Raw genomic sequence first — 111,825 nt, forward strand, 5'->3', positions numbered from 1 at the left:
GCTGGTCATGGTCATGGAGGCGCTCCCGGTCAGACCGCGGACGTGCGGACGAATCGGCCGACGATCCAGTTGGCCGCGGCGATGAGAAGCAGGAGGGCGAGCATCGCCCAGGCGACGGCGGCGGCCGGACCGAGATGTCCGAGGTTCCAGCCGTAGTTGTAGAGGTAGATGCTGAGCGTCTCGTACTGGTTCTCGTTGCCGCCGGTGGCGCCCAGCGCACCGCCCTCCAGCAGCAGCGGCTCGCCGAAGAGCTGCATGGAGCCGATGGTGGAGATGACGATGGTGAACAGGATCGTCGGCCGCAGCGAGGGAATGGTGACCTTGCGGAACTGCTGCCAGCGCGACGCCCCGTCCAACGAGGCCGCTTCGTAGAGGTCGTTGGGGACCGCCTGCATGGCAGCCAGGTAGATCAGCGCGTTGTAGCCGGTCCACCGCCAGATGACGATGACGGAGATGGCGAGCTTCGACGTCCAGTGCCCGTTGGCCCAGTTGACCGGATCGAATCCGACGAGGCCGAGCGTCCAGTTGAGCAGTCCGCCGTCCGCCCGGAACACCAGGGCGAAGACGAGGGCTGCCGAGGCCACGGAGGTGGCGTACGGGGTGAGGATGATCGTGCGCCAGAACGTGCTGGCCCGCAGGCGGTAGTTGAGAAGATGGGCGAGGCCGAGAGCCATCAGGAGCTGCGGGACGGTCGAGATGACACCGATCAGGAAGGTGTTGCTGACCGAGGTCCAGAACTCGGGGTCGTGCAGGATCTTGTCGAAGTTCTCCCAGCCCACCCACTCCATCGAGTCCAGGCCGGTCATCGAGACCCGGTGCAGGGCGATCCAGCCGGTGTAGAGCAGCGGGTAGAGGCCGAAGGCCCCGAAGATCAGGAAGAACGGGGCGATGTAGGCGTACGGGGACGCCTTGTCGTCGAACCGCCACAGCCGGCTGCGCCACAACTGCCGTCGCTCGTCGGTCGGTTCCTTCTTCGATGGGCGGGGCGCTTTCGCGTACGCATCCCGGGTGGGGGTCGAGGTTGCCACGGGCGGGGAGTCCTTCCCTGGGTGCGGCTGGGGAGTCGGGCGGGCGGGGGCGGGCCGATCAGGGCAGCTGCCCTGTCCGCCCGCCCCCGGGAGGGCGGATCAGGGTCAGCCGATGGCCTTGTCGATCGTCCGGACGGCCGCGTCCCAGGCGTCGTCGGGGCTGGTGCCGCGCTGCTCCATGTTGTTGATCTGGGTGGAGATGGAGTCCTTGATCACGCCGTCCTTCGGGCCGAGGACCGCCTCGGGGATGGACTTCGCGCCGTCGGCGTAGATCTGGCCGATGGGGGCGTTGTTGAAGTACGGCAGGGTCGCGTTCTTCACGTCGGGCAGCTCGTAGGCGCCCTGGTTGGACGGGAAGACGCCGATCGCCTTGAAGACGGCGGCCTGCTGCTCGGGGGCGGTCAGCCACTTGACGAGCTTGGCGGCCTCGTCCACGTTCTTGCCGGACTTGGGGACGGCGAGGAAGGAGCCGCCCCAGTTGGCGGAGGTGTTGCCGGGGGCACTGGTGATGTCCCACTTGCCCTTGTTGGCGTCACCGGCGTACGTGGAGATCTGGCCGGCCATCCAGGCGGGGCAGACGACGGTGGCCACGGTGCTCTTGCGCAGGGCCGCCTGCCACTGGTCCTCGAACTGGGCAAGGCCCTGCGTCAGTTTCTTGGACGCGGCCTGGGCGGCGAGCTGCCAGCCCTTCTCCACGCCGGCGCTCTCCTGGTAGATCGGCTTGCCGCTCGCGTCGTAGTACTGCTCGGGGCTGGAGCTGACCACGGCGTTGAACATGGCGCTCGCGGAGTCCATGAAGTACGTGCCGGAGGGGGCCTTCTTCTTGTACTGCTCGCCGAGCGCGAGGTAGGCCTCCCAGCCGCCCTCGGTCAGCTTCGCCACCTCGTCGCGTTCGGTGGGCAGCCCGGCCTTCTCGAAGAGTTCGCGGTTGTAGCAGAGGGACATGGGGCCGATGTCGGTGCCCGCGCCGATGACCGCGCCGCTGGGGGCGGTGGCCTGCTTCGCCTTCCAGGACACCCACTCGTCCACGCCGATGACCTTGGAGAGGTCGGCGAAGGAGTCCGCCTTGGTGTCGACGATCTCCTTGATCCGGCCGACCTCGATGCCCTGGACGTCGGCGAGGCCGCTGCCGGAGTTCAGCTGCTGAAGGAGCTTGGGGTAGTAGTTCTTCTCCTCGGCGGTGGTGTCCTCCTTGACCGTGATCTTCGGGTTCAGCTCGTGGTACTTCTCGAAGAGCCCGGCCTCCTTGTAGCCGAACTGCCCGAAGTCGGCGACGGTCAGGGTGATGTTGCCGTTCGCGTCGGCTCCCTTGTCCGAGTCGGAGGAGCCGCCGCATCCGGTGAGGAGGAGGGCGGCGACCGTGAGGCCCGTGGTGGCCACGACGGCGGTTCTCGGGCGTCGGCGGGCGACGCTGCGGGTGATGCGCATTCCACTGCTCCTTGTTCCGGGGGGTCCTACGGAAAGACAGGAAGGACGCGCGCGAGATCCCCTCCCATCCATGTGGGAGCGCTCCCATGCGCCGATGCCGGAAGGTTCCTGCCTCAAGGGGGTGGGTGTCAAGAGTTGAAGACGATTCCGTTGCCGAGGGATGTCCGGGGCGTCACGAAGGGGGTCCGGGGCGGCCCACCCGTCGGAAGGTGAACGGGGGCGGCCCGGGTCGGCGGCGGCGTCGGCGCACACCGCCCCTGTGGATTTTCCCCTTAAGCGCCTTTTGATCATCACCGTCCGCGGGGGGTCTTCGCCACGTAGCACGGGGAACGCGCCCCGGCCGGAGGTGGGGTGGGGTCCGGCCGGGACGCGCGGTGGGGGGGGTGGGGGGGTGCGTGGTCGGTGCGGCGGTGAGGGGGCCTGTCCTGGACGGCGGTGGGGGGGCCGGTATCCCCGCCGCCACCGGGGCGAACGGTGGCGGCGGGGGCCGACGTGGGGGCCCCGGGGGAGGTGGGGGCTCGACGACTTCCCGGGGTTGCTTCACGAGCACGCTATCGGCTGCGCACCAGGCGAAAAGGGCTATCCGGACAGGGGCCGGCGTTTTTAGGTTCCGCTTAAGGAACGCATCGGGGCGGGTTAATGATGCGGCCGGGCGGCGGCCCGGTTCTCCTGGCGCCGCTGCCCTCCGAAGCGGCGGCCCACCCGGCGGCCGTGGCCGCGCCGGCCGCGGTCGGGGCGGTTGCCGTGCAGGCCGATCCAGATCCGGACCTCGGTGCCGCCGAGGACGGACCGGCCGATGCGCAGGTCGCCGCCGGTGGACTCGGCGACCCGGCGCACGATGTCCAGGCCGAGGCCGGTGGAGCCGACGGAGCCGCTCGCCCCGGCGCGCCCGCTGGTACCCCGGGCGAGGGCCGCCTTCGGGTCGTCGATGCCCGGACCGGCGTCGGAGACGAGCACGATGACCGCGTCGCCGCTGTGGTGGACGTCGACGGCGAAGGCGGTGCCCTCGGGGGTGTGGCGGAAGACGTTGCCGAGCAACGCGTCGAGGGCGGCGGCCAGTTCGGGGCGGGCGACGGGGATGCGTACCGTACGGTCGACCCCCGCGAGGCGCACCTCGCGGCCCTCGTCCTCGGCGAGCGCCGACCAGAAGCCCATGCGTTCGCGGATCACCTCGGAGGCGTCGCAGCCCGCCTCCGCCTGCCCGCCCTGGGTCTGCGGGCGCTGCTCGCGGGCGGTGCGGATGATCGTGTCGACCTCGTGCTCCAGCTGCTGGACCGCCGCCCGGGTCTGCTCGGCCGCCGGGCCTTCGCCGAGGGACGCGGCGTTCAGCCGGAGCACGGTGAGCGGGGTGCGCAGCCGGTGCGAGAGGTCGGCGGCCAGCTCGCGTTCGTTGGCCAGGAGCTGGACGACCTGGTCGGCCATGGAGTTGAACGCGACGGCTGCGGACCGCAGCTCGGTGGGCCCCTCCTCGGGGACCCGGGTGCCCAGGCGCCCCTCCCCCAGGTCCTGGGCGGCCCCGGCGAGGCGCTGGGCGGGCTGCACCATCCGTACGCCGAGCCGGTCGGCGACCGCGACCGAGCCCACGATCAGGGCGACGCCGACGCCCGCCAGTATCAGCCAGGCGGTGGCGACCCCGTTGGAGACCTCGCCCTCGGGGACGAACACCTCGACGACGGCGATCTCCCCGGTGCTCAGCGCGGTCGGCTGGAGGAGCGCGAATCCGCCGGTGACCTCGGTGATGGAGGCCCGCCCGGCCTTGCGCACGGTCTCCACGTCCTTGGCGGTGGCGCGCCGGGTGCCGATGTCCAGGGGCCCGTCGGCGCGCCCTTCCGCGTCCTCGGCCCTGGCCTGGTCGGGGGCCGGGACATGGACGGCGAGGTGGCCCCGGCCGCCCGGTTCGGTGGACAGGACGGCCCGGGTCAGCTCCTCCCGGTCGGTGGTGATGGAGAGGGTCGGGGCGATCGTCCCGGCCTGGCGTTCGGCGTCGGAGAAGGCCCGGTCACTGGCCATCTCCCGGATGACCAGTCCGAGCGGTACGGCGAAGGCGATGACGACCATCGCGGTGACCGCCAGGCAGACCTTGACCAGGGCCCATCTCATGCGGGCGGCTCCGCGGCGGGCGCGTCGGCGGGCGGCTGGAGCTTCACGCCGACGCCGCGCAGGGTGTGCAGGTAGCGCGGGCGGGCGGCGGTCTCGCCGAGCTTGCGGCGCAGCCAGGACAGATGGACGTCGATGGTCTGGTCGTCGCCGTAGGACTGCTGCCAGACCTCGGCCAGCAGCTCCTTGCGGGCGACGACCACGCCCGGCCGTCCGGCCAGGAAGGTCAGCAGGTCGAACTCGCGCCGGGTCAGGTCGAGTTCGTCCCCGTCCAGCTGCGCGCTGCGGCGCAGCGGGTCGATGGAGAGCCCGCCGACACGGATGACCCGGGGCGGCGGCGCCTCGCCCCCGGCGGCGCGCGAGCGGCGGAGCACGGCGGCCATCCGGGCGGAGAGGTGCTCGACGGAGAACGGTTTCGTCAGGTAGTCGTCGGCGCCGTCGTTGAGCAGCCGGACGATCTCGCTCTCGTCGTCCCGGGCGGTGGCGATGATGACGGGCACGTCGGTGATGGACCGCAGCATCTTCAGCGCCTCCGCGCCGTCCAGATCGGGCAGCCCGAGGTCGAGGATGACCACGTCGAAGCGGAAGTGCGCGACCTCGCGCAGCGCTTCGAGCGCGGTGCCCACGCTCCGTACCGTGTGGGAGGCCTCACTGAGGTGCCGGATGAGGGCGGAACGTACGAACTGGTCGTCCTCGACCACGAGCACACTTGCCATGGGCGGCACCGTACGCCATGGCGAGGGGCCCGGTCCCGGCCCCGTCGGAATCCTCCGCAAAGGCCGGAGAAGGGGCGATCACCCCGCCCGCCGGAGCGGATTCGAGGTGGCCTCGGGCGAGCCAGGAGCGGGCCGGGTGGTGCAGGATGTGCCGGATGCAACGAGGACTCGTACACGCGCTGGCGTGGTCGCTCGCCACCGGCGCGGCGGTCACGCTCTCGTGGTGGGGTGTGCACACGGTCATGACGGGGACGGCGTACGACCCGCCCCGGGCCGTACCGATATCGGTGGGCGCGGGGGCTCCGCAGCGCATCGGGCAGAGTACCGAGGCGCCGCTGGTCTCCTCGACGCACCGGACGTCGCCCTCCCCCTCCGCCGCGCCGAGCACCGGTGACGCGCGCCCCTCGGCGTCGGCCCCGCGCCCCTCGCGTACGCCGTCGGCGACCCCGGTGAAGCCGCCCGCGCGGTCGGCTCCGGCGAAGGCCTCGGGGCAGGTGAAGAGCTATCGGACCGACGGCGGCCGGGTGGTGTTCGAGCTGGGCGCCGACTCGGCGAAGCTCGTCTCGGCGACGCCCGAGCCGGGCTGGTCGATGCAGGTGTGGACGAACGACGCCTGGATCCGGGTGGACTTCGGCGACGGGGGCGGGGAGGACGGCACGACGTACTCCGTGTTCTGCACCTGGAACGGGACGCCGCCGACCGTGCAGGTCGTCGAACCGTGAGCGGCCGTCCTCCGGGCAGGGGCTCTCGTCAGGGGTTCTCGAAGACGGACGGCGGAGGTGCGGGCGACGGCTTGGCCGACGCGTCGGTGACGACGGCCGCGCCGCCGGTGAAGTCGGTGAGCGCACGGCCGTGTTCGACGCGGCCGGGGTGCGGGTCGCTCGCCACCCGCCGGGTGAACTCCGCGACCGGGAGCGGCAGGGCAGAGGCGAGCAGGACCGCGTTGCCGAAGCGGCGGCCCCGCCACACCACCGGGTCGGCGGCCAGCGCCAGTTCGGGGAAGACGGTGCCGGCGGTGGCGACCTGGCCCCGCAGATGGGCGAGCGGGGGCCCGTCGGCCAGGTTGGCGGCGTAGGTCCCCTCGGGTTTCAGCACCCGGCGTACCTCGCCGAGGAATTCGGCGGAGGTGAGGTGGGCGGGGGTGCGGGCCCCGCTGAACACGTCCGCGATGACCAGGTCGGCCCAGCCGTCGGGGAATCTGCCGAGTCCTTCGCGGGCGTCGGCCGCCCGGACCCGGACGCGGGCCTGGGGGTCGAGCGGGAGGTGGTCGCGGACGAACTGCGTGAGGGGCGCGTCGAGTTCGACGATCTGCTGGGTGGAGCGGGGGCGGTTCGCCGCGGTGTACCGGGCGAGCGTGAACGCGCCGCCGCCCAGGTGCAGGACGTGCAACGGCTGGAGCGGGGGTGCGGCGAGGTCGATGATGTGGCCGAGGCGGCGCTGGTAGGCGAACGAGAGGTGTGTGGGGTCGTCGAGGTCCACGTGGGACTGCGGGGCGCCGTCGATCAGGAGCGTCCAGCCGTGCGGGCGCTCGCGGTCGGGCAGGAGTTCGGCGACGCCGCCGCCGACCGGCCGGGAGACGGTTTCGCGCTCGCCTCGGCCCGCGCCGCGCCCGGAGCCCTGGCGGCCCTTCGCCTCCGCGCCCCCGGTGGCGGCCCGGTCCGCGCCCTTCCCCTTGTCCCGGCCCGGCCTGCCTCGACGTGCCACGTTCGCTGGTCCTTGCTGGTGGGGGCCCGGGGTCGCCGGCCTGGCGGGAGGGTGCGGAGGTGTTCCGCCCGTCCGGCCATTATGGGCTCAGCGGCAGCTGTCGGCCGCCTCGATGAGCCGGGCCGCCTGGTCGAGGGCGGCGCGCAGCACGGCCGGGTCGGTGACCGGGGCGTCCTCGGCGGGCGGGAGCAGCCAGCCGGATCCGGAGACCGGCGGCACGGCGGAGATGCGCAGCCCGCGGCCGTCGGTCCGCGTACAGGCGCTGCCGGGTACGTCCCAGGCGTCGGCGGTGCCGGGGGGCACCAGGAATCCGAGGGTGTCGCAGGCCCCGTCGTGCAGGACCGGGCCGACGGCCTCCTGGTCACCGCCGCGACGGAGGATGTCGACGGCTTCCAGGCCCTGCCGGGCCGGGACCGTGACGAGGTCCAGGGGCGGGTCCGCCTGGGCGGGGGTCGTCGCGGTCGTCCGTGAGCCGGTCTCCCTGCCGAGGTGCAACAAGGGAACCCCTCCTCTCATCGCCGAACGGAGCCACACTCCGTCTCCACATGGACCAACGCCGTGGGTGCGTCAAGGGCTACGGGCCCACACCGCCGCAAAGGGTGGCAGTTCATGGCGGATCACGGGCGGTATGACCGCTTTCGCAACGAAACGCTGCGTGTGCGCACCATCACAGCAGGTACGTTCTGGCTCCGCCGGGACACCGGAACTCCGGGGAAGCCGGGGAGACCGGGGGGCCCGGGGACGCCGGGCGGCACGACCCCCCGGCTGCACCAGAGAGGGGCCGGACATGGCGTCGACAGGGGCAGTTCCCAACCTCGCCTTCCGTCAGCTGCGCGGGCAGCGCTCCGCCGGGGAGTTCGCGGCGGCCGTCCGCAGAGCCGCCCGGGAGATCGGGGAGCAGGTCGCGTGCGACGCCCGGTACATCGGACGCGTGGAGTCCGGGGAGATCCGCTGCCCCAACTACGCCTACGAACGCGTCTTCCTGCACATGTTCCCCGGGGCGTCCCTGACCGACCTGGGGTTCTCGGCCCGCGAGAGCGTACGGGGGCGGGGGGCCCGGGTCGCATCGGAACCTCCGCCTCCGCCCGGGGCCACGGCCCCCGCGCCCCCGTCGCACCGCGACACCGATACCGACGACATCCCCGAGGAGAGCGACGTGCTGCGTCGCGTGTTCATGACGAGCGGCACCGCCACCGTGGCGGCCGCTTCCCTGGGTCTCGGCGGGGCGCCCGCCTCCGCCCGGGTCTCTCTGCCCCCGCAGCGCCGGGTCGGCGAGGCGGAGGTGATCGCCGTCGAGAAGGCCGTACGGGAGATCCGGCTGCTGGACGACCGGCACGGCGGTGACGGGCTCTACCGGCGGGCCGCGCAGCCGCTGCGCGCGGCGTACGAGCTGCTGGACGCCGGGAGCGGCGCGCGGCGCGCCACCTCGGACCGGCTGCACACGGGCGCGGGTGAGCTGGCTATCTCGGTGGGGTGGCTGGCCCATGACTCGGGCCGCTTCGACGACGCCCGCTCGCACTACGCGGAGGCGCTGGCCACGGCGCGGCTGGCGGGGGACGCGGGGCTGGAGGCGCACGCGTTCTGCAACACGTCGTTCCTGGCCCGGGACGCGGGGCGGCCGCGCGAGGCGGTACGGGCGGCGGAGGCCGGCCAGCGGGCCGCCCGCACGCTGGGGTCGCCCCGGCTGCTGGCGCTGCTCGCGCTGCGGGAGGCGGGGGGCCGGGCGGGGCTCGGTGACCGTACGGGGTGCGACCGGGCGATCGGGCGGGCGCGGGCGGCGTTCGACCGGGGTCCCGCGGCGGGCGATCCGGAGTGGATGAGCTTCTTCCGGGAGGCGGAGCTGGAGCTGCTGGAGGCGCAGTGCTGGTCGGCGCTGGGCGACTGGTCCCGGGCGGCGCGGCACGGGCGGCGGGCGGTGGTGCTCCAGGACGCGCACTTCACCCGGAACCTGGCGTTGTACCGAGCCCAGCTCACGGGTGACCTGGCCCGGGCGGGCCGGGCGGACGAGGCGGCGGCGACGGGGCACCAGGTGCTGGACCTGCTGACCCGGGTGCAGTCGTCGCGGATCCGGGGGATGTTGGCGGGGGCGGCGCGGGTGCTGGAGCCGCGGGCCGGGGCGCGGGAGGTGTCGTCGTTCCTGACCCGCCACCGATCGAGCCCGCCCGGCGCCCCGCCCAGCCCGTCCGACGTGTGAGGACGGAACCGTTGAGCCCGTTCTCGGGTGCGCCCCGCCCAGCCCGTCCGGCGTTTGAGGACGGAACCGTTGAGCCCGTTCTCGGGTGCGCATCAGGGTCTCCTCCGCCCCGGGGCCCGTGAGGTTCCCACCCGCCGGGCGCAGGGATCCGTCCTCAAACGCCGGACGGGCTGGGAGTGGTCGCCCACCGGGCGCAGGGTTCCGTCCCCAAGCGCCGGACCGGCTGAGGTGGCGCGGCCGCGGCAGCCGCAAGGGGGGCGGGCGCCCCGCGAAGTCAGTGGTCCAGGTGGCCCGTGTCGTTCCAGCGTTCCACGGCCGGCAGGCCGTACGCCCAGCCCAGGACCGAAAGCGACGTCGGCTCCAGGCGGATCCGCGCGCCGAAGGACAGGTCCTCCCCCAGCCACCGCGCGCCCAGCGCCCGCAGAATGTGGCCGTGGGCGAAGACCAGCACGTCCCGGTCCGCCGACCGCGCCCAGGCGACGATCTCGTCCGCACGGGCGGTGACATCGGCGACGGACTCCCCGCCCGGCACCCCGTCGCGCCAGATCAGCCAGTCGGGCCGGTCCGCCTTGATCTCGGCCGGGGTCAGCCCCTCGTACGCCCCGTAGTCCCATTCCATCAGCGCGTCCCACCGCTCCGCCCGCTCCCCGAACCCGGCGAGCTCGCAGGTCTCGGCGGCCCGGACGAGCGGGCTGGTGCGGACCTCGACGCCGGGCAGCCCCGCCCACGGCGCCCGGTGCAGCCGTTCACCGAGCAGCTTCGCGCCCTCGCGCCCGCTGTCCAGGAGCGGGATGTCCGTCCTGCCCGTGTGGTTGCCCCGGACCGACCACTGGGTCTGGCCGTGCCGGGCGAGCAGGATGCGCGGTGCCATGAAGGCTCTCCCTGGAACGCTGGTGCTGGGTTCTTCCATCATCCCGTACCGGCCCTCCAGGCAACCTCCCGGCCCCGAGGGGCGTCCCACCCTGCGCAGTCCCGGCCCCGGAATCGGACCACGGCGGGACCGCTGCGTACGGGACGTCCGGAAGGGGACCCCCGGGGGATGCGGTGGCACGGCGCCGCCGTACGGTTGAACGTTCGTCGTCGGCCGCATGAACATGGGGAGAGCTACCGGATGCCGCACGCCACCGCGCCGCCCGCGACCGGTCATCGACCCCGCTGGTGGACGGAGCTGCCACTGATCGCGGTGGTGTACGCGCTGTATTCCGTGGGCCGCCTGCTGGTGCGCGGCGACGTGTCGACCGCGGTCGACCACGGCCTGGCGATCCTGCGGCTGGAACAGGCGCTGTACCTCAACGCCGAGCACCCGCTGAACCGTCTCTTCACCAGCACCCCGTCCCTCGGGATACCCGCCGACTTCGCGTACGCGTCCCTGCACTACCTGGTCACCCCGGCCGTCCTCATATGGATGTTCCGGCGCAGGGCGGCCGCGTACCGGGCGGCCCGGGTCTGGCTGATGAACTCCACGCTGCTGGGGCTGGTCGGCTTCACGCTGATGCCGACCTGCCCGCCCCGGCTGCTGGACGCGAGCCACGGCTTCGTCGACACGATGGCGCAGTACAGCGCGTACGGCTGGTGGGGCGAGGGGGCGAGCGCGCCGCGCGGGCTGAGCGGGATGACCAACCAGTACGCGGCGATGCCGAGCCTGCACGTCGGCTGGTCGCTCTGGTGCGGGATCCTGCTGTGGCGGCACGGCCGCCACCCCCTGATACGGGCGGCGGGGATCGCCTATCCGCTGATCACCACGGTCGTCGTGATGGGCACCGCCAACCACTACTTCCTGGACGCCGTCGCGGGCGCGGCCGTGATGGGCCTCGGGGCCCTGCTGGTGAAGCCCGTCATCCGGTTCGCCGACGGGGTCAAGGCGAGGCTGGCCGGTGTCCTCGCCGGCGGCCGGAAGCAGGGCGGCGCGAGCACCGCCGCCGCGGCGATTCCGGCGACCGTGTCCCCGGATGTCAGTGCCGGGTGCAAGACTTCCACGGGTGAGCGCATCCCCGGCCAGCGGACCACCTCCGCAGATCCCCCCGGCACGGCAGTCGGCGGCACGGCAGCCAGAGACGCCGCCGACGCGGACGCGAACGACGACGCTCCGGCAGCGGCTCGCTGAGCTGCGCGGCCCGTCCGTCGCGCCGCATCCGCTGGACGCCAGAGCCCTGGCCGCCCTCGCCGCCAACCCCGGCTGCAAACGGCGGGCCCTGCTCGACGGCGCCGGGGTGGACAAGGGCGTGCTGGCCACCGCGCTCGGCTCCCCCGCCCCCTTCGGGCAGTCCCAGTTCGCCTTCATGCGGGGCAACGCCTTCGAGGCGAAGGTCAAGGCCGACGGCGGCGCGGAGCTGCTCCGCCTGCTGTACGAGCGCCTGGGCGGCTCCTCCCCCGCCCCGGGCCCGGACGTCGCCACGCCCGATCTGAGCGCCGCCGGTCCCGAGGGCCGTGCCGCGCGCACCGCGCTCGCCCTGCGGGAGGCCACGGCGGCGGGCGGCTGGGCGCTGCTGGACCACCCGATGCTGGCTCTGGAGGTGGCGGGCTCCCCCGCCTATCTGGAGCCCGACGCGGTGGTCGTGCACCCCGACGGCCGGTGGACGGTCGTCGAAATCAAGTCGTTTCCCATGATCGACGCCTCGGCCGACGCGTCGAAGGTCGGCGCCGCCGCCCGCCAGGCCGCGGTGTACGTGCTGGCGCTGGAGCGGGTCGCCGCGGTCACCGCGGGTGCGGAGGTGGGGCAGCGGGTGCTGCTGGTCTGCCCCAAGGACTTCTCGAACCTGCCGACCGCCTCGGTCGTGGACGTACGCAAACAGCGTGCGGTGACCCGCCGTCAGCTGGCCCGGCTGACCCGGATCGAGGAGATCGCGGCGGGGCTGCCCGAGGGGACGACGTTCGATCCGGCGTGCCCGTCCGAGGAGCTGGACGCGGCCCTGGCGGCGGTGCCCCCGGCGTACGCCCCGGAGTGCCTGGCCGCGTGCGAGCTGGCCTTCCACTGCCGGGCGAAGTCCCGGGCCGAGGGGGCGGTGGAGGCGCTGGGCCGCAGCGTGCGCGGTGAGCTGGGCGGGCTGACGACGGTGGCCGGGGTGCTGGCCGCCGCCGCGGGCAAGGAGGGTGATCCCGCCGATCCGACGGTCGCGGCGCTGCGCCGGGCAGCCGCCCTGCGGGCCGAGGCCCTGGAGAGCTCCGCCGTCCTGCGGGCCGGGGCGCGGGAAGCCGCCGCCGTCGCGGGCGCCGCGGCTCCGGAAGGTGCGGCCGCATGTCGCTGATCACCACCCTGGCCCGGCTGGAGGCCGTCGACACCGGCCGCGCCCAGCCGCTCGCGACCGTCCGCCACCGACATCTCACCGACCGGCCGCTGGTGCTGGTGCCGCTGACCACCGCCGGTGAGGCCGGTGCCCCGCTCGGGGCGCTGGTCGGCACGGACCGGGAGGCGCCGCGGCTGCTGGCCGTCGCCCAGCCGCGCGACCGGGACCTGCGGTTCGCGTTCCTGGCCGAGCTGGCGGAGGCGGTCCTGCCGCACATCGAGGCGTACGCGGACGTCGTCGAGCCCGCCGAGCGCAACGAGACCGATCCGGCGACCGGCAAGAAGACCAAGGTCGAGGTCGAGCTGTGCACGGACGCCGGCCAGCTGATCGTGCCGAGCCGGGCGGGCGTCGAGTTCGTGCGTCTGCTGGGCCGGTCCATGCGGTTCCGCCGCACCGCCGAGGACGATCCGGACACCCCGTATCCGGCACCCGCCCGGGTGCCGCTGCTCGGCCGCTGGCTGACGCACTACGGGGAGCGGGCCCGGGTGCCCGGCTCCTCGCTGCTGCTGGCCGCGACCGATCTGCTGAACCGGCACTGGGCGACCGGGCAGAGCAGCCTGGAGGACCAGCACCTGGGCGCGCTGCTGTCCTGGATCGACCCGCCGGCCGGCTCCTCGGGGGCCGAGGCCGCGCTGCGGGCCGAGCTGGCCCGGGACGCGGAGGGCCAGTTGCTGTGTCCCCCGGCCGGTCCGGCGACCGACCCCGACTTCGACAACCGGCTCCTCGCCCCGGCGATCGAGCGGTACGACCGGGCGCGCACGGCGCTCGCCTCCGCCGAGGACGGGCTCGCCGCGGATGCGCGCCTGGGCGAGCTGAGCGGCGCCGAGCGGGAGATCCGTTCGCTGCTGGCGCGGGTCATGCTGCCGACCTGGGACGCGGTCTGGCGCGGTCTCGACCTGTTGCGGGAGCTGCCCGAGGGGGCCCGGGCCGAGGACCGCTGGACCCGGGACCGCTGGTCGTTCACCGCGCACCGCGACCGGGTGCGCTCGGGCGAGCCGCCGCAGCCGCGCCGCGACGACGCGGTGACGGCGGCACAGAAGCTGGCCTCGCGGGAGACCGCCCAGGCCCAGCTGGAGGCACAGGAGGCGCTGGACGATCCGCTGGTGCTGGCGGGGCGGCGGCTGGCGGGCGAGGCGTTCCTCGCCACGGTGACGGATGTGGAGATGGCGTACACCGAGTCCAAGCGGCCCTCGCCGCGCCCGCTGGTCACCGTCCGCACGGACGAGCGACCGCATCTGGGCGAGCGGACGAAGGTCTACCGCTCGCTGGAGGGCAAGCCGCAGACGGCGGAGTTCGTGCGGGCCGAGCAGGAGACGGACCAGGACGGCGAAGTCCTGCTGGTGCTGCGGATCCTGGACCGGATGGGCCGGGGCAAGGAGCCCGCGCCCGGTTCGGTGCCGGAGCCCGGGGAGCGGATCGCCTGGACCCTGTTCGAGCACGACCAGCGCGGCGGTCCGAAGCTGCCGGACCCGGAGGAGACGCCGTGGACCCACGGCGGGCCGCCGGGCGCGGACGCCGCGACGCGTGCGGAGCAACCCGACCCCGTGACCCCGGAGGACCTGCTGTGACCCCGACCCCGACCCCGACCCCCGCCTCCACCGCCCGGGAGGGATCGCGGTGACCGTCGTCTTCGATCCGGGCGCGGAGGCGGCCCGTGCGACCGGCGCGATCCTCGACGACACCCTGCACGGCGGCAGCCGGGGCGTCGTCGTGGACTCGCCCCCGGGCGCGGGCAAGTCGACGCTGGTGGTCCGGGCGGCCCTGGAGCTGGCCGCCGCCGGGCACCCGCTGATGGTGATCGCGCAGACGAACGCCCAGGTCGACGACCTGGTCGTACGGCTCGCGGAGAAGGACCCCGAGCTGCCGGTGGGGCGGCTGCACAGCAGCGACTCCGACCCGTACGACAAGGTGCTGGACGGCCTCGCCAACGTCACGAAGTCGGCGAAGGCCGCCGATCTGGCCGGACTCGACGTGGTGATCTCGACGGCCGCGAAGTGGGCGCACGTGAAGAACGTGGAGCCGTGGGGGCACGCGATCGTCGACGAGGCGTACCAGATGCGCTCGGACGCGCTGCTGGCCGTGGCCGGGCTGTTCGAACGAGCGCTGTTCGTCGGGGACCCGGGTCAGCTGGACCCGTTCTCGATCGTGGGCGCGGACCAGTGGGCGGGGCTCAGCTACGACCCCTCCGCGAGTGCGGTGTCCACGCTGCTCGCCCACAATCCGGAGCTGCCGCAGCACCGGCTGCCGGTGTCGTGGCGGCTCCCGGCCTCGGCGGCTCCGCTGGTGTCGGACGCGTTCTACCCGTACACGCCGTTCCGCAGCGGTACGGACCACGGGGACCGGAAGCTCTCCTTCGGGGTGGCGTCGGACGGGTCGGGGCCCGACCGGGTGCTGGACGAGGCGGCGGAGTCCGGGTGGGGGCTGCTGGAGCTGCCCGCCCGGCACACCCCGCGCACGGACCCCGAGGCGGTACGGGCGGTGGCCCTGGTGGTCCGGCGGCTGCTGGACCGGGGCGGCGTCGCCACCAGCGAGCGGGCGGACGAGCCGGTGCCGGTGACGGCGGACCGGGTGGCGGTCGGCACGGCCCACCGGGACCAGGCGGCGGCGGTGCGGACCGCGCTCGCGGAGCTGGGCGTCACGGGGGTCGCGGTGGACACGGCGAACCGGCTCCAGGGCCGCGAGTTCGACGTCACGGTGGTGCTGCACCCGTTGTCGGGCCGCCCCGACGCCACGGCCTTCCACCTGGAGACGGGCCGCCTGTGCGTGCTGGCGTCCCGGCACCGCCACGCCTGCGTCGTGGTGTGCCGGGAAGGGGTGGCGGACCTGCTGGACGAGCACCCGTCCACGGAGCCGGTCCAGCTGGGCGTCACGGTGAAGTTCCCCGACGGCTGGGAGGCCAACCACGCGGTGCTGGCCCATCTCGCGGAGCACCGGGTGCGCTGGAGGCCGTAAAGGTGTCCGGCCGGCGGAGCTCAAGGCCTGGGGCCCCCTTGCGCGGGGTTGGACAATGGAGGGTGGCCGTCCTGGCCGCGCGAGGGAGGAACAGCACATGACAGAGTCCGAGCGGAACGAACGGCAGCGGCTGCGCCCCGCGCCGCTGCTCTTCGAGCCGTCTCAGGCCACGGCGGATCCGGAGCACTTCTTCGACCTGGAGTCGCTGGAGGACCCCCGTGAGCTGCTGGCCCGGGCGACGGAGCTGACGCAGGCCTTCCGGGCGGCGACGGACCGGTCGGTGGAGTTCCAGGCGATGGCGGCGGCGCAGCTCGCCGACCCGCGCCGGTTCGACCGGCTGACCGCTGCGGACGTCGCGGAGCGTGCGGAGTGGACCGAGGACTACGCGAAGAAGATGATCGAGTTCGGCCGCTCCCTGCTGGACTCCCCGAGAGCCTGACCCCCTGGAGGGGCCCGGAGCCTGCGGACGGGAAAGGCCCAGGCCCCTGGGTTCTGCGGAGGTCTGCGGGACCGATGTGGTCGGGGGGGGCGGCCGGGGCAGGTGCTGCGCCGTCAGGCCGGGGGTCAGGTCCCGTGGCATATTCCGGCGGGCAAGATACCCCTCCCGCTCCTCGTCTGTCCCGGTTTCCGGCAACTCTCGGAATCAGTTCCGTCACTCCCGGTAGACCTTGCTTCATGAGCGCATGGCTGAAAGACACAACGACCCTGCAGGCCGGTGCCGCCGTCGCGCACCACGGCGTCGACATCTTCGCCCTGCTGCGGGACCAGTCCGGATCCCAGGCCGCCCAGGTCACGGCGGCCGGCGCCGCCTGGCTGGCCGGGGCCGCCCCCTACCCCCGCAGCACGCTCGCCCAGTGGGAGGAGCACCCCACGGCCCCCGGGGTGCTGCCCTGCGGTTCCGCTTTCGACGTGGTGAACGTACCGGCGCTGTTCGGGCGGCGGATGCTGGAGCGGCTCTGGGCGGAGGGGCCCGGCTCCGGTCCGGTCGCCACGCACCGGGGCCGGATGCTGCTGTTCGCGGCCCCCGGAACGGCCCAGCGGCTGCCCTCGCTGCTCGCCTGGGAGGAGTGGGGAAGCGGCGGTTCCCAGAGGCCCGCAGACCCCGGGGATGCGCGCGGCCCGGTGCCGCCCCTGCTCTGTCACGGCACCGGGGACGCCGTGACCGTACCGCCGCTGACTTGCGCGTCGTCGGAGGGCGGGCCGCGCTGGGTGGTCGCCCCCGACACCCGTAACCCCTGGCTGCCGGGTCCCGATGTGCTGCTCTGGGCGTGTGTGCGGGTGAGCCGGTCCACCTCCTCGCGGGCCGGCTCGATGTCGATTTTTCCTCGGGCGGATCAGGGTGCTAATGTCTACGACGTCACCAGGCGCCGTTAGCTCAGTTGGTTAGAGCAGCTGACTCTTAATCAGCGGGTCCGGGGTTCGAGTCCCTGACGGCGCACAGACAGGAGAAGCCCCCCGTGGAAGCGGGGGGCTTCTCCGTGTGCGGGGGCCGGCGGGAAGGCTTCAGACACCGGCGGTGATCCGGACGGTCCAGGAGCCGGACGGGGTACGGTCGGCGACCTCGATACGGGTGGCGTCGCCCGGGACGGTGAAGGTCTCGCCGACTCCCAGCGGGGCGTCGGCCAGCGGCGGGTAGACCGAGCGGTCCCAGCAGGCCCCCGTCTCCGGGTGGGTGTCGACGACCTCGACGGGTCCGCCGCCGGAGGCCGTCTCGCTGCGGACGCGGTAGATCAGGATGCCCTCGGCGCAGGTGTCCCGGTCGTTGCCGGTGGCGCCGCGGGCCTCGATGGCCAGGGCGCTGTCGGTGCCGGTACGGACGACGGCGAGCCGGGTCCCGATCGAGCCGCCGGGCACCGGGGCGGCGGCGACCGGTTCCAGGGTGAGGTCGGCCGAGCCCTGGACGCAGACGACCTGCCGGCCGCCGAGCCAGCCGAGCTTCCACTTGTGCCAGCCGAACAGGTCGGGGGCGAGGCCGAACTGGCTGCCCATGACGTCCCAGTCGCCGACGTACGTGTCCCAGTCGCCCTTGCCGTCGGTGGGCCGGTGGTAGAGGTCGGCGAGGTCGAAGACGTGCCCGGTCTCGTGGGCGAGGACGTTGCGGTCGGGCGGGTGCTGCTCGAAGACCGTGACGACGCGCCGGATGTCATGGTCGTCGGCGCGCAACGGCCGGTCGAAGTTGACGACTTTCGTGGCGTCGGAGTCGACGCCCGGGGCGTCCGGGTCGGCCACCAGGTAGACGACGTCGTACCGGGAGAAGTCCACGTCGTCGTCGGCGGCGGCGATGGCGTCCCGCAGATAGGCGGTGCGCCGCTCGGCGTTCCAGTCCCGCTCTATGCCGTACCAGGTGGAGTCGCGCGGCATCTGCGTCCAGCTCCGCTGCGGGTGCGGGCGCAGGGTGAACCGGCCGTAGCTGGCGCGCTCGAAGAAGCGGGTGGTGGCGGGGAAGTGGTCGGCGGTGAGCACCTCGGGGGTGAGGACCGGCTCGGAGTCCGGGAAGGACAGGAAGATCATGACCGCGTCGAGGCCCTGACCGGGGCGCGGGTAGGCCGCGTTCCAGGTGTCCAGGCCGAGCGAGTGGTGGGCCGCCGTCCGGGGCAGGGCGCACGGGGCGGCGTCGCCCGTGGCGGCCACGGCGGGGCCCGCGACGAGCGACATGGCGGCGAGCGCCAGGAGGGAGGTGGCGGCTGCGGCCAGACTGCGCAGGGGCGGCCGTTCCGCTCCCCCGGGTCCGCGACGGGACGGCACATCGACCTCCGGGTGGGGAAACACGGTCCATCCCGTCCACCCTGTGCCGCTTCACCACGCCACGCCCTGTTGTGCTGCCCCACACGGGTCAGCGGCCAAAATCGCCCCCCACACCTTCACGGAACGTCACCGCCAGTCAGTCCAGTCGTCCGATGCAACAGATCCGCGCAGAAACGACCAGGACCGGGCAAAGCGGAACGCCTGCTCCCGATCACTTCCGGCCGCGCACGGTGGCCCGGACCGAATGGTGAGCTGGAACGGCCGAGGCGGCACCCTCTATGCTTCACCACGCTTTCCCGCGTGGAACGGGCCCCTTCACGGGACCACCACCCGGTGGCCAGTCCGACCCCACCAGTTCACAACGACCTTCACAGCGGGAGCGAGCGGTGAGCGGAACCTCCGAAGGGCCGAGGGCCTCGGCAGGCACGGCCCCGGGCGCGCCCGCCCCGCCGGTCACGGAGCGTCATACGACGGCCCCGGCCGCGAGCGGTCCCACCCCGGCCGATTCCGCCCGGGTCGCTTCCGCCGGGAGCGACCCCGCCGCGAGCGGCCCCCGTTCCGTCGCCTCCGAGCTGCGCGACTACCGGGCCGCGTTCAACGCCGCCACGCTCCCCATGGGCGTCGTCGACGGCCGGGGCCATGTCGTGCGGGCCAACGAGGCGCTCGGCGGGCTGCTGGGAACCCCTGCGGCGGCCCTCGCCGGGCGGCAGGCGTGCGAGCTGCTCGACCTCGCCGGCGACGACCGCACCTGGCACGCGTACCGCGAGGTCCTTCTCGGCCGCCGGTCCCGGTTCCGCTGCACGCGCCGGCTCAAGCACCCCGACGGGCGCTCCCTGTGGGCCGAGATCACCGTCGTACCGATGACGGGAGCCTCGGCTGCGGAGTCCGCCCGGGTGCTCCTGACGGTCGCGGACGTCAGCGACCGGCGGGAGCTCCAGGAGCGCCTGCGCCATCTCCAGATGCACGACCCGGTGACCCGGCTGCCCAACCGGACGCTGTTCTTCGAACGCCTCGCCTCGGCCCTGGAGACCCCGCCGTACCAGGACGACTCCCTGCCGTCGCGGCAGCACGCCCGGATCGGCCTCTGCTACCTGGATCTGGACGGCTTCAAGGCGATCAACGACACCTTGGGCCACCGCACCGGGGACCGGCTGCTGGCCGCCGTCGCCGCGCGGCTCACCGACTGCGCCGAGAACGACGCCTCCCGCAACGCCGGGAGCAGCCGGCTGGTGGCGCGCCTGGGCGGCGACGAGTTCGCGATCCTGGTCGAGGACTCGGTCGGCACCCAGGAGCTGACCGACCTGGCCCACTCGGTCCTCGCCGCGCTCCAGCAGCCGTTCGACCTGGCAGGCCAGCGGCTCTCGGTCTCCGCGTCGATCGGCGTGGTCGAGCGGGCCGCCGCGGGCACCTCGCCCACCGGTCTGATGCAGGCCGCCGACACCACGCTGTACTGGGCGAAGGCGGACGGGCGGGCCCGCTGGACCCTGTTCGACCCCGAGCGCAACGCCCACCGCATGACCCGCCAGTCCCTCTCCTCGACGCTCCGGCCCGCCGTCGAGCGCGGCGAGTTCACGCTGGAGTACCAGCCGCTGGTCGGGATGGCCGACGGGGTGCTGCGCGGGGTCGAGGCGCTGGTGCGCTGGAACCACCCGCAATTCGGCGTACTGCCGCCGAATCGGTTCGTCCAGATCGCCGAGGAGGACGGTTCGATCGTCCAGCTCGGCCGGTGGGTGCTGCGCACCGCGTGCCGGCAGGCGCGGCGCTGGCAACTGGACCACCCGGACGAGCCGCCGCTGTTCATCAGCGTCAACGTCGCCGTACGACAGGTCTGGGACTCCGACCTGGTGGCCGATGTGGCGCAGATCCTGGCCGAGACCGAACTCGCCCCCGGGCTGCTCCAGCTGGAGCTGACCGAGTCGGCGGTGATGGGCTCCGGCGGTCGCCCGCTGAGAGCTCTCCAGGCCCTGAGCGACATGGGCGTACGGATCGCCATCGACGATTTCGGGACGGGTTATTCGAACCTCGCCTACCTCAGCCGGCTGCCCGTCTCCGTACTGAAGCTGGACGGTGCGTTCGTGAAGGGCTTCCGGTACGAGGACGGTACGCATCCGAGCCCCGCCGACGAGACGATCGTGGAGGCCATGGTGCAGCTGGCGCACCGCCTGGGCCTGACCGTCACCGCGGAGTGCGTGGAGACGGCCGGGCAGGCGGAGCGGCTGCGGCGGATCGGCTGCGACACGGGGCAGGGGTGGCTGTACTCGCGGGCCGTGGCGCCGGAGCAGATCGCCGGGCTGATCGGGTCCCGGCCGCTGGAGGGCTGACGCCCCGGGGGCGGCCGGGAGCCTCGGCCCGGCGCGGGCCGACCGGAGCCGCCACCGCGCCCTCGGGTGACCGGGGCCCGTGGGACGAGGGCCCTACGAGGCGTTCGGCAGTCCGTACGCGTCCGCGATCAGGCCGTAGCTCCGCAGCCGCGCGTCCCCGCCGTGCGCGTTGGCGGTGATCATCAGCTCGTCGGCGCCGGTGCGCTTGGCCAGGTCGTCCAGGCCGGTGCGGACCTCGCCGGCGGTACCGTGGATGACGTTGGCGAGCCAGCCGTCGACGAACTCCCGCTCCATCGGGGAGAAGTCGTACGCCTCCGCCTCCTCCGGGCTCGGGATCAGCCCGGGGCGGCCGGTGCGCAGCCGGACCATGGACAGGGCACCGGTCAGCACCTGGCGACGGGCCTCGCGCTCGTCGTCGGCGGCCAGCGCCGAGACCCCGATCAGGGCGTACGGGGCGTCCAGCACGGCGGAGGGCCGGAAGGAATCGCGGTACAGGTCGAGCGCCGGGATGGTGTTCTGCGCCGAGAAGTGGTGCGCGAAGGCGAACGGCAGCCCCAGCGTCCCGGCCAGCCGCGCACTGAAGCCGGAGGAGCCCAGCAGCCAGACGGGCGGCCGGTGTGCGGACTGCACCCCACCGGGGGAGGTCGCCTGGACCGGGCCCGGAACGGCGTGGATCCGGCTGTACGGGTGCCCGTCCGGGAAGTCGTCGTCCAGGAAGCGGATCAGCTCCATGAGCTGCTGGGGAAAGTCGTCGGCCCCCTCGTTGAGCCGGTCGCTGCGGCGCAGGGCCGCCGCCGTCGCGCCGTCCGTGCCCGGCGCCCGGCCGAGGCCGAGGTCGATCCGGCCCGGGGCCATCGCCTCCAGGGTGCCGAACTGCTCGGCGATCACCAGCGGGGCGTGGTTGGGCAGCATCACCCCGCCGGAACCGAGGCGGATGCGCTCGGTGTGGGCGGCGATGTGCGCGAGGATCACGGCCGGGGAGGACGAGGCGACCCCGGGCATGGAGTGGTGCTCGGCGACCCAGAAGCGGTGGAAGCCGCGGCTCTCGGTGAGCTTCGCGATCTCCACACTCGTGCGCAGGGCCTCGGTCGCGGTGCGGCCCTGCCCCACCGTGACCAGGTCGAGGACGGAGAGCGGAACGGCGGCCGTCCCGGCTGCGGCGGCCCGGATCCCGTCGCCGTCGGCCGCTCGGCCGCTCCCCGCGCCGCTGGTCTCGTCGCCTCGGATGTCGTCCACGTGTCGGCCTCTCCCGGTGCTGCTGTCGTACGTCTGCGTATCGGAGGGACAACAGGAGGGCGGCTCCGCTTTATTCCCGGCGGGTCGCCGCGCGCTACTCCCGCACCTCGATGCCCTTCGGCTCCAGCTGCCGCAGCACCGGCTCACGGCTGGCGAACAGGGTGCCGAGCGTGGGCGCCCACGTCCGGCGGTCGGCGAGGCGCAGTCCCTCCCAGACCGTGACCTGGTTGGCGGTGAGCACGGGCTTGCCGAGCAGTTCCTCCAGCTCGGGGATGTACGCGGTGGTGTGCAGGGAGGTGTCCGGGACCAGCACCACCTCGGCGTCCGGCTGGTCCGCCTCCCGCACCAGCCGCTTCACCTCGTCCGGGCCCCAGGTGCCGGCCTCGGCCGACGAACCGGCGCCGCCGGACACGGCGGCCACCACCTCGATGCCCGCCGATGCCAGGAACGCGGCGAAGAGCCCGGTGACATCGTCCGGGTAGGGCGCGGCGACGGCGACCCGGCGGGCGCCCAGCTCCCGTACCGCGTGGCCGAAGCCGATGGAGGTGCTGGAGGCGGGGAGCCCGGCCGCCCTGGCGAGCGTGGCGATCTGCTCGTGGGCGCCTTCCCAGCCCTGCCCGAAGCTGCCGCCACTGGAGGCCCAGATCAGCGCCTCGGCCCCGGCGAGGCGCAGTTCCTCGACGCCCTCGGCGATCCGGTCGGGGGCACCCTGCTCGCGCAGCGCGTCGGCGCGGTAGACGTCCTCGCCGGTCTCGGTGGAGAACAGGGGCAGCCGGATGTCGGTGTCGAGCAGGATCTCGGTCCGTGGGAAGTCGTCCTCGGCGGCGTGGCCCGGGTAGAGAAGTCCTACGGTCGTCATGTCCACCCTTCCTGTAGGTCGACGGCTCGCCGCGCGGCGGGCGATCCCCTCGCGGGGTCGCGGCGGCCCACCGGACGCTCCGGCGGCCGTGACCGCGCGACTGGTCACTCTTGCCCCGACTTGTTCCCAGTATTCCCCCGGGTGGTCGCCGGGGCGCGCGGCCGGGCGTCGTTGACGCGGCGGTGAGCTGCTGCGAGCGTGGGCGGTCGATCTTGTCCGTTCCGTCGCGGAGGGCCGACCACCCATGCCGGATCCCGTCCTGCTCGTCCTCGACGCCGCTCCCTCGCCCCGGCTCGGCCGGCTGACCGGCAGGGTGGATGTGCGGTACGCGGACGCCGCCACGCTCGCCGAGCGGCTTCCGGCCGCCGATGTGCTGCTGGTGTGGGATTTCGCGTCGGACGCCGTACGGGACGCCTGGCCGGGTCCGGGGCGGCGGCCGCGCTGGGTGCACACGGCGAGCGCGGGCGTGGACCGGCTGCTCTGCCCGGAGCTGGTCGCCTCCGACACCGTCCTGACCAACGCGCGGGGCGTCTTCGAGCGTCCGATCGCGGAGTACGTGGCGGGACTGGTGCTGGCGATGGCCAAGGACCTCCCCGGCACCCTGGAGCTGCAACGGGAGCGGCGCTGGCACCACCGCGAGGGGCGGCAGGTGGCCGGTTCACGGGCGGTGGTCGTCGGCGCGGGCCCCATCGGCCGGGAGATCACCCGGCTGCTGCACGGCCTGGGGGTCACGGTGGCCCTGGTGGGGCGGACCGCCCGGCGCACCATCCACGGGGCGGCGGATCTGGACCGGCTGGCGGCGCGGGCGGACTGGGTGATCGCGGCGGCCCCGCTGACCGATGCGACGCGCGGGATGTTCGACTCCCGCTTCTTCGGCCTGCTCCAGCCGTCGGCGCACTTCATCAACGTGGGGCGCGGGGCGAGCGTGGTCCAGGCCGACCTGGTGGACGCGCTGAACCGCCGCTGGTTCACGGGCGCGGCGCTCGATGTGTTCGAGGACGAACCGCTGGGGGCGGACAGCCCGTTGTGGGACGTACCGGGGCTGCTGGTCTCGCCGCACCTGAGCGGGGACACGGCGGGGTGGCGCGACCGGCTGGGTGAGCAGTTCGTCGCGCTGTACGAACGCTGGTCGCGGGGCGAGCCGTTGCCCAACGTCGTCGACAAGAAGCGCGGTTACGTCCCCTCCACCGACCTCGACACGCCCGGCGAGCCCGGCGAGCCCGGCGAACACGGCGCCGGCTGACAACAGAAGTGACTGACGTGGAGTCATGAATTCTCCGTGACGGGGGAACACGCCCCGCGCACCCCTGGTCGCGCTCCGCCCCCTCCGGGCACGGGAAGGTCACCTTCCGGCCACTGTTGGGTTACATGCCTCCGGCTACCCGCATAGACGTACGGGATCGGGCAGGCGCTCACCCTGTCCGGACTGTTCGACCTCCAGGAGATTGCGAACCATGGCTGAATTCCCGAACCTGTCCCGCCGGGGTTTCCTCAACGGAACGGCGGCCGTGGGCGGCCTCCTCGTCGTGCCCGGCCTCCTCACCGCGTGCAGCAAGACCGACTCCGGCTCCGCGACCGGCGAGGGCGCCCTGGAGAAGCTCCGCAAGCAGGGATTCGTACGGGTGGCGTACGCCAACGAGGCACCGTACGGCTACCTGGAGGGCAAGGAGCTGAAGGGCGAGGCCCCGACGCTGCACCGCGAGATCTTCCGGGCGCTCGGGGTGGACGAGCTGAAGCCGACGCTCTCCGAGTGGGACGGGCTGATCCCAGGACTCCAGGCCGGGAAGTACGACGTGGTCAGCGCGGGCATGGCCATCACCCCGGAGCGCTGCGGCAACGCGATCTTCTCCGAGCCGGAGTTCATCTCGCCGACCGCGCTGATGGTGCAGAAGGGCAACCCGAAGAAGCTCACCGACCTGGCCTCCGCGAAGGAGGCGGGGGTCACCGTCGGTGTGATGTCCGGTGCGGTCGAGGGGAGTTACGCCAAGGGTGCGGGCATCTCCGAGGACAGGATCAAGACGCTGCAGAAGCCGCAGGACGGGGCCGACGCCGTCAAGGGCGGCCGGATCGACGCGTTCCTGCTCACCGGGATCTCGCTGCGCTGGCTGGCGAAGACCAACCCGGACACCGAGGTCACCGAGGCGTTCGTGCCGGAGCTGGACGGCAAGGAGCAGTTCTCCCCCGGCGGGGCGGTGTTCCGCAAGGGCAACGAGGATCTGCGGGACTCCTTCAACCGCGAGCTGAAGAAGATCGTCTCCGACCGCTCGCGCTATGTGCAGCTGCTGGAGCCGTACGGGTTCGGGGAGACGGAGATCCCGCCCGCCGACCTGAGGACGGCGGATCTGTGCAAGGGCTGACGGGGCGGGCGCGCGCGCATGAGTGACTTCTTCTCCCTCCTCGTCGAGGAGTTCCCCCGCGTCCGGTCGGGTCTGTGGGTGACGCTCCAGGCCACGGTCCTGGGCGCGCTGCTGGCCGGGGTGCTGGCGTTCGCGCTCGGCCTGATGGCGGGCAGCCGACTGCTTCTGGCGCGCGGGGTCTCCCGGGTGGTCGTGGAGTTCTTCCGGGGCACCTCCCTCTACATCCAGTTGTTCTGGCTCTACTACGCGATGCCGCTGGTGACCGGCTACGAACTCACCCCCGTCATCTGCGGGGTGGTCGCGTTCGGCCTCAACTTCGGTGCGTACGGAGCCGAAGTGGTGCGAGGCGCGATCAACTCCGTGCCGCGCGGGCAGTACGAGGCGGCGATCGCGCTCAACCTCAGCCCGGCCAGGCGGCTGTGGAAGGTGATCCTGCCGCAGGCGTGGGTGCAGATGATCCCGAGCTTCACCAACCTGCTGATCCAGTTGCTCAAGGCGACGCCGCTGCTGTGGCTGATCTCCGCCGCCGATCTGATGACGGTGGTCCAGCAGCTGCGCGACCGTACCGGTGAGACGCTCACCGCCTATCTGACCCTGCTGGCCGCCTACTTCGTGCTGGCGTACGCCCTGACGATGCTCATGAATCTGCTGGAGCGGAGCGCCAAGCGGCGGCTCGGCCTGGACACCGGCGCGAAGAGCCTGTTCAAGAGCCGCAGCGCGGCCACGACCGCCGTGGGAGGTACCCGGTGAACGGCTTCGACTGGAACGCCGTCGGGGAGTCCCTGCCCCTGCTGCTGGAGGGATTCCGGGTCACCCTGCTCGCGACCGTCCTCGGCACCCTGGTGGCGGCCGTGCTGGGGCTGGTCGTCGCGATGGCGGGGCGGGCGCCAAGCAGGCTCGTGACCGTCCCGGTGCGCCTCGTCACGGAGTTCGTCCGCTCCACCCCGCTGCTGGTGCAACTGGTCGGTGCATCGGCCCTGTTCAACACGGTGGAGCCGCTGTACACCGGCATCGCGGTGCTGGGGATCCACTACGCCGCGTACACCTCCGAGGTCTACCGGGCCGGGATCGACAGCGTGCCGAAGGGCCAGTGGGAGGCGTGCCGCGCGCTGTCGCTGTCGCCCCGGCGCACCTGGCAGGCCGTGATCCTGCCGCAGGCGGTGCGCAATGTGCTGCCCGCACTCGGGAACTACGCGATCTCGATGTTCAAGGAGACGCCGTTCCTCGCCGTGATCACGGTGCAGGAGATGGTCTTCGAGGCCCGGAAGTACGGGGCCGACCACTTCGCGTACACCGAGGTGTTCACCCTCGCCGGCCTGATCTTCCTGGTCGCGAGCTACCCCACGTCGCTGTTGATGAGAAAGCTGGAGAAGCGTCTTGGCCACTGAACCCCTCCCCCTGCAGAAGACGGATTCGCCCGGGCCGGCCGCCGCTCCCGAGGAGGCCGTCCCCGCCTCGGCCCGTACGGGCGAGCCGCTGGTCCGGTTCGACAAGGTGGTCAAGCGCTACGGCGACCATGTGGTCCTGGACGAGCTGGACTTCACCGTGGACCGCGGCGAGCACGTCACCCTGATCGGGCCCAGCGGCTCGGGCAAAACCACGATCCTGCGGCTGCTGATGACGCTGGAGAAGGTCAGCGGCGGGGTGATCTGGGTCGACGGCGCCCCGCTGACCCACCTACGCAGCCCGGACGGCTCGCTGAAGCCGGCGGGCGAGAAGCAGCTGCGCGAGTCCCGGAAGAAGATCGGGATGGTCTTCCAGCAGTTCAACCTCTTCCCGAACATGAAGGTGATCGAGAACATCACGGAGGCCCCGGTCAGCGTGCTCGGCAAGAGCCGCGAGGAGGCGGAGACCCGGGCCCGGGAGCTGCTGGACCTGGTCGGGCTCTCGGCGAAGGTCGACGCCCATCCCTCCCAGCTCTCCGGCGGCCAGCAGCAGCGGGTGGCGATCGCGCGGGCGCTGGCCATGGAGCCGGAGATCCTGCTGCTCGACGAGGTGACCTCCGCGCTCGACCCGGAGCTGGTGGCCGGGGTGCTGGAGCTGCTCGGCGACATCGCCCGCAACACCGACATCACCATGCTCTGCGTGACCCACGAGATGAACTTCGCCCGGGACGTCTCGGAGAAGGTCCTGATGTTCGACGCGGGACGGGTCGTGGAATCCGGATCCCCGGAAAAAATCTTCTCGGATCCCTCACACGAACGTACGCGCGAGTTCCTCAACGCGGTGCTGTGACCTCGCCGTTGATGCGCTGCTCATGGCAGTGGCATATGCCAGACGGGTGCGCCCCAGATGACAGCTCCGGGGCGCCCCTACTGACTCGTCAACTGCCGCCCCGCGGGGGCCTTCCGGCGGCTATCGTGGGGCGAAAGCTTGCGGTCACAACCTGGTAGGGGGACACCGTGGCGTTGAAGCCCGAGCCGACGGCGCCGTTCCACTCGGTGCAGTACGCCCTGCGCGTGCTCGAATCGGTCTCCAAACACGGCAACGGTGTGACCGATGCCCAGATCTCCCGGGAGACCGGGCTGCCGACCGGCCACCTCGCCTCCCTCCTCCTCACACTGCGCCGCGAGGGGTATGTGGAGCAGGTCAGCGACGGCGCGTACGTCATCGGCGCGTCCCTTCTGCTGCTCGGCTCCGGGGCGGCCCGCCGCAGGGCCCTGGAGGACCGCCTCCAGCTCACCCTGTCCGAGCTGCGCGACTCCGTCGGCGCGGCCGTCTATCTCAGCCGGTATACGGACGGCGAGGTCAGTGTGACGCAGGTCGCGGACGGACCGCTCACCCCCGCGGTCAACGAGTGGGTGGACTTCCGCTCCTCGGCGCACGCCAGCGCGGTCGGCAAGTGCCTGCTGGCCCAGCTCGACCACGACGGGCGGCGCGACCACATCTCCCGGCACCGGACGGCCCGGCTCACCTCGCGGACGATCACCGACGAGAAGATCCTCTTCTCCCAGCTGGACGCCCAGTCCGCCACGGTCCCGGTGCTGGATCTCCAGGAGTACGCGGTGGGCACCGTCTGCGCGGCCGTTCCGCTGACGGCAGGCTCCGCCGCGGGCTGCCTCGCCCTGTCGCTGCCGATCGAGGACGCGCACCGGCTGCGGTCGGCGGCCGAGACGCTGAGCCGCCGGGCGGCGCCGGTGCTGCTGTCGCTGGCGCTGTAGCGCCCCGGGGCCCGGGCGGGGGTGGTCACCAGCACCCCTCGGGACCAGGTATTATTTTCGAGTCAGCAGGCGCCGTTAGCTCAGTTGGTTAGAGCAGCTGACTCTTAATCAGCGGGTCCGGGGTTCGAGTCCCTGACGGCGCACGGCACGCAGTGGCGGTCTCCTTCACGGAGGCCGCCACTTCGCTTTTCCGGGGTGTGGCCCACAGGGCCGTCCCCCGCTCCGCGTACCGGGTCAGCAGGGCCGCCAGCTCCACGGCGTCCAGCGGCGCATACGTACCGTCGCCGCCCCGGCCCCACCAGACCGGGTCCGGGCAGCGGAAGCCCTCCCGGCGCAGGGCCACCCGGTGGATCTTGTTGGTCGCGGTGACCGGCATCCGGTCGAGGATCCGGACGAACCGGGGCGCCGTCTTCGTCCCCCGGGTCCGGCTGGGCGCGCAGGAACGCGGCGAAGGCCGCCGGGTCGAAGGCCGCACCCGCGGCGTCGCCGGGGCGAGCACCCGCGTAGGGCGAGCAGGGCGGCGTACGCCTCGGTGCCGGTGACCAGGACCCGTACGCCCGGCAGCTCCAGATCGACGAGGAGCGGCAGGTGGGCGCGCCCGGTGATCAGGAGAGGGGCTTCGGTGTGCAGGATGTCGCGGGCCGGCTCGGGGCCGCGCCGGGTGGGATTGATCCCCGCGACGGCGGCCCCGGCCAGGGCCGCCGCGCTGAGCCACAGCGGGAACTCGGGGGTGTTGTCGAGCAGGACGCCGAAGTGCGGTTCGCCGCCGCGCGGCAGCAGATCCGCGAGGAGCGCCGCCGTGCGGCGGCGCCCTCGACCACCTGGTGATGACTGAGCACGGTGGGGCCGTGCTTCAGGGCGGGCCGGTGGTCACCCCATTGGCGTCGTACGAGCTCCGCGACGGTGCCGGTACTCCTCATGGCACCGCACGGTAACTGATTGAGCGTCAGAACTTGACGTCGGAGCAGGCGTAGAACGCGTTGGTGGTGTCCGCGACGTTCCACACGGCGAGGATGATGTGCTTGCCGGTCTTCTGGGTGGGGATCGTGCCCTGGTGGGTCAGGGTGGCCGGCGGCTGCTGGTTGCCGTAGGGCACGGTCATGAAGGGCTGCGATTCGAGCGCGGCCCGGGTGAGCGGCTTGGTGGAGTCCCAGCCGTTCTTGGTGATGTAGTAGCGGAAGTCGCTGGTGGAGTGGCGGGCGGTGAACTGCCAGCGGAAGCTGTAGCCCTGCCCGCCGGTGACCTGCGTGGCGGGCCAGTTGCCGCCTCTGGGGTCGTCGAGCTGGGCGAACTGCCCGTTGCCGCCGGAGCAGATCTTGCCGTCCGCCGGTCCTGCCGCCGGGAAGCCCTTCGGGCCCTCGACGCTCTGCGGCTCCCACTGGATGTTGCCGCAGCCGGTCACCGTGCCGTTGGCACAGAGCTTCTGACGGCTGATCGGGGAGTCCGTGTAGCCGTGGCTGCTGGCGCTGGTGGTCGCGAGCACCGAGACGCCCGCTATCGCCAGGCCGATCACGGCCGCGCTTGCCTTTTTCCGCATGGGCTGTCGCTCCTCTAGAACGTGGGGGAGGTTCCATGAGCATTGCTCGACTGCTGCGCGCTTGGTACGGAGTGCTGTGCGTGACGCGGTGCTGCGGTCTAGACCAAGTCTTAGATTATTGACGCGCCGTGAACATGTCCAGACCAATGGGCGTCGTATTCCGGCGGCTCTCCGAACCGCCGGAACCTCCCCCGGGGTCTCAGGCCCCGTCCCCTCCCCCACTGCGGCCGGTGTAGAAGGCAACCGTCAAGTCCTTCACGAGCGCCTTGCGTTCGTAGTCGTCGAGTTCGACGATGCCGCGCGTGGTGAGTCGGTTGACGGTGTCGTCGACCGCGTCCACCACGGAGGTGAGCACGCTGTCGCGGTGCCTTGAGTCGATCGCGGCGATGCGCCGCCGCTGCATGGCCGCCGCGACCTCGGGGGCGTACTCGATACCGGTCGGCTGCGCGGAGTACACCTCGACGCCGACCGGTTCGCAGTCCGCCTTCAGCATCCGGGTCAGCGCGTCGCCGACGGCCTCCGCGTCGCGCAGGGTCGGGGCGTCCTCGTGGAACGCGTCGGCGGGCAGCTGCGAGAGGACCCGGGCCATCGCGGCCTCGACCTGGGCGCTCAGATACGCCTCGTGGTCCTCGATGCCGAGGACGGCCCGGACGGTGTCCTCGATCCGCCACACCACGAGGACGACCACGCGCAGGGCGGTGCCGTTCGCGTCGACGGCGGGCAGCGGTTCGCTGCGCCAGTGCCGCAGCCGTACGTCGACGCGGCGGCGCAGCAGCAGGGGCGAGACCCAGACGAGGCCGGTACGGCGGACGGTGCCCCGGTAGTCGCCGAAGAGCGTCAGCACCCAGGCGTATCCGACCCGGCCCCGGCCGAGGCCGCCGAGCGCGAGGAGCACCGCGGTGGCGAGGAGGGCGAGCGCGGCCCAGGCGCCGACGCCGATGCCGAGGTCGGGCCGGGGGGTGATGCCGACGGCGCTCTGCCAGCCGGCGGGCAGCGCGCCGCGCCACCACAGGACGGCCAGCGCGCCCGCGGTTCCGGCCGCTCCGGCGAGGAGGGCGGCGTAACCGGACAGGGCGGGCCCGGGCCTCTCGGCGAGGCGGGGGTCGCCGACCGGGGCGGGCCGGGTCGAGGGCCGCACCCGCGTCTGCGGCGAACGCGGCACGGGGGGCCGGGTGGCGGGCGCAGGGTCCCCGGCGGGCCGGTGGACGACGGCCCCGGGCCCGGGCACGGGCAGCGCCGCAGCCTCGGCCGGCTCCTGGTCGTCCCGGAAGAGGAGGTGTACGGGGATGGAGGCGGTGGTCTCGTTGGCGATGACGGAGTGGCGTCGGCCCGGGTTCACGGACGTCGTGGTGGTCACGGTCGACGGAGCGGTTGCGGGCGCGGGTACGGAGAAGGTGGCCGAGGTGGCGCGGTCGCCGGGGGCGAGGTCGAGGACGAGGTCCAACTCGGCGTCGGGCCCTGCGTCGGCCCCCTTGGCGGAGGTGTCCCGGGCCTCCCGCTTCGGGCTTTCGGGCTCGGCCCCGTAGGAGGGATGCGGGGTCCACTCCGCCGAGGGTTCCGTCCTCAAACGCCGGACGGGCTTGAGATGGAGGTTCCCGTCGAGGGGGGCGGGGCGGGTGGGGGCAGGGGTGCTTCCGTCGGCGTCCGGGCGGGCCGAGGCGGGGGCACGGCCGTCAGCGGCCGGACGGCCAGAGACGGGACCACGGCCCTCGGCACCGGCGCGCTCGGAGACGGAGCCACAACCATCAGCGGCCGGACGGGCGGAAACGGAACCACGGGCCTCGGCACCAGCGCGCTCAGAGACGGGGCCAGGGCCCTCGGCGGGGGCGGGCCCGTCAGTGGGCGGGAGCCCAGGGGTGGGGGCCGGGCTGTCTGCGGCCGGGCCCTCCGTGGCAACGAGGTCCTGAGCGGGGCGGCCCGGGACCGGCCCCGGGCGCAGGCTCACGTCCGGGGACTCCGAATACTCCGGGGCGACGGTCCTGGGCGGGGCGGACGGGGGCTTGTCGTCCCCACGGGGCGAGACTTTGTCACCCCCCGGCACCCGCGCAGCACCGGTGTCCGGCTGCGGCGTCCCCTCGCCCACCGGGCGGAACAGCGGCGGCGGGGTGCTGCCCAGCCCGCCCCTCTCCGGCGCCACGGGCGCGGGCCCGGCGTCCGGCGGCGAGGTCTTCTCGCCCGCCGGGCGGAACAACGGCGGCGGAGTGCTGCCCGCGTCCCCCTTCTCCGGGAGCGCGGGATCGGGCTCGGCGTCCCGCCGTGGGGGCACCGGGCCGAACAGCGGCGGCGGGGTCCCCCTGCCCGGTGGGGCGAAGAGGGACGGGGGGAGCTGGTCGTCCAGGTTGTCCGGGGTGTGGGGGCTCTGATCGTTGTCGGTGGTCACCGGTTCCCTGTTCCTTTCCGTCACGTCGTCACGTCCGTCACGCGAAGAGCCGGCGCCAGGTCTCCGGCCCCGGATAACCGTCGGCCGCGCCGCCGCGCCAGCCCTGGGCCCGCTGGAACGCCTCGACGTTGCGGCGGTCGGCCTCGGTCCAGAGCGGGTTGGGGCCCGACACGTAGTGCTTGCCGTATCCCTTCTTCACCAACTGTCTGCCGAGCCGGTCGACATGGCTGTTGGACTGACCCGGCTTGAAATAGCCGCGCCCGGGGAACGCGACGGCCGTATGCGGGCTGCCGCCCGTGCCTGCGGCCGGAATGTCGCGGCCGCCGCCGGAGGTCAGCAGGCGCCAGGTGTGCGGACCGGGGAGGCCGTCGGCCTCCTTGCCCTTCCAGCCCTGGGCCTGCTGGAACGCCTGGGTCGCACGCCGGTCCGCCGTTCCCCACACGGGCCCGGGGCCGACCGCGTAGAACCGCTTGCCGCCCCGCTGCACCAGCATCCGGCCGAGCTGGGTGACGTAGTCGTTGTCGGCGCCGGGGCCGAACTGCTTGGCCCCGGGGAAGGCGGTGGAGGACCCGGAGCCGGGCGATCCGCCCGTGACCCCCTTGTAGCGGTACGCCACGTAACGGTCGGAGTTGTTCCAGTACGCCAGGGGCGTCGACTGCTTCCGGGTGTGCGGGCGCGCCTGCTCGTAGGCGACGTAGTGGGTGCGCGCGCTGGACGTCCAGCCGCCGAAGATCGTGACGTGCGAGCCCTTGGCCGGGTCGGCCGGGTTGTGGAAGAGGAGGATGTCGCCGGGCTGGAGGTCGCCGCGGGCGATCCGGGTGCCGTACGCGGCGAGGCTGCCGGTCCATTCGTTGGTGCCGAGGTTCCAGGCCATCGACACATAGCCGGAGCAGTCCTGGCGGTACCCGTCGGACCAGTACTTCTCCATGCTGTACGGGACCTTCGCGTTCACCCACCTCCGCGCCCGGTCGAGGATGGCGGCCCGGGTCGTCTTCGGCGCCGCCGCTCCGGCCGACGGCGGGCCCGAGGCACCCGTCCCGCGCAGCGGCCCCTTCTCCCCCTGCGGGGTACCCGGCTCCGGATCGGCTCCGTCGTCGACGCCCGGGGCCCGGGGGGCGTGGCCCGCGGCGGCTGCCGCTCCCGCGGCCCCGCAGGAGAGGACCACCCCGGCGGCCGTGGCCAGCACCAGGGCGCGGCGCGCACCGTGTGCGGCGGGGTGACCGCCGCGCCGCACCGGCAGGGCCTGCGCGGCGGAGCGCCTCCGCACCGCACACCCCGCGCATCCGCAGTCGATGGCGGGTTCGTACTCCTCGAAGACCGGAACAGACATGCGATTCCCCTCCGCACTCGTCATTCGTCAAGATCTTTGGGCGCAGCCGCAACGGACGTCGGCGTCTTAACTCTCCTGACATATCGCATTTTGACGGAACAAAGGAAAAAAACGACTATCTGACGGGGCGTGGCGGCCGGTAAATGGTTCGGAGCACTACGGCGCGTCGGGTAGAGTTCTCCAGGTCAGCAGGCGCCGTTAGCTCAGTTGGTTAGAGCAGCTGACTCTTAATCAGCGGGTCCGGGGTTCGAGTCCCTGACGGCGCACGCACGATCAAAGCCCCCTCACGTTCCGTGAGGGGGCTTTGATCATTCCCCGTCCCGCACACGGCGACACCCAGGGGCGCGAGCGCACCTACGCACTTCGTCACACCCCCTCCACAACCTGGGGCCAAATCGTGCGTATAGCCGGTAAACAGTCCGTTTCACCCTTGCGATCGCGTTCGGTGTCGGACAATCTGTCTGGGGGCCGTCGGCCCAAGAGGGCCGCTGATCCGTACAGTTGGCACAGCAGAGCGTGACGTTCCGGTTGTCCGTGCCGCGGGGTGGGGGTCCCGCTCGGGGGCGGATGCCCAGGGGGCATCATGCAACCGGAAGGCTGCCCATCCATGTCTGTGGGGACGGCGGCTTGCCACCGTGTGCGCACCCGGTGAAGAACGGGGCCGACCGCGCACGACGAGAGAGACCGAACAGTCACGCACCAGCATGCGTGCGGGGGGATGTACCCATGACGTCGACGCCGCCAGGCGACCGGCAGGAGAACGACGCTTCCCGGACGACGCAGCTCCGGATACTGCCGCGGGCAGGCGCGGCACGGCGGCGTGCCAAGAAAGAGCTGCCCCGCTACGACTACGAGCACTACAGCCGGCTCGCCGGACCGCTGACCCAGCCCCCCGCGGGCAAGCCGTACACGGTCCAGTACCGCTCGCTCATATCGCAGGAGCCGCACCGTGTGCGCGCGGCGCTCCTGCTCGGCGCGGCTCCCCTCGTCTCGCTCGGTCTCTTCGCCTGGCTGATGCAGCCGAGCCACTGGACCGACCGCGATCCGAACCTCGACAACGACCTCCTGCTCGTTCTCGACGTGATCATGCTCGTCTCGATCGGCCTGATCGAGCTGTTCCGCACGATGAACGTCCTCTCCAACGCACACGCCACCCTCGTCGCCCGCGACCCGGTCCCCGTGGTCCCGGAGAGCGGCACCCGGGTCGCCTTCCTCACCTCCTTCGTCCCCGGCAAGGAACCGCTGGAGATGGTGACGAAGACCCTGGAGGCGGCCGTCAGGATCCGCCACCGCGGTCTGATGCACGTCTGGCTGCTGGACGAGGGCGACGATCCGGCGGTCAAGGAGGTCTGCGCCCGGCTCGGCGTGCACCACTTCTCCCGCAAGGGCGTCGCCCACTGGAACCAGGCCAAGGGCCCGCACCGCGCCAAGACCAAGCACGGCAACTACAACGCCTGGCTGGACGCGCACGGCGGCGACTACGACTTCTTCGCCTCGGTCGACACTGACCACATCCCGATGGCGAACTACCTGGAGCGAATGCTCGGCTACTTCCGCGACCCGGACGTCGGCTTCGTCATCGGCCCGCAGGTCTACGGCAACTACGACACCTTCGTCACCAAGGCCGCCGAGTCGCAGCAGTTCCTCTTCCACGCGCTCATCCAGCGCGCGGGCAACCGCTACGGCGCCCCCATGTTCGTCGGCACCAGCAACGCGGTCCGCATCTCGGCGCTGAAGCAGATCGGCGGTCTGTACGACTCGATCACCGAGGACATGGCCACCGGCTTCGAGATCCACCGCCACCGCAACCCCGCGACGGGCAGGAAGTGGCGCTCGGTGTACACCCCGGACGTCCTGGCCGTCGGCGAGGGCCCGACCGCGTGGACGGACTTCTTCACCCAGCAGCTGCGTTGGTCGAGGGGGACGTACGAGACGATCATCGGGCAGTTCTGGAAGGGCTTCGGGACCATGCCTCCCGGCAAGCTCTTCAACTACACGATGATGATCATCTTCTATCCGATGTCGGCGCTGAACTGGATCCTCGCGGCGCTCAGCTGCGCGCTCTTCCTCGGCATGGGCGCCTCCGGTGTCCAGATCGACCCGACGATCTGGATGATGCTGTACGGCAACGCCTCCGCGCTCCAGATCGGCCTGTACATCTGGAACCGCCGCCACAACGTCTCGCCGCACGAGCCCGAGGGCTCCGGCGGCCTGGCCGGCATGGTGATGTCCGCGCTCTCCGCGCCGATCTACGCCCGCTCGCTGATGGACGCGGTGCTGCGCCGCAAGAGCTCGTTCGTGGTGACCCCCAAGGGCGACTCGTCCAGCCCGGACACCCTCTTCGGCACCTTCCGCATCCACCTCTTCTTCATCGTCGTCTTCGGCGCCTCGATGATCTCCTCCTTCTTCCTCGGCCACAGCCACCCCGCGATGGTCACCTGGGCCACGCTGGCGCTGCTGATCACCGCGGCGCCGATCATCGGCTGGCGGTACACGATCCGCGCCGAGAAGAAGAAACGCCGGGCGGGCGGAGGATCGCACCGCAGCGGCGGGCCGGCCCCCGAGCCGAGGCCCCAGCCCCTGCCCGGTGCGCCGGGCAACGACCAGACCATGCAGATCGCTCAGATCGCCCTTGGGGGACGTAAGAAATGAAGTACCGTCCGAGCCGCCGTACCCGCCGCCTGGCGATCAGTACGGCGGTGGTTCTCGCGCTCGCGGGGGCGAACGGGCCGTGGCTGTACCGCTTCAGCACCGAGCGCTACCACGAGTACAAGATCAACCAGCCGGAGTACAAGGCGGCCAACGGCCACTGGGACTTCCTGGACATCCCCTCCGAGCACCGGATCAACACGATCCACGCGGCGCTGCTGCACACCGGCAAGGTGCTGCTCGTCGCGGGCTCCGGGAACAACCAGAAGAACTTCGACGCGAAGAGCTTCCGCTCGGTGCTGTGGGACCCGAAGACGAACGTCTTCAAGGACATCCCCACCCCCAAGGACATGTTCTGCGCCGGGCACACGCAACTGCCCGACGGCAAGCTCCTCATAGCCGGCGGCACCAAGCGCTACGAGAAGCTCCAGGGCGATGTCACCAAGGCCGGCGGCCTGATGATCGTCCACAACGAGGACCCGGACAAGCCGATCACCCTGCCCGCTGGCACCCGGTTCACCGGGAAGGAGAACGGCAAGACATATCTCTCCAAGGACCCGATCCTGGTCGAGAAGGCCACCAAGGTCTTCGACAAGCAGACCGGCGCGTTCCTGCGCAACGACCCCGGGCTCGGCCGGATCTACGTCGAGGCGCAGAAGACCGGCAAGAAGTACGAGAGCGGCACCGAGGACAACTACCGGGTGGCGGGCCTCTCCGGCTCGGACACCCGCAACGTCTACGGCATCGCGCAGAAGCTGGCCCTGGACAAGAAGGACTTCCAGGGGATCAAGGAGGCCTTCGAGTTCGACCCGGTCGCGGAGAAGTACATACCCGTCGACCCGATGAACGAGGCCCGCTGGTACCCGACCCTGACGACGCTGGAGGACGGCAAGGTCCTCGCCCTGTCGGGCCTGGACGAGATCGGGCAGATCGTCCCCGGCAAGGACGAGATCTACGACCCGGCGACCAAGGAGTGGGAGTACACCGGCATCGTCCGGAAGTTCCCCACCTACCCCGCGGTCTTCCTGCTGAACGACGGCAAGCTGTTCTACTCCGGCTCCAACGCCGGATACGGTCCGGCGGACGTGGGCCGCGACCCGGGCGTCTGGGACCTGTCGACCAACAAGTTCAAGAAGATCCCCGGGCTCAGCGACCCGGACCAGATGGAGACCTCGGCCACCGTGCGGCTCCCTCCGGCCCAGGACGAGAAGTTCATGGTCATCGGCGGCGGCGGCGTCGGCGAGTCGGAGAAGTCCAGCGAGAAGTCCCGGCTGGTCGACCTCCGGAAGAAGGACCCGCGGTTCACCGACGGGGCGTCCCTCTCCGAGGGCACCCGCTACCCCAGCGCCTCCCTGCTGCCCGACGACTCGCTGCTGGTCACCGGCGGCTCCAGCGACTACCGCGGGCGCGGCGGCTCGGACGTGCTCCAGGCCCGGCTGTACGACGCGAAGACCGACACGTACAAGAAGGTCGCGGACCCGGCGGTCGGCCGGAACTACCACTCGGGCTCGGTGCTGCTGCCGGACGGCCGGGTGATGATCTTCGGCTCGGACTCGCTCTTCTCCGACAAGGCCAACACCCGGCCCGGCGTCTTCGAGCAGCGCATCGAGATCTACACCCCGCCCTACCTCTACCGGGACTCCCGGCCGGAGCTGACGGCCGGCCCGAAGAAGATCGAGCGCGGGGGCACGGGGCTGTTCACCACCCAGCACGCCTCCAGGATCACCTCGGCGAAGCTGATGCGGCCCTCGGCGGTCACCCATGTCACCGACACCGACCAGCGCACCATCGCGCTGGAGATGAAGAAGTCGAAGGACGGGATCACCGTCACGGTGCCGGAGAACCGGGCGCTGGTGCCGGCCGGCTGGTACATGCTGTTCGTCACCGACGACCAGGGCACCCCGTCCGAGGGCATGTGGGTGGAGGTGCCCGAGTAGGGGTGCCGGAGCAGCGGCGCACGCCGCGTACGCACGGCGAAGGCCGCACACCGGGAGACCGGGTCTCCGGTGTGCGGCCTTCGGTCGTTTCCGCTACTTCGTGGCGCCGGCCAGGCCCAGGGCGTACTCCGGCCACCAGTCGCCCGCCTTCGGGCCGCCCTTGCAGTCGCCGTCGGACTCGCCGGGGCGCTTGATCCACAGATAGGCGTCGACCAGTGCGTCGCCGGTCTGCGTGGTCGGGACCTCGCCGAGGGCGCGGCCCGGGGGGTTGCACCAGCTCTCGGCGGGGTCGCCGCCCGTGTAGGGGCCGTTGCCGTTGCGGCTGGTGTCGATGACGAAGGGCTTGTTGCCGATCTTCTCCGACAGCTTCTTGCCGAACTCGGTGGAGACGGCCGTCGTCTGGAAGTTGGAGACGTTGAGCGAGAAGCCGTCGGCCTCGGCGATCCCGGCCCGCTGGAGCGGCTGGAACAGGGCGTCGGGCGACTGCCAGCCGGCGTTGCCCGCGTCCAGGTAGACCTTGGTGGCGGGCTGCTGCTTCAGCCGCTGGATGGCGCCCTTGAGGAGGTCGTAGCGCTCCTCGTGGAACTCCTGGGGCGTGCAGCCGTCGACCAGGTGGAGCAGGGCGTCCGGCTCCAGGATCACGGTGGCCCTGCGGTCCCCGATGCCCTTGGCGACCCCGTCCAGCCAGGCGCGGTAGGCGTTGCCGTCGGCGGCGCCGCCCTTGGAGAACTGGCCGCAGTCGCGGTGGGGGACGTTGTAGAGGACGAGCAGGGCGTCCCGGTCGGCAGCGGCGGCGGCCTCGGTGATGCCCCGCACCTGGGACTCCGGGTTGTCCGGGGTGACCCACTCGCCGACCGGCTGCTGCGCGATCTTCCGGATCAGCGCCGCCTTCTCGTCATCGCCGTCCTCGGTGTACGCGGCGACCTGGCGGGCCGCGTTGCCGTCGGGGTTGACCCAGTACGGGTCCTTGTCCTTGGGCTGCTGTTCGACGGTCGGCGCGCTCTTCTTGTCTCCGCCGTCCCCGTCGCCGGAGCAGCCCGCCAGCAGCAGGGCAGCCCCGAGCGCCGCCGCCGTACCGGTCGTCCGCAGGCTTGTCAGGCGCCTGCGCGTCCGGGACCGGCCGGTGTAACTGCCGTACATCCACTCCCCCTTGGGTGCACTGCCTGCACTGTTCATCACTGGTTGCACCGATGTGCTGCCGGTCCGGTCCATCCTGGCACAGCGGCCGGGCGTCCACGCGTCCCCCGTACAACGCGCACCCCCGGGCACCGGTTCCGGACATCCTGTTCGAAAGCCGGTCATCCGCCCGGCCGGTCCCCCTACAGTGGCGAGGACCGGAGCCTCTCCCACCGCACCGACCTCCCGTACCGCGCCGGGCGACTCCCGCGGCCGGGCGCACGCGGTCGAGGACCGGCCCGGCGGGCGCGCCCCGTGAGAGGCGGCCTGCCGGGCCGGGTTGGACGTGACCCATCGTGGTGCGGCGGTCAGCCGCGGCCGTGGGCCACGGCTTGGGCGCGTTCCTCCCCGTCCCCGGCCGCCGCGCCCCTCGCGCCGGTGAGGTAGGCGGAGACGACCACGTTCGCCGTGTAGGAGCGGGTCTTGTGGTCGTACGTCCCGCCGCAGGTGATCAGCCGCAGTTCGGCCCGGCCGTCCTCGCGGGGCCCGTACGCCTTCCGCGCGTCGAAGCGTTCGCGGGTGACGAGCTGGACGTCGTCCACGGTGAACTCCGCGACGCTGCCGTCGGTCCGGGTGACCTCGATGCGGGCGCCCGGCTTCACCGCGCTGAGCCCGTAGAAGACGGCGGGCTTGGTGTCGGTGTCGACATGGCCGACGAACAGGGCCGTGCCCTTCGCCCCGGGCTGGGTGCCGTCGCCGTACCAGCCGGCGGTCCTCGGCATCCCGTACGGGGGCGGGTCGATGGCTCCGTCGCCGTCGAGGCCGCGTGCGATGACGGGGGCCTCGATCCCGACGGAGGGGACCTCGACGCGCTCGGGGGCCGCTCCGTCGAGCGGGTCGTGGGCCCGGGGCAGCGAGGCCCCGAAGGGGCGGCCGACCGCGGCCACGTCGCCGGTGGTGGGGCCCGACAGCCCGCCGAGCCCGCCGCCGGCCTCCTTGCCCCAGAGCCACAGGCCGAGCAGCAGCACGGCCCAGGCCACTCCGGTGAGCAGTCGCCCGTTTCCTGCCGGGCGGTCCGGGGCTCCCATGTCAGCTGCCGGCCGGGCCGCGACGCCGGCGCGAGGTGCGCAGGGCGACGGCGACGGCCGCGACGGCGGCGAGCACCAGGCCGATCACCGCGTGCCGGGTACCGGGGCCCTGGGCCTCGGCGGACCGTTCGGCGAGGGTGGCGGTGCCTCCGCCGCCCGCCTTGACGGGTGCGGCGGGCGAGGGCCGGTTGTGGTGGATGACGGTGAGGGTGCCGGTGGCCTTGCCGTTGCTGTCCTCGCACGTCACCCAGACGTCGTAGGAGCGGGGTTCGGCGTCGGACCGGATCCGGGCCTCGGCGAAGAGGCCCTTGTCGTCGGCCGGGCGGAAGTGGGCGACCGAGGTGAAGGCGTCGGAGTTGCCCTTGGCCCGGCGGCCCTTGCCGCAGACGTCGACCCACAGCTCCACCTGCCCGCCCGGGGCGATCGTGGACGGGGTGATCGAGACGGTGCCGGTGCGCCGGTCGCCGTCCCCGGCCGGAGCGGCCGGGGATGCCAGCGCGGCGGGTGCGGGCACGGCTATGAGCGCGGCCGCCGCCGCTGCACAGAACGTGAGGGGTATGGAACGCATCGTGAACCTCCTACGGGAAGGTTCACGGCTACGGTGGCGGCCCGCATCCGCAGTCCTCCATTCGGGCGACGCCCGGGGTGGTGGCCGGGCGGCTGCGGATGCGGTCCGCGCAGGTCGGCAGCGGTCAGCCGCGTTCCGCCGGGGCGGGCTTGTCCGCCTGGTCCGGCAGGTCGATGAGGTCGACCAGGTCGGCGATGGACTCGACGACGTGGGACGGGCCGAACGGGTAGCGGTCGATGTCGGCGACGGTGGTGAGCCCGGTGAGGACCAGGAAGGTCTGCATGCCCGCTTCCAGGCCCGCCAGGACGTCGGTGTCCATCCGGTCGCCGATCATGGCGCTGGTCTCGGAGTGCGCGCCGATGGCGTTCAGCCCGGTCCGCATCATCAGGGGGTTGGGCTTGCCCGCGAAGTACGGGTCCTTGCCGGTGGCCTTGGTGATGAGGGCCGCGACGGACCCGGTGGCGGGCAGCGGCCCCTCGGCGGAGGGACCGGTCTCGTCGGGGTTGGTGCAGATGAAACGGGCGCCCGCGTTGATCAGCCGGATCGCCTTGGTGAGCGCCTCGAAGCTGTACGTACGGGTCTCGCCGAGCACCACGTAGTCCGGGTCGTGGTCGGTGAGGACGTACCCGATGTCGTGCAGGGCGGTGGTGAGGCCGGCCTCGCCGATGACGTACGCCGTGCCGCCGGGGCGCTGGTCGTCCAGGAACTGGGCGGTGGCGAGCGCGGAGGTCCAGATGTTCTCCACGGGCACGTCCAGGCCCATGCGCTTGAGCCGGGCGTGCAGGTCGCGCGCGGTGTAGATGGAGTTGTTGGTGAGGACGAGGAAGGGCAGCCCGGAATCCCGCAGCCGCTTGATGAAGGCATCGGCGCCGGGGATGGGGGTGCCCTCGTGGATGAGGACGCCGTCCATGTCGGTGAGCCAGGAAGTGATGGGCTTGCGCTCTGCCATGTGTCGGGACTCCTGCCGTACGCACTGCGTGCTGGGGGTGCCCGGACCACGCCGTCCCGGCACCCCCCAGCATAATTAGGAGGCCGTGATCGTGACCCCGTCGATCACCCAGTACCCGGTGTTGCCGCCGGTGGAGTGGAACCGGAAGCTCACGTTGGCGGCCCCGGGCGGGACGTCCAGGGGCAGCGACTGGGGCTGCGAGACCACGTCGGCGGTGTAGCGGTTCACCTCTGACGGGCGTTTTGCCGTTCCAGGAGCGAGGATCCGGGCGCTCCGGCTGCCCTCCTGGCGGTAGAGGGTGGTGAGGCCGAGCGTCACGGTCGACTTGCCCGCGACGGCGTACGCCGGGGGTGACGAGCGTGGAGTCGTACGGCCCGGAGGACGCCGTGTCGTCCCACTCGTCGGAGTCGGCGACCGCGAAGATGCCGCGCGAGCGGACGTTCAGCTCGCGGGACTGGTCGCGCTGGCCGATGGGCACCAAAGGCGTCGCCGAATGGCGCGGCTGGTCCTTCGCCACCGACGAGTTCCGGAGCCGCAGCCGGCTTCGGACGGGCGTCGACTCCGCCCTGGAGGGGCACGGTCCGAGGAGCGCGGGGTCCGGCCGATCGGCACACCCCGCAGGGTTGCGCGCGCCACCGACCGGCTCGGCACGCGCACGCTCCGCGCTGACGGGCCCCAGCGTCCGGCCCCGGGCCCAGCAGTCGCCCCGGTGGACCTCGGTGACAGGGCCCCCGATACCGGCCTCCCCGAGGCCCCAGTCAGGTGGCCGCGCACGGCGCGGCCCGGCGGCGGGCCGCGACGGAGGCACGGCCGTGGGCGCCGCGGCCTGCGGGGGCCGTGCCTGCTGCCGCTCGATGGCCGCCATCCGCGTCCGGATACGCGTCAGGTAGAGGTCCGCACAGCTCTCCAGCGTCCCCAGACGGACCAGGTCAGGAGGCAGGTCGTCGTCCATACCGGTCCGCTCCTCCGCCGGGCCCCCGGCTCCGCAACCCCGGCCGCCGCGCGGGCTGCTCCTCGCCCAAGACGCACGTGCTCCAGTCCCGGCCGGTCCGGCTGACCAGGCCGCGCTTCTCGAGCTGGGTGAGCTGGTGGGCGACCGAGCTGGTACTGGAGAGACCGACCCGCGCCCCGATCTCCCGGACCGTGGGCCCGTGCCCGTGCTCGGTGAGCCACACCCGGATGACCGCCAAGACCGCTTCCTGCCGCGCCGTCAGGGGGCGGGGCTCCCGCCTCACGCCGCGTCCGCCTTCCGGTCCACGGCGGTCGTCCGGCGCAGCTCCGCCCGCGCGGCCGGCGACCACCCGGCCGGAGTCGACCAGAAGGGGTGCCACTCGATCCGGACGGAGAGCAGGAGGAGGCGGCGGCGCAGCTCGGTGGCGTGGCGCGGCCGGGGTGCGGCGAGGGCGCGGTAGGTGGCGTGCCAGTCCTGCTGGGCGCGGATCAGGTCGTCGGGGAAGGGGAAGCGGTCCATCCATCTATTAGATCGCGTGTTCGAATTTGGGTGCCAGTCGCCAGGTCAGGAGTCCAGGGCGTGAACCGCCCGCCCTGGTGAGCGCCTCGACCGAGTCGGCGTCCACGCACTGTCCCCGCAGGGCCTTCTGCGGAGAGGTGTGGGCCACGGCCTTGTCCCGGCCGGGGCCCCACGGTGAACTCAGCGGAAGGGTCAGCTCGGCTGGTCGCCGGCGTAGCGGAAGATGTCGCCGTTCTTGTTGACGTGCCAGGCGGTGCCGTCGGCCCCTGCGGCGATGTCGGTGGCGGTGCCGGGGATGTTTGATCCACGGGTTGGCGTCGTAGTTCGTGTGGCGGTAGCCGCGTTCACACCACACCGTTGTCCTGGATCCCGCCGAGATAGCCGAGAGACCGCCCGCGACCTTCACCCAGTCCGCCACGCCGAACACCTTTCTTCGAACCGTTGGTGCGGCCATCCTGCGCGGTCGGATAAGGCAATAAGGCGTGTGAACGCTTGTCTTGATAGCAAATAAGTCACTGAGGCAGGGTTTGCCCTCCCTCCGGCTTGCAGGGCGAGGCGGGAACCAGCCCGGTCGGCACCTTTCGACCGGAAGAGTTGTCCTGCCCCCGGGGATCACAAGGTCACCAGCCCGTGCATCCACTCGCCCGGATCCCGAGGTTCCGCTCCACAGAGACCGACGAGCACAGAACGCGAACAGGTCACCGCCGGCCGACCAGCCATCCGCCCATGATCCCGGCCAGTGCCTGGCCCGGAGTCGGCCCGGTCGCCCTCACGGCGCGCGCCTAGCCAGTGTCTTCAAATGATCTTGGTAGATCATGGTGTCGTGATAGGCCGTCATGGCGGTCTGACCAGTAAGGGGGACGAGCCTGGCGTCGGCGCCCGGGGGGACGGTGGCCCTGGGCGTCCAGGGGCTTCCAGTCGACGGCGGCGTAGGCGGAGAGCTGGGGGCGGACCTGGCGGGATACGGCCGTGCTCGGGGATGCCGGAGCGGATCAGTGCGCCGGGTGCCTGGTCGTTCGGGTAGTCCACCGCAGTCCACCGCCCGATGGTGGAAGACACGGGTGAACGGACCGGTACGGGGCCGCGGCCCCGTACCGTCAGGCGTTGCGGCGGGCCCGGCGGGCGTACCGCAGCAGGACGGTCCCGGCCAGCAGGAGCGCCCCGGCGGCGGCCCCGGCCCAGGCCGTCGACGCCGGCCCGGTGCGGGCGAGTTCGGGGAGCGGGCGGCCGAGTCCGTCGCGGGCCGGCAGCCCGGGGCTCTCCTCGCCGCGGTCGTCCCCGTCTCCCTCCCCCGCGTCCGGGCGGGTGGGCGGGCGGGGGCTCACGTCGCCGCGGGGGGCCGGGTCCCGGCCCGTACCGGAGTCCGTACGGGGGCCGTCGGGATGGCCGGGCCGTTCGGTGCCGGTACCCGGGGCGGTGCGTTCCGGATCGGGGTGTTCGGTGCGGGTGCCGGTACCCGGGGCGGTGCGCTCCGGATCGGGGCGCTCGGTCCGGGGACCGTCCGGCTCGCGGATGCCGCCCGTGGCCCCGTCGACGATCACGAAGGGGTAGTCCTCCGACTCCCCCACCCACTCACCGTCCTCGCGCCCGCCGCCCTTCCCCCTGCCCTGGTGGTGGCGTTGGACGACAGCCGCGTGGGCGGTGACCGGGCCGGGGGCGGTGTCGGAGGTGAAGGCCATCCGGACGCGTACGGAGACGGTCTCCCCGGCGGGGACGGTGAAGCCGGGGAACGGGTCGCCGAAGACGCCGATCTGCTCGTCGCGGTCGGTGCTCTCCCAGGTGACCCGGTGCTCCTTCGCCGGGCTGCCGGGTTCGGAGAACTCCAGCTGGATCTGGTCCGACGTCAGCCTGCGGTCGCGGTCGGCGAGCACGAGGACCGGGTGCAGGGCCTGGCAGGACGTGTCGGTGGTGTTGGTGAGGTCGAGGAACCAGGTGCCGTAGCCGCCGCCGGAGGCGTACCGGTCCGGGGCGTCCTGGATCCGGGTCTCGATGGGGAAGTCCTTGGCCTTCGGGTCGCCGCACACGGGCTGCTCGTCGTCCGCGTCGGCGGCGCGTACGGCTGCGACCGGGGCGCGTAAGTCTGCGGCTGAGGCTGAGGAGGGGGGCACGGGTGCGGGTTGCAGGGCGGCGGCCTGCGGGCCGCCCAGGAGTGCGGCGGGCACCGTGATCCCGGCGGCCAGCCCGAGGGCGGCGAGCGTACGGCCGTCACGTGGCCGTGCGCCGGAGGTGGGGGGCATGGGGGTCACCCTTCGCTGCTCGCGGGACGACCGGGGCCGGGGGCCGCCGGTGGTGACCTCCGACGTCATCACGCGCGCGCGGACTCAGAGAGTCGACATGCCGACTCGATTAATAGGATCACCCGACTGCACTCCCTCTCCGCTCCCCGGCAGACGGGCCCTCGGCAGGGCGAGGCCCTATCCCCGTTCCCCCACCCGTCCGAACACCGGCGCGAGCACCAGTTGCGCCGCGCCCTCCGCGACCGGCCGGTCCCCGCCCCCGGCGACCGTGACGGTCACGCCCGCGCCCGAACCGCCCCGGGCGGCCCGTTCCTCGATCACGGCCCGGACGCCCCGTACGTACGCGTCCTCGTCGGCGGCCACCGTCCGGCCGCCCAGGACCACCCGGTCGATGTCGAGGAGGCCGACCAGGTTCGCCGCGCCCGTGCCCAGCACCCGGGCCGCCTCGCCCCGGTCGCCACGCGCCTCGGCGGCCAGGCACAGGGCCTCGATGCAACCGCGTCCGCCGCAGCCGCACAGGGGCCCGTCCAACTGGAGGGTCTGGTGCCCGAACTCACCGGCCCCCGTCCGCGCCCCGCGGTGCACCTCGCCGCCGAGGACCAGGCCCGCACCCAGCCCCGTACCGAGGTGGAGGTAGGCGAAGTCGCCGCCGCCCGCGCCGCCGAGAGCGAGGGCGAGGGCGGCGGCGTTCGTGTCCTTGTCCAGGACCACCGGCAGGCCGGTCCGCTCGGCCAGGGCGGCGCGCAGCGGGTATCCGTCCCACTGCGGGAAGCCGGTGACCCGGTGCAGCACGCCGTCCCGGTGGTCGAGCGGCCCGGGCACCGCGACGCCCACCCCGAGGACCTGCTTGTGCGGTTCGGCCGCGCTCAGGTCCCGTACGGCGTCGGTCGCGTCCGCCAGGACCCGCTCCGCAGGAGCACCGAGGTCGAGGGGGGCGGTGGTGACCGCGACCGGCCGGCCCGCGAGGTCGACGAGGACGGCGGTGAGCCCGTCGCGGTCCAGATGCAGGCCGACGGCGAACTGGGCGTCCGGGACCAGCCGCAGCACCGTGCGCGGCTTGCCGCCGGTGGAGGGGCGCAGGCCCGCGCCGACGGCGAGCCCGTCCTCGCGCAGCCGGGCGGTGATCTTGCTGACGGCCTGCGGGGTGAGGCCGGTGCCCTCGGCGAGTTCCAGCCGGCTGATGCCCTCCGCCCCGGCAGCGCGCAGCAGGTCCAGCACCAGCGTGGCGTTGTGGTGGCGCAGGGCCGGCAGGTTGACCCCGGCCTGGCTCCTCGTCCGGCTCCCGTTCACGGCTCACTCCTCTTCACCGTCCCATTGTGCCGGTCGCTTGCACTTTGGCAACAGCGTTGCTTAAGTGGGAGGCATGACCCCCAACGCCTCCGACGCCCCTCTCCGCGTCGCCCTCGTCGGCTACGGCCTGGCCGGCTCCGTCTTCCACGCCCCGCTGGTCTCCTCGACCGATGGCCTGGTCCTCGACACGGTCGTCACGTCGAACGAGGAGCGCCGGGCGGAGGCCCGGACCGCGTTCGGCGACCTCCGGTTCGCCGCCTCGCCGGACGAGCTGTGGGAGCGCGCGGACGAGCTGGACCTGGTCGTGATCGCCTCCCCCAACAAGACGCACGTCCCGCTGGCGACGGCCGCGCTGAAGGCCGGACTCCCCGTGGTCGTCGACAAGCCGATCGCCGGGACCGCCGGAGAGGCGCGCGAGCTCGCGGCCCTCGCCGAGGAGCGCGGACTGCTGCTCTCCGTCTTCCAGAACCGCCGCTGGGACAACGACTTCCGCACCCTGGCGGCGCTGATCGCCGACGGCGAGCTGGGCGAGGTGCAGCGCTTCGAGTCCCGGTTCGAGCGCTGGCGGCCGCAGCTGAAGGGCGGCTGGCGCGAGTCGGGCGACCCGGACGAGATCGGCGGCCTGCTGTACGACCTGGGCAGCCATGTCGTCGACCAGGCGCTGGTGCTGTTCGGCCCGGCGGTCCAGGTGTACGCCGAGTCCGACGTACGGCGTCCCGGTGCGGCGGCGGACGACGACACGTTCATCGCGATCACGCACGCGAACGGAGTCCGCTCGCATCTGTACGTCAGCGCCACCACGGCCCAGCTCGGCCCGCGCTTCCGTGTGCTCGGCTCGGCGGCGGGCTATGTGAAGTACGGCCTGGACCCGCAGGAGGCGGCCCTGCGCGAGGGGCTGCGCCCGGCGGCCGGACGGCCGTGGGGCGAGGAGGTGGAGGAGCTGTGGGGCCGCATCGGCTCCGGCGAGTCCCCGCTGACCGGCGGCGGCACCCCCGTCCGAACGCTGCCCGGCGACTACCCCGCCTACTACGCCGCCGTCGCCGCGGCCGTCCGTGGCACCGGCGACAACCCGGTCACCGCACTCCAGGCGGCCGCGGCCCTGGACGTCCTGGAGGCCGCCCGCCGCTCGGCGCGCGAAGGCGTCTCGGTCACCCTTCTCCCCCACCACGACGAAGAGGAGCCGCGCGCATGACCACCACCTCCCCCACCGTCTCCGAGCTGATCGCCCAGGAGTGGCGGCTCACCCTCCCGCGCTTCTCCTACGACGACGCCTTCGCGCTCGGCAGCCTGCTGGTCGAGCTGGCCCGGGAGCGGCACGCGCCGGTCGCGATCGACATCCGGCGCGGGGCGCAGCAGCTGTTCCACGCGGCGCTGCCGGGTTCGAGTGCGGACAACGACGCGTGGATCGACCGCAAGCGCAAGGTGGTCGAGCGGTACGGCGAGAGTTCGTACCTGGTCGGCTCCCGGTTCCGCGCGAAGGGCACGACGTTCGAGGAATCGTCCCGCCTGGACCCGGACACGTACGCCGCGCACGGCGGTTCGTTCCCGATCGCGGTGGAGGGCGCGGGCGTGATCGGCACGGTCACGGTGTCGGGCCTGCCGCAGGCCGAGGACCACGCGATGGTGGTCGAGGCGCTGGAGCGGTTCGCGGCGACGCCGGGCACCTGAGCGGCCGCACAGGAGGGGGCCGTCACGTACGTACGTGACGGCCCCCTCCCCGTATCCGGCTTCTCGTATCCGGACTCGTACGAGAGGCCCTAGGCGTCCTTCAGCTCCTGCCGCTGCCGGCCCAGCCCCTCCACCTCCAGCTCCACCACATCGCCCGCCTTCAGATACGGCTTGGGCTCGGGCTGCCCCATCGCGACCCCGGCGGGCGTACCGGTGTTGATGATGTCGCCCGGGTAGAGGGTCATGAAGTGGCTGAGGTAGCGGACGACCTCGCCGACGGGGAAGATCTGCTCGGCCGTGGTGCCGTTCTGTTTCAACTCGCCGTTGACCCAGAGGCGCAGCGGCAGGGCCTGCGGGTCGTCCACGTCGTCGGCGGTGACCAGCCAGGGGCCCAGCGGGTTGAACGTCTCGCAGTTCTTGCCCTTGTCCCAGGTGCCGCCGCGCTCGATCTGGAACTCGCGCTCGGAGACGTCGTGGGCGGTGGCGTACCCGGCGACATGGGCGAGCCCCTCTTCGGCGGAGCCCAGGTAGCGGGCGGTGCGCCCGATGACGACGGCGAGCTCGACCTCCCAGTCGGTCTTCCGGCTGCCGCGCGGTACGAGAACGGTGTCGTCCGGCCCGACGACGGTGTCGGGGGCCTTGAAGAACAGGATCGGCTCGGCCGGGATCTCCGCACCCGTCTCGGCTGCGTGGTCGTGGTAGTTCAGCCCGATGCACACGATCTTGCCGATGCGGCCCAGCGGCGGACCGATCCGCAGCCCCGTCGCGTCCAGGGCGGGCAGCACACCGGGGTTCTCGGCGGCCGCCCGTACGCGGGCGAGGGCGGAGGCGTCGGCGAGCAGTTCGCCGTCGATGTCGGGGACGATTCCGGACAGATCACGCAGAGTCCCGTCGCGGTCGAGAAGTGCGGGGCGCTCGGCGCCCGCCGTACCGACTCGAAGCAGCTTCAACGGTCCAACTCCTCTTGATCGAGGTGGAGAGCCCGCCGGCGGGGTGCGGCCGCCGAAGGGCTCGGCCGATCGTCCAAGAGATCGGATCACTCCGCAAGACCTCGTTCACACACTGGACCGGCGCATCGGCCGCGCCGATTACGCCGCGGTGGCCATGGCGCCACCGGCGACGGGCATGTCGCGGTAGAGCCAGGCCCGCTCGACCGCGGTCCAGGTGGTCGTGGTGACGACGTAGAGAGCGGCGGCCAGCGGGACGACGGCCACGGTGATCAAGGTGAAGAAGGACAGCAGGGGCATGAGCCTGGTCATCGCGCCCATACCGGGAACGGGCTGTCCGTCCGGCCCGGCGGGCGTCATGGGGTTGGCGGCCATCTGCCGCTTGGTGCGTCCGTAGTTGAACGTGGCGACGGCGGCGACGATCGCGAAGAGCCCCAGGTAGACGAGTCCCTGGCCGCCGAAAAGGCCGCCGTGCGCGAGCGCGTCGTGCCAGCGCCCGCCGAGCGGTGCGCCGAGCAGGTCGTGGCTGAGCAGCGCGTTGGGCTCGCCGCCGATCGAGCTGCTGGAGAACAGGTGGTAGAGCAGGAAGAACGCGGGCATCTGGAGCAGGCTCGGCAGGCAGCCGGAGAGCGGCGACACCTTCTCGGCGGCGTGCAGTTCCATGATCGCCTTCTGCATGCGCTCCGGATTCTTCCCGTGCTTCTTCCGAATCTCGGCGATCTGCGGCTGGAGTCGGCTGCGGGCCTTCTGCCCGCGCGCGGCAGCCCGGGAGAGCGGGTGGACGGCGAGCCGGACGAGCGCGGTGAACAGGATGATCGCGGCGGCGGTGGACGCGGTCTGGAAGAGCGGCTGCAGCAGATCGGCGAGGGAGCCGACCAGGCTCGCGAAAGCGGACATGAAGGCGGACATGGGTGAGCCCTCCGGGGGTCTCGTCGTGCCGGGAGGTACCTGCGGAGAAGGCGAGGTACGGGGTGGTTGCTCGGCGGCAGGACGACCGGCGCGGGGGTGCCCGTCAGGGGTCTCCCGTACGTACGTGAGCTCGTGCGCACGGGATGGGGAGACGTGCGGGCGGGGCGGGAATCCCCTACGCGGCGGCCGTCAGGAGGGCGTGCCCGGGTGCCCGGGGCCTGGTGCGCCCCCGGGCGTCGGGGTCGCGTTGCGGGAGGAACGCGGTGCGCCGCTCCCGGTCCCTGATGGCCGTACGGACCCGGGTGCGGGGCACGGGGGGCGCGCAGCGGGCGCTGATGACGGCGCAGGCGAGGAGCGCGGAACCGGCCGCGGCGGTGGCGGCGAGCGCGACGGCGGCGGAGAGGCTGCCGCCCTCGGCGAGGAGGATCTCGGTGAGGAAGAGGAGGAGGAGTCCGGCGGGCCGGAACAGCCGGGCGAAGGCGCGGCGCAGGGCGTCGGCGTCCCGCACGATGTGCACCTCCGGGTTCCTGAACGTTTCCTCGTACCGTTCCTGTGAAGTGCCGCCCATCGGAGTGAACGGCACTCTTTCGTTATACACGACGAGCCGGAGCGGCCATCGGGTTCCCGCCACCGGGGGCGGGTCACCGGGGGGCGGGTCACCGGGGGCGCATCGCGGTGAGTTTCCCCCAGACGACGAGCCGGTAGCGGGAGCTGAACTCGGGGGTGCAGGTGGTGAGGGTGAGGTAGTAGCCGGGCTCGCTGTAGCCGACGGAGGTGGTGACGTTGCTGCGCGGCACGGGCGCGATGACCCCGCTGTCGGAGGGCGCGGTCCGGGCGAGGCGTTTGCCGACGGTGTACGTGTAGACGGCGTCCCGGGTCTCGACGGTGATCCGGTCGCCGCCGCGCAGCCGGTCGATGCGCCGGAAGGGTTCGCCGTGGGTGTTGCGGTGCCCGGCGAACGCGAAGTCCCCGGCCTGCGCGGAACGGGTGTAGTGCCCGACGTACCCCCGGTCGAGCACCCCCCTTGCCGGTGCCCTCGGCGACGGGTGCGGTGAGCCCGATCCGGGGGATGCGCAGGACGGCGTACGCCTGGCCCCAGCGGGGGGCGGGGGCGTTCCGCCGGGCGGCAGGGGCGGGGGGCCGGCCGCCGGCCGCTTCCGGGCCGGGACTCGACGTCCGGGGAGTGGCCTCCCGCACACGACCGCCGTCACCGCTGCCGTGCTCGTCGTCCGGGGCCGACTGGTCGTCCCACTCCCGCTGGAGGCCCTGGACGGTGCGCCCGGCGTCGGCTCGCCGCCTCGCGGTTGGTCCACCAGAGCTGATGGGCGACGAGGAGGAGCAGGACGAGACCGAGGGTCACGGCGACTTCGGCGGAGCCCCAGAGCCCGCGGGCAAGGAGACGCGGCGCACTGCGGCGAGGGCCAGGCCTTCGCACGAAGGCCGACAGGACGCCGGGGACTCCCCCGGCTCGCCGCTTCACCATGGACGTACCCCCCCCCGCCGGGCCGCACGGTCAGGGCAACCGCACATCACCCCCCGCGGGGCGCACGGTCAGGGCAACCGCACACCCACCTCCCGCCGCGCCGCACGGTGGGGGCAAACCTCACAACTCTCCAGACTTCTCCCGCTTCTCCTCCTCCTCCCTCTTCTCCCCGCCGTCACCGTCCGGCAGTACCGTGTGGTCCATGCGCCCCGACACGCCTGCCGACCACACGACCGAAGCCGAGCGTCTGCTCCGCACCGCGGCGCAGTACCCCGAGGACCACGAACCGCTGATCCTCCAGGCCGCGGCCCACCTGGAACTCGCGGGCGACCGCGCCCGCGCGAGCGCGCTCTACGACGACCTGCTCGCCGCCCCCGAGGCCACCGTCGACAACCCGCACCTGATCAAGGCCCTGAAGGCGGCCAACCTCTGGGAGTACGGTCACGAGGCCGAGGCCCGGGCGATCATCGACGGCATCCGTACGGCGGGCCCGCTGAACGCCGCGCCGTGGCAGGTGGCCGCGGAGACCCTGGAGGCGCACGACGAGCTGGAGTCGGCGCACGACTTCTTCTCGACCGCGCTGACCCTGCTGCTGGCCCCGGGCGAGGAGGTGCCGTACGCCACGCAGTCCCTGCTGACCGGCCGTCACCGGGTACGCAGGCTGATGGGCCTGGAGCACGACGCCTGGGACGAGCTGGCAGGCGAGCTGCACACGGCCGCGGTGCCCCTGGACGAGTTGCACGACCCGAAGCGCCTGTGGTCGCTGGGCTCCTCGGACCCGGTCGAGCTGAAGGCCGAGATCGCCCGCCTGCGCGCGGAGCTGGGTACCTACCGCACGGCGCTCTCCCGCCCGTTCCCGGTGGCCGTCCTGCACTGGCCGGAGAACGAACTGCGCGAACTGCTCACGGCGTACCCGGCGTTGACCGAGGAGTACGTGGACCGCGCGACCCACCTGGACCGCCTGGAGGCGTCCCTGCGCGACCTCCATGCGACGGGCACCCCGAACCTGGGCATCGTGACGGGCACGGTCCCGTCGTACGAGGCGTTCGCCGCCTCGGAGGCGGCGTCCCCGTCCGACCCGGGCCTCCTCCCCCAGTACGCCACGACCCTCGCCGCCCGAGGCCGCGCCATCCCCTGGCCCCCGTCCCGCACGGCTGCTTGCTGGTGCGGGTCGGGGGAGGCTTATGGGGGGTGCCACGGGGTCTGAGACCTCTGATGCACGTCCCTCGCAGGGCCGCCGCCCACGACGTCTCGGGCGGCGGCCTCTGTTGTTTAGTCAGCCATGGGACCCGGCTGTCAGACGTCCTTGATACAACTGCACATGCAGTACGCAGCCAAATGAGGGGGACTCAGGGCATGCCCAACGACTTTTCGGATAAAGCGCCGGTTGCTGGGCTCTATGAATCACTCATCACACATCGGCTGGCCAGGCGGATGAAACAGCTCGACTCTGCGGGCTGGCACTCCATCGAAGCCTCAGTCGGCACAGAATCGACACCCCATGTCCTCTCCCGCCATATCGGCACCACGGTGCGTCGGGTGCTCCAAGGCCTCACCCCTGCCGAGCAGGTGATGGCGGCCAATCACATCCTGGAATCGCTCAATACGATCGAGGGCGCGACAGAGTGGGTCGACCTCGTTACCGATGGGCCGCGCCAGCTGTTGGCCGTCGCGGAGCAGGAAGCGCCCGGCGTGTACGCCATACGCCCAGCGACCCCACTGTCCGAAACGGCACTCATCACGAACTCTCCCGAGGACCCCAGTCTCGGTTTCGAGCTACGCTCCGAGCTGGCCACCGCCGACCGAGTCGACCTCCTCTGTGCATTCGTCAAGTGGCACGGACTCCGCGTCTTGGAGAAGTCCCTATCTTCGGCGCGCGAGCGGGGTATCCCCATCCGTGTACTCACGACGACGTACATCGGCGCGACCGAGCGCCGCGCTCTGGACCGGCTGGTGCGAGACTTCGGTGCCGAGGTGAAGGTCAACTACGAGCTTCGCTCGACCCGCCTTCACGCCAAAGCGTGGCTCTTCCGCCGTGACAGTGGATTCGACACGGCGTACGTCGGCAGCTCGAACCTTTCCAAGGCCGCCCTCCTTGATGGCCTCGAATGGAACGTTCGCCTCTCCTCAGTCGCGACGCCTTCGGTGATCCGCAAGTTCGAGGCGACCTTCGACGCCTACTGGAGTGAGCCGGCTTTCGAGTCGTACGACCCTGCCAGGGACGCGCAGCGGCTGGACGATGCCCTGTCCCGCGCTGGTGGCAGCGGCCGGCCCGGGGCTGCGAGCATCACCCTTTCCGGCCTGGAGGTACGCCCGTACCCACACCAGCGGGACATGCTCGAACGCCTCGAAGTTGAGCGCACGGTGCACGACCGACACCGCAATCTCCTCGTCGCAGCAACGGGGACCGGGAAGACTGTCATGGCGGCGTTGGACTACAAGCGTCTCCGGCAGACTCTCGGCCGCGACCCGCGCCTGCTATTCGTAGCGCATCGCAAGGAGATCCTGGAGCAGTCCCTGCGCGTCTACCAGAACGTTCTCATCGACGCGAACTTCGGTGAGTTGTTGTTCAGTGGTGAGCTTCCCGACCGATGGACCCACGTGTTCGCCAGCATCCAGTCCCTCGCGACGCAGGCTCTGGACCGTATCGCCCCGGATCACTTCGACGTCATCGTGATCGACGAGTTCCATCACGGCACGTCGCCCACTTACCGCAAGATCATGGACCATTTCCAGCCCCGGGAGCTCTTGGGGCTGACGGCGACCCCAGAACGCATGGATGGCCTGAACATCCAGGACGAGTTCTTCGACGGTCGAATCGCGGCGGAGATGCGGCTCTGGGAGGCGCTGGAGAACGAGCTGCTCAGCCCGTTCCACTATTTCGGCGTCACCGATAACACGGACATGAGCGCTGTCACATGGAAGCGTGGAGCCTACGACTCGACAGCGCTGAGCAACCTGTTCACGGGCAACGACGCACGGGCTCGGCTCGTCGTGCAAGCTGTGAAGGACAAGGTCACCGACCCTGACTCGATGCGCGCCCTGGGATTCTGCGTGTCGGTCGCGCACGCACACTTCATGGCCGACTTCTTCCGGCGGGCAGGCCTCAACGCGGTGACCCTGTCTGGTGATACTCCAGCACTCGACCGCAAGGCAGCACTTAATGACCTGCGCTCGGGGGCGCTCCAAGTCATCTTCTCCGTCGACCTGTTCAACGAGGGACTCGATATCCCCGACGTCGACACCTTGCTCCTACTGCGCCCCACCTCCAGCGCCACGGTCTTCCTCCAGCAGTTGGGCCGGGGATTGCGTCGAACCGAGGACAAGGCAGTCCTCACCGTCTTGGACTTCATCGGCCAGCACCGCAAGGAGTTCCGGTTCGAGGAACAGTTCCGCGCGCTGACGAACCTGACGCGCAACCGCCTCCTCGACGGCATCGAGCAGGACTTCCCGCAACTTCCTTCGGGCTGCCAGATCATCCTTGAGACGAAGGCCAAAGAACTGATCATTGACAACATCCGCGCGCAGATCGCGGTCAATGTCACGCAGTTGGCCCGCGAGGTCGCTTCCTACGCGAAACCCCGCCTTGCGGACTTCCTCAAAGAGAGCGGCCGGGAGCTCAAGGAGCTTTACCGAGGCAACGGCAACTCATGGACCGGTCTCTTGCGTCGAGCGAAGCTCCTGGATGCGGTCGGCCCTGAAGGCGAACTGCCCCTTCTCAAACGGGTTTCCGCCTTCCTGCACGTTGATGACCCGCTGCGCGTCGCGGCGTACAGCAAGTTGCTGACCGACGACGCTCCCGCCTATGACGAACTCAGCGAGCAGGAACAGGGGTACGCCCGCATGTTCTTCTTCTCGCTCTGGCCGCTGGGCGGAGACTTCCCCAACTACCAAGCTGGGCTGGACTCACTGCGTCCCCAGCATGCATTCCGGGACGAGTTGCGTCAGGCACTCGCTCACGTGCTGCAGCAGGCCGACCACGTACCCGTACCGCTCCTCGGGGCGCACGCCGGCATCCCGCTGACCATCCACGCTTCGTACAGCCGCGAAGAAATTCTCCCCGCACTGGGCCAGGCCGCAGTGGATGGTCGGAAGCCCGGGCACTTCCGAGAAGGCGTGAAGTGGTGCGAGAACATTCAGACTGATGCCCTGCTCGTCACCCTAGAGAAGGACGAGAAGGACTTCTCGCCCGAGACCCGTTACAAGGACTACGCCCTCAATGACTCCTTGTTTCACTGGGAGTCCCAGAACCAGACCTCGGAGCACTCACCCACCGGTGTCCGCTACAAGACCCACAAGGAGAAGGGCACTCACGTCCTGCTCTTTGTACGCCGATACAAGCAGACGGATATCGGTGGACCCCAGCCGTGGATGCTTCTGGGGCCAGCGGAGTACGTCAAGCACACGGGCAGCAACCCGATGGCGATCGAGTGGAAGCTCTTCCACCAGATTCCTGCCGACGTGCTGACCTACTCGGCAATCGCCGCCGGCTAATACTCCAGCCGCAGTCACCCGTCTCCACAACGCGCCCGGGTCGCGCAGTTCCGCCTGCCGTCCTGAGTCAGGAGTACACGTGCAATATGGCGAAGTCTGATGGGTGGCGTTCGACGAGCGGCGGCTGGTCCTACTGCTGGCGGCAGACGACGCGTCCAGGATCCGGGCGATGCAGATCGTCACCCCAGCGGCCGTAGACATCAGCGGTCTGGGCGTCGAAGTGCGAGTAGGTGACATGGAAGGACTGCCCGTCGAAGTCAAGGAAGGTGCCCCACGTGGTGCAGGCCTCCTCGATGTGACCGACCGCGAACTGCCGTTGGGCCATGATCGCGTTGGCGTGGAGTCGCCCCTGCCTCTCCTGTCTGAGCTGCACGCGGAGTGAGGCCTCAGGGCTGCGATGGAGGAGCCCGGCGGGTCCCGTGTCTCGTAGCACGTGGGCCACGTAGAACTGGTAGGCGGCCTGGTCGTAGCCGCCGATCGACTCCCGCCTCGAATCGGCTCGGGAGAGCGCCACTTCGGCCTCGCGCAACCGCTCGAATGCCCGGCGGCGGTCTCCGACCATCGAGGAGGCGTGGGCTTGTCGCCCGCGGGAGAAGGCCACCAGGCGCGGTCCGGCGTCGAGCCGGACCGGACATGCTCCGGGCCGCCGGCCCGTCTCCCTCAGCGAAGAGCGCAGATGACCTGGTCAGGAGACGGGCACGGATACGGTCCGTGGACCGGCAGCAGGGACGCGTACGGGCAGGAGCCTGATCTCCTTCTCGGTGGTCTGCTGCCTCAACCACCACCATCCCGGACTTCCGTGTCCTCTTCCCCCCGCCTGACCGAGGAAAGCAGGTCTTGGTTCGACTCGGTCCGGCCCGACGTACCGGAGCGTGCCACGGGTGCTCCTGACGAGGAAATGACCCCTTGGACCTCGCCCCATCCTGCTACCGTCTGCGACATGAAGCGCGCTGCTATGACGACGACGCCGGAGAGTGTCCCGGCGCGCTGACAGACGATCTGATCCGAAGCCCCGGGGCCGAGTGCCCCGGGGCTTCGTCGTAGGCCCGGTCACTTGCCCCGCAACCAGCAAGGAGACCGCGATGACCGCCAAGCACGACCACCGCAAGCTCGGGCGTGAACTGGGCCTGTTCGACACCGATCCCCTCATCGGCGCCGGCCTGCCGTACTGGCTGCCCGACGGCGCCGCCGTACGCCACACCCTGGAGGAGTACATCCGTGGCGCCGAACGGCGGGCCGGCTATCAGCACGTGTACTCACCTGTCCTCGGCAAGCGGGAGCTGTACGAGATCTCGGGGCACTGGGCGCACTACAGCGACGACATGTTCTCCCCGATGGACCTGGGCGGAGAGCAGGTCGTTCTGCGGCCGAGCCTCTGTCCCCATCACGCGGTGATCTACCGCTCCCGCTCCCACAGCTACCGCGAACTGCCCTTGCGCATGGCCGAACTGGGCGGCATGTACCGCTCCGAATTCTCGGGCGTGCTCGGCGGGCTGACCCGGGTGCGGGCCATCCAGCTCAACGACGCGCACATCTTCTGCACTCTGGACCAGGTCGCCGAGGAGGCGCAGGCGGCGCTGGAGATGATCCGCCAGGCGTACGAGGCACTCGGCATCACCCCCACTCGCTACCGGCTCTCCCTCCCGGGACCTGGCGGCAAGTACGTTGCCGCGCCGGAGAAGTGGCAACGGTCCACCGCCCTGCTCACCGACGTCCTCGACCGCTCCGGTCTGCCCTACGAGGCAGCCGAGGGCGAAGCCGCGTTCTACGGCCCCAAGATCGATGTCCAGGTCACCGACGGCGCCGGCCGGGAGTCCACCCTGTCCACCGTCCAGGTCGACTTCCACCAGCCCGAGCAGTTCGACCTGCACTACATCGGCGCGGACGGCGCCAAACACCGGCCGGTCATGGTCCACCGCAGCATCATCGGCAGTGTGGAGCGAGCCGTCGCCCATCTCATCGAACAGCACGGCGGGGCCTTTCCCGCCTGGCTCGCCCCCACTCAGCTGGTGATCCTCCCGGTCTCCGACACCGAACTGCCGAACGCCGCCGACCTCGCCCGGCGCTGCACCCGACGGGGACTGCGTGCCCATGTCGCGGGACCGGACAGCGGCAGCCTGGGCGCCCGTATCCGAGAGGCCCGTCTGGTTCCCTACCAAGCCGTCATCGGCGCCAAGGAGGCCGCTGACGACCACCTCGCACTGCGCTTGCGTGACGGACGCCGCTTCGCCCCGCAGCCGGTCAGTGATGTCATCGACCGCATCAGCGCTCTCATCGCGGCCCACAGCACCGGCCTGTGGGCCGACGCCACCTCATAGCGGCGGACGTCCTCCGGCTTCTCCTATGGCGGCTTGGCCATCAGCAGAAACAGGCCGGCCCCAGCCCCGGCGTCGCCCAGGTGGGTGCGGCCGGGGTGACGCTCATCGCGCAGGCCCCGTAGGCGCACACCCCCGGAACCGTCGGCGGATACAGATCATTCACCCGGGACGCCCACGGTCTCGTCCGCGCCCACCGCGGCCTCGGTGTCCACCGCATCCTGGGCGAGCAGCATCCGCAGGACGAGCACGGTGGGCGCGGCTCCCAGGATGGCCCATAGATCAAGCAAGAGCTGTGGCAGCGCGGCTGCCTCACGCCATAGGGAGATGCCCCCGCCTCCGAGCAGGGCACGATGCGATCGTTTTTGAACTTGCCGGACGCCGCGCGACCACGTCGAAGCCTTGCCCCGGTATCACCGCACCTTCTTCAGAACCGGTCGACCTTCTCACCATCCGGGACCTGATAGCAGGCAGAAACCACGTTGACGAGCAGCGTGGGCTCGTTGGTGTCGCCGCCGCTGTTCCTCTCCCAGAATTCGACCTTGACGGCAAACTTCTTCGCGGCATGATCTGCCGTCAGCTCCAAGGACTTGGCCTTGGAGCTGTTCGGCCCATATCCGACGATCTTCCAGCCGTGCTTCGGAAGGTCTTCCTTGAGGCGGGTCATGGCCTTCATGAGCTCGGCATCGGAGGTGCCGGTCAGGCTCCAAGGGTGCCGCATGAGAAACAGTTTCCCCCGCTCCGCGCCTTCGCAGGTACTGACTCCCGGGCCCGACTTGGACATCGCCCCCTTGATGGCCATGACGTCGAGGATTTGGCTGGAAATCTGCTTCGTTTCGGCATCGACGTCGTCGACGCTTCGCGTTCCTACCGGTTTCGGCGTGCTGGAATCTGCCTGGTCAGTCATGCTGCATCCTGTAAGTACGGTGAGTATGGTGGCACCCAGAAGGACATTGCCGAATATATTATTCCTCAATTTTCACCTTTCCATACTGGCCCGTTACGACAGCCGCCTGATTCCTCAGACTGTCCGTGTCCCGAACCCAGTATTCGCTATGGCCTTCCGAACCGCCCGTGGACATCTGATTCGCTCCGAACAGTTCATCGCTGGGGATGATGGCCACGCCCCCGCCGAACCGCCATTGGCTGCCGCCGTGGCCGAAGCGGCCCAGGTCGGGAACCGGGTCGTCCTCGGCCTCCTCATTCCATACATGCCCCTTGGGCACATCCATCTGCGACGCCTCGCCCACCTGTACACCGGGACTACCTGCGAAGACCACGTCATCCGCGTTCAGCTCGCCCTGACGCGCCGCGGAGCCGATGAGCGTCGTGCCATACGAGTGGCCGATGACCGTGTGGTGGCCACCGGAGTCGGTGCCATTGGCCACATTGAGGCCGTCCACGAACTGGTTGAACGCCGGGGCCCCGTCATCGGCGTAGTGCCGAAAAGGCGCATCCTTGACCACGCTTTGCGGGGCGTCGTACCCAAGCCACGTGATAGTGGAGACTTCTTTCCCTCCGGCCATCGCATCGGATTCTCGCCAGAGTTCGGTCATGCGTCCAATGTCTCCACCGATACCGCCAAGATTCGACGTGGTGCCAGGAACATAGACAGCCGTGTGAGCGGCGGTATCGGGGTTCCCGTTGGCAACGATCGCCCGGCCGTTCTTCTCTGTATCGAAACCCAACAGGTAGGCGGGCGGCAACCCGTTCTCGCCGGTCGCGTCGAACCGCTCCTGGATGCTCTTCATGCCGTTCTGCGTCTTCGTGAGCTGCGCGAACTGCTCACCGTACTTCTCGTTCCACTTGGTCCAACTGGCGTTCTGGATGACCGCCGGATAGGTGCCGTTGGGGTTGGGGGAGTACCTCGTGGGCTCGGCGGGAATCTTGGCGAGTTCCAGTTCCACATGGGCCCTGCTCTGCGCCAGCACCATGCGGTTGGCCTCGTCGCGCGTCCCGGCGGGCAGCCCGTCCAGCGCGCCGACCGCGGCCGAGTTCAGGGCCAGGTGGGCTGCCTGCTCCTCCGGGCTGAGCCCCTTCCACCACGACGCGTTGTCCTTCGGGGTGCCGTCCTTCGGGGGCTCCGGCAGGGAGTCGAGGTAGCTCTTGCCGGCCTCGCGGACGCCGCCCGTGTCCGACTTCACGTCCGCCCAGTCCCGGTGGGAGACCTCCAAGTCGTCGTCGGCCTTCAACGCGCGCAGTTTCGGCGCCCACTTCGTATCCGCGTCCGTCGCTTCTTCCAGGGCGTCGGCGATCCGGTTGGCGTACGCAAGTGCCTTGCCGTAATGGGGGTTCGGGTGAATGTTGGTCGCCTGGCGCTCCAGTGCGTCGGACGTCGGGCCGCCCCCCGCGCTCCCGGTGACTGTGCCGCCGTCCGCCGTCTTCTCGTCGCCGGGCTTCCTGCCCGCCGGATACGAGACGGAGCCGTTCGCGTTCACCGTGCAGCCGTCAGCCCTGGCGTCCTCCATGGCCGCTTCCAGCTTGCGCTTGGCCACCGCGATATCGAAGGCGAAGCCGTTCAACGCGGTACTCACCAGACCACACTCGGTCTGCACATAGTGGAAGTTCTTCGACAGCTTCTTGAGTTGCTCGGCTGCGGCCTCCGCCGCGTCACCCTTCACCTCGTTGCGAAGCCCGACACCGATCCGGTTGTCGATCGCGTCCTTGGCCTCGGAGGCCATGTCGCCGGTGGCCCGAAAGCCGTCCGCGGCCTCTTCGTACTCCGACGGTTTGAAGGCCTTGAGAGTCGCAAGATCCATGACCTGACTCACCTCTCCTTCGACTGGCCGCCGACGGGCTCGGTGTCCCCGTACTTCACCTGGAGCTTCTTCAGATCCGCCAAGGCCTCCTCGTCGGACTTCGACAGATCATGGCCCGTCTTCTGCAGAAGCCCGCCCAGCGCTTCGCAGCGGCCGCGCACATCGCTCACGTATTTCTTCCAGGAGTCGTAGAGCTCCTTCTGCGCCGCCGCGCTCACGGAACCGGTCGTGTCCCCCAGACCGGCCTGCCCATCGGCCAGCTTCGTCAGCGCCTTGCCGACCCCGCCCTTGAGATCGGTGACGCCCTCGCCGACCCTCACCCATGTCTTCCAGTTCGACTTCAGATCACCCGAAGCCGCGGCGCCTGAGTTTCCTCCGTCGGAAGGGGCCTGGTTCAGCTGCAGGCGCGTCGGCTCATTCGCCGCGACATCAGCTTTGATTTGCTCCCATTCGTCCCACGACACCGTAAGTTTCTCCCCGTTTCCCCTGACATCCCCGTTCCCGTGGCCCCGTTCCAGGGCTCCTCGGGTCGAGAGGCCATGGTCTCCGGCCTCTGCGGGCTAAATCAAATTCGTGCTCTGTGCTCCGTGGATCGTGGGGGGCCCGGAACCCGCCTCCCCTGGTCGTTCGTCCTGGGGAACGGGGTCGAGCGGATGGGAAGACATGGTGGAGCGGGCAGAGCCTGGCGGGATACCGGTGGTGCCTGGTGGGGGGAAACGGCGGCGGGGGTGGGTCGTCGCCGGGGTTGCCGTCGTTCTGGGTGGGGTACTGGGGTTCCATCGCCTGGTGCCCAACTGGCCCGGGAGAGTGGGAAGTCTGCTGGAGTCCTTCCTGCCCTGGAGTGGTGTCCTCGTTGTCGTGCTGCTGGTCGTCGCCCTCGTGCGGCGGTCCGCCCTTGCCCTGGTCGCTCTGCTGCTGCCGGTGGGCGTGTGGGTGGACACCTTCGGCGGGTTGCTCCTGCCCGGCGAGGAGAGCGGCGGGCGGGAGCTCGTCGTCGTGCAGCACAACGTCAGCGACGAGAACCGTGATCCTGCGGGAACCGCCCGGGCGCTGAGTGAGGCGGGGGCCGATCTCGTTGCGCTGGAGGAGCTCGTGGATCCGCAGGTGGCTGCGTACGAGAAGGCCCTCGCCGCCGACTATCCCCATCACGTCGTCCGGGGCACCGTCGGGCTCTGGTCCAGACACCCGCTCAGCGGTGAGCAGGTGGTGGACATCAGGCCCCCGAGCGTTGAGGAGGGGTGGAGCCGGGGTGTGCGTGCCGTGGTCCACTCCCCGCACGGCGACGTCGCCGCGTACGTCGCCCATCTGCCCTCCGTCCGGGTGGGGGTGGGCGGGCTCGCCTCCTCGCGGAGAGACGAGAGCGCCGCGCTGCTGGGGCGCGCCATCGCGGCCGAGAGCGTCGAGCCGCTGATTCTGCTCGGGGATCTCAACGGGGTCGTGGAGGACCGGGGGTTGAGGCCTCTCACCTCACAGCTGGACGTCGCCGAGAGCGGGTTCGCCTTCAGCTTCCCCGCCGCCTTCCCCCTGGCCCGGATCGACCAGGTCATGGCCCGCTCCGCCACCGTGGGCCGCATAAGCACCCTGCCCGCCACCGGTAGCGACCATCTGCCCGTCGTCGCCCGCGTCACCCTGCGGTGAGAAGCCGGCCCGCAGCGCGTCGGCCTTCCGTACGGCCGCCACTCGTTGCCGCCAGGTCATGGCCTCGGGGAACTCGTACGTGTCCGTGTCGTCCATCCAGCTCGCGTACGCCGTCGCCCCGCGGCAGTCCGCGCACTCCGGCCCGTCGCCCAGCGGGCGGAAGACATGGTCCTCCCCCGGGGCCGCGCCCCCGATCAGCTCACTGACCGGGGGCGACGGGGGCGGCACCCACCAGGACCACCGAGCATTTCTGGATCAGGCGATGGCGCAGGAAGCCGACCGCCGCCGAGCGGACCCCGCCCTCCGGTGGATCGGCCAGGAGCGCCTGGCGCCCGCGATGCCGCCGGTTCTGCTCACGCTGTGTGCCCACGTGTCCGGTTACGGGACCACGGCCGCCCGGTGGGCGCGGAACAGTTCGACCACCGCTGTCCGTCGTGTCGTTCCCGAGCCAGGACGTCGCCGACTACGCGCGGGAGGAATTCACCGAGCTGAAGGCGGCGCAGGGCCGGTTGTTGGGGCCGCGGCCCGCCGCTTGAGGCCCTCCACGTCTTGTACACGCTCTCATCACAATTCCGCTTCGCTTCCGGCATGCCCCTGATGTGCGCCCGTACGCGCTGCGAGCATCAGCTGCTCCACCGCACCGCGTTCGGCCTTGGGGGCGACACATGCAGACGAGGAAGCAGTCACGACGGTCCTTGCGCGGAGCCCTCCGGATGCGGATACCGTTGGGAGCGGGCGCGCTGGCACTGGTCCTGACGGGGTGCGGGGGCGACGGCGGTGGTACGGACGGCCAGGGCGGGAAGGGCGCCGTCGAACGGGAGTTGGCACTCATGGACGACCAGGCGCGCGTGGACGCGGGCGACAGCCTTGACGTGGACGTCCTCGACAACGACTCCATCACCCTGGAGAGCAACGACCGAGCGGGACTGCTCGACGCCTACGACCCCGCCGAACTGACCCTGACCGTCGACACCGAGCCCGGCCACGGTTCCGCATCGGTGTCCGGGGCCACGGTGACGTACACCGCCAGGGACGGGTACGCCGGCGAGGACGAGCTGACGTACGAGGTCCGCGTGAAGGGCACCGAGGTTCCCCCCGCGACCGCCGTCGTCCGCATCACCGTTTACGCGCCCGCGCCCTGACCGCAGTCACGACGCCGTACGGGCCGATCCTCCGGGGCCGTCACGCCGCCTCCTCCTGCTCCCGCCGCCCGCCGCCGCGTCGCCGGGCGGTCAGCGCCAGGTGCGTCGCCAGCCCCAGGGCCAGGCCCCAGCACGCGGACCCGACGCCGCCGAGGGTGACGCCGGAGGCCGTGGCGAGGAAGGTGACCACCGCCGCGTCGCGGCCCTGTCCGTCCGCCACCGCCTGGGCGAGGCTGGTGGAGAACGTGGCGAGCAGGGCCACCCCCGCGACGACGGCGATGAGTTCGGGCGGCAGCGCTGTGAACAGCCCCACGAGCGCGGCCCCGCAGACGCCCGCCAGCAGATAGAAGACGCCGCACGCCACACCGGCAACATAGCGGCGTCGCGGGTCGCGGTGAGCTTCTTCGCCGGTGCTGATGGCGGCGGTGATCGCCGCCAGGTTGACGGCGTGGCCGCCCAGCGGCGCGAGCGCCGTGGAGGCCAGCCCGGTGGCCGTGATCAGCAGCCGGTCGTCCGGACGGTAGCCGCAGGCGGCCAGCACGGCGAGGCCGGGCGCGTTCTGCGAGGCCATCGTCACCACGGCGAGCGGCACGGCCAGGCCCAGCAGCGCCGAACCGCTGAACTGCGGTGGCGTGAGGACGGGGAGGGTCAGCCCGATGTCCACGGACGGAGCATGGATGCCCGGGACGACGGCGGTGACGAGCACGGCCGCGAGCAGGGCCCACGCCACCGCGTATCTCGGTGATCGCTGTTTGACGGCCAGGTACGTGGCGAGCGCGACCAGCACTGCGGCCGGCGCACCGTCCAGCGCCGAGAACAGGCCGACGCCGAAGGAGAACAGCACGCCCGCCAGCATGGCCGCCACGATTCCGGGCGGTACCCGGCGCATGGCCTTCCCGAAGACGCCCGTCAGACCGACCAGCGCCATGAGGAGACCGCTGACCAGGAAGGCACCGACCGCTTCGGGATACGAGTAGTCCCCGAGGCTGCCGACGAGGACGGCGGCGCCCGGCGTCGAGAACGCGGTGATCACCGGAATCCGGGTCCACCAGCTGAGCACGGCACACGTGACGCCGCTGCCCACGCATGCCGCCCACACCCACGACGCGGTCTGCTCATCGGTGAGGTGGCCGGCGGCCGCTGCCGCCAGGACCACGAGAAGGGGGCCGGAGCACGAGACCACGACGGTGATCAGGCCCGCGAGGACGGCGGAGAGCGAGGCGTCCGCCAGGAGCCCGCGCCGCTCGGAGGGCGTGGGCTGCCCGGGGGGTGTGGGTTGCCCGGGGGGTGTGGGTTGCCCAGGGCGTCTGGGCTGCCCGGGGGGTGTGGGTTGCCCAGGGCGTCTGGGCTGCCCGGGGGGTGTGGGCTGCCCGGGGGGTGTGGGTTGCCCAGGGCGTCTGGGCTGCCCGGGGGGTGTGGGCTCATTGGCCGCCCGCCCTTCAGCCGTCGGTCCCTCCGCCGTCGGCCCTTCGGCCGGGGTCCTCTCGGTCCAGCCCCCCGTATCCGGCCCGGACGCCTCGTCCGTGTCGTTCTCGGCGCCCTGTTCGGCCGTGGCCATCGTGTCCCTTCCCCCTCGTCCGTCCCTCCCGCTTCTACTCCGCCCGCTGTGCCACCGAGGCCAGCCGCGTCACGCCCTCGGCGAACTCCTCGTCGCTCAGGGCCTGGAACGGCAGCCGGAGGAACACCGTTCCGGACGGTGGGGCCGAGTCCGCCGGGTAGAACGCCGAGCCATGGGTGAGGGCGACGCCCTCGGCGGCCGCCGCCGCGAGGAACCTCTCCTCCGTGGTCCGTACCGGAAGATGCACGCTGATGTAGTAGCCGCCCTCGGGCACGCACAGCGCGACTTCGCCGAGCGCCTTCCGCACCGCCTCGACCGCCGTGTCGTGCCGCGGCCGCAGCAGTTTCCTGACCTCGTCGATGTTGCGCCGGACCAGGCCGCTCGCGAAGGCCCGTGCGGCGACCGCCTGGAGCAGAGGGGCCGGCGAGAGGTACGTACTCTCCGCGAGCGCCGCCAGGGCACGCGGCGTACCGGGCGGGCCGATCACATAGCCGACCCGCAGCCCCGGGCTGAGGATCTTGCTCAGCGAACCGATGGTCAGCACCCGGGCGTCGTCGACGGCGTCCGCGAGCTCGCCGAGGAGCGTGGGGGCCGTGCCCGCGAAGCGGAGTTCCCGGTACGGGATGTCCTCCAGGATCGTGAAGCCGAACTCGGCGGACAGCCGGACGAGTTCGCGCCGCTTCTCCTCGCTCGTCGTGACCCCGCCGGGGTTCTGGAAGTCCGGGATCAGATAGACGAACGCGGGTACGTCCCTGCGCAGGCGCTCCCGCAGGACGTCCAGGTCGAGGCCGTCCCCCCTCAGGGGTATCCCGGAGACCTGCGCCCCGTGCCGCTCGAAGATCTGGACCGCACGGTCGTACGTCGGCGCCTCCGCGAGCACCTTCTTGCGGGGTGCGTCCTTGAGGAGGTGCGCGGCGAGCAGGTCGAGGGCCTGGAGGGAGCCGTTGGTGACGAAGATCCGGTCGGGGTCGACCGAGTGGAACGCCCCCAGCTGGTCGCGGAGTTCGCGGTCTCCGGTGTGGCGGCCGATGGGCGCGTACTGGAAGACGCGGTCCGGTTCGGCGGAGAGGACCGACCCGGTCAGCTCGGCGATGCCGGCGGACGGGATCGCTTCGAGCGGAGGGATCCCCCGCGAGAAGTGGACGGTCGGAGAGGTCACAGCGTCCTTGGAGTTCGGGGAAGTCACAGAGGTCTCCTGGAGAAGGAACCGAGGGGAGAGGGAGAGGGCGGGGGCCTGGGGGTGCGACGGCTTGCGGGTGGATCAGGGGGCGCCCGCGCGCGTGGCCCCGTGCGCGCTGACGGCGAAATCGGGGCCGATGTCGGCGACGGAGTCCGCGCCGAGCTGGAGCAGCGTGTCCTCGATCTCGTACCGGAGAAGGTCGAGGACCGCCTCCACACCCTGCTGTCCGGCCAGGCCGAGGCCCCAGAGGTAGGGGCGGCCGATGCACACCGCGTCCGCGCCGTACGCGAGGGCCTTGACGACGTGGACGCCGGAGCGGATGCCGCCGTCCATGAGGACCAGACCGCGGCCGGCGACCGCGGCCGCCACCTGCTCCAGGGCGACCAGGCTGGGCACCGCGCCGTCGAGCTGGCGGCCTCCGTGGTTGGAGACGATGACGCCGTCCGCGCCCAGGGCCACGCAGCGTTCGGCGTCCTCGGCCCGTAGGACGCCCTTGACCACGATCGGCAGCCGGGTGCGGGACCGTATCCATTCCAGGTCGTCCCAGGTCAACGGCAGGCGTTCGATCCGGGCACCGTCCGGAATGTCGCCGGTGAGCACGCCCAGTGAGCGCAGATTGCCGAAGTCGACGTGCCCCGGGGTGCGGAAGCCCGCCCGTCGGGTGCCGGTACGGCGGGCCGCGTAGCTGGCGTCGACCGTGACCACGAGCGCGGTCGCGCCGGCGTTCTCCGCCAGGGCGATCGTCGCGTCGACGTCGTCGCGGGAGCGGTAGGCGTAGAGCTGGAACCAGCTGTCGCTGCCGACCGCACCGGTCACGTCGGAGAAGGCGTAGTGGCTGTCGGTGCTGACGATCGACACGGTGCCCGCGGACTCGGCCGCACGGGCGGTCGCGATCTCGGCGTCCTCGTGGAGGAGGCGCTGGGGGCTGGTCGGGGCGAGCAGGACGGGCAGGGCGAGCCGCTGCCCGAGCACGGTCACGGACGTGTCGGGTTTCGCGCCCGTGCCGCCGAGGGCCCGGGGGCGCAACCAGACCTGGTCGAAGGCCTCCGTGTTGGCACGGACCGTGAGCTGTGTGTCGGCACCGCCCGCCACGTACGCCCAGGAAGCGGCGTCGAGCAGGGCCTCCGCAGCCTGTTCGTAATCGGTCAGGGTCAACAGCCCGGATAATTCCCTTGCCATGGAACCTCTTCCGTCGTCGGATGAATTCCCTGGGCGCCTGTCGGCTCGTCGAGTGAACCGGCCGTCAATGGACTGGGCCGTCAGGCGAACTGGTCGAATCCCATCTTGGCCACCATTCCGGTGACCACGAGCACGAGGACGATGCGGACGAATCCGGATCCCCTTTTCATGGCGGTGCGCGACCCGATCATCGCGCCCGCGATGTTCCCCACGGCCATTCCGAGACCGAGGGCCCACAGGACGTTTCCCTGCCAGGCGAAGACCGCGAGGGCCCCCAGGTTGGAGGAGGCGTTGATCACCTTCGCCATGGCCGCGCTTTCCAGGAACTGTGTCGCCAGGAGCGTGGTGAAGGAAATGATGAGGAAGGTGCCGACGCCGGGTCCGAAGACCCCGTCGTAGAAACCGATGCCGACACCCGCGATGAGGATAGCCGTATTGCGGCGGCGCGGGGTGACGACGGTGTTCCGCTGCTGGACCCCGAAGCTGGGCCTGAAGGCCACGAAGAGCGCCACGGTGATGAGCAGGCCCATGATGACGGGCCGGAAGTAGGTCGTGGGAACGCTCGACGCGGACAACGCGCCGAGCGCGCCGAAGGGGACCGCGAGTCCGGCGGCCGGCAGCAGGACCGAACGGTCCAGCTCGGTGCGCCGCTGGTACATGTACGCGGCGGTCGCGGTTCCCATGACCGCCGCGATCTTGTTCGTGCCCAGCGCCACCGCCGGCGAATACTGGGGGAAGGCCAGCAGGAGCACCGGGATGAGCAGCACCCCGCCACCACCGACGACCGCATCCACCCAGCCGGCCGCCGTCGCGGCCGCGAGCAGGCCGAGCACTTCGTACAGTTCCACTCTTCCTCATTCACGTGACGTGGCCCCGGCTCCCGGGGCCGGGTGCTGCCGCCGCCGGGTCAGACGACCCCGCGGATCTCCGTCATCGCCGGCAGTACGCGCGGGTGCCGCATCATGCGCTGGGCCCACAGCGGGGCGGATCGCAGGGAGTAGAAGCGGCGCAGCCAGCGGTCCTGGCCGTCGTAGCGGGGGGTGAACGCGGTGCGGCCGTGGACGACGACGTGGTTGTCCAGGACGACGAGGTCGCCCGGTGCGAGCACCAGGTCGCGGCAGACCCGCTCCAGCGCCGTGGCCAGGGAGCGCAGCGCGGCCCGCGCCTGCGGGTGATCGCCCTGCGTGTTGTGCGAGTTGAAGCGCATGAACGGGCGGTCCGCCGGGCCGAAGATCACCGGATGCGGACCGGCCGATGGGCGGGGGCCGGTGGTGTTCCGGGTGAAGGAGGTCGGATACAGGCTGTGGAACTGCGGCTTCCGCAGCTCGGCCACCTCGTCGTCCGTCAGCAGCGGCAGTGCGTCGCGCACGGAGGAGACGCGCGTCGCGGCGAGCTGCTCGTGGTCCTGGCGCAGGCAGAGCAGACCCAGGTAGTCGGGGCGGAGCGGATGGTGCACGTTCTCGGTGTGGAAGTCGAAGGCGACCGATCCGCTGTTCTCGATCCGGTCCTCCTCGCCGCGTACGGGATGGACGTCATGGAAGAGCGCACCGGATTTCTCGTCCTGATAGCCGGTGAGCGAGCCGAGGAGGTCCGCGACGAGCATGAGTGTTCCGTTGGTCGGGTGGCCGTCGAGGATATGAGCCTCGTGCGCCTGCGGAGTCTTCGGCAATTCGCCCACCGAAACTCCACGGAGTATGCAGTATCCACTGGATTCCGTGTCCGAACCGAAATCGAGGACCATTTTGCGCATCCCGTCCGGGAGATCCATGAGGAGTCCCGAGACAACGATGGGTACCGAGTCCGACAAGCGTGCGGCGAGTGCGGACAGCTCACTCACCTTCTCCGCCTCGGACTCGCTTAATCGGTACTGATTCAGAGCCTGGGCAAGCATTCCCATAATCCCTCACCGATTCCCGAATGCAGGGTTGATCATTACGGTGAAAAACGTATCCCGCGCCGATTCTTTCCGTCAACAATCGCTTTCGGACAGTGACATCCCAAGTTAACGGGTCGGGCATTTACCAGATAGCGATCGAATGATTTTATTCTGCGATAAAAATGCCCAAAATGCCCCACGCGGTAAGGAGTGCGGGCACGGTTGCCTCTTCCTGTTCACCGGGCTGAGCTGCCTCTACGGCGCAGGATGACGGGGAGATGAACAGCCCAAAACGCCCCGTCAGGCGTTTTTGGCACCCGCTTCCCGGCACCCGCGGGCGGCACTCGGAGCCGGTTTCGCGCCATCCGGACCGTGGGAGGCGGGATGGCGCATCGCGTGAGGGGGGTCACATGTCGCCGTGCTGCCGCGGGGTCGGCCCCCGCGTGACCCGGCGGCCGCTTCCATCCGGAACCCCCGCCCCCGCCCCCCACCGCCCTCCAGCCGCGCCGCCCCGAACGCTAGCCTCGTCATCAGTACCGAACCACAGAAGTACCGACAGGCAGCTCACAGGAAGCGATGGTGGCGGCGATGGCGAAGGTCCCGGCAGCGGCGGTGGCGGCGAGCGGGCTCGTCGGGGGTTACGGCGTCGCGCGGTGGACCAGGAAGCGACCGCTCGGCGGTGTCGCGCTCGCCGCCGCCGGGTCGCTGGCCGCGTACGAGTGGAACCGCCAGGCCGGGCCGCGGGCCGCCGCCGGGCTGAGCCTCGCCTATGTCGCCGCCTTCGCCGGGTCGCATCCGCTCGCCAAGAAGGTCGGCGCCTGGCCCGCCGTGTTCGCCGCCGCGGGCGGCGTGGCCGCCGCCTCCTGGGCGGTCACGCGGCGGGCCTCCGCCCCTCAGCCCCCCAGCGCGTGCGACACCGTGTAGATCGCCAGACCCGCCAGCGCGCCCACCACCGTGCCGTTGATGCGGATGAACTGGAGGTCGCGGCCGATGTGCGCCTCGATCTTCTTCGAGGTCTGGTCCGCGTCCCAGCCCGCCACCGTCTCGCTGATCAGCGAGGTGATCTCCGTGCGGTACGTCGTCACCACGTACACCGCCGCGTCCTCCAGCCAGCCGTCCAGTTTGCCCTGGAGCCGTTCGTCGTTCGCCAGCCTCGCTCCCAGCGACATCAGCGAGGCGCGCGCCCGCAGCCGCAGTTCGCTGCGCTCGTCCTCCGCCGCCGAGAGGATCATCGTGCGGACGGAGGACCACGCCGAGGCGATGACGTCCTGGACCTCGCTCCGGCCCAGGACCTCCGACTTCAGGCGCTCCACCCGGGCCCGGGTGTCGGCGTCGGTCTGGAGGTCGGCCGCGAAGTCGGTCAGGAACGTGTCGATCGAGCCGCGCGCCGGGTGCTCCGGCATGTCCCGCATCTCCGTGACGAACCGCAGCAGTTCCTTGTAGACCCGCTCCCCCACCCGCTTGTCCACGAACCTCGGCGTCCAACCGGGGGCCCCGCCCTGCACCGCGTTCATCACCGAATCGCCGTGCTCCACCAGCCAGTCGTGCGCCCGTACGCAGATGAGGTCGACGACCTTGCGGTGGCCGCCGTCCGTGACGACCCTCTCCAGCATCTTGCCGAGGCCGGGGCCGACCTCCACCGCGTCCGCCCGCCGGGTGATCGCCTCGCCGACCACCGCCTGGACGTCGGAGTCCCGAAGGACCGTCAGCGCACCGCGCAGCGCCGTCGCCAGCTCGGCGGTGACCCGGTCGGCGTGGGCCGGCTCCGCGAGCCACACACCGAGCCGCCGGCCGACCCCCAGAGCGTGAATTCGGTCACGAATGACGTCTCCGGAGAGAAAGTTCTCGCCAACGAAGGAACCGAGGGACTGTCCTAGCTGATCCTTCTTGGTGGGGATGATGGCCGTGTGCGGAATGGGCAGACCCAGCGGGCGCCGGAAGAGCGCCGTGACGGCGAACCAGTCCGCCAGCGCGCCCACCATCCCCGCCTCGGCAGCCGCTGCGACGTAGCCCGGCCAGCCCCCCACGCCTGAGTTCTTCGCCCAGGTGGCCAGGACGTAGACGATCGCGACGAGCAGAAGGAGGCCGGTCGCCGTGAGTTTCATGCGCCGTACGCCCCGCTGCTTCTCCTCGTCGGCGGCGGTGTACGCGAACGAGGCCAGCGGGCCCGCCCCCGGCTCCCGCGTCCGCCCCGGCGGCAGCACCGATCGCGCCGATGCCGGGACCTCCGGCGCCTGCTCCGCGTCCTTCTGCACCGCGTCCCCGTCCTGCCCCTGCTCGCCGGATCCGGTCCGTTCCATCCGCTCCACCCGTCCGCGTACGCCTCGCCCCCGTGACGTACGCATTGTCCCTACCTCCCCTACTCCCGGGCCGCATGTGGAGTTCCCGACGGCCTGTCGCATCATGGGACCAGCACGATCATCACAAGGAGAACCACCGCACATGCCAAGGCGCCAGGGGTATGCCCTGCTCATCGCCCTAGTGGCGGGCACCGCCGCGCTCGCCGCCGCCGTCGCCTTCGCAACGACGCTGCTCTCCGGCCCCGGGGCGACGCCGCTGCCGCCCGCCGAGACCCAGGCGGCGGCCCGTAATCCGGTCGCCCCCGCCACCTCGGGCGGCTCGTGGGTCGCCACCTGGACCGCCGCGCCCGTCGGCGCCGAGAAGGGCACCGAGGGCGGGCTCCCCGGGCGCACCGTCCGTAACGTCGTGCACACCAGCATCGGCGGGGACGTCGCCCGGATCACGCTGTCCAACCTCTTCGGCACGACCCCCCTGGTCGTCGACCAAGCCACCGTCAACACCCGGCCGGTGACCTTCAAGGGCGCCGGGACCGTCACCGTCGCCGCGGGCGGACGGGCCGTCAGCGACCCGGTCACCGTGCCGGTCGCCCCCGACTCCGACCTCCAGGTCAGCTTCCGTACCCCGCGGGGCGGCGGGCCGGTCACGTACCACGGCTACACCCACCAGACCTCGTTCCTGATCGACGAACGCTCCACCGCCACCACCAGCAACTGGCGCTATCTGACCGCCGTGGACGTCCGCAGCGAGCGGGCGCTCGGCGCGGTCGTCGCCTTCGGGGACTCCCTGACCGCAGGCAGCGGCTCCACCACCGACGCCAACGCCCGCTGGCCCGACGTCCTCGCCGACCGGCTGGGCGGCCGGTACGGGGTCGCCAACGCGGGCATCGCGGGCAACCGGGTCGTGGGCATCGGCCGCGGCACCGGCGGCCAGTCGGGCACCGACCGGCTCGACCGGGACGTCCTGGGGGTCGCCGGGGCCCGGACGGTCGTCGTGGCGCTCGGCATCAACGACGTACAGCAGTACCCCCAGGAGGCCGACCCCCAGCGCATCGTGGACAGCCTGCGCGCCCTCACCGACCGGGCGCACGCCCGCGGGCTCCGGGTCGTCGGCGCGACGCTCACCCCGTTCGAGGGCTTCGCCACCTGGACGCCCCAGCGCGACGCCGTGCGCCACGCGGTCAACGAGCAGATCCGGTCGGGCACGGTCTTCGACGCGTACGTCGACTTCGACGCGGCGGTACGCGACCCCGCCGCGCCGAACCGGCTCCTCGCCTCGTACGACTCCGGCGACCACCTGCACCTCAACGACGACGGGTACCGCGCGCTCGGCGACCGGGTGGACCTGAAATCCCTGGACCGGGACCGCGCGCCCCGGTCGGACGCGCTGTGACCCGCTGAGGAGAGCCGAAAGGGCCTTAGAGCTTCTTGCGGCCGCCGCCGTCGTCCGGGCCCTCCAGCTCGCGTCGGCGGCGCGCCTCCAGCTCCGCCTCCTTCGCCTCCTTCAGCCGGCGGCGCTCCGCCTTCGTCCGCTTGCGCTCCACCCCGACGCCGCCCATCAGGGCGAATCCGGTGATGCGCACCCGCGGGGAGTCGGGGGCGATCTCGCCGTCCTCGTTGGAGCCCTCGCCGAAGCCGCCCATGATGCCGATGCCCCGGACCTCGACGTTCAGCTCCGGCGGCGCGGTCACATGGATGCCGCCCATGATCGTGAAGCACCGGATCACGGTCTCGCGGTCCTCGAAGTGCGCCTCGCGCAGATCGATCTCGCCGCCGCCCCACATCGCGAACGCGGTGAACTTCCGGGCCACCGTCCAGCGGCCCTTCCGGTTGAAGCCGCCCCAGAGGGCGAACCCGCCCGTGGAGGTCGCGGGGCCGCCGATCCGCGCGGGCCAGTTCGCGGTGGAACCCCCCAGGGGGGCGGGCGCGGACGAGCCGACCGGAGCGACCGCCGAGCCCGGCGTCGGCAGGTCCTGGACCAGAGGCTCCAACTCCCCGTGCGTACGGGCCTGGTAGGCCTTTTCGAGGCGCTGGTCGAACTCGTCCATATCCAGTCGGCCCTCGGCCACGGCCTCGCGCAGCAGTTCCGCGATCCGCTCGCGCTCGGCATCGGAGGCACGCATGTCCGGACGTTCACTTGTCATACCGCGCACCCTATTGAACGCAGCCGTTCCCGGCACAGACCCGCAGGCCCACGACCTGCGCGCGCCGCCCGGGCAGGACCCACGAGGGGCCCCTCGGGCAGGCCCCCGAGGGACCCCTACGGCGTCGACTCGTACATCCTCGCGATCACGGCCTCGATGTCCGGCTCCCGTACCGACAGGTCGACCAGCGGGTAGTCCGCGGCGATCCGCGCCACCAGCGGCGCCGCCGACGCCGCTGCCGGGAACGCCAGCCACTGGCGCGGGCCCTCCACCTTGACCACGCGCAGGGCGGGTTGCGCTCCTCCGTCCGCCGACTCAAACCGGATCGGGGGCAGTTCGCTCTCCAGGTCCACCACGAGCATGCGTTCGCTCTCGCCCACCTCGTGGAGGCCCGTCAGCGAACCGTCGTACATCAGACGGCCGTGGTCGATCACCATCACCCGGCCGCACAGCTGCTCGATGTCGGTGAGGTCGTGCGTCGTCAGCAGGACCGTCGTCCCGCGCTCGGCGTTCAACTCCTGCAGGAACTGCCGCACCCTGGCCTTGGAGATCACGTCGAGACCGATCGTCGGCTCGTCCAGGTACAGCACCTCCGGATCGTGCAGCAGCGCCGCCGCGATGTCGCCGCGCATCCGCTGCCCCAGCGAGAGCTGCCGTACGGGGACCTCCAACAGCGCGCCGAGGTCGAGGAGTTCGACACAGCGCTCCAGGTTCTCCCGATAGCGCCGGTCCGGGATGCGGTACATGCGGTGCATCAGCCGGTACGAGTCGCGCAGCGGCAGGTCCCACCAGAGGGTCGTGCGCTGGCCGAAGACGACGCCGATGCGGTGCGCCAGGCGGGTACGTTCGCGGGAGGGGTCGATGCCCGCGACGCGCAGCCGGCCGCCGCTGGGGGTGAGGATGCCCGTCAGCATCTTGATCGTGGTCGACTTCCCGGCGCCGTTCGGGCCGATGTAGCCGACCATCTCGCCGCGCGCGACCCGGAAGCTGATCCCGTCCACGGCCCGCACCTCGTGGCGCTCCCGGCGCAGCAGGCCCGCCCGGCGGCGGACCTCGAAGACCTTCTCGACGCCGTCGAGGCTGATGAACCCGTCGTCCGCCATGTCCGTGCTCTCCCGCGTAGTCCCGTCCGACCCGGTCGGCTCCTGGTTCCTCTGGTTCCTCAACTGCCCGTGCTCCGGTAGGACCGCAGCCCCGCCCGCCATGCCAGGCCCGCGAGACCGCAGCAGCCCGCCGCCACCAGCGGCGGCAGGAAGGCCACCCACTGCGGCAGATCCACCGGGTACTGCCGCCCCAGCACGTACAGCGCGGGCAGCCAGCTCGCGAAGGCCAGCGGCACCACGAACGTCACGCCGCGCACCAGGTCCTTCGCGAAGACCGTGGGCGGGTACTGGAGCAGCGTCGTCCCGCCGTACGTGAAGGAGTTCTGCACCTCCGACGCGTCCTGCGCGACGAACTGGAACGCCGCTCCCGCTATGAACACCGCCCCGAAGATCGCCGCCCCGCTGATGACCGTCATCGGCAGCAGCAGCATCTTCAGCGGCGTCCAGGCGATGTCGAGGGTGACGAGCGCGTAGCCGAGCACCAGCAGGCCCTGTGTGATCCGGCCCAGCCGGCGCAGCGCGAACCGGTCCGCCGCCACCTGCGCCAGTACCGGCACCGGGCGTACCAGCAGGGTGTCGAACGTCCCGTCCCGCACGCGGGAGCCGACCCGGTCCATCGATCCCAGCAACAGGTCGCACACCCCGAACGCCGTCGCCGACAAGCCGTACAGCAGGGCGATCTCCGGCAGGGAGTAGCCGCCGAGCGCGTCGACATGCGTGAACATCAGCAGGATCGTCACGAAGTCGAAGGCCGTCACCGCGAGGTTCCCGAACAGAGTCATGGCGAACGAGGCCCGGTACGCCATCGTCGAGCGCACCCACATCGCCATGATCAGTCCGTACGCCCGGATGCCTTCCAGCGGCCGGGGCCGGTCCTCGAAGGCGAAGCCGGCCGGCTCCCGCTCCCGGTCCTCCGCGTCGGCCGGTGCCGCCACCGTGTCAGCCACCCTGCACCACCACTCTCCTGGTCGCCGCGGTCTGCAGCAGGCGCCCCGCCCCGAGCAGCACGACGGCCCATCCGGCCTGGAACACGTACGCCCGTGCCAGCCCCCACCCGGTGTGCTTGCCGAGGAACACATCGGCCGGCACCTGGAGGAGCGAGGACCACGGCAGGGCCCGCGCCACCTCGCCCAGCAGCCCGGGGAACAGGTTCAGCGGCAGCAGCATCCCGGAGAAGAACAGCCCCGCCAGCATCGCCATCTGCATCGCCCCCGCTCCGTCGAGCAGCCAGAACGCCGACATCGCGACCAGATAGCGGATCGCGAAGCTGACCACGACGCCCAGGAACACCGACAGCAGGAACGCCGGCCAGGTCCAGAGCGATCCCGGGAACGCCAGGTCGAAGGCGAGCGCCCCCAGGAACATCGGCACCACGCCGCGCCCCAGCAGGTGGAACGCGGCCCGGCCCAGGTCCGCCGCCAGCCACCACAGCTGGAGGTCGGCGGGCCGGTACAGGTCGACGGCGACGTCGCCCGTACGGATCCGCTCGACCAGCTCGCTCTCGAACCCGCCGCCCATCAGGGCACTGGTCATCAGCAGGGCCTGGCCGAGCCAGACGTACGTCAGCGCCTGGGAGGTGTCGTAGCCGCCGAGCTGCGGACGTACGTCCCACAGGGCGGTGTAGGTGTACGCCATGATGAAGCCGAAGACGGTGTTGGTGAACACCCCCGCCGCCGTCGCCGTCCGGTAGGTGGCGTAGCGCCGGAACCCGCCCGCCGCCACCACTGCGTACAGCCGCACGCCGCCCCCTCTCCCCCGCCGCCACCGGCTCCCGGCACCAAAGCGCACGACCCTAGTCCACGCGCGAAGGCCGCGGCGACTCCTTTTCCACGACCGGAGGAGGGAACGAGACAGTAAGAAACGCAGATTTCCTGACGAACCGGGCACTATGGGGGAACTGACCACGTCTCAGGAGCCCCCACCGACATGAGCGACGAGCCACAGAGCTGGGCCCCCCGCGACTCCTCGGGCGCGGGGGCCTCCTCCGGACACCACCGACCGACGGCGTCCGGGGAGCAGCCCGGAAAGCGGCCCCGGCAGAAGCCCGGGAAGAAGGCACGGCCCCGGCGCACCGGCTGGCGGCGCGCCATCCCCACCTGGCGGATGAGCCTCGGCACCCTCCTCGGCCTCGTCGTCCTCCTCGGCGCCGGGGTCTTCGCCGCCTACCGGTTCGTCGACATCCCGGCCGCCAACGCGTCGGCCACCGCCCAGTCCAACGTCTACCTCTACAGCGACGGCAGCGTCATCGCCCGGGACGGCGACGTGAACCGGGAGAAGGTCAAGCTCTCCCAGGTCCCCCCGGGCGTCCAGCACGCGGTCCTGGCCGCCGAGGACCGGGACTTCTACTCCGACGACCGCGCCGTGGACGTGAAGGCGATGGTCCGGGCCGGCTGGAACACCGTCACCGGCAAGGGCAAACAGGGCGGCTCGACGATCACCCAGCAGTACGTGAAGAACTACTACCTCGGCCAGGAACGCACCGTCCTGCGCAAGGCCAAGGAAGCCATCATCGCGGTCAAGCTCAACCGCGAGGAGACCAAGGACCAGATCTTCGAGGGCTACCTCAACACCAGCTACTTCGGGCGCAACGCGTACGGCATCCAGGCCGCCGCCCAGGCGTACTACGGCAAGAACGTCGAGGAGCTCACCACCGCCGAAGGCGCGTACCTCGCCTCCCTGCTGAACGCCCCCAGCGCCTACGACGTCGTCGCCCACCCCGGCAACAAGCCCGCGGCCCAGCGCCGCTGGAACTACGTCCTCAACGGCATGGTCAAGGAACGCTGGCTCACCGCCGCCGAACGGGCGACGACGCGCTTCCCGACCCCCGGCGAGGCCAAACCGTCGACCGGGCTCTCGGGGCAGCGCGGCTACATCGTGCAGGCCGTCGAGGACTACCTGAACCGCCGCGGCATCCTCGACGCGAAGACCCTCACCACCGGCGGCTACCGCATCACCACCACCCTCGACAGAGCCAAGCAGGACGCCTTCGTCCAAGCCGTCGCCGACAACGTGACGGCCAAGACCAGCGCCGACCGCGCCGCCGACCGCAACGTCCGCGTCGGCGGCGCCTCGATCGTCCCGGAGACCGGAAAGGTCGTCGCCCTGTACGGCGGCATCGACTACACGAAGCAGTACGTCAGCAACGCGACCCGCCGCGACTACCAGGTCGGCTCCGTCTTCAAGCCGTTCGTCCTCACCTCCGCCGTCGTCAACGACTCCACCACCCAGGACGGCCGGCGCATCACGCCCAACACCGTCTACGACGGCACCAACAAACGCACCGTCGTCGGCGTGCAGGGGTCCACCGACTACGCCCCCGCCAACGAGGACGACGTCGACTACGGCGACATCACCGTGCGCATCGCCACCGACAAGTCCGTCAACTCCGTCTACGCCCAGATGGCGCAGGACGTCGGCCCCGCGAAGGTCCGGGACACCGCGATCGCCCTCGGCATCCCCGCCGACACCCCCGACCTCACCGCCGCCCCCTCCATCGCGCTCGGCACCGCCAACGCCAGCGTCCTGGACATGACAGAGGCGTACGCCACCCTCGCCGACCACGGCCGGCACGGCGGGTACGTCCTCGTCGAACGGGTCACCAAGGACGGCGCGGAGATCCCGCTCCCGGAACGCACCACCGAACAGGCCGTCAGCCGCGAGGCCGCCGACACCACCACCGCCGTCCTGCGCAGCGTCGTGGAGGGCGGCACCGGCACCGCCGCCCAGGCGGTCGGCCGCCCCGCCGTCGGCAAGACCGGCACCGCGGAGGAGGACCGGGCCGCCTGGTTCGCCGGCTACACCCCGGACCTCGCGAGCGTCGTCGCCGTAATGGGCCAGAACCCGGACACGGGCGCCCAGACCCCGCTGTACGGAGCCCTCGGCCTGCCCCGCGTCAACGGCGGCGGCGTCCCGGCCGAGACCTGGGCCGCCTATACGGAAGCGGCGCTGCGCTCCTCCCCGGCCAAGGAGTTCGACCTGCGCACGGCCCCGGGCTCCGACGAAGGGGACGAGCTCCTGGTCGACGAGAACGCCGACGGGGGCGCGGACCCGTCCTCATCGGCGGACCCCGACGCCACGCCCGGCACGGCACCGGACACGACCCCCGACGCCAGCGCCCCGCCGACACCCGGCACGGACACCGGCGGGACGGACGAAGGATCCGTATCCGCTCCGGACGGAAACGGAAACGGCTAGGGCCTCAGTGCCCCGAGGTCGCCTTCAGGCCGACCACGGCCACCAGCAGCAGACAGACGAAGAAGATCCGGGCGGCGGTCACCGGCTCGTTCAGCACGACCATGCCCAGGATCGCCGCACCGGCCGCGCCGATACCGACCCACACGCCGTACGCCGTACCGATCGGCAGCGTCTTCGCCGCATGCGACAGCAGCACCATGCTCGCCACGATCCCGAGGCCGGTGAACACGCTCGGCCACAGCCGGGTGAACCCCTCGGTGTACTTCATCCCGATCGACCAGCCCACTTCGAGCAGACCGGCGACAATCAACAGAACCCACGCCATGGCAGAACCTCCGACGACGGACACACGGACAACTTCACGGGTGCGTCGTCTTTGCCAACCCGGTACGGCGCGTCTCGTCGGGATGGTTCCACCGTAGCAAGGAACGGGGGAAGGGCCTGGTGACACCGGTCACCAGGCCCTCGCCGCCATCGTCGGGGAACTACAGATACAGCCCGGTCGAATCCACCGACCCCTCGAACCGGTCGGCGGCCACCGCGTGCAGATCGCGCTCCCGCATCAGGACGTACGCCACGCCCCGCACCTCGACCTCGGCCCGGTCCTCGGGGTCGTACAGCACCCGGTCGCCGGGCTCCACCGTCCGCACGTTCTGCCCGACCGCCACGACGACGGCCCAGGCCAGCCGACGGCCCACCGCGGCCGTCGCCGGGATCAGGATGCCGCCGCCGGAACGCCGCTCGCCCTCGGACGCGTCGTTCCGCACCAGCACGCGGTCGTGCAGCATCCGGATGGGCAGCTTGTCGTCGTGCGGGGCGCCATGGGTGGGGTTACCGGGGGTGGTGTTCTCGCTCACGCCCGCAACCTACCTGCCGGGGGCCGGACCGTACGCCTCCGGGTTCGGATCACGCGCGGCCGCGGCGATTCGACAGGGTGAGCAGCCCCACCACGCCGACCACCAGCAGCGCCGCGGGGATCACCCGGTCCAGCCGCGGCGAGCCGTCCTCCGCGACGAACTGGGCCTTCACCTCCGACACCGAGCGGTTCACCGCGACGAAGGCACGGCCGGCCGTCCGGTCCACGGTCTGGGCCGCCTTCGCCTTGGCATCGCCGATGATCGTCTTCGGGTGTACGCGCACCCCGATCTCGTCGAGCACCACAGCGAGCTGCTCACGCCTGCTGATGATGTCCGCCTCGATCTGCGCAGGGGTCCTGGCATCCGACACTGCGCCGCCTCCGTGGTCGTCGTCCGTTGAACCTTCGTCTGAAACCTTCGCCGACAGTCTGTCAGCTCGAAGCTCCACACACCCGGCGGCACCCCTATTACCCTCGGTCCCGTCCGACCCGCGCACCACCCGAGGAGAACCACATGAGCGAGCGACTGAAGCCCGGCGACACCGCTCCCGCCTTCACCCTTCCCGACGCCGACGGCAACGAGGTGTCGCTCGCGGACCACAAGGGCCGGAAGGTCGTCGTGTACTTCTACCCGGCCGCTCTTACCCCCGGATGCACCAAGCAGGCCTGCGACTTCACGGACAACCTCGACCTCCTGGCGCATGCCGGGTACGACGTCATCGGCGTCTCCCCCGACAAGCCGGAGAAGCTCGCGAAGTTCCGCGACACGGAGAACCTCAAGGTCACCCTGGTGGGCGACCCGGCCAAGGAAACTCTGGCGGCGTACGGGGCCTTCGGCGAGAAGAAGCTCTACGGCAAAGTGGTGACGGGCGTGATCCGCTCCACCGTCGTCGTCGACGAGGAGGGCAAGGTCGAGCACGCGTTCTACAACGTGAAGGCGACCGGCCACGTGGCGAAGATCATCAGGGACCTCGGCATCTGACGGTCTCCCCTGGACGGCCCCGCCCTCACACGATCCCGGCCCCTCGTCGGCCGCGAAACGCGCCCCGCAACGCGCCCCGGCGTGTCGAGATCGTGTGAGGGAGATCGCATCGACTCATGAAGTCGGTTTGCGGCCGTCAACTCTGCGCAGAAGCCTTTCCTGGAACACCCTTCGAGGAAAGGACCCCGGCCATGGCGGCCCCCGACCCCCAGCAGGCGGCCGACCCAGCAGCGGTCAAACGCCACCCCGCGCTCTTCCGGGCCATCCGGAAGCGCCAGAATCCGCGGCTGCGCCGGACGGACATCACGGTCACGGACGACGCCGCGGTGAAGCGGGCCGTGAAGGCTGCCTCCCTGGGCAACGCCATGGAGTGGTTCGACTTCGGGATCTACTCCTACCTGGCCGTGACCATCGGCCACGTCTTCTTCCCGTCCGGGAACGACACCACCCAGCTGCTCTCCTCCTTCGCGACCTTCGCGGTGGCCTTCCTCGTACGGCCGCTCGGCGGGATGTTCTTCGGCCCGATGGGAGACAAGGTCGGCCGCAAGAAGGTCCTCGCGCTGACGATGATCCTGATGGCGGTCGGCACGTTCGCGATCGGCCTCATCCCCTCGCACGACACGATCGGCGTCTGGGCCGCGGTCCTGCTGATCTTCTTCCGGATGCTCCAGGGCTTCTCGACGGGCGGTGAGTACGGCGGCGCGTCGACGTTCATCGCGGAGTACGCCCCCGACAAGCGGCGCGGCTTCTTCGGCAGCTTCCTGGAGTTCGGCACCCTGGCCGGCTACGTCGGCGCGGCGGGCCTCGTCACGGCCCTGTACGCCCTGCTGGACGACGCCCAGATGGAGGCCTGGGGGTGGAGGATCCCGTTCCTCGTCGCGGGACCGCTGGGGCTGGTCGGTCTCTACCTCCGACTGAAGCTGGACGAGACCCCGGCCTTCCAGAAGCTGGAGGGCGGCACCGCGCACGCGAGCGAGGCGGCGGACGGCGTCGAGGCCACGGCCAAGGGCGACCTGGCGAAGATCTTCCGCCAGTACTGGCCGACGCTGATCCTCTGCATCTGCCTGGTCGGCGCGTACAACATCACCGACTACATGCTGCTGTCGTACATGCCGACGTACCTCTCCGACGAGCTGGGCTACAGCGAGACGCACGGGCTGCTGATCCTGCTGGCGGTGATGGTGTTCCTGATGCTGATCATCAGCCAGGTCGGCAAGCTCTCCGACCGCTTCGGCCGCAAGCCGCTGCTGATGACCGGGATGCTGGGCTTCCTCTTCCTCTCCCTCCCCGCCTTCCTCCTCATCCGGGTCGACGGCATCCTCCCGATCACGATCGGCATGCTGATGCTGGGCCTCTCGCTGGTCTGCATGCTCGGCACGATGTCGGCGGCGCTCCCCGCGCTGTTCCCGACGAACGTCCGCTACGGCTCCCTGTCGGTCGGCTACAACCTCTCCGCGTCGATCTTCGGCGGCACGACCCCGCTGGTGATCACGGCCCTGATCAGCTGGACCGGCTCCAACCTGATGCCGGCGTACTACGCGATGGCGGCGGCCCTGATCGGCGTGATCGCGGTGGCCTGCATGAAGGAGACCGCCCAGAAGCCGCTGATCGGCTCCCCGCCGTCGGTGGAGACGGACGAGGAGGCGGCGGAACTGGTCCAGGCGCAGGCGCCTGATCCGAAGTTCTGAGAGCTTCTGTTTCGATACGTCCCGCGCCAGGAAATCTCCTGCCGCCTCAGCCGTCCGGCCCGGTACGATGACATGCGTCTGGCGGCGGTGGTGCAACTGGCGACACAGCAGACTTAGGATCTGTGGCCCGTGAAACGGCTTGAGGGTTCGAATCCCTTCCGCCGCACCGAGAACGGCCTGCGCATCGAAGAACTGATGCGCGGGCCGTTTCCCGTCTCCGGCCTATCCCACCAACTCCCGCACCACCGGCACCAGCGCCCGGAACGCCTTCCCCCGGTGGCTGATCGCGTTCTTCTCCGCCGGGGTCAGCTCCGCGCAGGTGCGGGTCTCCCCCTCCGGCTGGAGGATCGGGTCGTAGCCGAAGCCGTTGGTGCCCGACGGGGTGGCGCGGAGGATGCCGTTCAGGCGGCCCTCGACCACGCGTTCCGTGCCGTCGGGGAGGGCCAGGGCGGCGGCGCAGGCGAAGGAGGCGCCTCGGTGCGGGGTGTCGATGTCGCCGAGCTGGGCCAGGAGCAGGTTCAGGTTGGCCTCGTCGTCGCCGTGGGTGCCGGACCAGCGGGCCGAGAAGATGCCGGGGGCGCCGCCGAGGACGTCCACGCAGAGCCCGGAGTCGTCGGCGACGGCCGGGAGGCCCGTGGCGCGGGCCAGGGTGTGGGCCTTGAGGAGCGCGTTCTCGGCGAAGGTGACGCCGGTCTCCTTGACGTCGGGGATGTCGGGGTAGGCGTCCGCGCCGACGAGGTCGAGGTCGAGTCCCGCGTCGGCGAGGATGGCGTGGAGTTCGGTGATTTTCCCGGCGTTGCGGGTGGCGAGGATCAGGCGCTTCATGGGGCGATTATCGCCGGGCCGGTGCTTCGGCCGGCGAGCGTCTCCTGGCCGGCGCTTCCCGCGGCCCGGGCCCTTTCCCTACGCCCCCCTCCAAAAGTGGGCCTACGGGCCTACGGGCTGCAGACCTTGCCGATCTCCGTCGCCGCGTCCGTCACCGGGGTGATGTCGGGGGTGGCGTCCCCCGCCTCGATGGACGTGCGGACCTCCGTGACGCCCTTCTGGAGGTCGTCGACGGCCTTGGAGAGGTCGGCGTTGTCCGTGGTGTCGTCGAGCTTCTTCAGCTCTCGGTCGATCTCGTCCAGGGACTCGGATGCCTGGGTGATGTCCTCGGAGGCGTTGGAGACGGCCTGCTGGAGGTTGTTGACGCTGGTGGCGATGGCGTCGGCGGTGCGGACGCAGTCGAGCGCCTTGTCGAGGCCGGCGCAGCCCACTGCCGTGGTCAGCGTCAGCAGGGTGGCGGCGGTGGCGAGTGCGATACGTCGGTGGCGGCGCGAAGCCATGGTGCGGGTCCCTCCCCGGGGGTCGGTACGTGGACGGGCGCACGGTTCGACCCGTGCGCCCGTATCCGTAACGACGCTCTGGGGTGCGTATTTGGTTGCTTCTTTACCCGGGGAGGGCGCGTCGCTACGCGTTCCGCGTGGTTGCGAGTGCGTCACGCTGGAGTGCGGCGAGGTCGACGCAGCCCGCGGTGGCGAGGTCCAGGAGGGAGCCCAGCTCCTTGCGGTCGAAGGGGGCGCCCTCGGCGGTGCCCTGGACCTCGACGAAGCGGCCGTCGCCCGTGCAGACGACGTTCATGTCGGTCTCGGCGCGGACGTCCTCCTCGTAGCAGAGGTCGAGGAGCGGGGTGCCGTCGACGATGCCGACGCTGATGGCGGCCACGGTGTCGGTGAGCGGCTTGCGGCCGGCCTTGACGATCTTCTTGCCCTGGGCCCAGGTGACGGCGTCGGCGAGGGCGACGTACGCGCCGGTGATGGCGGCGGTACGAGTGCCCCCGTCGGCCTGGAGGACGTCGCAGTCCAGGACGATGGTGTTCTCGCCGAGGGCCTTGTAGTCGATGACGGCGCGCAGGGAGCGGCCGATCAGGCGGCTGATCTCGTGGGTGCGGCCGCCGATCTTGCCGCGTACGGCTTCGCGGTCGCCGCGGGTGTTGGTGGAGCGGGGCAGCATGGAGTATTCGGCGGTGACCCAGCCTTCTCCGCTGCCCTTGCGCCAGCGCGGGACGCCTTCGGTGACGGAGGCGGTGCAGAAGACTTTGGTGTCGCCGAAGGAGATGAGGACTGAGCCTTCGGCGTGCTTGCTCCAGCCGCGTTCGATGGTGACGGGGCGGAGCTGTTCGGGGGTGCGGCCGTCGATGCGAGACATGGGCCCGACTGTATCCGTTGGCGGGGGTGGCTCCGTTCGGGTGCGGCGGGCCCGGTGGCCGACGCCCTCCGGGTACCGGGGGTGGCTCCGTTCGGGTGCGGTGGACCCCGTGGCCGACGCCCTCCGGGTACCGGGGGGTGGCTCCGTTCGGGAGCGGCGGGCCCGGTGGCCGACGCCCTCCCGGTACGCGGCAGGCCCCGTCCCCTGCGGTGGGGTACGGGGCCTGCGGGTGCCTCGCGGAGGCGGGGCCGCGGGGTCCGGCGTGGGGTCAGCCGGTCACATCATGTCTTCGATGTCGGCGGCGATGGGGTCCGCGTCGGTGCCGATGACGACCTGGATCGCGGTGCCCATCTTGACGACGCCGTGGGCGCCGGCGGCCTTGAGGGCGGCTTCGTCGACCTTGCTGGGGTCGTGGACCTCGGTGCGGAGGCGGGTGATGCAGCCTTCGATCTCGTCGATGTTGTCGATGCCGCCGAGCCCGGCGACGATCTTCTCAGCCTTGGTGGCCATGTCCTTCTCCCTGTTTCACGCGCAGACGGCCGCCCGCTGCGGGTCCGTTTCGTCACGGTAACGCACGGTTGGCCCAACTTCGCGGGCGGGTAACCGGACAATCCCGAAAGATGACGATCACCGGCGCCCTGCCTTCGGGACGGACCCCGGACCGTGACGCAACTGGTCTACACCAGTTTGCAACGACCGCCAAACGCGAAGTGTTCCGGGAGGACGCCCATGAGTGCGAGCGACGCTGCGGCATCGCAGCAGAAGTGGTGGAACGGACCGGTCCAGGGCCTCCAGAAGGTCGGGCGCAGTCTGCAGCTCCCGGTGGCCGTCCTCCCCGCCGCCGGTCTGCTCGTCAGCCTCGGCAACCTGTTCAGCTCCTACCTGGACGGCGCGTTCTGGGACAAGACCTCGAAGGTCCTGCTCAACGGCGGCGGCGCGATCCTCGACGGCGAGCTCGGCCTGCCCCTGCTGTTCTGCATCGGCGTCGCCATCGGCTTCGCGAAGAAGGCGGACGGGTCCACCGCGCTGGCCGCCGTGGTGGGGTTCCTCGTCTACCGGGGAGTGCTGACCGCCTTCCCCATCGACGGCACCGTGACGGAGGCACTGCCGGACGGCGAGCCGCAGAACCCGGGCGTGCTCGGCGGCATCCTGATCGGCCTGCTGACCGCCGTCGTCTGGCAGCGCTACCACCGGACCAAGCTGGTGGACTGGCTGGGCTTCTTCAACGGGCGGCGCCTGGTGCCGATCCTGATGGCGTTCCTCTGCGTGATCCTCGGCGTCCTGTTCGGGCTGCTGTGGCAGCCGGTGGGCGACGGGCTGACCTGGTTCTCCAAGCAGCTGATCGACCTCGGCTCCTGGGGTGCGGCGATCTTCGGCTTCGCGAACCGGCTGCTGATCCCGATCGGGATGCACCAGTTCCTGAACACGTTCTTCTGGTTCCAGGCGGGCGAGTACACCGGGACGGACGGCCAGACCGTCCAGGGCGACATCTCCCGGTTCTTCGCCGGGGACCCGTCGGCCGGTCAGTTCACCTCGGGCTTCTTCCCGATCATGATGTTCGGTCTGCCCGCCGCGGCCCTGGCCATCACCCACTGCGCGCGGCCCGAGCGCCGCAAGGAGGTCGGGGGCCTGATGGTCTCGGTGGCGCTGACGTCGTTCGTCACGGGCGTGACCGAGCCGATCGAGTTCTCGTTCATGTTCGTCGCGCCGCTGCTGTACGGCGTCCACGCGGTGCTCACCGGGGTGTCCATGGGCATCACCTGGCTGCTGGGGGTGCATGCGGGGTTCAGCTTCTCGGCCGGGTTGATCGACTACGTCGTCAACTGGCATCTGGATACGAAACCCTGGCTGATCATCCCGATCGGCGCGTGCTTCGCCGTGATCTACTACGTGATCTTCCGCTTCGCGATCACCAAGTTCGACCTCAAGACACCGGGGCGCGAACCCGAGGAGATCGAGAAGGAGATGGAGAAGGATCTGACGAAGTAGCAGCGCACCGGGGCTCTGCCCCGGCCCCGCGAGGCCCTCGGACCACCCGGTCCGGGGGCCTTCGGCTTGTCACCGAACGTATCGCGTCTGCTACTGCGAATGAGATAGGGAATTGAAGGTTCCTTATCTAACCCTCACCGTGCTAAAACTGGTCTACACCACTGAGTGGTCCAGACCACGGCGCTCTGCCGCAGGGTCTGTCGAGTCGCCGCCTCCCCGCATCAACGACCTGGGCGGCACCGTGTCCCATGGAGGAAGTTGATGACCACGGCTGAGACCGCACCCGCGGCCGAGAAGAAGAAGGGCGCCGGCGCGATGGCCGTCATGCAGCGCATCGGCCGCAGCCTCATGCTGCCGGTCGCCGTGCTGCCGGCCGCCGCGCTCCTGGTCCGCCTCGGCAACGGGGACATGCTGGGCCGCGACTCGTTCCCGACCGTCGTCACCAAGCTGGCCGGTTACATGGCCGCCGGCGGTGGGGCGATCCTCGACAACATGGCGCTGCTGTTCGCCGTCGGCATCGCGATCGGCTTCGCGAAGAAGTCGGACGGCTCGACCGCGCTGGCCGCCGTCACCGGCTACCTGGTCTTCCAGAAGGTGCTCGCCACCTTCACCGACAGCAACCTGCCGCAGGTCGCCAGCGTCGTCGACGGCAAGATCGTGATGAACGACGCGCCGGTCAACGCCGGTGTCCTCGGCGGTGTCGTGATGGGCATCATCGTCGCCCTGATCTACCAGAAGTTCTACCGGACCAAGCTGCCCGACTGGGCGGGCTTCTTCAGCGGCCGCCGCCTGGTCCCGATCCTCTCCGCATTCGCGGGGCTCGTCGTCGGTATCGTCTTCGGTCTGATCTGGCCGGTCCTCGGCGCCGGTCTGCACAACTTCGGTGAGTGGCTGGTCGGCTCCGGCGCGGTGGGCGCGGGCATCTTCGGTGTCGCCAACCGTGCGCTGATCCCGGTCGGCATGCACCACCTGCTGAACTCCTTCCCGTGGTTCCAGGCGGGCGAGTACAACGGCGCCCACGGTGACATCGCACGCTTCCTCGCCGGTGACCCGGATGCCGGACAGTTCATGACCGGCTTCTTCCCGATCATGATGTTCGCCCTCCCGGCGGCCTGCCTCGCGATCGTCCACTGTGCCCGCCCCGAGCGCCGCAAGGTCGTCGGCGGCATGATGTTCTCCCTCGCGCTGACCTCGTTCGTCACCGGTGTGACCGAGCCGATCGAGTTCACGTTCATGTTCATCGCCCCGGTGCTGTACGCGATCCACGCGGTGTTGACCGGTGTGTCCATGGCCCTGACCTGGGCACTCGGCATGAAGGACGGCTTCGGCTTCTCGGCCGGTCTGGTCGACTTCCTGCTGAACCTGGGCATCGCGTCGAAGCCCTGGCTGCTGGTCCTGGTCGGCCTCTGCTTCGCGGTGGTCTACTACGTGGTCTTCCGCTTCGCGATCATCAAGTTCAACCTCCCGACCCCGGGCCGGGAGTCGGACGAGGAGCTCGCCGAGCTGCGGAAGGCCGAGGCCAAGTAGCCTCCGCCACGCCCGTACGCCGAAGCCCCCGCTCCCGAAAGACGTCTTCGGGAGCGGGGGCTTCGGTCTGTCCGCCGCGGGGCCGCGTCACACCGGGCGTACGGTGAACGGGCACGTCCAGCCGGTAGATCTGGCGGGAGCCGCCCGCCGGGCCCGGGGGGCGGTGGGGTCGCCGGCAGTGCGCGGCGGCGACGAGCCAGCGCACGTGGTACGTGGGCGGGTCGGCGCCGAAGAGCAGCCCGCCGACCGGGCCGGAGGCGTCGGCGGAGGGGCGGCGGGCTCCGTGGCCTCGGCGATCAGCGCCGCCCGGTGAGGATGTGGGCCTCCACCGCCCGGTGGAACCCGGCTCCTCGACCATGGGGCCGAACCAGTGCTCGACCTGGGCGGCCAGGGTCAGGAAGCCGTCGAGGTCGCCGTCCCGCGCGGGTCTGATCGTGATCATCCGGGCAGTCCCGCAGAGCGGCCCGGCCCCGGGGAGCGGCCGCCGTCTCAGAGCTCGTACACCGCTCCCGGGACCGCCAGCTCCACCGGGCCCGGGTAGGCCGCGCGGGCGTCGGCGGCGTTGCGGTCGGCGTCGGTCCACGGCGGGATATGGGTGAGGACGAGCCGGCGCGCTCCGGCGCGGGCCGCCGCCTCGCCGGCCTCGCGGCCGTTGAGGTGCAGGTCGGGGATGTCCTCCTTGCCGTCGACGAACGACGCCTCGCAGAGGAAGAGGTCCACGTCCCGGGCCAGGTCCTCCAGCGCCTCGCAGGCCCCCGTGTCGCCGGAGTAGGCGAGGGAGGAGCCGCCGTGCTCGACCCGGATGCCGAAGGTGTCGACGGGGTGGCAGAGCTTCTCCGTACGGACCGAGAACGGGCCGATCTCGAAGGACCCCGGCTTGAGGGTGTGGAAGTCGAAGACCTCGCTCATCGCCCGGTCGTGCGGGGTGTCGCCGTGGGCGGCGGTCAGCCGCTGCTCGGTGCCCTCGGGGCCGTAGACCGGGAGGGGGCGGGGGCGGTCGCCGCCGTGGGGGTAGTAGCGCACGACGAAGTACGCGCACATGTCGATGCAGTGGTCGGCGTGCAGATGGCTGAGGAAGATCGCGTCGAGGTCGTAGAGACCGACGTGGCGCTGCAGCTCGCCGAGGGCGCCGTTGCCCATGTCGAGGAGCAGCCGGAAGCCGTCGGCCTCTACGAGGTAGCTCGAGCATGCCGACCCCTTGGACGGGAACGAGCCGGAGCAGCCGACGACGGTGAGCTTCATGGAGCGTGAACCTCCGGGGCGCGGGAACGGGGAGGGTTCGTGCGAGCCGCCGGAGCCTGGTGCCGGTTCCTGCGGGATCGGTTTTGCGGTTCGTCGAGCGTAAGGCGCGAAACTCCACGTCGCTCCTCCGCTGCCCTCCGTTGTGGGGGAACTCACCTGCTCTGTCACCGGTTCGATGGAAGCGCGCCCACGGTCCGGCCCTCGGGGGGCGTTCTCCGCCCGCCGGTACGGTCGGGGGATGAACACGTTCTGGTGGGTGGCGCTGGTCGCCGTGGTTCTGCTCGCGCTCGTCGCCGCGGTGGTGGACGGCCGGGGGCGTTCGGACCGGGGGCCCCGGTCTCGGCGACCCGGGCGGTCGGGGCGGCCGGAGGGGTCGGCCCGGCCCCCGTCGCGGCCCTCGCGGCCTTCACCGTCGTCGCGGCCTTCGCGGCCGGACGGGCGGGTGCCGCGGGCGGGCGAGGTGTGGTGGGCCGATGTGCCGTACGAGGACGGGCCCGGGTCGAAGGACCGGCCGTGTCTGGTGATCTCGGTACGGGGGCGGGGCCGGGGGCGTACGGCGCTGGTCGCGAAGATCACCAGCAAGCATCACGAGGAGCGGCCCGGGGTGATCGCGTTGCCGGCCGGGACGGTCGGGGACCGGCGGGGGCGGCAGAGCTTCCTGGAGACGGATGAGCTGCGGGAGGTGCGGGTCGACGCGTTTCGGCGGCGGGTGGGGGCGGTGGATCCCGGGCTGTGGGAGCGGGTGCGGAAGTCGGCGGCGGGGTGAGGGGCGGGGCCCGTTCGGCGCGTTGCCCCTCACCCCGCTCCCCGTTCGCCGGAGGGGCTTGAAGATCCTCCTCGACCGCCGGACGGGACGGGATTGCTCCCGAGCGCCTACGCCCAGAGTTGGCCCTGGAGGGTGTCGATTGCGGCTTCCGTCGTTTCTGCCGTGTAGACGCCCGTCGACAGGTACTTCCAGCCGCCGTCCGCCACCACGAAGACGATGTCGGCGCTCTCCCCCGCCTTGACCGCCTTCCGGCCCACGCCGATCGCCGCGTGGAGGGCGGCGCCGGTGGAGACGCCCGCGAAGATGCCCTCCTGCTGGAGGAGTTCGCGGGTGCGGGTGACCGCGTCGGCGGAGCCGACCGAGAAGCGGGTGGTGAGGACCGAGGCGTCGTACAACTCGGGGACGAAGCCCTCGTCGAGGTTGCGGAGCCCGTAGACCAGGTCGTCGTAGCGCGGTTCGGCGGCGACGATCTGGATGCCGGGACGGTGCTCGCGGAGGTAGCGGCCGACGCCCATCAGGGTGCCCGTGGTGCCGAGGCCCGCCACGAAGTGCGTGATGGACGGGAGGTCGGTGAGGATCTCCGGGCCGGTGGTCGCGTAGTGGGCGCCCGCGTTGTCCGGGTTGCCGTACTGGTAGAGCATCACCCAGTCCGGGTGCTGCTCGCTCAGTTCCTTCGCGACGCGGACCGCGGTGTTGGAGCCGCCCGCGGCCGGGGAGGAGATGATCTCGGCTCCCCACATGGCGAGCAGGTCGCGCCGTTCCTGTGAGGTGTTCTCCGGCATGACGCACACGATGCGGTAGCCCTTGAGCTTGGCCGCCATGGCGAGCGAGATGCCGGTGTTGCCGCTGGTGGGCTCCAGGATGGTGCAGCCGGGGGTGAGCCGGCCGTCCTTCTCGGCCTGTTCGACCATGTGGAGCGCCGGGCGGTCCTTGATCGAGCCCGTGGGGTTGCGGTCCTCCAGCTTGGCCCAGATGCGGACCTCCTCGGACGGGGACAGCCGCGGGAGGCGGACGAGGGGCGTGTTCCCCACGGCCGCCAGCGGGGAGTCGTACCGCATCAGCGCATGCCGCCGGCGACGGCCGGAAGGATCGTGACGTTGTCGCCGTCGCTGAGCTTGGTGGAGATGCCGTCGAGGAAGCGGACGTCCTCGTCGTTGAGGTAGACGTTCACGAAGCGGCGGAGCTGTTCGCCGTCGACGATGCGCTCACGGATGCCGGTGTGGCGGCTCTCCAGGTCGGCGAAGAGGTCGGCGAGGGTGTCCCCGGTGCCTTCGACGGCCTTCGCGCCGTCGGTGTAGGTGCGGAGGATGGTCGGGATGCGGACCTCGATGGCCATGGCGTGGGCTCCTGTCGAAAGCGGAGAGGTGGCGTGGGGCGCGCGTTTCTGCCCCCGCGCGGGGGGTGGTGCGTGTGGGTGGGCGCGCGGACCGCGGCTCAGGCCGGGCGGCTCACGGGCAGGCTGCGGGTGGGACAGATCGCGCTCGCGAGCCTGCACAGGTCGACGTGCAGCCGCGCGACGAGCAGCGTGCCCGGCGTCTTGTTGCTCACGTCATGGGGAACCATGCGGGCATCGTATCGATTCCCTGTGCGGAAACCCGAGTGTGATCCCACATGGTGGATGGTCGGTGGTCGCTATGTGGACATGATGGGGTGTCCGGGGCCCTCCGGCAGGTAGACGACCGTGGGTGCGCCGGTCTTCGGGTGGGCGCTGACCTCGGCGGCGACGCCGTACACCTCGCCGAGCAGTTCGGCGGTGAGGACCTCTTCCGGGGTGCCGGAGGCGACGACCCGGCCGTCCTTGAGGACGTAGAGGCGGTCGCAGTAGTAGGCGGCGAGGTTGAGGTCGTGCAGGGCGAGGAGGTTGGTGGTGCCCAGTTCGCGGACCAGGGAGAGGATCTCCAGCTGGTAGCGGATGTCCAGGTGGTTGGTCGGCTCGTCCAGGACGACCAGCGAGGGCTGCTGGACCAGGGCGCGGGCGACCAGGGCCCGCTGGCGTTCGCCGCCGGAGAGGGAGGCGAACGCACGGGGTTCGAGTGCGGCGATCCCGACCCGGTCGAGGGCCTCGGTGACCAGGGCGGTGTCGGCGGCGGTGTCGGCCTCCCAGAACCGCTTGTGCGGGGCGCGGCCCATCGCGACGACCTGGCCGACGGTGAGCTCGAATCCGGCGTGGCCGTCCTGCGGGACGGTGGCGATGCGCTGGGCGCGGGCCTTCACGGGAAGGGCGGCGAGGTCGTCGCCGTCGAGGAGGACCCGGCCGTGGGTGGGGCGCAGGGTGCCGTAGACGCAGCGCAGGAGGGTGGTCTTGCCGCTTCCGTTGGGGCCGACGAGGCCGACGGTCTCGCCGTCGGCGGCGGTGAGGTCGACGGCGTCGACGAGGTGGCGGCCCTCGCCGGTCCCGTACGAGAGGCCTTCGGTGCGCAGGGTGGTCACGGGTGGGCTCCCTCGGGACGTGGCTTCGTCGTGCCGGCGCTCCCCCGGCTCGGACGTACGCGCCTCATGCCGGTGCTCCTTCGGGCCTGCGCCGCAGCATCCACAGGAAGAACGGGCCGCCGGTCAGGGCCGTGAGCACCCCGACCGGGATGTCCTGCGGGGCGGCGAGCGTCCGGGCGGCCAGGTCCGCGAGGACCAGGAACACCGCGCCGCCGAGCGCGACGACCGGGAGGAGTGCGCGGTGTGCGGCGCCGACCGCCATCCGCGCCATGTGCGGGACCATCAGGCCGATGAAGCCGATCGCCCCGCTGTAGGCGACGAGCACCCCCGTCATCAGGGAGGCGAGGACGAAGACGGCGGCCCGGAAGCGGGCGGTGTCGAGGCCGAGGACGGTCGCGCCCTCCTCCCCCACCAGGAGCAGGTCGAGCGGGCGGGCCAGGGTGAGGAGGACCGCCGTGCCCGCGACCAGGGTGGTCGCGGGGAGCGCGAGCATGTCCCAGCGGGCGGCGCCGAGGCCGCCGAGGGTCCAGTAGAGGACTTCCTGGAGGTGGTCGGCGCGGGCGGAGGTGACCAGGATCAGGCTGGTCAGGGCGGAGAGGACGTAGGAGACGGCGACGCCGGCGAGGACGAGGCGGTTGGTCGTGATGCCGCCCCCGCCGCGCGCCAGGGTGTAGACGAGCAGCAGGGAGAGCAGGGCGCCGGCGAAGGCGGCGGCGGGGATCGTGACGGTGGTGGCGAGCGACGCGCCGATACCGAGGACGATGACCAGGACCGCGCCCGTGGAGGCTCCGGAGGAGACGCCGAGGAGGAACGGGTCGGCGAGCTGGTTGCGTACGAGGGCCTGGAGGACGGTGCCGATGACGGCGAGTCCGGCGCCGACGAGGATGCCGAGCAGGACCCGGGGCAGCCGCACGTCCAGGACGATCGTGCGGAACGGGCTCGCCTCCGCCCGCCCGGTCAGGATGTCGAGTACCTGGCCGGGCGGGATGCGGACGGAGCCGAGGGCGAGGGCGGCCAGCACGGTCACGGCCAGGAGCGCGGCGAGGCCGCCGAGCACCAGGACGTAACCGAGCGGCCGCCGCGGGGCGGAGGCGCGGCAGGTCACGGGGTGGTGGCCGCCTTGCCCGCCTCCGGGTGGAGCTGGGCCGCGAGCTTGTCGACGGCGGCGGGGACGCGGACGCCGAGTACCGCGTCGGAGAGCGGCATGACGGCGAAGCGCTGGTTCTTGACGGCGGGGACGCCGGCGAGGGCCGGGTCGGTGAGGAGGCGCTTCTTCTTCTGTTCGACGGTGGTGGCCCCGTAGTCGTAGATCACGATGACTTCGGGCCTGCGGTCGACGACGTTCTCCCAGGAGGCGTCGCCGAAGGGCTTGTCGAGGTCGGCGAAGACGTTGGTGCCGCCGGCCCGTTCGATCAGCTCGTTGCCGATGCCCTCGCCGCCCGCGGTGAAGGCGGTCTTGTCGCCGCTGTCGTAGACGAAGACGGAGAGGGGCTTCAGGCCGGCCAGCTTCTTCGCGGTGGCCGAGGTGTCGGCCTTGGCCTGGTCGATCCATGCCTCGGCGCGGTCGCTGACGCCGAAGGTGCGGCCGACCTCGCGGATCTCCTCGTAGAGGGTGTCCATGGGCTGGTCGTCCTTGGTGCAGCTCTCGGTGTTGAGGCGGGTCTCGATGCCGGCCTTCTTGAACGCCTCGCGGCCGCGGCCGTCACCGGCGGTGAAGGCGCTGGCGTAGCCGCCGTAGACGAAGTCGGGGTTCGCGGCGAGGACCTGCTCGTAGGAGGGGTACTCCTTGGCGAGGACGGGGACGGAGGCGTAGTCCTTCGCGTACTTCGGCAGGACCTGGTCGTCGAGGTAGGCGGTTCCGACGAGGGACTTCTCCAGGCCCAGTTCCAGCATGATCTCGGTGACGTGCTGGTTCATGGTGACCACGCGCTTCGGCGGGGCCTTGTACGTGGTGGTGACACCGCAGTTCTCGACGGTGTACGGGAATCCTTCGCTGGTGGCCGCGGCCTCGGGCTCGGCGTCGGCGTTCTCCGAGGCGGAGCAGGCGGTGAGGGCGAGCGGGAGCAGCACGGCGGCTATGAGCGCGGGGGTGCGCCAGGTCATGGCGGGGCCTCTCCGGGGGATTTCCGCGTCCCCTGGTCGATGCGAGAAGGCGGCCGGCCAGTTCCTGGCTTCCGGGCCGCCCTCCGGTGCGGTGCGTCCTGTCGGGGACGCGTCCGCGTGGGAGGGGGCCCGGTCACAGTGGCGGGACCGTGCCGGATTCGCACCGGCTTCCTGGTTCCTGCCGCCTTGATGGGTTCGGGTGCAGTGTGCCAGACCGGTTCGGCGGCTCCGCGCGGCACCTGGGGCTCAGTACGCGTCGACGACCTGGACGTCTTCCTCGGTGATCTCGCCGTCCACGATGCGGTACGAGCGGAACTGGAAGGGGCCCGAGCCGTCGGTGTCGGCGGTGGAGACCAGGACGTAGTGGGCGCCGGGCTCGTTGGCGTACGTGACGTCGGTGCGGGAGGGGTAGGCCTCGGTCGCCGTGTGCGAGTGGTAGACGATCACGGGTTCCTCGTCGCGGTCGTCCATCTCGCGGTAGAGCTTGAGGAGGTCGGCGGAGTCGAACTCGTAGAACGTGGGCGAGCGGGCGGCGTTGAGCATCGGGATGAAGCGCTCGGGGCGGTCCGTCCCGGCCGGGCCCGCGACCACTCCGCACGCCTCGTCGGGGTGGTCGGCGCGGGAGTGGGCGACGATCTGGTCGTAGAGCGTCTGGGTGATGGTCAGCATGGCGCCAGGATAAGCAGGCGGCCCCCCGCGTACCGGTGGGTGGTACGCGGAGGGCCGCATGCTGGACGCCGTCGGCCTTTGGGGCGGTCGGGGCGGTCCGGGAGGAGGGTGGTCGTGGGGCCCGCCCTCGGGGTCGGTGAGGCTCCCGGGGCGGGCCCCGGCCCTCCGGGTCAGCGGGTCTCGGTCGTGGCCTTCTCCGGCTCCGTGGCGCGCGACCGGAGCACCCGGTAGGAGACGAAGAGGATGAGCGCCCACAGGGGTGCGCAGTAGAGCGAGATCCGGGCGTCCTTGTCGATCGCCATCATCACGATGACCATGCCGATGAAGCAGAGCGCGAACCAGCTGGTGAACGGGGCGCCCGGGGCCTTGAACGAGGACTGCGGCAGGAGACCGGCGTCGGCCTTGCGGCGGTAGCGGATCTGGCTGACCAGGATCATGATCCAGGCCCACATGCCGGAGATGGTCGCGAAGGAGACGACGTAGTTGAACGCCTCGCCCGGCCACTGGTAGTTGATCCAGACGCCGACGAGCATCAGGGCGGCGGAGAACGTGGTCCCCACCAGCGGCAGGCCGTTCTTCGTCAGCTTGGTGAAGGCGCGGGGCCCCTGGCCGTTGAGGGCGAGGTCGCGGAGCATGCGGCCGGTGGAGTACATGCCGGAGTTGCAGGAGGAGAGCGCCGCGGTGAGGACGACGAAGTTGACGATGGCGGCGCCGACGCCGAGCCCCATCTCCTCGAAGGCCTTCACGAACGGGGAGACGCCGGGCTTGAAGGTGGACCACGGCACGACCGAGAGGATCATGATCAGCGCGCCGACGTAGAAGACGGCGATGCGCCACGGCACGGTGTTGATGGCCTTGGGCAGCACGGTCTCGGGGTCCTTGGACTCCCCGGCGGTGACGCCGACGAGTTCCACGGCGAGGAAGGCGAACATGACGATCTGGAGCGTCATGAGGGTGCCGGTGATTCCGTTGGGGAAGAATCCGCCGTCGTTCCAGAGGTTGGAGACGGTCGCGGTCTCACCGGCGTCGGAGAAGCCGATGGTGAGAACGCCCGCGCAGATCAGGATCATGCCGATGATGGCGGTGACCTTGACCATGGAGAACCAGAACTCCAGCTCACCGAAGAGCTTCACGGAGATCAGGTTGGCGCCGTAGAGAATGACGGTGAACACCAGGGCGGACAGCCACTGCGGAATGTTCCACCAGTACGTCATATAGGTGGCGGCGGCGGTGACTTCGGTGATTCCGGTGACGACCCAGAACAGCCAGTAGGTCCAGCCGGTGACGAATCCGAAGAACGGGCTGATGAATTCGCGGGCGTACTCCGAGAAGGAACCCGAGACGGGGCGGTACATGAGCAGTTCGCCCAGGGCCCGCATGATGAAGAAGATGACCAGGCCCGCGATGACGTAGGCCAGGATGAGGCTGGGCCCGGCCCGGTCGATGGCTTTGCCCGCGCCGAGGAAGAGCCCGGTGCCGATGGCTCCGCCGATGGCGATCATCTGAATCTGGCGAGCTCCCAGACCGCGCTGGTATCCCTCACCGCCGGCTCCGGCGTCCCCGGCATTGCCGCCGGGCTGACCTTTGTCGACCTGTCCCTTGTCGACCTGCGCCGATGTCATGGTGGTGCGCCTTTCTCCACGCCGATCCGCGCGCCGTACAAGGCTGCGGATCAGGTCCTGATCCCCCCGGATATGGATGGAGTGCGACCGGCGTTCGGCCGGTGTGTAGCGCCCCCGGGAAACAGGGGTGGCGTCCCCGGGTGGTCGTGAAGATTTATCACGGCCGTCACAGGACACCGTGGGACATTCTGTGGTGCACACCACAGGCAAAAGGGAACGAAAGGCACTGCCCGGCACGAATGACCCGAATGACTTGGGGGGATCGTTACTCGGATCTGAGCGTCCGTTGAGCGAAGAGCCGCCCACCCCGGCGGGGTGGGCGGCTCGGCTTTTCCGGAGGCTGCCTACGGCATCAGTGTCTCGACCAGGGATTCCTGGAGGGCGCCGAGCCAGAGGTAGGCCATCACCATGGGCTTGCGCGGATCGGCGTCGGGGAGCCGGTAGAGCGAGCCCTCCTCGCCCTGGTCCTCGTCGGAGACCTCCAGCCGGGTGCCGATGGTCAGGCGCAGGTCGTTGAGGGAGCGGAGCCAGCTGAGGCACTCGTCGCCGGTGAGGGTGAGGACGGCCCCGCCCTCCGGGGCCGGCGAGAGCGCGTCCAGGGTGCGGACGACGGCGAGGGCGTCGTCACGCTTGCCGGAGCGCAGGTCCACCTCGGTGAACCGGCGGAACTCGGCGGCCCGCTCGCGCAGCTCGTGCTCCTCCTCCGGCTTCCCGGCCCCGGCGGACGCCTCGGGCCCGCCGTAGGCGTCGGGGAAGAGCCGGGCGAGCGCCGGGTCGGTGGGCGGCTTGCTGGGGCCCTCGGCGAAGAGGGCGGCGAGCGGGCCCTCGCCGTCGGCGGGCTGGTCGCCGGGGCCGATCAGCTCCAGCAGCTGGACGGCGAGGGAGCGCAGGATGGAGATCTCGACCTCGTCGAGCGCGACGGCCGCGCCGCCGCCTGGGGTGGCCTCGAAATGGCCGGCCATGGATTCTCCGATGGTGGATCGAACGGGGCGGGTGGCGGGGCGGGGGAGGCTCTAGTTGCGGTCCTGGGTGAGGGTGGCCCACAGCCCGTAACCGTGCATGGCCTGGACGTCGCGTTCCATCTCCTCGCGGCTGCCGCTGGAGACGACGGCGCGGCCCTTCTGGTGCACGTCCAGCATGAGCTTGTGGGCCTTGTCCTTCGAATAGCCGAAGTAGGCCTGGAAGACGTAGGTCACGTAGCTCATGAGGTTGACCGGGTCGTTGTGGACGAGCGTCACCCACGGGACGTCCGGCTCGGGGACCGCGAAGGTCTCCTCGGCCGAATCGGGACGTTCGATCTCTAGCGGGGTAGCAACGCTCACCTGTCCCATGCTGCCACCCGGGCGGGCCAGGCGCACAAACGGACCCCACATCTCGTCACTTTGACGAATAGGGGGTAGCATCCCAGCCATGAACACAGCGGACCTCGGTCGGCGGGTCGGCGTTCCGTCGACCGCGCTCTTCACCGACCAGTACGAACTGACCATGGTGCAGGCCGCCCTCAAGGCCGGCACCGCCGACCGCCACTCGGTCTTCGAGGCGTTCACCCGTCGGCTCCCCGAGGGGCGGCGCTACGGCGTCGTCGCGGGCACCGGGCGGGTGCTGGACGCGGTGGAGAACTTCCACTTCGACGACGAGATGATCGGCTTCCTGCGCCAGCAGGACATCGTGGACGAGCCGACCCTCGAATGGCTGGCGGGCTACCGCTTCAGCGGTGACATCTGGGGCTACCCGGAGGGCGAGGTCTACTTCCCCGGCTCCCCGATCCTGCGGGTCGAGGGGTCCTTCGCCGAGTGCGTGCTGCTGGAGACGGTGATCCTCTCCATCCTCAACCACGACTCCGCCATCGCTGCCGCCGCCTCGCGGATGTCGGCGGCCGCCGGGGGCCGCCGTCTGATCGAGATGGGCGCCCGCCGCACCCACGAGCTCTCCGCGGTCGCCTCCGCCCGTGCGGCGTACGTCGGCGGCTTCGACGCCACCTCCGACCTGGCGGCGGGGTTCCGCTGGGCGATCCCGACGGTCGGCACCAGCGCGCACGCCTTCACCCTGCTGCACGACAGCGAGCGCGACGCGTTCCAGGCGCAGGTGGACTCGCTCGGCCGGGGCACGACGCTGCTGGTCGACACGTACGACGTGACCGAGGCGGTCCGGGCGGCCGTGGAGATCGCCGGACCCGAGCTCGGCGCCGTACGGATCGACTCCGGGGACCTGCTGCTGGTCGCGCACCGGGTGCGGCAGCAGCTGGACGAGCTGGGGGCGACGGGCACGAAGATCGTGGTGACCTCGGACCTGGACGAGTACGCCATCGCGTCGCTGGCCGCCGCGCCGGTGGACGCGTACGGGGTCGGCACCCAGCTCGTCACCGGGAGCGGGCACCCCACCTGCTCGATGGTCTACAAGCTGGTGGCCCGCGCCGGCTCGGCGGAGCCGGACGCCCCGCTGGTGCCGGTGGCCAAGAAGTCGCTCGGCGCGAAGTCGTCGGTCGGCGGTCGCAAGTGGGCCGCGCGCCGGACCGACGGGCACGGCGTCGCCGAGGCCGAGGTGATCGGCACCGGCCCGGTCCCCGAGGAGCTGGCCGGCCGGCAGCTGCTGGTGGAGCTGGTGCGGGGCGGCGAGGTGGTCGCCCGCGAGCCGCTGGACGCGGTCCGGGAGCGGCACGTGGCCGCGCGCGCCGGGCTGCCGATGTCGGCGAGCCAGCTGTCGCGGGGCGAGCCGGTGATCCCGACCGAGTACGCCTGAGCCGGTCCGCGCACGCCCGGCGGACCGGCCCGGGGCCGCGCCGGGCGCGCGGACCGGGCCGGTCCGCAACCGGGGGTTTCGCGGACGGGGCTTGATTGTGACGTTCCAGTGCCTAGGCTCGAACCCCCGGCAACCTCCCGGAGACCCCGGACCCCCGGGGCCGCCGCTTGACCCCCATCCCCGTCCCCACCCCGCTCCCGCCCCCACCGAAGGACACCCGCCATGCACCGCGCATTGATCGTCGTGGACGTTCAGAACGACTTCTGCGAGGGCGGCAGCCTCGCGGTGGCGGGCGGTGCCGACGTCGCCGCCGCCATCACCGACCTGATCGGTGACGCCCAGCCCGCCTACCGCCATGTGGTCGCCACCCGCGACCACCACATCGACCCGGGCGGCCACTTCTCGCCGACCCCGGACTACGTCGACTCCTGGCCGGTGCACTGCGTCGCCGGTACGGAGGGCGTCGGCTTCCACCCGAACTTCGCGCCCGCCGTCGCCTCCGGTGCCATCGACACGGTCTTCGACAAGGGGGCGTATTCGGCCGCGTACAGCGGGTTCGAGGGCTCCGACGAGAACGGGACCGGCCTCGCCCAGTGGCTGCGCGACCGGGAGGTCACCGAGGTCGACGTGGTCGGCATCGCCACCGACCACTGCGTCCGGGCCACCGCGCTGGACGCCGCCCGTGAGGGCTTCGTCACCCATGTGCTCCTGGACCTGACCGCGGGCGTCTCCGGGGCCACCACGGAACGGGCCCTGTCGGAGCTGCGGACGGCGGGCGTGAAGCTCTCCGGCACACCCGTCGTCGCGTCCTAGCCCAGCGGCTCGGGCCGCCGGCCCCGTCCGAGCGAGTCCTAGGCTGCCGGGCGGGCCGGTCCGGCGTACCCGCCGGGGCCCAGCAGCGCCCTGATCGGGTGCCACAGCTCCTGGCACGACCCCGGCGCCGACGCCTGTCGCCCCGGGCCGCCGGGCCGGGCGGCCGGCTCCGCCTGCGGGGCGGCCCGCCACAGCAGACCGTCCGGATGGTGCAGCACCGCCGTGACCTCGTCCGGCGTCGGCGGCTGGTCGTTGCCGCGCAGATAGACCGCCCGCAGCCCCAGATTGCGCAGCCTGGTCAGGGCGCGCGCCCGGTTCACCGCGTGCACCAGCACCCGTACCGGAGCCCCGGGCCCCGCTCCCGTACCGCTGCCGGGACCTGTGCCGTCGGCCGGTCTGGTGAGGGTCAGGGCGACCACCACCGTGCCGTTCGGCAACTTGCAGAAACCTCCGCCTGCCATGCTCCACGCTCCCCCGTGAGACGTCGTGTCAATAAGGATGTGAACAAGACGCACCTAAACACGATCGGCCGCCGCCCGCTAGAGGGCGACGGCCGATCATGGTTTGACCTGCGGTTTTACTTGATCAGCGGCCCGAGGGGCTGACCAGGACGCTCATCGTCCGACCGTCCACGGGCTCGTGGACGATGGAGATGCGGGTGTTCGTGTCAGAAACCTTGACACTGCCCGTGGGGTTCTCCTTGTACCAGTAGGTGCCCTTCCGGTCGTCGAAGACCGGGTTGCCCAGGCTGGGCTTGATGTACAGCGGCACGTCCGCGTTGTGGAGCGTGAAGCCCTTGTTCGGGTACCAGCTGAACGGGGCGTCGAACGGCTGGATCTTGTTGCGCAGGAGCGAGCCGTCCTTCCACTTGAGCGGCTTGGCGTGCGCGTCGATCGGCAGGATCAGACCCTGGCCCGGGTGGACGGAGGTGTTGTTGTCCTTCTGGGAGGTGTCCCAGAGCCAGACCAGCAGACCGTTCTGGTACGCGTAGTGCTCGACCCAGTCCGGACGGGTGCCGGAGAAGCCGAAGTTGTACGGGCCGACCTTCAACGTCTCGTCGTAGGAGACGTACTGGCGGTTCTCCGCGATGTAGTACTGCGGGTAGTCCTGGGTGAAGGACTCGCCGATCCGCGAGAAGCCCTTGGCGGTCCAGCCGTTGTCGTCGCCCTCGGCGTTGTCCGAGAAGAGCTCGGCGCCGTCGGCCGTGATGGTGATGGCGTCGGCCGCGAAGCCCTTGCCGCCCGCGCCGCCGTCCGTCTGGTAGCGGAAGCGGAGGTCGACCTTCTTGCCCGCGTAGGCGTCCAGCGGGAAGGAGAGCTTCTTGTACGCGCCCGAGACGTCGGTCAGGGCCGGCTTGTCACTGGCGTCGCGCGGGATGGCCTTGCCGTCGGCGGTGCCGTCGAGCGCGGTCCAGCTGGTGCCGCCGTTGTCGGACACCTCGGTGTAGAGGTAGTCGTAGTCGGCCTCGATGTCGTACCAGCCCGAAAGGTCGAGCGCGGCCTTGGACCTGCCGGTCAGGTCGACCGAGCGGGTCAGGGTGTTCGACAGGTCGTCGCCCATGTCGCTCCACCACTGCTTCGCGCCCTCGGCGGGCTTGACGACGGTGGTGGTGACGGCCTTCTTCGGCAGCTCGACGACGAGCGCCTGCGGGTCCTTGGTGTTGTACTCCGAGACGCCCAGCTTGTGCAGCGAGGTCTTGCCGGCCTTGGCCTTGTCGTAGTCGAGCCAGCCGAGCTGGAGCTTGTCCCACGAGGTCATGTCGCCGGGCAGGTTGCCGATCTCGCCCGTGCCGGTGCCGAGCCAGGAGCCCGCCGACATCAGGGACCAGAAGCCGACCGAGTTCTCGCCGCCGCCGGAGGTGTCGTACAGGTCCGGCAGACCGAGGTCGTGGGCGTACTCGTGGGCGAAGACGCCCAGGCCGCCGTTCTCGGGCTGGACGGTGTAGTCGCCGACCCAGATACCCGTGTCGCCGATCTGGGCGCCACCGGCCTTGTTGTTCGCGGGGCCGGACGCACCGGCGTTGGTGCCGTACGCGTACCAGCGGTGCGCCCAGATGGCGTTGGTGCCCTCGGCGCCACCGCCGGCCGACTCGTCCTCACCGGCGTGGACCAGCTGGAAGTGGTCGATGTAGCCGTCGGGCTCGTTGAAGTTGCCGTCGCCGTCGAAGTCGTAGCGGTCCCACTCGTCGTACTCGGCGAGGTTCGCCTTGATCTCGGCGTCGGTGCGGCCCTTGGCCTTCTGGTCGGCGACCCAGGCGTTCACGCCGTCGCGGACCGCGTCCCACACGTTGGCGCAGTTGGACTGGCCGCAGTAGTTGGAGCCGTAACGGGCCTCGTTGTAGGGGACCTTGACCCAGTCGGAGACCTCACCCTCGACCGAGTAACGGCCCGAGGAGGTCTTCTCGTAGTAGGTCTTGAGCGAGTGGACGCCCTTGCCCTCGCCGAAGTAGAGCTCCTGGAAGTGCTCCTGGTTGTAGTCGGACTTCCAGGCGGTGCTGTTGTCCTTCTCCGGGTCCGGCTTGGCGATCTTGTTGTGCGCCGGGCCCGGGGTGCCGCCGTACTTCTTGACGGGCGGCTTGGGGCCGTCGCCGTCCGGGTCGAACATCGTGGTGTCGTCGACCTGGTCGCCGAACTCCAGCAGGATGGTGAAGATCTTGTCGGTCTTCTCCCGGCCGAGCTCCACGTACTTCTTGTCGCCGAGCTTGACGACCTTGGAGCCGCTCCGGTTCGCCACCTTCTTGTCCCCGGCCAGCACCTGCTCCAGCGCGGCCTCGCGCTGCTCGGCCTGCTGCTCGCTGAAGGGGCCCTCCAGGTTGTGCTCCACATGCCCCTTGGCCGGCGCCGGGTCACGGCGGTCGACGGTGGAGACACCGGAACCTGATGAGCTGTCATGCGCCTGGGCGGTGGCGAAGGTCGACGCCGTCGCGGCGGTCGCGGCCATGGCCACGACAACGGCGGCGGCGCGAAGCGCCCGTCTCTGATTGGTCACTTGAAGCAGTCCTCCCCGGGCGTCCGCGCTGCGGCCAGGGGGGTATGGAGAGGGCCGCACGCGTAAACGCGTCACAAGTGACGACATTTGATCGGAGTAATGAGAGAAAAGACAGTCCTTGACTTGAACAGACCAAGTGCACTATGCGGAGCGCTCTTCCGGTATACGGACGGTATGAGAAGGGCATGGGAACGGCAAAGGAGCGTCGACCGGCCCGGATCCGTCCGGGTCGAACGCTTCGACAGGCGCGTCCCACTGTCCGTTTGGTGAGAGCCGTGACTCCGTGCGCCCCCTGTGCACCGGTACCGTGTGTTAGGTCACGCTTACTACCGGTCCGGCTCGGGCATCCACCGTCGTAGGGTCGTTCGGCGCGCACGACCGCACCGAACGCCGCCCGCCCATCCGACGTCCCGAGGACGGAATCCGTCATGCCGCGTCCGACCGCCGCACAGTTCGCCTACGGTTCGGCCACCGTCGTCGCAACGACGCTCGCCCTGCTGCTGCTGTTCCGCACGGAGTCCGGTGTGGGGGTGGCCGCCGTCTCCACGACCGCGCTGGCCCTCGGCCTCCTGGTCGCCGTACGCCTGCCGCGCCCCGGCCACCGGACGGCGGACGGGTCCCACCGGGCCTCCGCCGCCGCCCGAACGCACCAGGCCCTGGAGGGCATCGGGGCCCGGGAGCGGGTCCCGGCGGCGCGTTCGTCCGCGCGTCCGTCGGCGCGGAGGAACGAGCACTCGCTGCGTCGCTAGCCGGATCGCTAGCGGGCCGCCACGACGACCGTCTTGGCCGCCTTGTCCTGGAGCCCCTGCCGGTAGGGCTTGTCGGTGAACATCAGCACGATGTTGATCAGCCACCACAGGCACGGGCAGCACAGCAGCGCCGGGGCCCACAGCACGACCGCCCGCATCAGCGCGGCCCCGGTGTCCGGCACCCGCCCGTCGTTGAGCATGGCGACGCGCAGCTTCAGCAGCCGCTTGCCCAGCGTGCGGCCGTCCTTGTGGGTGAAGTAGGTGTCGTAGGCGACGTAGACCACCAGGCCGATGATCGACCAGAGGAGCTGGTGCCCGCTGTACCCGCCGGCGACCGCGTCCCCGAACCCGTCGTCGCCGTCCCCGTTGACGTCGACCGCGCCGCCCCAGGGCAGCGAGATCAGATACAGCGGGATCGAGATGATGAGGAAGTCGATGAGCCGCGCCAGGATCCGCTTCCCCGGCTCGCCGAGCGGCGGCATCCCGGCCAGCGGGTCGGGCGCCCCGAACCCGCCGCCGCTGCCGTACGGATCGTTCGGCGGGGGCGGAGGCGGCGGGGGCGGCGGAGCACTGCCGTACGGCTGACCGTCGGACGGCGGCGGGGGCTCCTGCGGCTTCTTGAGGAACGGATCGTCGTCCTCGGGCGGCTGGCCGGGCGTCGGCTGGTCGTTGCTCATGGGGGCAGTGCATCCCGCACCACCGGGGCCCGCAACGGCTCAGGTGCGTTCGGGGGACGCGGGGCGGCATACGAGTCTAGACCGGCATGTCGCCACCCGCCCGGCCAGTTCTTCCGATAAGCGGGCGGCGACTCCCGGTTCGCCGGTCCCGCTCAGCCCGCCACGAACGTACGGGCCGCCTTGTCGTGCCAGCACTGGCGCCACGGGCGGTCGAACAGGCACCAGAGGACGTTGACCACACCGAGGACGAGAAGGCCCAGCACGCCGTAGACGAGCCAGCGGCGCAGGGCCGCTCCCAGGGACGGGGTGTCATGGGACTCGATGTCCCGTACGTCGAGGCCGAAGAGCTTCTTGCCCAGCGTCCGGCCCCATTTGGCCGTCGGCAGGGCCTCCAGGAGGAAGCCGAGGAGCAGGAACGCGGCGAGCAGCGCCCCCAGCAGGGCGCCGGTGGTGGAGTCCAGCAGCCAGACGGTGACGGTCTGCCCCGTCTCCTTCGCCGCGGTGATCTTCCGGTCGATGTGGTCGAGCGCCTGCGCCGACAGCGGGACGGCCACCGCTCCGGCGACCGCGCCGAGCACGAGGTTGTCGACGAGCCGGGCGGCGAACCGCTTGCCGAGCCCGGCGGGGCGGGCCGACGCCTGGTTGCGGGCGAGTTGCTGGAAGGGGTCGTCGACCGGCGGCTTCCACGGCACGACGGGCTGGTCCGCACCGGCGGCCGGTCCCGCCGCCGCGACACCCTGGTGCTGGTGGGGAAGCTGTTGCTGCTGCGGTTCGGGCTGGGCCAGTCGGTGGACCTGCTGCGCCCAGGAGGCCGAGCCGCCGCCCGGACCGGGCGTCAGGGGCGTGTGCAGGGCCGCCGACGGCCCGGCGTCGGAGGACGGCGTGGGTACGCGAGCGGGAGCCGGGGCCGGGGCGGGAGCCGGCGGCTGGGCCTGCGGAGCGTGCTGGGCCGGTGCGGGAGCCGGCGGCCGGGCCTGCGGAGCGTGCTGGGCCGGTGCCTGCTGGGCCTGCGGTGCGTGCTGTGCCTGCTGGGGCTGGGCCGGTGCCTGCGCGGCCGGTGCCTGGGCCTGCGCGGGGAGAGCCCGGGGCGTCGGAGCCGGCGCAAGGCTGTTCGGCGCCGCGCTCACGTTCTGCGGCCCCTGGGGCGTACCGGCGTTCGACGGCGCCGGAGCGGGCTGTACCTCACCGGCCGCCGGGGCGCCGCCCCGTACCGCGTCCGGCCGGGGACCCGCCGCACGGATCGTGACCGTCCCGTCCGTCGGCGGACGTGTCCCGGCCTCCTCGGCGGGCCGGCCGCCGCTCTCCCGCATCCCCGGCAGCGCGCCGCCGGTCGGGTCCTGGGCCAGCGGCGCCCTCGGGTCGGCCGGCGGCGACGGGTGCCCGGGGCCGGGGCGCGCGGGCTCCTGCGCCGGTGCGCCCCACTCGACCCGGCGGTCCCGTTCGCCGCCGAACCCGTTCTGGCGTGCGGCGTCCGCCTGCCAGACCGACGCGCCGTCAGCGGGCCCCGCCGCCCGGTCCGCGACGGAGTCCGGCGAGGCCCCCCGGCCGTCCTGGAGGCCGTCCTCCTCGTCGAAGAAGATCGGCCCGGTCTCCTCCACCGGCGCGGTCTGCGCACCGGCCGCCGGAGCGGGGGCGGTTGCGGCCGGACCGGTCTGCCGGGGCGCGGGCCGGCTCGTACCGGGGACCCAGGAAGCGCCGTTCCAGTACCGGACGTAGCCGGGGATGGAGGGGTCGGGGTAGTAGCCCTCGCGGGGGCTTTCGTCACCGGGTGCCGGAGTTGGCGCGCTCATCAGCGGGTCCCGTATCTCTTCGAGGCCTCAGGCCGTCCCCGCCGGGCGGGCGGACGGCCTCAATACAAGGGTCCACATCTATCAGACAGCCGCCCGCCCCCGGGCCGGTCCACCTGTTTGGGACCACTTTCGGGACGGCTTGCGGAACCGCCCGAAGTTTTTTCCGGAAGTCGCGTAATAGGTGGCGGGGAGGGCGCTCTCTCCTTGTGCGGGACGGTCACGGGGACCGGCCCATGAGCACTGGAAGGTCGTGTATTTCGATGATGAGCATCGTGGAACGTGAGCTGGAGCTGAAGCTGGTCCTGTCCCCCGAGCGGTCCATCCCGGTGCCCGCCCGGCTGACGTACCGCACGAACGACCCGTACGCCGTGCACATCGCCTTCCACATCGGCTCCGAGTCGCCGGTGCACTGGACGTTCGCCCGGGAGCTGCTGGTGGAGGGCGTGTTCCGGCCGTGCGGGCACGGGGACGTGCGGATCTGGCCGACGAAGGTCGCGGGCCGCAGCGTCATCTGCGTGGCCCTCACCTCACCCGACGGCAACGCGCTGCTGGAGGTGTCCTCCGCCGCCGTGTCCGCCTGGGTGGAGCGGACCCTGCGGGTGGTGCCGCCGGGGACCGAGAGCGACCGGCTGGGGATGGACGAGGCGCTGGCGGAACTGCTGGCCCCGCTGCCGGCCGACGACCTGTGGCTCGGCGACCCGTGGGCGGCGGACGAGTCGCCGTCCCAGGACGGTGAGGCGTGAGGGCCTCTGCGGGAGGCGGAGGTCAGAAGAGCTTGCCGGGGTTGAGGAGGCCGAGCGGGTCGAAGGCCGCCTTGACGGAGCGCTGCAGTTCGACGCCGGTCTCCCCCAGTTCGCGGGCGAGCCACTCCTTCTTGAGGACACCGACGCCGTGTTCGCCGGTGATGGTTCCGCCGAGTTCGAGACCGAGCGCCATGATCGCGTCGAAGGACTCGCGGGCCCGCCGGGACTCGTCGGGGTCGTGGGGGTCGAAGCAGACGACGGGGTGGGTGTTGCCGTCGCCCGCGTGGGCGCAGACGCCGATGGTGAGGTCGTACTCCTCGGCGATGGCCGCCGTGCCCGCGAGCATCGCGCCGAGCCGGGAGCGCGGTACGCAGACGTCGTCGATCATCGTGGCGGGCCTGACGGTCTCCAGCGCGGTGAGGGACATGCGGCGGGCCTGGAGGAGGAGTTCGGACTCGGCGGGGTTATCCGCGGGGACCACCTCGGTGGCCCCGGCGGCGGTGCACAGCTCGCCGACGGCGGCGAGGTCGGCCAGCGGGTCCGGGGTGTCGAAGGCGCAGAGGAGGAGCGCCTCGGTGGTCTCGGGCAGGCCCATGGAGGCCATCGCGTTGACGGCACGCACGGTCGTACGGTCCATCAGTTCGAGGAGTGACGGGGTGTGACCGCGCTCCATGATCCGGCACACAGCGTCACAGGCGGTGGCCGCGGAGGGGAACTCGGCGGCGAGGACGAGCTGCTGGGGCGGCTGCGGTTTGAGCGCGAGGACGGCTTTGACGACGATCCCGAGGCTGCCCTCGGAGCCGACGAAGAGCCGGGTCAGGTCGTATCCGGCGACGCCCTTGGCGGTGCGGCGGCCGGTGGTCAGGAGCCGCCCGTCGGCGAGGACGACCTCCAGGCCCAGCACGTATTCGGCGGTGACCCCGTACTTCACGCAGCACAGGCCGCCGGACGCGGTGCCGATGTTGCCGCCGATGGTGCACGTCTCCCAGCTGGAGGGGTCCGGGGGGTAGTACAGACCGTGTGCGTTGACCGCGCGTGAGAGCACCGCGTTGACGACGCCCGGTTCGACGACGGCGATCCGGTCGACCGGGCTGATCTCCAGGATCCGGTCCATCTTCACCAGGGAGAGCACGATGCAGCCGTCCGAGGCGTTGGCCGCGCCGGAAAGGCCGGTACGGGCGCCCTGCGGGACGACGGGGACGCGGAGCGCGGTGGCGGTGCGCATGACGTGCTGGACCTGTTCGACCGTGCGCGGGAGCACGACGACGGCCGGGGTGCCGGCCTCGCAGAAGCTCGCCATGTCGTGGGCGTAGGACGCGGTGACGTCCGGATCGGTGATCAGCGCCTCGGGAGGCAGTCCCGCGCGCAGCCGTTCGAGGAGATCGCTCATGATCCAAGCGTGTCACCCGGGGCCAATGGTGTGAACCCGTGGGCGGGGGGCGATCCCAAGACGCGGTGTGCTCGTATGACTGACGCAGAGTGATGGCCATGGATGTCATGCCGCAGCAGGACCCGGAGTCCCGCCAGCCGCCCGAGCCGTCCCCACCGGACCCTTGCGGGCTGCCCGCCGAAGGCGCCACCGCCGTACCCCCGCCGCCGCCCACCTTGCGGACGACGCTGCGCCGGGCCGCGTTCGGCGCGGTGGCCGCCGGGGTGCTGCTGGCCGGGGCGCTGGTGGCGGTGGACGACGGGGACGGGCGGCCGAAGGAGCCGGGGCCGGTCGAACGGGCCGAGGCGGCGGCGACCGCGGGGTCCTTGGCCTCGCTCTCGGACCTCACCGCGCTGATCGGGGACCGGCAGAAGTGGGTGGAGTCCCACCCGAAGGACGCCCCGTCCCTGGCGACGCTCGGTACGGCGTACGTGGAGTGGGCGCGGCGCTCGGCGGACACGGCGTACTACGCCCGCGCCGAGCAGGCCCTGAAGCGTTCGCTGGAGGTTCAGCCGGGCGAGCGCGGCAACGGGGAGGCGTGGCTGGGTCTGGCGGCCCTGGCCAACGCCCGGCACGACTTCCTCGCGGCGAAGCGGTGGGGCGAGACGGTGAAGAAGCAGCAGCCGAAGGCCTGGAGCGTGTATCCGGTCCTCATCGACGCCTACACCGGGCTCGGCGACCAGAAGGCGGCGACCGCGGCGACGGAGAAGTTCGGCGAGCTGCGCAAGGGCGTTCCCGCGCTGGCCCGTACCGCCGACCTCTACCGGGGCAACGGCTGGCGCGAGGACGCGCTGGCCACCGCCCGGGAGGCGGCGGACCGGGCGACGCAGCCCGCCGAGAAGGCCGAGGCGCTGCACCGGCTCGGCGAGCTGGCCTGGGAGCGGGGCGAACCGGAGGAGGCGGTGGCGCAGTTCGACGCGGCGCTGCGCACGGACGCCGCCCAGTACGCCTCGCTGGCGGGCCGGGCCCGGGCCCTGGTGGCGCTGGACCGCACCGACGAGGCGCTGGCCGCCTACCAGAGCGCGCTGGAGAAGCTGCCGCGCCCGCAGTACGCGCTGGAGCTGGGCGAACTGTACGAGTCGCTGGGACTGGACGGGGACGCGCGCACCCAGTACGCGAAGCTGCGGGAGATGGTGGCCGCGGCGAAGAAGGACGGCGTCGACGAGTCCCTGGTGCTGGCCCGGTTCGAGGCCGACCACGGGGACCCGGAGGCGGCGGTGGAGCTGCTGCGGGTCCAGTGGCGGGGGCAGCACCGCAGCGCGGCGGTGGCGGACGCGCTGGGCTGGGCGCTGCACCGGGCGGGGAAGTCCGAGGAGGGCCTGGAGTACGCGCAGCGGGCCGCCGACACCGGCGTGCGGAACGCCTCGTACGCGTACCACCTCGGCGTGATCCAGCGGGAGCTGGCGGACTTCGGTCCGGCGCGCCGGAATCTGGAGCAGGCCGTGCGCACCAACCCGGCCTTCTCGCCGCTCGCCGCGCCGCTGGCGCGGGAGGCGCTGGACGCGCTGGGTGAGCCGCCGCCGGGCGGGCCGGGCGAGATGCAGCCGTCTTCTCCGCCGCCGGCCCCCGAACCGAAGCCCGAGTCGCAGCCGGAGCAGGAGAAGAAGCCGAAGGCCCCGGCCCCGGCTCCGTCCCGTACGGCCCCCGCGAGGTCCCCGTCGCCCTCCGCGCCGGAGGAGTCGAAGCAGCCGAAGGAGACGCAGCAGGCGGAGGCCGGGTCGGGCAGCGCGGCACCGGCGGCGACGGGCACGTAGCGCGTCCGTACCGCGGGGCGGGACGACGAACGCCGCCGTGGTCCGGGGTACTGCCTCGGACCACGGCGGCGTTTTCGCACCCGAAGGCGCGGGTCAGAGGTTGCCGCGCTTCTCCTGCTCGCGCTCGATCGCCTCGAACAGGGCCTTGAAGTTGCCCTTGCCGAACCCCATGGAGCCGTGGCGCTCGATCATCTCGAAGAAGACGGTCGGCCGGTCCTGGACCGGCTTGGTGAAGATCTGCAGCAGGTAGCCGTCCTCGTCGCGGTCGACGAGGATCTTCAGCTCGCGCAGGGTCTCGACCGGCACCCGGGTCTCGCCGGCCCACTCGCCGAGGGTGTCGTAGTACGAGTCGGGGGTGTCCAGGAACTGCACACCGGCGGCGCGCATCGAGCGGACCGTGGAGACGATGTCGTTGGTGGCGAGCGCGATGTGCTGGACGCCCGCGCCGCCGTAGAACTCCAGGTACTCGTCGATCTGCGACTTCTTCTTCGCGATCGCCGGCTCGTTGATCGGGAACTTGACCTTGAGCGTGCCGTCGGCGACGACCTTCGACATGAGGGCG

At 71.4% G+C, this 111,825-nt stretch carries 102 protein-coding genes, 4 tRNA genes, 4 pseudogenes and 2 riboswitches (2 of these 112 only partly in view); of the genes and pseudogenes, 41 read left to right on the forward strand and 69 right to left on the reverse strand.

Annotated elements, in window-relative coordinates:
* The 5 genes and pseudogenes from RNL97_RS11350 to RNL97_RS11370 all read right to left on the reverse strand — a co-directional run.
* Positions 1–15 carry the 5' end (the start) of a carbohydrate ABC transporter permease gene (locus RNL97_RS11350; RefSeq protein WP_313750651.1) on the reverse strand. Its footprint begins 906 nt before the window's first position, so 15 of the gene's 921 nt are visible here — the first part of the coding sequence; the start codon lies at positions 13–15; its stop codon lies beyond the left edge, outside the window.
* Between the two features lie 14 nt (positions 16–29).
* Entirely contained in the window at positions 30–1,028 is a 999-nt protein-coding gene (locus RNL97_RS11355; protein ID WP_030592511.1) for a carbohydrate ABC transporter permease, read from the reverse strand.
* A gap of 321 nt (positions 1,029–1,349) precedes the next feature.
* Positions 1,350–2,747 (reverse strand): annotated as a pseudogene (locus RNL97_RS11360) (ABC transporter substrate-binding protein); the annotation flags it as partial.
* A 345-nt stretch (positions 2,748–3,092) separates the two neighbouring features.
* Entirely contained in the window at positions 3,093–4,556 is a 1,464-nt protein-coding gene (locus tag RNL97_RS11365) for a sensor histidine kinase (protein WP_030591538.1), read from the reverse strand.
* Positions 4,553–5,269, reverse strand: a complete 717-nt coding sequence (locus tag RNL97_RS11370; protein WP_030591540.1) for a response regulator transcription factor — start codon at positions 5,267–5,269, stop codon at positions 4,553–4,555. The genes RNL97_RS11365 and RNL97_RS11370 overlap by 4 nt, the downstream gene beginning before the upstream one ends.
* A 155-nt stretch (positions 5,270–5,424) precedes the next feature.
* Between RNL97_RS11370 and RNL97_RS11375 the strand changes: the two genes are divergently transcribed.
* Positions 5,425–5,991, forward strand: a complete 567-nt coding sequence (locus RNL97_RS11375; RefSeq protein ID WP_030591542.1) for a superantigen-like protein SSL4 — start codon at positions 5,425–5,427, stop codon at positions 5,989–5,991.
* A gap of 28 nt (positions 5,992–6,019) precedes the next feature.
* Here the strand turns inward: RNL97_RS11375 and RNL97_RS11380 are convergent, their stop codons facing one another.
* Positions 6,020–6,973 carry a spermidine synthase gene (locus RNL97_RS11380; RefSeq protein WP_313750652.1) on the reverse strand — a complete coding sequence of 318 codons (954 nt, stop codon included), beginning with the start codon at positions 6,971–6,973 and terminating at the stop codon, positions 6,020–6,022.
* A gap of 87 nt (positions 6,974–7,060) precedes the next feature.
* Positions 7,061–7,471 (reverse strand): hypothetical protein, encoded by a 411-nt coding sequence (locus RNL97_RS11385; RefSeq protein WP_199814256.1) that lies wholly within the window; start codon positions 7,469–7,471, stop codon positions 7,061–7,063.
* 289 nt (positions 7,472–7,760) lie between these two features.
* Here RNL97_RS11385 and RNL97_RS11390 point away from each other — a divergent pair, with 289 nt between their 5' ends.
* On the forward strand, positions 7,761–9,167 hold the full coding sequence (locus RNL97_RS11390; protein WP_313750653.1) for a tetratricopeptide repeat protein: 1,407 nt from the start codon (positions 7,761–7,763) through the stop codon (positions 9,165–9,167).
* Positions 9,168–9,441: 274 nt separating this feature from the next.
* Here the strand turns inward: RNL97_RS11390 and RNL97_RS11395 are convergent, their stop codons facing one another.
* The gene (locus RNL97_RS11395; protein WP_030591547.1) at positions 9,442–10,038 is read right to left on the reverse strand and encodes a histidine phosphatase family protein; all 597 of its coding nucleotides are present in this window, start codon (positions 10,036–10,038) and stop codon (positions 9,442–9,444) included.
* Between the two features lie 240 nt (positions 10,039–10,278).
* On the opposite strand from RNL97_RS11395, the gene RNL97_RS11400 reads away from it, so the two are divergent.
* The 7 genes from RNL97_RS11400 to RNL97_RS11430 all read left to right on the forward strand — a co-directional run bounded on the left by RNL97_RS11400 (position 10,279) and on the right by RNL97_RS11430 (position 16,841).
* A complete protein-coding gene (locus RNL97_RS11400) occupies positions 10,279–11,271 on the forward strand; it encodes a phosphatase PAP2 family protein (RefSeq protein WP_032766593.1) in 993 nt (330 codons plus the stop codon).
* Positions 11,272–11,377: 106 nt separating this feature from the next.
* Complete coding sequence (locus tag RNL97_RS11405; RefSeq protein WP_243316304.1) at positions 11,378–12,412, forward strand: hypothetical protein; 1,035 nt, start codon at positions 11,378–11,380, stop codon at positions 12,410–12,412.
* On the forward strand, positions 12,403–14,019 hold the full coding sequence (locus tag RNL97_RS11410; protein ID WP_030591555.1) for a hypothetical protein: 1,617 nt from the start codon (positions 12,403–12,405) through the stop codon (positions 14,017–14,019). The genes RNL97_RS11405 and RNL97_RS11410 overlap by 10 nt, the downstream gene beginning before the upstream one ends.
* A 49-nt stretch (positions 14,020–14,068) precedes the next feature.
* On the forward strand, positions 14,069–15,403 hold the full coding sequence (locus RNL97_RS11415) for an AAA domain-containing protein (protein WP_030591558.1): 1,335 nt from the start codon (positions 14,069–14,071) through the stop codon (positions 15,401–15,403).
* 97 nt (positions 15,404–15,500) lie between these two features.
* Positions 15,501–15,842 carry a hypothetical protein gene (locus RNL97_RS11420; RefSeq protein WP_010062808.1) on the forward strand — a complete coding sequence of 114 codons (342 nt, stop codon included), beginning with the start codon at positions 15,501–15,503 and terminating at the stop codon, positions 15,840–15,842.
* A 236-nt stretch (positions 15,843–16,078) separates the two neighbouring features.
* Complete coding sequence (locus tag RNL97_RS11425; protein ID WP_030591565.1) at positions 16,079–16,777, forward strand: bifunctional DNA primase/polymerase; 699 nt, start codon at positions 16,079–16,081, stop codon at positions 16,775–16,777.
* Positions 16,768–16,841 (forward strand) — tRNA-Lys (locus RNL97_RS11430). Before RNL97_RS11425 ends, RNL97_RS11430 begins: the two co-directional genes overlap by 10 nt.
* 65 nt (positions 16,842–16,906) lie before the next feature.
* On the opposite strand, the gene RNL97_RS11435 is transcribed toward RNL97_RS11430, so the two are convergent.
* Entirely contained in the window at positions 16,907–18,148 is a 1,242-nt protein-coding gene (locus RNL97_RS11435; RefSeq protein ID WP_030591568.1) for a M6 family metalloprotease domain-containing protein, read from the reverse strand.
* 386 nt (positions 18,149–18,534) lie between these two features.
* On the opposite strand from RNL97_RS11435, the gene RNL97_RS11440 reads away from it, so the two are divergent.
* Positions 18,535–20,469 carry a putative bifunctional diguanylate cyclase/phosphodiesterase gene (locus RNL97_RS11440; protein ID WP_313750654.1) on the forward strand — a complete coding sequence of 645 codons (1,935 nt, stop codon included), beginning with the start codon at positions 18,535–18,537 and terminating at the stop codon, positions 20,467–20,469.
* Between the two features lie 93 nt (positions 20,470–20,562).
* On the opposite strand, the gene RNL97_RS11445 is transcribed toward RNL97_RS11440, so the two are convergent.
* Together RNL97_RS11445 and RNL97_RS11450 are read right to left on the reverse strand one after the other, a co-directional pair.
* The gene (locus RNL97_RS11445; protein ID WP_030591573.1) at positions 20,563–21,705 is read right to left on the reverse strand and encodes an LLM class flavin-dependent oxidoreductase; all 1,143 of its coding nucleotides are present in this window, start codon (positions 21,703–21,705) and stop codon (positions 20,563–20,565) included.
* A gap of 94 nt (positions 21,706–21,799) precedes the next feature.
* Positions 21,800–22,564, reverse strand: a complete 765-nt coding sequence (locus RNL97_RS11450; protein ID WP_030591575.1) for a maleate cis-trans isomerase family protein — start codon at positions 22,562–22,564, stop codon at positions 21,800–21,802.
* A gap of 244 nt (positions 22,565–22,808) precedes the next feature.
* On the opposite strand from RNL97_RS11450, the gene RNL97_RS11455 reads away from it, so the two are divergent.
* The 7 genes from RNL97_RS11455 (at position 22,809) to RNL97_RS11485 (ending at position 28,225) form a co-directional block, all read left to right on the forward strand.
* Complete coding sequence (locus RNL97_RS11455) at positions 22,809–23,807, forward strand: D-2-hydroxyacid dehydrogenase (protein WP_243314095.1); 999 nt, start codon at positions 22,809–22,811, stop codon at positions 23,805–23,807.
* A gap of 211 nt (positions 23,808–24,018) precedes the next feature.
* Complete coding sequence (gene ehuB, locus RNL97_RS11460) at positions 24,019–24,921, forward strand: ectoine/hydroxyectoine ABC transporter substrate-binding protein EhuB (RefSeq protein WP_313750655.1); 903 nt, start codon at positions 24,019–24,021, stop codon at positions 24,919–24,921.
* Between the two features lie 18 nt (positions 24,922–24,939).
* Positions 24,940–25,671: an ectoine/hydroxyectoine ABC transporter permease subunit EhuC gene (gene ehuC / locus RNL97_RS11465; protein WP_313750656.1), complete on the forward strand. Its 732-nt coding sequence runs from the start codon at positions 24,940–24,942 to the stop codon at positions 25,669–25,671.
* Positions 25,668–26,309 carry an ectoine/hydroxyectoine ABC transporter permease subunit EhuD gene (gene ehuD / locus RNL97_RS11470; RefSeq protein ID WP_313750657.1) on the forward strand — a complete coding sequence of 214 codons (642 nt, stop codon included), beginning with the start codon at positions 25,668–25,670 and terminating at the stop codon, positions 26,307–26,309. Before ehuC ends, ehuD begins: the two co-directional genes overlap by 4 nt.
* Entirely contained in the window at positions 26,299–27,156 is an 858-nt protein-coding gene (gene ehuA / locus RNL97_RS11475; protein ID WP_030591589.1) for an ectoine/hydroxyectoine ABC transporter ATP-binding protein EhuA, read from the forward strand. The genes ehuD and ehuA overlap by 11 nt, the downstream gene beginning before the upstream one ends.
* Positions 27,157–27,323: 167 nt before the next feature.
* Positions 27,324–28,082 carry an IclR family transcriptional regulator gene (locus RNL97_RS11480; RefSeq protein ID WP_030591592.1) on the forward strand — a complete coding sequence of 253 codons (759 nt, stop codon included), beginning with the start codon at positions 27,324–27,326 and terminating at the stop codon, positions 28,080–28,082.
* Between the two features lie 69 nt (positions 28,083–28,151).
* Positions 28,152–28,225 (forward strand) — tRNA-Lys (locus RNL97_RS11485).
* 324 nt (positions 28,226–28,549) lie between these two features.
* On the opposite strand, the pseudogene RNL97_RS11490 reads toward RNL97_RS11485, so the two are convergent.
* The 4 genes and pseudogenes from RNL97_RS11490 to RNL97_RS11505 all read right to left on the reverse strand — a co-directional run.
* Positions 28,550–29,002 (reverse strand): annotated as a pseudogene (locus RNL97_RS11490) (acyl-CoA synthetase); the annotation flags it as partial.
* Positions 29,003–29,028: 26 nt separating this feature from the next.
* A complete protein-coding gene (locus RNL97_RS11495; protein WP_030591599.1) occupies positions 29,029–29,619 on the reverse strand; it encodes a lytic polysaccharide monooxygenase auxiliary activity family 9 protein in 591 nt (196 codons plus the stop codon).
* Between the two features lie 199 nt (positions 29,620–29,818).
* Positions 29,819–31,756 (reverse strand): SPFH domain-containing protein, encoded by a 1,938-nt coding sequence (locus tag RNL97_RS11500; RefSeq protein ID WP_463674045.1) that lies wholly within the window; start codon positions 31,754–31,756, stop codon positions 29,819–29,821.
* A 280-nt stretch (positions 31,757–32,036) separates the two neighbouring features.
* Complete coding sequence (locus RNL97_RS11505) at positions 32,037–33,329, reverse strand: peptidoglycan-binding protein (protein WP_030591605.1); 1,293 nt, start codon at positions 33,327–33,329, stop codon at positions 32,037–32,039.
* Between the two features lie 192 nt (positions 33,330–33,521).
* Here RNL97_RS11505 and RNL97_RS11510 point away from each other — a divergent pair.
* From RNL97_RS11510 to glxA, 3 genes are all read left to right on the forward strand, one after another.
* Positions 33,522–33,595: transfer RNA gene (locus RNL97_RS11510), tRNA-Lys, on the forward strand.
* 460 nt (positions 33,596–34,055) lie between these two features.
* Positions 34,056–35,981, forward strand: a complete 1,926-nt coding sequence (locus tag RNL97_RS11515) for a glycosyltransferase family 2 protein (protein ID WP_030591608.1) — start codon at positions 34,056–34,058, stop codon at positions 35,979–35,981.
* Entirely contained in the window at positions 35,978–37,915 is a 1,938-nt protein-coding gene (glxA, locus tag RNL97_RS11520; protein WP_243314100.1) for a radical copper oxidase GlxA, read from the forward strand. The genes RNL97_RS11515 and glxA overlap by 4 nt, the downstream gene beginning before the upstream one ends.
* 93 nt (positions 37,916–38,008) lie before the next feature.
* Here glxA and RNL97_RS11525 read toward each other — a convergent pair whose 3' ends face one another.
* The 10 genes and pseudogenes from RNL97_RS11525 to RNL97_RS11570 form a co-directional block, all read right to left on the reverse strand.
* Complete coding sequence (locus tag RNL97_RS11525; RefSeq protein ID WP_243314101.1) at positions 38,009–39,055, reverse strand: glycoside hydrolase family 6 protein; 1,047 nt, start codon at positions 39,053–39,055, stop codon at positions 38,009–38,011.
* Positions 39,056–39,399: 344 nt separating this feature from the next.
* A complete protein-coding gene (locus tag RNL97_RS11530; protein WP_030591617.1) occupies positions 39,400–40,119 on the reverse strand; it encodes a class F sortase in 720 nt (239 codons plus the stop codon).
* 1 nt (position 40,120) lies between these two features.
* Complete coding sequence (locus RNL97_RS11535) at positions 40,121–40,687, reverse strand: hypothetical protein (RefSeq protein WP_030591620.1); 567 nt, start codon at positions 40,685–40,687, stop codon at positions 40,121–40,123.
* A gap of 124 nt (positions 40,688–40,811) precedes the next feature.
* Positions 40,812–41,636 carry an HAD-IIA family hydrolase gene (locus RNL97_RS11540; protein ID WP_030591622.1) on the reverse strand — a complete coding sequence of 275 codons (825 nt, stop codon included), beginning with the start codon at positions 41,634–41,636 and terminating at the stop codon, positions 40,812–40,814.
* Between the two features lie 75 nt (positions 41,637–41,711).
* Positions 41,712–42,269 (reverse strand): annotated as a pseudogene (locus RNL97_RS33195) (alkaline phosphatase family protein); the annotation flags it as partial.
* Between the two features lie 296 nt (positions 42,270–42,565).
* Positions 42,566–42,967: a LexA family protein gene (locus RNL97_RS11550; RefSeq protein ID WP_234313507.1), complete on the reverse strand. Its 402-nt coding sequence runs from the start codon at positions 42,965–42,967 to the stop codon at positions 42,566–42,568.
* Complete coding sequence (locus RNL97_RS11555) at positions 42,868–43,107, reverse strand: hypothetical protein (RefSeq protein ID WP_030591628.1); 240 nt, start codon at positions 43,105–43,107, stop codon at positions 42,868–42,870. Before RNL97_RS11555 ends, RNL97_RS11550 begins: the two co-directional genes overlap by 100 nt.
* A gap of 192 nt (positions 43,108–43,299) precedes the next feature.
* Complete coding sequence (locus RNL97_RS11560; RefSeq protein WP_313750659.1) at positions 43,300–43,455, reverse strand: hypothetical protein; 156 nt, start codon at positions 43,453–43,455, stop codon at positions 43,300–43,302.
* 749 nt (positions 43,456–44,204) lie between these two features.
* Positions 44,205–45,344: a chromosomal replication initiator protein DnaA gene (locus tag RNL97_RS11565; protein ID WP_313750660.1), complete on the reverse strand. Its 1,140-nt coding sequence runs from the start codon at positions 45,342–45,344 to the stop codon at positions 44,205–44,207.
* Positions 45,345–45,521: 177 nt separating this feature from the next.
* A complete protein-coding gene (locus tag RNL97_RS11570) occupies positions 45,522–46,634 on the reverse strand; it encodes an ROK family protein (protein ID WP_313750661.1) in 1,113 nt (370 codons plus the stop codon).
* 73 nt (positions 46,635–46,707) lie between these two features.
* Here RNL97_RS11570 and RNL97_RS11575 point away from each other — a divergent pair, with 73 nt between their 5' ends.
* Positions 46,708–47,826, forward strand: coding sequence for a Gfo/Idh/MocA family oxidoreductase (locus RNL97_RS11575; protein WP_313750662.1), 1,119 nt, complete (start codon positions 46,708–46,710; stop codon positions 47,824–47,826).
* The gene (locus tag RNL97_RS11580; RefSeq protein ID WP_313750663.1) at positions 47,823–48,302 is read left to right on the forward strand and encodes a heme-degrading domain-containing protein; all 480 of its coding nucleotides are present in this window, start codon (positions 47,823–47,825) and stop codon (positions 48,300–48,302) included. Before RNL97_RS11575 ends, RNL97_RS11580 begins: the two co-directional genes overlap by 4 nt.
* 89 nt (positions 48,303–48,391) lie before the next feature.
* Here RNL97_RS11580 and RNL97_RS11585 read toward each other — a convergent pair whose 3' ends face one another.
* The 4 genes and pseudogenes from RNL97_RS11585 to RNL97_RS11600 all read right to left on the reverse strand — a co-directional run bounded on the left by RNL97_RS11585 (position 48,392) and on the right by RNL97_RS11600 (position 51,641).
* Positions 48,392–49,252 (reverse strand): fumarylacetoacetate hydrolase family protein, encoded by an 861-nt coding sequence (locus RNL97_RS11585; RefSeq protein ID WP_030591646.1) that lies wholly within the window; start codon positions 49,250–49,252, stop codon positions 48,392–48,394.
* 138 nt (positions 49,253–49,390) lie between these two features.
* Positions 49,391–50,158, reverse strand: a complete 768-nt coding sequence (locus RNL97_RS11590; RefSeq protein ID WP_030591649.1) for a YidC/Oxa1 family membrane protein insertase — start codon at positions 50,156–50,158, stop codon at positions 49,391–49,393.
* Between the two features lie 175 nt (positions 50,159–50,333).
* On the reverse strand, positions 50,334–50,726 hold the full coding sequence (locus tag RNL97_RS11595) for a DUF6412 domain-containing protein (RefSeq protein WP_387973451.1): 393 nt from the start codon (positions 50,724–50,726) through the stop codon (positions 50,334–50,336).
* Between the two features lie 88 nt (positions 50,727–50,814).
* Positions 50,815–51,641 (reverse strand): annotated as a pseudogene (locus tag RNL97_RS11600) (class E sortase).
* Positions 51,642–51,843: 202 nt separating this feature from the next.
* Between RNL97_RS11600 and RNL97_RS11605 the strand changes: the two are divergent.
* Complete coding sequence (locus RNL97_RS11605) at positions 51,844–52,848, forward strand: SEC-C domain-containing protein (RefSeq protein WP_313750664.1); 1,005 nt, start codon at positions 51,844–51,846, stop codon at positions 52,846–52,848.
* Positions 52,849–52,997: 149 nt separating this feature from the next.
* The gene (locus RNL97_RS11610) at positions 52,998–56,135 is read left to right on the forward strand and encodes a DEAD/DEAH box helicase (protein ID WP_030591658.1); all 3,138 of its coding nucleotides are present in this window, start codon (positions 52,998–53,000) and stop codon (positions 56,133–56,135) included.
* Positions 56,136–56,265: 130 nt separating this feature from the next.
* Here RNL97_RS11610 and RNL97_RS11615 read toward each other — a convergent pair whose 3' ends face one another.
* Positions 56,266–56,697, reverse strand: coding sequence for a hypothetical protein (locus tag RNL97_RS11615; RefSeq protein WP_308381854.1), 432 nt, complete (start codon positions 56,695–56,697; stop codon positions 56,266–56,268).
* A gap of 520 nt (positions 56,698–57,217) precedes the next feature.
* Between RNL97_RS11615 and thrS the strand changes: the two genes are divergently transcribed.
* Positions 57,218–58,453, forward strand: a complete 1,236-nt coding sequence (gene thrS, locus RNL97_RS11620; protein WP_030591664.1) for a threonine--tRNA ligase — start codon at positions 57,218–57,220, stop codon at positions 58,451–58,453.
* A gap of 155 nt (positions 58,454–58,608) precedes the next feature.
* On the opposite strand, the gene RNL97_RS11625 is transcribed toward thrS, so the two are convergent.
* The 4 genes from RNL97_RS11625 to RNL97_RS11640 form a co-directional block, all read right to left on the reverse strand.
* A complete protein-coding gene (locus RNL97_RS11625; RefSeq protein WP_267882076.1) occupies positions 58,609–58,740 on the reverse strand; it encodes a hypothetical protein in 132 nt (43 codons plus the stop codon).
* Between the two features lie 137 nt (positions 58,741–58,877).
* Entirely contained in the window at positions 58,878–59,357 is a 480-nt protein-coding gene (locus tag RNL97_RS11630; protein WP_050500197.1) for a hypothetical protein, read from the reverse strand.
* A 58-nt stretch (positions 59,358–59,415) separates the two neighbouring features.
* Positions 59,416–61,209 (reverse strand): alpha/beta hydrolase, encoded by a 1,794-nt coding sequence (locus RNL97_RS11635; protein ID WP_313750665.1) that lies wholly within the window; start codon positions 61,207–61,209, stop codon positions 59,416–59,418.
* Between the two features lie 8 nt (positions 61,210–61,217).
* A complete protein-coding gene (locus tag RNL97_RS11640) occupies positions 61,218–61,673 on the reverse strand; it encodes a hypothetical protein (RefSeq protein WP_313750666.1) in 456 nt (151 codons plus the stop codon).
* A 199-nt stretch (positions 61,674–61,872) separates the two neighbouring features.
* Between RNL97_RS11640 and RNL97_RS11645 the strand changes: the two genes are divergently transcribed.
* Positions 61,873–62,847 carry an endonuclease/exonuclease/phosphatase family protein gene (locus RNL97_RS11645; protein WP_243314107.1) on the forward strand — a complete coding sequence of 325 codons (975 nt, stop codon included), beginning with the start codon at positions 61,873–61,875 and terminating at the stop codon, positions 62,845–62,847.
* 199 nt (positions 62,848–63,046) lie between these two features.
* Here the strand turns inward: RNL97_RS11645 and RNL97_RS11650 are convergent, their stop codons facing one another.
* Positions 63,047–63,217: a hypothetical protein gene (locus tag RNL97_RS11650; protein WP_199814258.1), complete on the reverse strand. Its 171-nt coding sequence runs from the start codon at positions 63,215–63,217 to the stop codon at positions 63,047–63,049.
* Between the two features lie 343 nt (positions 63,218–63,560).
* On the opposite strand from RNL97_RS11650, the gene RNL97_RS11655 reads away from it, so the two are divergent.
* Positions 63,561–63,989 carry an Ig-like domain-containing protein gene (locus RNL97_RS11655; protein ID WP_032766601.1) on the forward strand — a complete coding sequence of 143 codons (429 nt, stop codon included), beginning with the start codon at positions 63,561–63,563 and terminating at the stop codon, positions 63,987–63,989.
* 40 nt (positions 63,990–64,029) lie between these two features.
* Here RNL97_RS11655 and RNL97_RS11660 read toward each other — a convergent pair whose 3' ends face one another.
* The 5 genes from RNL97_RS11660 to RNL97_RS11680 form a co-directional block, all read right to left on the reverse strand.
* Complete coding sequence (locus tag RNL97_RS11660; RefSeq protein ID WP_398866469.1) at positions 64,030–65,172, reverse strand: benzoate/H(+) symporter BenE family transporter; 1,143 nt, start codon at positions 65,170–65,172, stop codon at positions 64,030–64,032.
* A 409-nt stretch (positions 65,173–65,581) separates the two neighbouring features.
* Complete coding sequence (locus RNL97_RS11665) at positions 65,582–66,733, reverse strand: aminotransferase-like domain-containing protein (protein ID WP_243314109.1); 1,152 nt, start codon at positions 66,731–66,733, stop codon at positions 65,582–65,584.
* Between the two features lie 75 nt (positions 66,734–66,808).
* On the reverse strand, positions 66,809–67,906 hold the full coding sequence (locus tag RNL97_RS11670) for an alpha-hydroxy acid oxidase (protein ID WP_313750668.1): 1,098 nt from the start codon (positions 67,904–67,906) through the stop codon (positions 66,809–66,811).
* Positions 67,907–67,986: 80 nt separating this feature from the next.
* Positions 67,987–68,754, reverse strand: coding sequence for a sulfite exporter TauE/SafE family protein (locus RNL97_RS11675; RefSeq protein ID WP_030591690.1), 768 nt, complete (start codon positions 68,752–68,754; stop codon positions 67,987–67,989).
* Between the two features lie 59 nt (positions 68,755–68,813).
* Positions 68,814–69,584 (reverse strand): TauD/TfdA family dioxygenase, encoded by a 771-nt coding sequence (locus RNL97_RS11680; protein WP_234313508.1) that lies wholly within the window; start codon positions 69,582–69,584, stop codon positions 68,814–68,816.
* A 786-nt stretch (positions 69,585–70,370) separates the two neighbouring features.
* On the opposite strand from RNL97_RS11680, the gene RNL97_RS11685 reads away from it, so the two are divergent.
* Positions 70,371–70,706, forward strand: coding sequence for a hypothetical protein (locus RNL97_RS11685; RefSeq protein WP_032766634.1), 336 nt, complete (start codon positions 70,371–70,373; stop codon positions 70,704–70,706).
* Here the strand turns inward: RNL97_RS11685 and RNL97_RS11690 are convergent.
* A complete protein-coding gene (locus RNL97_RS11690; protein ID WP_030591698.1) occupies positions 70,676–72,082 on the reverse strand; it encodes a DUF445 domain-containing protein in 1,407 nt (468 codons plus the stop codon). The two genes, RNL97_RS11685 and RNL97_RS11690, sit on opposite strands and share 31 nt — an antisense overlap.
* Before the next feature lie 142 nt (positions 72,083–72,224).
* On the opposite strand from RNL97_RS11690, the gene RNL97_RS11695 reads away from it, so the two are divergent.
* Positions 72,225–73,472 carry an SGNH/GDSL hydrolase family protein gene (locus RNL97_RS11695; RefSeq protein WP_030591701.1) on the forward strand — a complete coding sequence of 416 codons (1,248 nt, stop codon included), beginning with the start codon at positions 72,225–72,227 and terminating at the stop codon, positions 73,470–73,472.
* 25 nt (positions 73,473–73,497) lie between these two features.
* Here RNL97_RS11695 and RNL97_RS11700 read toward each other — a convergent pair whose 3' ends face one another.
* The 4 genes from RNL97_RS11700 to RNL97_RS11715 all read right to left on the reverse strand — a co-directional run bounded on the left by RNL97_RS11700 (position 73,498) and on the right by RNL97_RS11715 (position 77,066).
* Positions 73,498–74,202 (reverse strand): DUF1707 SHOCT-like domain-containing protein, encoded by a 705-nt coding sequence (locus RNL97_RS11700; protein ID WP_030591704.1) that lies wholly within the window; start codon positions 74,200–74,202, stop codon positions 73,498–73,500.
* Between the two features lie 137 nt (positions 74,203–74,339).
* On the reverse strand, positions 74,340–75,326 hold the full coding sequence (locus tag RNL97_RS11705; protein ID WP_243314110.1) for an ABC transporter ATP-binding protein: 987 nt from the start codon (positions 75,324–75,326) through the stop codon (positions 74,340–74,342).
* Between the two features lie 59 nt (positions 75,327–75,385).
* Positions 75,386–76,273 carry an ABC transporter permease gene (locus tag RNL97_RS11710; RefSeq protein WP_243314111.1) on the reverse strand — a complete coding sequence of 296 codons (888 nt, stop codon included), beginning with the start codon at positions 76,271–76,273 and terminating at the stop codon, positions 75,386–75,388.
* The gene (locus tag RNL97_RS11715; protein WP_030591713.1) at positions 76,266–77,066 is read right to left on the reverse strand and encodes an ABC transporter permease; all 801 of its coding nucleotides are present in this window, start codon (positions 77,064–77,066) and stop codon (positions 76,266–76,268) included. Before RNL97_RS11715 ends, RNL97_RS11710 begins: the two co-directional genes overlap by 8 nt.
* A 186-nt stretch (positions 77,067–77,252) precedes the next feature.
* Here RNL97_RS11715 and RNL97_RS11720 point away from each other — a divergent pair, with 186 nt between their 5' ends.
* A complete protein-coding gene (locus RNL97_RS11720; RefSeq protein WP_313750669.1) occupies positions 77,253–79,520 on the forward strand; it encodes a transglycosylase domain-containing protein in 2,268 nt (755 codons plus the stop codon).
* 4 nt (positions 79,521–79,524) lie between these two features.
* On the opposite strand, the gene RNL97_RS11725 is transcribed toward RNL97_RS11720, so the two are convergent.
* From RNL97_RS11725 to RNL97_RS11735, 3 genes are all read right to left on the reverse strand, one after another.
* A complete protein-coding gene (locus RNL97_RS11725) occupies positions 79,525–79,845 on the reverse strand; it encodes a DMT family transporter (RefSeq protein ID WP_018512395.1) in 321 nt (106 codons plus the stop codon).
* A gap of 39 nt (positions 79,846–79,884) precedes the next feature.
* Positions 79,885–79,943: riboswitch (guanidine-III (ykkC-III) riboswitch) on the reverse strand.
* Positions 79,944–80,005: 62 nt separating this feature from the next.
* Positions 80,006–80,308 carry a GroES family chaperonin gene (locus RNL97_RS11730; RefSeq protein ID WP_042498713.1) on the reverse strand — a complete coding sequence of 101 codons (303 nt, stop codon included), beginning with the start codon at positions 80,306–80,308 and terminating at the stop codon, positions 80,006–80,008.
* 118 nt (positions 80,309–80,426) lie between these two features.
* Positions 80,427–80,747, reverse strand: coding sequence for a DUF3618 domain-containing protein (locus RNL97_RS11735; protein ID WP_030591722.1), 321 nt, complete (start codon positions 80,745–80,747; stop codon positions 80,427–80,429).
* Between the two features lie 143 nt (positions 80,748–80,890).
* Between RNL97_RS11735 and bcp the strand changes: the two genes are divergently transcribed.
* The 3 genes from bcp to RNL97_RS11750 all read left to right on the forward strand — a co-directional run bounded on the left by bcp (position 80,891) and on the right by RNL97_RS11750 (position 83,212).
* Positions 80,891–81,358, forward strand: coding sequence for a thioredoxin-dependent thiol peroxidase (gene bcp / locus RNL97_RS11740; protein WP_030591725.1), 468 nt, complete (start codon positions 80,891–80,893; stop codon positions 81,356–81,358).
* Positions 81,359–81,549: 191 nt separating this feature from the next.
* Positions 81,550–83,046: a glycine betaine/L-proline transporter ProP gene (gene proP, locus RNL97_RS11745; protein ID WP_030591728.1), complete on the forward strand. Its 1,497-nt coding sequence runs from the start codon at positions 81,550–81,552 to the stop codon at positions 83,044–83,046.
* A gap of 81 nt (positions 83,047–83,127) precedes the next feature.
* A tRNA-Leu gene (locus RNL97_RS11750) sits at positions 83,128–83,212 on the forward strand.
* Positions 83,213–83,268: 56 nt separating this feature from the next.
* Here the strand turns inward: RNL97_RS11750 and rdgB are convergent.
* The 4 genes from rdgB to RNL97_RS11770 form a co-directional block, all read right to left on the reverse strand.
* Entirely contained in the window at positions 83,269–83,871 is a 603-nt protein-coding gene (gene rdgB / locus RNL97_RS11755; protein ID WP_030591731.1) for an RdgB/HAM1 family non-canonical purine NTP pyrophosphatase, read from the reverse strand.
* A gap of 110 nt (positions 83,872–83,981) precedes the next feature.
* Positions 83,982–84,371 (reverse strand): hypothetical protein, encoded by a 390-nt coding sequence (locus RNL97_RS11760; protein ID WP_030591734.1) that lies wholly within the window; start codon positions 84,369–84,371, stop codon positions 83,982–83,984.
* Between the two features lie 124 nt (positions 84,372–84,495).
* Positions 84,496–85,233 (reverse strand): ribonuclease PH, encoded by a 738-nt coding sequence (rph, locus tag RNL97_RS11765; RefSeq protein WP_006124866.1) that lies wholly within the window; start codon positions 85,231–85,233, stop codon positions 84,496–84,498.
* 276 nt (positions 85,234–85,509) lie between these two features.
* Entirely contained in the window at positions 85,510–85,743 is a 234-nt protein-coding gene (locus tag RNL97_RS11770) for a glucose PTS transporter subunit EIIB (protein WP_010062050.1), read from the reverse strand.
* A gap of 219 nt (positions 85,744–85,962) precedes the next feature.
* On the opposite strand from RNL97_RS11770, the gene RNL97_RS11775 reads away from it, so the two are divergent.
* Both RNL97_RS11775 and RNL97_RS11780 read left to right on the forward strand, forming a co-directional pair.
* Complete coding sequence (locus RNL97_RS11775) at positions 85,963–87,222, forward strand: PTS transporter subunit EIIC (RefSeq protein WP_030591739.1); 1,260 nt, start codon at positions 85,963–85,965, stop codon at positions 87,220–87,222.
* Between the two features lie 261 nt (positions 87,223–87,483).
* Positions 87,484–88,749: a PTS transporter subunit EIIC gene (locus RNL97_RS11780; protein WP_030591742.1), complete on the forward strand. Its 1,266-nt coding sequence runs from the start codon at positions 87,484–87,486 to the stop codon at positions 88,747–88,749.
* Between the two features lie 489 nt (positions 88,750–89,238).
* On the opposite strand, the gene RNL97_RS11785 is transcribed toward RNL97_RS11780, so the two are convergent.
* Positions 89,239–89,991, reverse strand: a complete 753-nt coding sequence (locus RNL97_RS11785; RefSeq protein WP_243314114.1) for an MBL fold metallo-hydrolase — start codon at positions 89,989–89,991, stop codon at positions 89,239–89,241.
* Between the two features lie 238 nt (positions 89,992–90,229).
* On the opposite strand from RNL97_RS11785, the gene RNL97_RS11790 reads away from it, so the two are divergent.
* Positions 90,230–90,757: a type II toxin-antitoxin system PemK/MazF family toxin gene (locus RNL97_RS11790; protein ID WP_313750670.1), complete on the forward strand. Its 528-nt coding sequence runs from the start codon at positions 90,230–90,232 to the stop codon at positions 90,755–90,757.
* A gap of 107 nt (positions 90,758–90,864) precedes the next feature.
* Here the strand turns inward: RNL97_RS11790 and RNL97_RS11795 are convergent, their stop codons facing one another.
* The 10 genes from RNL97_RS11795 to clpS form a co-directional block, all read right to left on the reverse strand.
* Entirely contained in the window at positions 90,865–91,815 is a 951-nt protein-coding gene (locus RNL97_RS11795; RefSeq protein WP_030591750.1) for a PLP-dependent cysteine synthase family protein, read from the reverse strand.
* The gene (locus RNL97_RS11800) at positions 91,815–92,093 is read right to left on the reverse strand and encodes a MoaD/ThiS family protein (RefSeq protein ID WP_010062059.1); all 279 of its coding nucleotides are present in this window, start codon (positions 92,091–92,093) and stop codon (positions 91,815–91,817) included. The genes RNL97_RS11795 and RNL97_RS11800 overlap by 1 nt, the downstream gene beginning before the upstream one ends.
* A 98-nt stretch (positions 92,094–92,191) precedes the next feature.
* Positions 92,192–92,320 carry a putative leader peptide gene (locus tag RNL97_RS11805; protein ID WP_256123298.1) on the reverse strand — a complete coding sequence of 43 codons (129 nt, stop codon included), beginning with the start codon at positions 92,318–92,320 and terminating at the stop codon, positions 92,192–92,194.
* Between the two features lie 69 nt (positions 92,321–92,389).
* On the reverse strand, positions 92,390–93,187 hold the full coding sequence (locus RNL97_RS11810; RefSeq protein WP_030591753.1) for an ABC transporter ATP-binding protein: 798 nt from the start codon (positions 93,185–93,187) through the stop codon (positions 92,390–92,392).
* Between the two features lie 64 nt (positions 93,188–93,251).
* Positions 93,252–94,292: a FecCD family ABC transporter permease gene (locus tag RNL97_RS11815; RefSeq protein ID WP_243314116.1), complete on the reverse strand. Its 1,041-nt coding sequence runs from the start codon at positions 94,290–94,292 to the stop codon at positions 93,252–93,254.
* Positions 94,289–95,290: an ABC transporter substrate-binding protein gene (locus RNL97_RS11820; protein WP_313750671.1), complete on the reverse strand. Its 1,002-nt coding sequence runs from the start codon at positions 95,288–95,290 to the stop codon at positions 94,289–94,291. Before RNL97_RS11820 ends, RNL97_RS11815 begins: the two co-directional genes overlap by 4 nt.
* Before the next feature lie 38 nt (positions 95,291–95,328).
* Positions 95,329–95,519, reverse strand: a riboswitch (cobalamin riboswitch).
* Positions 95,520–95,536: 17 nt separating this feature from the next.
* Positions 95,537–95,959: a M67 family metallopeptidase gene (locus RNL97_RS11825; RefSeq protein ID WP_006124878.1), complete on the reverse strand. Its 423-nt coding sequence runs from the start codon at positions 95,957–95,959 to the stop codon at positions 95,537–95,539.
* A gap of 170 nt (positions 95,960–96,129) precedes the next feature.
* Positions 96,130–97,581 (reverse strand): amino acid permease, encoded by a 1,452-nt coding sequence (locus RNL97_RS11830; protein WP_243314117.1) that lies wholly within the window; start codon positions 97,579–97,581, stop codon positions 96,130–96,132.
* A gap of 344 nt (positions 97,582–97,925) precedes the next feature.
* On the reverse strand, positions 97,926–98,543 hold the full coding sequence (locus RNL97_RS11835; protein WP_313750672.1) for a DUF2017 domain-containing protein: 618 nt from the start codon (positions 98,541–98,543) through the stop codon (positions 97,926–97,928).
* 51 nt (positions 98,544–98,594) lie between these two features.
* Positions 98,595–98,912 carry an ATP-dependent Clp protease adapter ClpS gene (gene clpS, locus RNL97_RS11840; protein WP_026241551.1) on the reverse strand — a complete coding sequence of 106 codons (318 nt, stop codon included), beginning with the start codon at positions 98,910–98,912 and terminating at the stop codon, positions 98,595–98,597.
* A 79-nt stretch (positions 98,913–98,991) separates the two neighbouring features.
* Here clpS and RNL97_RS11845 point away from each other — a divergent pair, with 79 nt between their 5' ends.
* Positions 98,992–100,320: a nicotinate phosphoribosyltransferase gene (locus RNL97_RS11845; protein ID WP_030591767.1), complete on the forward strand. Its 1,329-nt coding sequence runs from the start codon at positions 98,992–98,994 to the stop codon at positions 100,318–100,320.
* 222 nt (positions 100,321–100,542) lie between these two features.
* The gene (locus tag RNL97_RS11850) at positions 100,543–101,133 is read left to right on the forward strand and encodes an isochorismatase family protein (RefSeq protein WP_030591770.1); all 591 of its coding nucleotides are present in this window, start codon (positions 100,543–100,545) and stop codon (positions 101,131–101,133) included.
* Positions 101,134–101,171: 38 nt separating this feature from the next.
* On the opposite strand, the gene RNL97_RS11855 is transcribed toward RNL97_RS11850, so the two are convergent.
* Both RNL97_RS11855 and RNL97_RS11860 read right to left on the reverse strand, forming a co-directional pair.
* Positions 101,172–101,594: a hypothetical protein gene (locus RNL97_RS11855; RefSeq protein ID WP_313750673.1), complete on the reverse strand. Its 423-nt coding sequence runs from the start codon at positions 101,592–101,594 to the stop codon at positions 101,172–101,174.
* A gap of 124 nt (positions 101,595–101,718) precedes the next feature.
* Entirely contained in the window at positions 101,719–104,121 is a 2,403-nt protein-coding gene (locus RNL97_RS11860) for an immune inhibitor A domain-containing protein (RefSeq protein WP_313750675.1), read from the reverse strand.
* A gap of 428 nt (positions 104,122–104,549) precedes the next feature.
* Between RNL97_RS11860 and RNL97_RS11865 the strand changes: the two genes are divergently transcribed.
* Positions 104,550–104,870, forward strand: coding sequence for a hypothetical protein (locus RNL97_RS11865; RefSeq protein ID WP_030591779.1), 321 nt, complete (start codon positions 104,550–104,552; stop codon positions 104,868–104,870).
* A gap of 8 nt (positions 104,871–104,878) precedes the next feature.
* Here RNL97_RS11865 and RNL97_RS11870 read toward each other — a convergent pair whose 3' ends face one another.
* Both RNL97_RS11870 and RNL97_RS11875 read right to left on the reverse strand, forming a co-directional pair.
* Positions 104,879–105,547, reverse strand: coding sequence for an RDD family protein (locus RNL97_RS11870; RefSeq protein WP_030591782.1), 669 nt, complete (start codon positions 105,545–105,547; stop codon positions 104,879–104,881).
* A gap of 152 nt (positions 105,548–105,699) precedes the next feature.
* On the reverse strand, positions 105,700–107,337 hold the full coding sequence (locus RNL97_RS11875) for an RDD family protein (RefSeq protein ID WP_313750676.1): 1,638 nt from the start codon (positions 107,335–107,337) through the stop codon (positions 105,700–105,702).
* 260 nt (positions 107,338–107,597) lie between these two features.
* Here RNL97_RS11875 and RNL97_RS11880 point away from each other — a divergent pair, with 260 nt between their 5' ends.
* Positions 107,598–108,080 carry an SsgA family sporulation/cell division regulator gene (locus tag RNL97_RS11880; protein ID WP_030591788.1) on the forward strand — a complete coding sequence of 161 codons (483 nt, stop codon included), beginning with the start codon at positions 107,598–107,600 and terminating at the stop codon, positions 108,078–108,080.
* 22 nt (positions 108,081–108,102) lie between these two features.
* On the opposite strand, the gene RNL97_RS11885 is transcribed toward RNL97_RS11880, so the two are convergent.
* Entirely contained in the window at positions 108,103–109,470 is a 1,368-nt protein-coding gene (locus RNL97_RS11885) for an FAD-binding oxidoreductase (RefSeq protein ID WP_313750677.1), read from the reverse strand.
* 98 nt (positions 109,471–109,568) lie between these two features.
* On the opposite strand from RNL97_RS11885, the gene RNL97_RS11890 reads away from it, so the two are divergent.
* Positions 109,569–111,263 carry a tetratricopeptide repeat protein gene (locus RNL97_RS11890; protein WP_243314120.1) on the forward strand — a complete coding sequence of 565 codons (1,695 nt, stop codon included), beginning with the start codon at positions 109,569–109,571 and terminating at the stop codon, positions 111,261–111,263.
* A 93-nt stretch (positions 111,264–111,356) separates the two neighbouring features.
* Here the strand turns inward: RNL97_RS11890 and hppD are convergent, their stop codons facing one another.
* On the reverse strand, positions 111,357–111,825 hold the 3' portion of the coding sequence (gene hppD, locus RNL97_RS11895) for a 4-hydroxyphenylpyruvate dioxygenase (RefSeq protein ID WP_030591796.1). Its footprint extends 677 nt past the window's final position; the window shows 469 of its 1,146 coding nt (coding positions 678–1,146); its start codon lies beyond the right edge, outside the window; its stop codon occupies positions 111,357–111,359.

Source organism: Streptomyces parvus (genome assembly GCF_032121415.1).
Classification (GTDB): Bacteria; Actinomycetota; Actinomycetes; order Streptomycetales; family Streptomycetaceae; genus Streptomyces; species Streptomyces globisporus_A.

Coding starts and splice junctions, on each gene's coding strand:
- RNL97_RS11365 (WP_030591538.1), bottom strand. CDS start 4,556: ATGAGATGGGCCCTGGTCAAGGTCTGCCTGGCGGTCACCGCGATGGTC.
- RNL97_RS11370 (WP_030591540.1), bottom strand. CDS start 5,269: ATGGCAAGTGTGCTCGTGGTCGAGGACGACCAGTTCGTACGTTCCGCC.
- RNL97_RS11375 (WP_030591542.1), top strand. CDS start 5,425: ATGCAACGAGGACTCGTACACGCGCTGGCGTGGTCGCTCGCCACCGGC.
- RNL97_RS11390 (WP_313750653.1), top strand. CDS start 7,761: ATGGCGTCGACAGGGGCAGTTCCCAACCTCGCCTTCCGTCAGCTGCGC.
- RNL97_RS11395 (WP_030591547.1), bottom strand. CDS start 10,038: ATGGCACCGCGCATCCTGCTCGCCCGGCACGGCCAGACCCAGTGGTCG.
- RNL97_RS11400 (WP_032766593.1), top strand. CDS start 10,279: ATGCCGCACGCCACCGCGCCGCCCGCGACCGGTCATCGACCCCGCTGG.
- RNL97_RS11410 (WP_030591555.1), top strand. CDS start 12,403: ATGTCGCTGATCACCACCCTGGCCCGGCTGGAGGCCGTCGACACCGGC.
- RNL97_RS11420 (WP_010062808.1), top strand. CDS start 15,501: ATGACAGAGTCCGAGCGGAACGAACGGCAGCGGCTGCGCCCCGCGCCG.
- RNL97_RS11425 (WP_030591565.1), top strand. CDS start 16,079: ATGAGCGCATGGCTGAAAGACACAACGACCCTGCAGGCCGGTGCCGCC.
- RNL97_RS11450 (WP_030591575.1), bottom strand. CDS start 22,564: ATGACGACCGTAGGACTTCTCTACCCGGGCCACGCCGCCGAGGACGAC.
- RNL97_RS11455 (WP_243314095.1), top strand. CDS start 22,809: ATGCCGGATCCCGTCCTGCTCGTCCTCGACGCCGCTCCCTCGCCCCGG.
- ehuB (WP_313750655.1), top strand. CDS start 24,019: ATGGCTGAATTCCCGAACCTGTCCCGCCGGGGTTTCCTCAACGGAACG.
- ehuC (WP_313750656.1), top strand. CDS start 24,940: ATGAGTGACTTCTTCTCCCTCCTCGTCGAGGAGTTCCCCCGCGTCCGG.
- RNL97_RS11495 (WP_030591599.1), bottom strand. CDS start 29,619: ATGCGGAAAAAGGCAAGCGCGGCCGTGATCGGCCTGGCGATAGCGGGC.
- RNL97_RS11505 (WP_030591605.1), bottom strand. CDS start 33,329: ATGTCTGTTCCGGTCTTCGAGGAGTACGAACCCGCCATCGACTGCGGA.
- RNL97_RS11515 (WP_030591608.1), top strand. CDS start 34,056: ATGACGTCGACGCCGCCAGGCGACCGGCAGGAGAACGACGCTTCCCGG.
- glxA (WP_243314100.1), top strand. CDS start 35,978: ATGAAGTACCGTCCGAGCCGCCGTACCCGCCGCCTGGCGATCAGTACG.
- RNL97_RS11525 (WP_243314101.1), bottom strand. CDS start 39,055: ATGTACGGCAGTTACACCGGCCGGTCCCGGACGCGCAGGCGCCTGACA.
- RNL97_RS11530 (WP_030591617.1), bottom strand. CDS start 40,119: ATGGGAGCCCCGGACCGCCCGGCAGGAAACGGGCGACTGCTCACCGGA.
- RNL97_RS11535 (WP_030591620.1), bottom strand. CDS start 40,687: ATGCGTTCCATACCCCTCACGTTCTGTGCAGCGGCGGCGGCCGCGCTC.
- RNL97_RS11540 (WP_030591622.1), bottom strand. CDS start 41,636: ATGGCAGAGCGCAAGCCCATCACTTCCTGGCTCACCGACATGGACGGC.
- RNL97_RS11555 (WP_030591628.1), bottom strand. CDS start 43,107: ATGGACCGCTTCCCCTTCCCCGACGACCTGATCCGCGCCCAGCAGGAC.
- RNL97_RS11565 (WP_313750660.1), bottom strand. CDS start 45,344: ATGCCCCCCACCTCCGGCGCACGGCCACGTGACGGCCGTACGCTCGCC.
- RNL97_RS11575 (WP_313750662.1), top strand. CDS start 46,708: ATGACCCCCAACGCCTCCGACGCCCCTCTCCGCGTCGCCCTCGTCGGC.
- RNL97_RS11580 (WP_313750663.1), top strand. CDS start 47,823: ATGACCACCACCTCCCCCACCGTCTCCGAGCTGATCGCCCAGGAGTGG.
- RNL97_RS11590 (WP_030591649.1), bottom strand. CDS start 50,158: ATGTCCGCCTTCATGTCCGCTTTCGCGAGCCTGGTCGGCTCCCTCGCC.
- RNL97_RS11595 (WP_387973451.1), bottom strand. CDS start 50,726: ATGGGCGGCACTTCACAGGAACGGTACGAGGAAACGTTCAGGAACCCG.
- RNL97_RS11605 (WP_313750664.1), top strand. CDS start 51,844: ATGCGCCCCGACACGCCTGCCGACCACACGACCGAAGCCGAGCGTCTG.
- RNL97_RS11610 (WP_030591658.1), top strand. CDS start 52,998: ATGCCCAACGACTTTTCGGATAAAGCGCCGGTTGCTGGGCTCTATGAA.
- RNL97_RS11615 (WP_308381854.1), bottom strand. CDS start 56,697: ATGGTCGGAGACCGCCGCCGGGCATTCGAGCGGTTGCGCGAGGCCGAA.
- thrS (WP_030591664.1), top strand. CDS start 57,218: ATGACCGCCAAGCACGACCACCGCAAGCTCGGGCGTGAACTGGGCCTG.
- RNL97_RS11630 (WP_050500197.1), bottom strand. CDS start 59,357: ATGACTGACCAGGCAGATTCCAGCACGCCGAAACCGGTAGGAACGCGA.
- RNL97_RS11635 (WP_313750665.1), bottom strand. CDS start 61,209: ATGGATCTTGCGACTCTCAAGGCCTTCAAACCGTCGGAGTACGAAGAG.
- RNL97_RS11645 (WP_243314107.1), top strand. CDS start 61,873: ATGGTGGAGCGGGCAGAGCCTGGCGGGATACCGGTGGTGCCTGGTGGG.
- RNL97_RS11655 (WP_032766601.1), top strand. CDS start 63,561: ATGCGGATACCGTTGGGAGCGGGCGCGCTGGCACTGGTCCTGACGGGG.
- RNL97_RS11670 (WP_313750668.1), bottom strand. CDS start 67,906: ATGGCAAGGGAATTATCCGGGCTGTTGACCCTGACCGATTACGAACAG.
- RNL97_RS11685 (WP_032766634.1), top strand. CDS start 70,371: ATGGCGAAGGTCCCGGCAGCGGCGGTGGCGGCGAGCGGGCTCGTCGGG.
- RNL97_RS11690 (WP_030591698.1), bottom strand. CDS start 72,082: ATGGAACGGACCGGATCCGGCGAGCAGGGGCAGGACGGGGACGCGGTG.
- RNL97_RS11695 (WP_030591701.1), top strand. CDS start 72,225: ATGCCAAGGCGCCAGGGGTATGCCCTGCTCATCGCCCTAGTGGCGGGC.
- RNL97_RS11700 (WP_030591704.1), bottom strand. CDS start 74,202: ATGCGTGCCTCCGATGCCGAGCGCGAGCGGATCGCGGAACTGCTGCGC.
- RNL97_RS11705 (WP_243314110.1), bottom strand. CDS start 75,326: ATGGCGGACGACGGGTTCATCAGCCTCGACGGCGTCGAGAAGGTCTTC.
- RNL97_RS11720 (WP_313750669.1), top strand. CDS start 77,253: ATGAGCGACGAGCCACAGAGCTGGGCCCCCCGCGACTCCTCGGGCGCG.
- RNL97_RS11725 (WP_018512395.1), bottom strand. CDS start 79,845: ATGGCGTGGGTTCTGTTGATTGTCGCCGGTCTGCTCGAAGTGGGCTGG.
- RNL97_RS11730 (WP_042498713.1), bottom strand. CDS start 80,308: ATGCTGCACGACCGCGTGCTGGTGCGGAACGACGCGTCCGAGGGCGAG.
- bcp (WP_030591725.1), top strand. CDS start 80,891: ATGAGCGAGCGACTGAAGCCCGGCGACACCGCTCCCGCCTTCACCCTT.
- proP (WP_030591728.1), top strand. CDS start 81,550: ATGGCGGCCCCCGACCCCCAGCAGGCGGCCGACCCAGCAGCGGTCAAA.
- rdgB (WP_030591731.1), bottom strand. CDS start 83,871: ATGAAGCGCCTGATCCTCGCCACCCGCAACGCCGGGAAAATCACCGAA.
- RNL97_RS11760 (WP_030591734.1), bottom strand. CDS start 84,371: ATGGCTTCGCGCCGCCACCGACGTATCGCACTCGCCACCGCCGCCACC.
- rph (WP_006124866.1), bottom strand. CDS start 85,233: ATGTCTCGCATCGACGGCCGCACCCCCGAACAGCTCCGCCCCGTCACC.
- RNL97_RS11770 (WP_010062050.1), bottom strand. CDS start 85,743: ATGGCCACCAAGGCTGAGAAGATCGTCGCCGGGCTCGGCGGCATCGAC.
- RNL97_RS11775 (WP_030591739.1), top strand. CDS start 85,963: ATGAGTGCGAGCGACGCTGCGGCATCGCAGCAGAAGTGGTGGAACGGA.
- RNL97_RS11780 (WP_030591742.1), top strand. CDS start 87,484: ATGACCACGGCTGAGACCGCACCCGCGGCCGAGAAGAAGAAGGGCGCC.
- RNL97_RS11785 (WP_243314114.1), bottom strand. CDS start 89,991: ATGAAGCTCACCGTCGTCGGCTGCTCCGGCTCGTTCCCGTCCAAGGGG.
- RNL97_RS11790 (WP_313750670.1), top strand. CDS start 90,230: ATGAACACGTTCTGGTGGGTGGCGCTGGTCGCCGTGGTTCTGCTCGCG.
- RNL97_RS11795 (WP_030591750.1), bottom strand. CDS start 91,815: ATGCGGTACGACTCCCCGCTGGCGGCCGTGGGGAACACGCCCCTCGTC.
- RNL97_RS11800 (WP_010062059.1), bottom strand. CDS start 92,093: ATGGCCATCGAGGTCCGCATCCCGACCATCCTCCGCACCTACACCGAC.
- RNL97_RS11805 (WP_256123298.1), bottom strand. CDS start 92,320: ATGGTTCCCCATGACGTGAGCAACAAGACGCCGGGCACGCTGCTCGTC.
- RNL97_RS11820 (WP_313750671.1), bottom strand. CDS start 95,290: ATGACCTGGCGCACCCCCGCGCTCATAGCCGCCGTGCTGCTCCCGCTC.
- RNL97_RS11825 (WP_006124878.1), bottom strand. CDS start 95,959: ATGCTGACCATCACCCAGACGCTCTACGACCAGATCGTCGCCCACTCC.
- RNL97_RS11830 (WP_243314117.1), bottom strand. CDS start 97,581: ATGACATCGGCGCAGGTCGACAAGGGACAGGTCGACAAAGGTCAGCCC.
- RNL97_RS11835 (WP_313750672.1), bottom strand. CDS start 98,543: ATGGCCGGCCATTTCGAGGCCACCCCAGGCGGCGGCGCGGCCGTCGCG.
- clpS (WP_026241551.1), bottom strand. CDS start 98,912: ATGGGACAGGTGAGCGTTGCTACCCCGCTAGAGATCGAACGTCCCGAT.
- RNL97_RS11845 (WP_030591767.1), top strand. CDS start 98,992: ATGAACACAGCGGACCTCGGTCGGCGGGTCGGCGTTCCGTCGACCGCG.
- RNL97_RS11850 (WP_030591770.1), top strand. CDS start 100,543: ATGCACCGCGCATTGATCGTCGTGGACGTTCAGAACGACTTCTGCGAG.
- RNL97_RS11855 (WP_313750673.1), bottom strand. CDS start 101,594: ATGGCAGGCGGAGGTTTCTGCAAGTTGCCGAACGGCACGGTGGTGGTC.
- RNL97_RS11865 (WP_030591779.1), top strand. CDS start 104,550: ATGCCGCGTCCGACCGCCGCACAGTTCGCCTACGGTTCGGCCACCGTC.
- RNL97_RS11870 (WP_030591782.1), bottom strand. CDS start 105,547: ATGAGCAACGACCAGCCGACGCCCGGCCAGCCGCCCGAGGACGACGAT.
- RNL97_RS11875 (WP_313750676.1), bottom strand. CDS start 107,337: ATGAGCGCGCCAACTCCGGCACCCGGTGACGAAAGCCCCCGCGAGGGC.
- RNL97_RS11880 (WP_030591788.1), top strand. CDS start 107,598: ATGATGAGCATCGTGGAACGTGAGCTGGAGCTGAAGCTGGTCCTGTCC.
- RNL97_RS11885 (WP_313750677.1), bottom strand. CDS start 109,470: ATGAGCGATCTCCTCGAACGGCTGCGCGCGGGACTGCCTCCCGAGGCG.
- RNL97_RS11890 (WP_243314120.1), top strand. CDS start 109,569: ATGGATGTCATGCCGCAGCAGGACCCGGAGTCCCGCCAGCCGCCCGAG.